Annotated in this window: 114 protein-coding genes and 1 tRNA gene (2 of these 115 only partly in view); 52 read left to right on the top strand and 63 right to left on the bottom strand. The window is 70.0% G+C overall.

The window, feature by feature from the left end; genetic code table 11:
* The 3 genes from AC4NN1_RS13610 to AC4NN1_RS13600 all read right to left on the bottom strand — a co-directional run.
* Positions 1–3205 carry the 5' portion of an efflux RND transporter permease subunit gene (locus AC4NN1_RS13610; protein WP_491955608.1) on the bottom strand. Its footprint begins 86 nt before the window's first position, so 3205 of the gene's 3291 nt are visible here — the first part of the coding sequence; its start codon is at positions 3203–3205; the stop codon falls past the left edge of the window.
* Positions 3206–3293: 88 nt separating this feature from the next.
* The gene (locus AC4NN1_RS13605) at positions 3294–4256 is read right to left on the bottom strand and encodes a DNA topoisomerase IB (protein ID WP_491955607.1); all 963 of its coding nucleotides are present in this window, start codon (positions 4254–4256) and stop codon (positions 3294–3296) included.
* A gap of 1 nt (position 4257) precedes the next feature.
* Positions 4258–4527 carry a DUF7218 family protein gene (locus AC4NN1_RS13600; protein WP_020097684.1) on the bottom strand — a complete coding sequence of 90 codons (270 nt, stop codon included), beginning with the start codon at positions 4525–4527 and terminating at the stop codon, positions 4258–4260.
* A 185-nt stretch (positions 4528–4712) separates the two neighbouring features.
* Here AC4NN1_RS13600 and AC4NN1_RS13595 point away from each other — a divergent pair, with 185 nt between their 5' ends.
* Positions 4713–4871 (top strand): hypothetical protein, encoded by a 159-nt coding sequence (locus AC4NN1_RS13595; RefSeq protein ID WP_491955606.1) that lies wholly within the window; start codon positions 4713–4715, stop codon positions 4869–4871.
* 107 nt (positions 4872–4978) lie between these two features.
* Here the strand turns inward: AC4NN1_RS13595 and AC4NN1_RS13590 are convergent, their stop codons facing one another.
* Complete coding sequence (locus tag AC4NN1_RS13590; protein WP_491955605.1) at positions 4979–5734, bottom strand: MerR family transcriptional regulator; 756 nt, start codon at positions 5732–5734, stop codon at positions 4979–4981.
* 137 nt (positions 5735–5871) lie between these two features.
* Between AC4NN1_RS13590 and AC4NN1_RS13585 the strand changes: the two genes are divergently transcribed.
* The gene (locus AC4NN1_RS13585; RefSeq protein WP_020097682.1) at positions 5872–6723 is read left to right on the top strand and encodes a DUF4097 family beta strand repeat-containing protein; all 852 of its coding nucleotides are present in this window, start codon (positions 5872–5874) and stop codon (positions 6721–6723) included.
* 1 nt (position 6724) lies between these two features.
* The gene (locus AC4NN1_RS13580) at positions 6725–7327 is read left to right on the top strand and encodes a PadR family transcriptional regulator (protein ID WP_363455993.1); all 603 of its coding nucleotides are present in this window, start codon (positions 6725–6727) and stop codon (positions 7325–7327) included.
* Here AC4NN1_RS13580 and AC4NN1_RS13575 read toward each other — a convergent pair whose 3' ends face one another.
* A complete protein-coding gene (locus AC4NN1_RS13575; protein WP_491955604.1) occupies positions 7328–7888 on the bottom strand; it encodes a universal stress protein in 561 nt (186 codons plus the stop codon).
* A gap of 146 nt (positions 7889–8034) precedes the next feature.
* On the opposite strand from AC4NN1_RS13575, the gene AC4NN1_RS13570 reads away from it, so the two are divergent.
* Positions 8035–8244: a DUF3073 family protein gene (locus AC4NN1_RS13570; protein ID WP_018187922.1), complete on the top strand. Its 210-nt coding sequence runs from the start codon at positions 8035–8037 to the stop codon at positions 8242–8244.
* 15 nt (positions 8245–8259) lie between these two features.
* Here AC4NN1_RS13570 and AC4NN1_RS13565 read toward each other — a convergent pair whose 3' ends face one another.
* From AC4NN1_RS13565 to purM, 3 genes are read right to left on the bottom strand one after another with little or no spacing between them, the layout of a single operon-like run.
* On the bottom strand, positions 8260–9495 hold the full coding sequence (locus tag AC4NN1_RS13565; protein ID WP_491955603.1) for an MFS transporter: 1236 nt from the start codon (positions 9493–9495) through the stop codon (positions 8260–8262).
* A gap of 18 nt (positions 9496–9513) precedes the next feature.
* On the bottom strand, positions 9514–10977 hold the full coding sequence (purF, locus tag AC4NN1_RS13560) for an amidophosphoribosyltransferase (protein ID WP_020097678.1): 1464 nt from the start codon (positions 10975–10977) through the stop codon (positions 9514–9516).
* Positions 10978–10986: 9 nt separating this feature from the next.
* Positions 10987–12105: a phosphoribosylformylglycinamidine cyclo-ligase gene (purM, locus tag AC4NN1_RS13555; protein ID WP_491955602.1), complete on the bottom strand. Its 1119-nt coding sequence runs from the start codon at positions 12103–12105 to the stop codon at positions 10987–10989.
* 79 nt (positions 12106–12184) lie between these two features.
* On the opposite strand from purM, the gene AC4NN1_RS13550 reads away from it, so the two are divergent.
* Positions 12185–12793 (top strand): zinc-binding alcohol dehydrogenase, encoded by a 609-nt coding sequence (locus AC4NN1_RS13550; protein ID WP_363455981.1) that lies wholly within the window; start codon positions 12185–12187, stop codon positions 12791–12793.
* On the opposite strand, the gene AC4NN1_RS13545 is transcribed toward AC4NN1_RS13550, so the two are convergent.
* Genes AC4NN1_RS13545 through AC4NN1_RS13535 form a run of 3 tightly spaced genes read right to left on the bottom strand, consistent with a single transcriptional unit; the run spans position 12794 to position 14390 of the window.
* Entirely contained in the window at positions 12794–13111 is a 318-nt protein-coding gene (locus tag AC4NN1_RS13545) for a potassium transporter Trk (protein WP_491955601.1), read from the bottom strand.
* A gap of 22 nt (positions 13112–13133) precedes the next feature.
* Positions 13134–13886, bottom strand: a complete 753-nt coding sequence (locus tag AC4NN1_RS13540) for an HtaA domain-containing protein (protein ID WP_491955600.1) — start codon at positions 13884–13886, stop codon at positions 13134–13136.
* 33 nt (positions 13887–13919) lie between these two features.
* Positions 13920–14390 carry a MarR family winged helix-turn-helix transcriptional regulator gene (locus tag AC4NN1_RS13535; RefSeq protein WP_491955599.1) on the bottom strand — a complete coding sequence of 157 codons (471 nt, stop codon included), beginning with the start codon at positions 14388–14390 and terminating at the stop codon, positions 13920–13922.
* A 55-nt stretch (positions 14391–14445) separates the two neighbouring features.
* On the opposite strand from AC4NN1_RS13535, the gene AC4NN1_RS13530 reads away from it, so the two are divergent.
* The gene (locus tag AC4NN1_RS13530; RefSeq protein ID WP_491955598.1) at positions 14446–15324 is read left to right on the top strand and encodes an NmrA family NAD(P)-binding protein; all 879 of its coding nucleotides are present in this window, start codon (positions 14446–14448) and stop codon (positions 15322–15324) included.
* 5 nt (positions 15325–15329) lie between these two features.
* On the opposite strand, the gene AC4NN1_RS13525 is transcribed toward AC4NN1_RS13530, so the two are convergent.
* Complete coding sequence (locus AC4NN1_RS13525) at positions 15330–16214, bottom strand: hypothetical protein (RefSeq protein ID WP_491955597.1); 885 nt, start codon at positions 16212–16214, stop codon at positions 15330–15332.
* 55 nt (positions 16215–16269) lie between these two features.
* Complete coding sequence (locus AC4NN1_RS13520; protein WP_018187915.1) at positions 16270–16623, bottom strand: sterol carrier family protein; 354 nt, start codon at positions 16621–16623, stop codon at positions 16270–16272.
* A gap of 44 nt (positions 16624–16667) precedes the next feature.
* Between AC4NN1_RS13520 and purD the strand changes: the two genes are divergently transcribed.
* Positions 16668–17939 carry a phosphoribosylamine--glycine ligase gene (purD, locus tag AC4NN1_RS13515; RefSeq protein WP_491955596.1) on the top strand — a complete coding sequence of 424 codons (1272 nt, stop codon included), beginning with the start codon at positions 16668–16670 and terminating at the stop codon, positions 17937–17939.
* A 7-nt stretch (positions 17940–17946) separates the two neighbouring features.
* On the opposite strand, the gene AC4NN1_RS13510 is transcribed toward purD, so the two are convergent.
* From AC4NN1_RS13510 to AC4NN1_RS13500, 3 genes are all read right to left on the bottom strand, one after another.
* The gene (locus AC4NN1_RS13510) at positions 17947–19437 is read right to left on the bottom strand and encodes an MFS transporter (RefSeq protein ID WP_020097673.1); all 1491 of its coding nucleotides are present in this window, start codon (positions 19435–19437) and stop codon (positions 17947–17949) included.
* Positions 19434–20057, bottom strand: coding sequence for a PadR family transcriptional regulator (locus AC4NN1_RS13505; RefSeq protein WP_491955595.1), 624 nt, complete (start codon positions 20055–20057; stop codon positions 19434–19436). The genes AC4NN1_RS13510 and AC4NN1_RS13505 overlap by 4 nt, the downstream gene beginning before the upstream one ends.
* A 64-nt stretch (positions 20058–20121) precedes the next feature.
* Positions 20122–20670, bottom strand: a complete 549-nt coding sequence (locus tag AC4NN1_RS13500) for a hypothetical protein (RefSeq protein WP_491955594.1) — start codon at positions 20668–20670, stop codon at positions 20122–20124.
* Between AC4NN1_RS13500 and AC4NN1_RS13495 the strand changes: the two genes are divergently transcribed.
* The 3 genes from AC4NN1_RS13495 to AC4NN1_RS13485 all read left to right on the top strand — a co-directional run bounded on the left by AC4NN1_RS13495 (position 20669) and on the right by AC4NN1_RS13485 (position 23952).
* On the top strand, positions 20669–21604 hold the full coding sequence (locus AC4NN1_RS13495) for a phosphoribosylaminoimidazolesuccinocarboxamide synthase (RefSeq protein ID WP_491955593.1): 936 nt from the start codon (positions 20669–20671) through the stop codon (positions 21602–21604). The two genes, AC4NN1_RS13500 and AC4NN1_RS13495, sit on opposite strands and share 2 nt — an antisense overlap.
* Before the next feature lie 78 nt (positions 21605–21682).
* Complete coding sequence (locus tag AC4NN1_RS13490) at positions 21683–23041, top strand: uracil-xanthine permease family protein (RefSeq protein ID WP_491955592.1); 1359 nt, start codon at positions 21683–21685, stop codon at positions 23039–23041.
* Positions 23042–23079: 38 nt separating this feature from the next.
* Positions 23080–23952, top strand: coding sequence for a VOC family protein (locus AC4NN1_RS13485; RefSeq protein ID WP_491955591.1), 873 nt, complete (start codon positions 23080–23082; stop codon positions 23950–23952).
* Positions 23953–23989: 37 nt separating this feature from the next.
* Here AC4NN1_RS13485 and AC4NN1_RS13480 read toward each other — a convergent pair whose 3' ends face one another.
* The 5 genes from AC4NN1_RS13480 to AC4NN1_RS13460 all read right to left on the bottom strand — a co-directional run bounded on the left by AC4NN1_RS13480 (position 23990) and on the right by AC4NN1_RS13460 (position 29805).
* Positions 23990–25024 carry a LacI family DNA-binding transcriptional regulator gene (locus AC4NN1_RS13480; RefSeq protein ID WP_018187907.1) on the bottom strand — a complete coding sequence of 345 codons (1035 nt, stop codon included), beginning with the start codon at positions 25022–25024 and terminating at the stop codon, positions 23990–23992.
* Positions 25021–26466, bottom strand: a complete 1446-nt coding sequence (locus AC4NN1_RS13475) for a GH1 family beta-glucosidase (RefSeq protein ID WP_491955590.1) — start codon at positions 26464–26466, stop codon at positions 25021–25023. The genes AC4NN1_RS13480 and AC4NN1_RS13475 overlap by 4 nt, the downstream gene beginning before the upstream one ends.
* Before the next feature lie 43 nt (positions 26467–26509).
* Complete coding sequence (locus AC4NN1_RS13470) at positions 26510–27427, bottom strand: carbohydrate ABC transporter permease (RefSeq protein WP_018187905.1); 918 nt, start codon at positions 27425–27427, stop codon at positions 26510–26512.
* The gene (locus AC4NN1_RS13465) at positions 27424–28452 is read right to left on the bottom strand and encodes a carbohydrate ABC transporter permease (RefSeq protein ID WP_018187904.1); all 1029 of its coding nucleotides are present in this window, start codon (positions 28450–28452) and stop codon (positions 27424–27426) included. The genes AC4NN1_RS13470 and AC4NN1_RS13465 overlap by 4 nt, the downstream gene beginning before the upstream one ends.
* Before the next feature lie 78 nt (positions 28453–28530).
* A complete protein-coding gene (locus AC4NN1_RS13460; RefSeq protein ID WP_491955589.1) occupies positions 28531–29805 on the bottom strand; it encodes an ABC transporter substrate-binding protein in 1275 nt (424 codons plus the stop codon).
* A 230-nt stretch (positions 29806–30035) separates the two neighbouring features.
* Here AC4NN1_RS13460 and purS point away from each other — a divergent pair, with 230 nt between their 5' ends.
* Entirely contained in the window at positions 30036–30281 is a 246-nt protein-coding gene (purS, locus tag AC4NN1_RS13455; RefSeq protein WP_020097666.1) for a phosphoribosylformylglycinamidine synthase subunit PurS, read from the top strand.
* Entirely contained in the window at positions 30278–30985 is a 708-nt protein-coding gene (purQ, locus tag AC4NN1_RS13450) for a phosphoribosylformylglycinamidine synthase subunit PurQ (protein ID WP_116227857.1), read from the top strand. The genes purS and purQ overlap by 4 nt, the downstream gene beginning before the upstream one ends.
* Before the next feature lie 6 nt (positions 30986–30991).
* Here purQ and AC4NN1_RS13445 read toward each other — a convergent pair whose 3' ends face one another.
* Positions 30992–33538, bottom strand: a complete 2547-nt coding sequence (locus AC4NN1_RS13445) for an excinuclease ABC subunit UvrA (protein WP_491955588.1) — start codon at positions 33536–33538, stop codon at positions 30992–30994.
* Positions 33539–33606: 68 nt separating this feature from the next.
* Between AC4NN1_RS13445 and AC4NN1_RS13440 the strand changes: the two genes are divergently transcribed.
* Positions 33607–34524, top strand: a complete 918-nt coding sequence (locus AC4NN1_RS13440; RefSeq protein ID WP_491955587.1) for a 2-hydroxyacid dehydrogenase — start codon at positions 33607–33609, stop codon at positions 34522–34524.
* On the opposite strand, the gene AC4NN1_RS13435 is transcribed toward AC4NN1_RS13440, so the two are convergent.
* Positions 34525–35043: an adenine phosphoribosyltransferase gene (locus AC4NN1_RS13435; protein WP_018187898.1), complete on the bottom strand. Its 519-nt coding sequence runs from the start codon at positions 35041–35043 to the stop codon at positions 34525–34527.
* Positions 35044–35107: 64 nt separating this feature from the next.
* On the opposite strand from AC4NN1_RS13435, the gene AC4NN1_RS13430 reads away from it, so the two are divergent.
* Genes AC4NN1_RS13430 through AC4NN1_RS13415 form a run of 4 tightly spaced genes read left to right on the top strand, consistent with a single transcriptional unit; the run spans position 35108 to position 39845 of the window.
* Positions 35108–36781, top strand: a complete 1674-nt coding sequence (locus AC4NN1_RS13430; protein WP_491955586.1) for a glycoside hydrolase family 13 protein — start codon at positions 35108–35110, stop codon at positions 36779–36781.
* A gap of 1 nt (position 36782) precedes the next feature.
* On the top strand, positions 36783–37808 hold the full coding sequence (locus tag AC4NN1_RS13425) for a LacI family DNA-binding transcriptional regulator (protein WP_491955585.1): 1026 nt from the start codon (positions 36783–36785) through the stop codon (positions 37806–37808).
* Positions 37809–37818: 10 nt separating this feature from the next.
* Entirely contained in the window at positions 37819–39033 is a 1215-nt protein-coding gene (locus tag AC4NN1_RS13420; protein WP_491955584.1) for an amidohydrolase, read from the top strand.
* Entirely contained in the window at positions 39030–39845 is an 816-nt protein-coding gene (locus tag AC4NN1_RS13415) for a hypothetical protein (RefSeq protein WP_018187894.1), read from the top strand. Before AC4NN1_RS13420 ends, AC4NN1_RS13415 begins: the two co-directional genes overlap by 4 nt.
* On the opposite strand, the gene AC4NN1_RS13410 is transcribed toward AC4NN1_RS13415, so the two are convergent.
* Complete coding sequence (locus AC4NN1_RS13410; protein WP_491955583.1) at positions 39839–40903, bottom strand: VanZ family protein; 1065 nt, start codon at positions 40901–40903, stop codon at positions 39839–39841. The two genes, AC4NN1_RS13415 and AC4NN1_RS13410, sit on opposite strands and share 7 nt — an antisense overlap.
* Positions 40904–40965: 62 nt before the next feature.
* On the opposite strand from AC4NN1_RS13410, the gene AC4NN1_RS13405 reads away from it, so the two are divergent.
* The 4 genes from AC4NN1_RS13405 to sufU are packed head-to-tail and all read left to right on the top strand — an operon-like array spanning position 40966 to position 45603.
* Entirely contained in the window at positions 40966–43017 is a 2052-nt protein-coding gene (locus AC4NN1_RS13405) for an APC family permease (protein ID WP_491955582.1), read from the top strand.
* 35 nt (positions 43018–43052) lie between these two features.
* Complete coding sequence (locus tag AC4NN1_RS13400) at positions 43053–43799, top strand: hypothetical protein (RefSeq protein WP_491955581.1); 747 nt, start codon at positions 43053–43055, stop codon at positions 43797–43799.
* Positions 43800–43849: 50 nt separating this feature from the next.
* Complete coding sequence (locus AC4NN1_RS13395) at positions 43850–45145, top strand: SufS family cysteine desulfurase (RefSeq protein ID WP_363455920.1); 1296 nt, start codon at positions 43850–43852, stop codon at positions 45143–45145.
* Positions 45142–45603, top strand: coding sequence for a Fe-S cluster assembly sulfur transfer protein SufU (gene sufU, locus AC4NN1_RS13390; RefSeq protein WP_018187890.1), 462 nt, complete (start codon positions 45142–45144; stop codon positions 45601–45603). The genes AC4NN1_RS13395 and sufU overlap by 4 nt, the downstream gene beginning before the upstream one ends.
* Before the next feature lie 33 nt (positions 45604–45636).
* Here sufU and AC4NN1_RS13385 read toward each other — a convergent pair whose 3' ends face one another.
* From AC4NN1_RS13385 to AC4NN1_RS13370, 4 genes are all read right to left on the bottom strand, one after another.
* A complete protein-coding gene (locus AC4NN1_RS13385; RefSeq protein ID WP_491955580.1) occupies positions 45637–46605 on the bottom strand; it encodes an SRPBCC family protein in 969 nt (322 codons plus the stop codon).
* Positions 46606–46627: 22 nt separating this feature from the next.
* On the bottom strand, positions 46628–46969 hold the full coding sequence (locus tag AC4NN1_RS13380) for an ArsR/SmtB family transcription factor (RefSeq protein WP_491955579.1): 342 nt from the start codon (positions 46967–46969) through the stop codon (positions 46628–46630).
* A 61-nt stretch (positions 46970–47030) separates the two neighbouring features.
* Positions 47031–47324, bottom strand: coding sequence for a metal-sensitive transcriptional regulator (locus tag AC4NN1_RS13375; RefSeq protein ID WP_116227847.1), 294 nt, complete (start codon positions 47322–47324; stop codon positions 47031–47033).
* A 575-nt stretch (positions 47325–47899) separates the two neighbouring features.
* Positions 47900–48256 carry a hypothetical protein gene (locus tag AC4NN1_RS13370; protein ID WP_491955578.1) on the bottom strand — a complete coding sequence of 119 codons (357 nt, stop codon included), beginning with the start codon at positions 48254–48256 and terminating at the stop codon, positions 47900–47902.
* 160 nt (positions 48257–48416) lie between these two features.
* Here AC4NN1_RS13370 and AC4NN1_RS13365 point away from each other — a divergent pair, with 160 nt between their 5' ends.
* Positions 48417–49733 (top strand): HNH endonuclease signature motif containing protein, encoded by a 1317-nt coding sequence (locus tag AC4NN1_RS13365; RefSeq protein ID WP_491955577.1) that lies wholly within the window; start codon positions 48417–48419, stop codon positions 49731–49733.
* Between the two features lie 16 nt (positions 49734–49749).
* Here AC4NN1_RS13365 and AC4NN1_RS13360 read toward each other — a convergent pair whose 3' ends face one another.
* Positions 49750–50088: a TraR/DksA family transcriptional regulator gene (locus AC4NN1_RS13360; RefSeq protein ID WP_018187884.1), complete on the bottom strand. Its 339-nt coding sequence runs from the start codon at positions 50086–50088 to the stop codon at positions 49750–49752.
* A 98-nt stretch (positions 50089–50186) separates the two neighbouring features.
* Between AC4NN1_RS13360 and AC4NN1_RS13355 the strand changes: the two genes are divergently transcribed.
* On the top strand, positions 50187–50381 hold the full coding sequence (locus tag AC4NN1_RS13355; RefSeq protein ID WP_018187883.1) for a hypothetical protein: 195 nt from the start codon (positions 50187–50189) through the stop codon (positions 50379–50381).
* Here AC4NN1_RS13355 and AC4NN1_RS13350 read toward each other — a convergent pair.
* The gene (locus tag AC4NN1_RS13350; protein ID WP_491955576.1) at positions 50369–50911 is read right to left on the bottom strand and encodes a septum formation family protein; all 543 of its coding nucleotides are present in this window, start codon (positions 50909–50911) and stop codon (positions 50369–50371) included. The genes AC4NN1_RS13355 and AC4NN1_RS13350 overlap by 13 nt on opposite strands.
* A gap of 137 nt (positions 50912–51048) precedes the next feature.
* Here AC4NN1_RS13350 and purL point away from each other — a divergent pair, with 137 nt between their 5' ends.
* From purL to AC4NN1_RS13335, 3 genes are read left to right on the top strand one after another with little or no spacing between them, the layout of a single operon-like run.
* Positions 51049–53382 (top strand): phosphoribosylformylglycinamidine synthase subunit PurL, encoded by a 2334-nt coding sequence (gene purL / locus AC4NN1_RS13345; RefSeq protein ID WP_491955575.1) that lies wholly within the window; start codon positions 51049–51051, stop codon positions 53380–53382.
* Complete coding sequence (locus AC4NN1_RS13340) at positions 53379–53513, top strand: hypothetical protein (protein ID WP_018187880.1); 135 nt, start codon at positions 53379–53381, stop codon at positions 53511–53513. Before purL ends, AC4NN1_RS13340 begins: the two co-directional genes overlap by 4 nt.
* Positions 53514–53521: 8 nt before the next feature.
* A complete protein-coding gene (locus AC4NN1_RS13335; RefSeq protein WP_363455884.1) occupies positions 53522–54253 on the top strand; it encodes a YqjF family protein in 732 nt (243 codons plus the stop codon).
* 6 nt (positions 54254–54259) lie between these two features.
* Here the strand turns inward: AC4NN1_RS13335 and AC4NN1_RS13330 are convergent, their stop codons facing one another.
* Positions 54260–54658: a DUF4259 domain-containing protein gene (locus AC4NN1_RS13330; protein WP_336125479.1), complete on the bottom strand. Its 399-nt coding sequence runs from the start codon at positions 54656–54658 to the stop codon at positions 54260–54262.
* An 83-nt stretch (positions 54659–54741) separates the two neighbouring features.
* Between AC4NN1_RS13330 and AC4NN1_RS13325 the strand changes: the two genes are divergently transcribed.
* Together AC4NN1_RS13325 and AC4NN1_RS13320 are read left to right on the top strand one after the other, a co-directional pair.
* A complete protein-coding gene (locus tag AC4NN1_RS13325) occupies positions 54742–55608 on the top strand; it encodes a hypothetical protein (RefSeq protein WP_018187877.1) in 867 nt (288 codons plus the stop codon).
* A gap of 10 nt (positions 55609–55618) precedes the next feature.
* The gene (locus tag AC4NN1_RS13320; protein ID WP_018187876.1) at positions 55619–56371 is read left to right on the top strand and encodes a hypothetical protein; all 753 of its coding nucleotides are present in this window, start codon (positions 55619–55621) and stop codon (positions 56369–56371) included.
* A 13-nt stretch (positions 56372–56384) separates the two neighbouring features.
* Here the strand turns inward: AC4NN1_RS13320 and AC4NN1_RS13315 are convergent, their stop codons facing one another.
* Genes AC4NN1_RS13315 through AC4NN1_RS13305 form a run of 3 tightly spaced genes read right to left on the bottom strand, consistent with a single transcriptional unit; the run spans position 56385 to position 59581 of the window.
* A complete protein-coding gene (locus AC4NN1_RS13315; protein ID WP_020097649.1) occupies positions 56385–57305 on the bottom strand; it encodes a glycine betaine ABC transporter substrate-binding protein in 921 nt (306 codons plus the stop codon).
* 51 nt (positions 57306–57356) lie between these two features.
* Entirely contained in the window at positions 57357–58283 is a 927-nt protein-coding gene (locus AC4NN1_RS13310) for an ABC transporter permease (protein WP_311868657.1), read from the bottom strand.
* Positions 58283–59581, bottom strand: a complete 1299-nt coding sequence (locus AC4NN1_RS13305) for a quaternary amine ABC transporter ATP-binding protein (RefSeq protein WP_363455876.1) — start codon at positions 59579–59581, stop codon at positions 58283–58285. Before AC4NN1_RS13305 ends, AC4NN1_RS13310 begins: the two co-directional genes overlap by 1 nt.
* Before the next feature lie 380 nt (positions 59582–59961).
* On the opposite strand from AC4NN1_RS13305, the gene AC4NN1_RS13300 reads away from it, so the two are divergent.
* From AC4NN1_RS13300 to AC4NN1_RS13280, 5 genes are all read left to right on the top strand, one after another.
* Positions 59962–61128: a MalY/PatB family protein gene (locus AC4NN1_RS13300; protein WP_018187872.1), complete on the top strand. Its 1167-nt coding sequence runs from the start codon at positions 59962–59964 to the stop codon at positions 61126–61128.
* A gap of 142 nt (positions 61129–61270) precedes the next feature.
* A complete protein-coding gene (locus tag AC4NN1_RS13295; RefSeq protein WP_018187871.1) occupies positions 61271–61648 on the top strand; it encodes a GntR family transcriptional regulator in 378 nt (125 codons plus the stop codon).
* Complete coding sequence (locus tag AC4NN1_RS13290; RefSeq protein ID WP_491955574.1) at positions 61645–62541, top strand: ABC transporter ATP-binding protein; 897 nt, start codon at positions 61645–61647, stop codon at positions 62539–62541. Before AC4NN1_RS13295 ends, AC4NN1_RS13290 begins: the two co-directional genes overlap by 4 nt.
* Positions 62538–63236: a hypothetical protein gene (locus AC4NN1_RS13285; protein ID WP_491955573.1), complete on the top strand. Its 699-nt coding sequence runs from the start codon at positions 62538–62540 to the stop codon at positions 63234–63236. The genes AC4NN1_RS13290 and AC4NN1_RS13285 overlap by 4 nt, the downstream gene beginning before the upstream one ends.
* Before the next feature lie 96 nt (positions 63237–63332).
* Positions 63333–65234 (top strand): alpha-amylase family protein, encoded by a 1902-nt coding sequence (locus AC4NN1_RS13280; protein WP_491955572.1) that lies wholly within the window; start codon positions 63333–63335, stop codon positions 65232–65234.
* Positions 65235–65328: 94 nt separating this feature from the next.
* Here the strand turns inward: AC4NN1_RS13280 and AC4NN1_RS13275 are convergent, their stop codons facing one another.
* The 11 genes from AC4NN1_RS13275 to AC4NN1_RS13225 are packed head-to-tail and all read right to left on the bottom strand — an operon-like array spanning position 65329 to position 75152.
* Positions 65329–65619: a chorismate mutase gene (locus tag AC4NN1_RS13275; protein ID WP_018187867.1), complete on the bottom strand. Its 291-nt coding sequence runs from the start codon at positions 65617–65619 to the stop codon at positions 65329–65331.
* Positions 65620–65660: 41 nt separating this feature from the next.
* Entirely contained in the window at positions 65661–67202 is a 1542-nt protein-coding gene (locus AC4NN1_RS13270; protein ID WP_491955571.1) for an alpha-L-fucosidase, read from the bottom strand.
* Between the two features lie 53 nt (positions 67203–67255).
* The gene (locus AC4NN1_RS13265; protein WP_491955570.1) at positions 67256–68020 is read right to left on the bottom strand and encodes a ComEA family DNA-binding protein; all 765 of its coding nucleotides are present in this window, start codon (positions 68018–68020) and stop codon (positions 67256–67258) included.
* A complete protein-coding gene (locus AC4NN1_RS13260) occupies positions 68017–68523 on the bottom strand; it encodes a hypothetical protein (protein ID WP_491955569.1) in 507 nt (168 codons plus the stop codon). Before AC4NN1_RS13260 ends, AC4NN1_RS13265 begins: the two co-directional genes overlap by 4 nt.
* The gene (locus AC4NN1_RS13255) at positions 68520–69257 is read right to left on the bottom strand and encodes a 4Fe-4S single cluster domain-containing protein (protein WP_491955568.1); all 738 of its coding nucleotides are present in this window, start codon (positions 69255–69257) and stop codon (positions 68520–68522) included. The genes AC4NN1_RS13260 and AC4NN1_RS13255 overlap by 4 nt, the downstream gene beginning before the upstream one ends.
* Positions 69254–69460 carry a DUF2997 domain-containing protein gene (locus tag AC4NN1_RS13250; RefSeq protein ID WP_116227830.1) on the bottom strand — a complete coding sequence of 69 codons (207 nt, stop codon included), beginning with the start codon at positions 69458–69460 and terminating at the stop codon, positions 69254–69256. Before AC4NN1_RS13250 ends, AC4NN1_RS13255 begins: the two co-directional genes overlap by 4 nt.
* 32 nt (positions 69461–69492) lie before the next feature.
* Positions 69493–71112: an AAA family ATPase gene (locus AC4NN1_RS13245; RefSeq protein WP_491955567.1), complete on the bottom strand. Its 1620-nt coding sequence runs from the start codon at positions 71110–71112 to the stop codon at positions 69493–69495.
* 23 nt (positions 71113–71135) lie between these two features.
* The gene (locus AC4NN1_RS13240) at positions 71136–71897 is read right to left on the bottom strand and encodes a hypothetical protein (protein WP_491955566.1); all 762 of its coding nucleotides are present in this window, start codon (positions 71895–71897) and stop codon (positions 71136–71138) included.
* The gene (locus AC4NN1_RS13235; RefSeq protein WP_491955565.1) at positions 71894–72703 is read right to left on the bottom strand and encodes a hypothetical protein; all 810 of its coding nucleotides are present in this window, start codon (positions 72701–72703) and stop codon (positions 71894–71896) included. Before AC4NN1_RS13235 ends, AC4NN1_RS13240 begins: the two co-directional genes overlap by 4 nt.
* Before the next feature lie 37 nt (positions 72704–72740).
* Positions 72741–73862, bottom strand: coding sequence for a lactonase family protein (locus AC4NN1_RS13230; RefSeq protein ID WP_491955564.1), 1122 nt, complete (start codon positions 73860–73862; stop codon positions 72741–72743).
* A gap of 3 nt (positions 73863–73865) precedes the next feature.
* Entirely contained in the window at positions 73866–75152 is a 1287-nt protein-coding gene (locus AC4NN1_RS13225) for an adenylosuccinate synthase (RefSeq protein WP_491955563.1), read from the bottom strand.
* 106 nt (positions 75153–75258) lie between these two features.
* Between AC4NN1_RS13225 and AC4NN1_RS13220 the strand changes: the two genes are divergently transcribed.
* Genes AC4NN1_RS13220 through AC4NN1_RS13210 form a run of 3 tightly spaced genes read left to right on the top strand, consistent with a single transcriptional unit; the run spans position 75259 to position 77272 of the window.
* Positions 75259–75597 carry a PadR family transcriptional regulator gene (locus tag AC4NN1_RS13220; protein WP_018187856.1) on the top strand — a complete coding sequence of 113 codons (339 nt, stop codon included), beginning with the start codon at positions 75259–75261 and terminating at the stop codon, positions 75595–75597.
* Positions 75594–76535 carry a hypothetical protein gene (locus AC4NN1_RS13215; RefSeq protein WP_491955562.1) on the top strand — a complete coding sequence of 314 codons (942 nt, stop codon included), beginning with the start codon at positions 75594–75596 and terminating at the stop codon, positions 76533–76535. The genes AC4NN1_RS13220 and AC4NN1_RS13215 overlap by 4 nt, the downstream gene beginning before the upstream one ends.
* 29 nt (positions 76536–76564) lie before the next feature.
* Complete coding sequence (locus AC4NN1_RS13210) at positions 76565–77272, top strand: Pr6Pr family membrane protein (RefSeq protein WP_491955561.1); 708 nt, start codon at positions 76565–76567, stop codon at positions 77270–77272.
* 8 nt (positions 77273–77280) lie between these two features.
* Here AC4NN1_RS13210 and AC4NN1_RS13205 read toward each other — a convergent pair whose 3' ends face one another.
* From AC4NN1_RS13205 to AC4NN1_RS13180, 6 genes are all read right to left on the bottom strand, one after another.
* The gene (locus AC4NN1_RS13205) at positions 77281–78288 is read right to left on the bottom strand and encodes a LacI family DNA-binding transcriptional regulator (protein ID WP_491955560.1); all 1008 of its coding nucleotides are present in this window, start codon (positions 78286–78288) and stop codon (positions 77281–77283) included.
* Positions 78285–79808: a sugar ABC transporter ATP-binding protein gene (locus AC4NN1_RS13200; protein ID WP_491955618.1), complete on the bottom strand. Its 1524-nt coding sequence runs from the start codon at positions 79806–79808 to the stop codon at positions 78285–78287. Before AC4NN1_RS13200 ends, AC4NN1_RS13205 begins: the two co-directional genes overlap by 4 nt.
* 49 nt (positions 79809–79857) lie before the next feature.
* On the bottom strand, positions 79858–80886 hold the full coding sequence (locus AC4NN1_RS13195; RefSeq protein ID WP_020097628.1) for an ABC transporter permease subunit: 1029 nt from the start codon (positions 80884–80886) through the stop codon (positions 79858–79860).
* Complete coding sequence (locus AC4NN1_RS13190; RefSeq protein WP_491955559.1) at positions 80883–81932, bottom strand: ABC transporter permease; 1050 nt, start codon at positions 81930–81932, stop codon at positions 80883–80885. The genes AC4NN1_RS13195 and AC4NN1_RS13190 overlap by 4 nt, the downstream gene beginning before the upstream one ends.
* Complete coding sequence (locus AC4NN1_RS13185) at positions 81929–83521, bottom strand: sugar ABC transporter ATP-binding protein (protein WP_363455826.1); 1593 nt, start codon at positions 83519–83521, stop codon at positions 81929–81931. Before AC4NN1_RS13185 ends, AC4NN1_RS13190 begins: the two co-directional genes overlap by 4 nt.
* Before the next feature lie 93 nt (positions 83522–83614).
* Positions 83615–84598 (bottom strand): ABC transporter substrate-binding protein, encoded by a 984-nt coding sequence (locus AC4NN1_RS13180; RefSeq protein ID WP_018187848.1) that lies wholly within the window; start codon positions 84596–84598, stop codon positions 83615–83617.
* A gap of 342 nt (positions 84599–84940) precedes the next feature.
* Between AC4NN1_RS13180 and argG the strand changes: the two genes are divergently transcribed.
* Genes argG through AC4NN1_RS13160 form a run of 4 tightly spaced genes read left to right on the top strand, consistent with a single transcriptional unit; the run spans position 84941 to position 89622 of the window.
* Positions 84941–86371 carry an argininosuccinate synthase gene (argG, locus tag AC4NN1_RS13175; RefSeq protein WP_018187847.1) on the top strand — a complete coding sequence of 477 codons (1431 nt, stop codon included), beginning with the start codon at positions 84941–84943 and terminating at the stop codon, positions 86369–86371.
* A 52-nt stretch (positions 86372–86423) separates the two neighbouring features.
* On the top strand, positions 86424–87035 hold the full coding sequence (locus AC4NN1_RS13170; protein WP_018187846.1) for a TetR/AcrR family transcriptional regulator: 612 nt from the start codon (positions 86424–86426) through the stop codon (positions 87033–87035).
* The gene (locus tag AC4NN1_RS13165) at positions 87032–87730 is read left to right on the top strand and encodes a hypothetical protein (RefSeq protein ID WP_491955558.1); all 699 of its coding nucleotides are present in this window, start codon (positions 87032–87034) and stop codon (positions 87728–87730) included. The genes AC4NN1_RS13170 and AC4NN1_RS13165 overlap by 4 nt, the downstream gene beginning before the upstream one ends.
* On the top strand, positions 87727–89622 hold the full coding sequence (locus AC4NN1_RS13160; protein WP_491955557.1) for a YhgE/Pip family protein: 1896 nt from the start codon (positions 87727–87729) through the stop codon (positions 89620–89622). The genes AC4NN1_RS13165 and AC4NN1_RS13160 overlap by 4 nt, the downstream gene beginning before the upstream one ends.
* Positions 89623–89625: 3 nt before the next feature.
* On the opposite strand, the gene mnhG is transcribed toward AC4NN1_RS13160, so the two are convergent.
* From mnhG to AC4NN1_RS13125, 7 genes are all read right to left on the bottom strand, one after another.
* A complete protein-coding gene (gene mnhG / locus AC4NN1_RS13155; protein WP_018187843.1) occupies positions 89626–89982 on the bottom strand; it encodes a monovalent cation/H(+) antiporter subunit G in 357 nt (118 codons plus the stop codon).
* Entirely contained in the window at positions 89979–90254 is a 276-nt protein-coding gene (locus AC4NN1_RS13150) for an MrpF/PhaF family protein (protein WP_018187842.1), read from the bottom strand. The genes mnhG and AC4NN1_RS13150 overlap by 4 nt, the downstream gene beginning before the upstream one ends.
* The gene (locus AC4NN1_RS13145) at positions 90251–90841 is read right to left on the bottom strand and encodes a Na+/H+ antiporter subunit E (protein ID WP_020097624.1); all 591 of its coding nucleotides are present in this window, start codon (positions 90839–90841) and stop codon (positions 90251–90253) included. Before AC4NN1_RS13145 ends, AC4NN1_RS13150 begins: the two co-directional genes overlap by 4 nt.
* Positions 90831–92402, bottom strand: coding sequence for a Na+/H+ antiporter subunit D (locus AC4NN1_RS13140; RefSeq protein WP_491955556.1), 1572 nt, complete (start codon positions 92400–92402; stop codon positions 90831–90833). The genes AC4NN1_RS13145 and AC4NN1_RS13140 overlap by 11 nt, the downstream gene beginning before the upstream one ends.
* Positions 92399–92920 carry a Na(+)/H(+) antiporter subunit C gene (locus AC4NN1_RS13135; RefSeq protein ID WP_116227815.1) on the bottom strand — a complete coding sequence of 174 codons (522 nt, stop codon included), beginning with the start codon at positions 92918–92920 and terminating at the stop codon, positions 92399–92401. The genes AC4NN1_RS13140 and AC4NN1_RS13135 overlap by 4 nt, the downstream gene beginning before the upstream one ends.
* Positions 92917–95832 carry a Na+/H+ antiporter subunit A gene (locus tag AC4NN1_RS13130; RefSeq protein WP_491955555.1) on the bottom strand — a complete coding sequence of 972 codons (2916 nt, stop codon included), beginning with the start codon at positions 95830–95832 and terminating at the stop codon, positions 92917–92919. The genes AC4NN1_RS13135 and AC4NN1_RS13130 overlap by 4 nt, the downstream gene beginning before the upstream one ends.
* 81 nt (positions 95833–95913) lie before the next feature.
* On the bottom strand, positions 95914–96954 hold the full coding sequence (locus AC4NN1_RS13125) for a LacI family DNA-binding transcriptional regulator (protein WP_491955554.1): 1041 nt from the start codon (positions 96952–96954) through the stop codon (positions 95914–95916).
* A 67-nt stretch (positions 96955–97021) separates the two neighbouring features.
* Here AC4NN1_RS13125 and AC4NN1_RS13120 point away from each other — a divergent pair, with 67 nt between their 5' ends.
* Complete coding sequence (locus AC4NN1_RS13120; RefSeq protein WP_491955553.1) at positions 97022–98236, top strand: MFS transporter; 1215 nt, start codon at positions 97022–97024, stop codon at positions 98234–98236.
* A gap of 6 nt (positions 98237–98242) precedes the next feature.
* Here AC4NN1_RS13120 and nucS read toward each other — a convergent pair whose 3' ends face one another.
* Positions 98243–98929, bottom strand: coding sequence for an endonuclease NucS (nucS, locus tag AC4NN1_RS13115; RefSeq protein WP_491955552.1), 687 nt, complete (start codon positions 98927–98929; stop codon positions 98243–98245).
* Between the two features lie 44 nt (positions 98930–98973).
* On the opposite strand from nucS, the gene AC4NN1_RS13110 reads away from it, so the two are divergent.
* Complete coding sequence (locus AC4NN1_RS13110) at positions 98974–99651, top strand: HAD hydrolase-like protein (protein ID WP_018187834.1); 678 nt, start codon at positions 98974–98976, stop codon at positions 99649–99651.
* A gap of 4 nt (positions 99652–99655) precedes the next feature.
* Here the strand turns inward: AC4NN1_RS13110 and AC4NN1_RS13105 are convergent, their stop codons facing one another.
* Entirely contained in the window at positions 99656–99862 is a 207-nt protein-coding gene (locus AC4NN1_RS13105) for a cold-shock protein (RefSeq protein WP_018187833.1), read from the bottom strand.
* A gap of 185 nt (positions 99863–100047) precedes the next feature.
* Between AC4NN1_RS13105 and AC4NN1_RS13100 the strand changes: the two genes are divergently transcribed.
* The 3 genes from AC4NN1_RS13100 to AC4NN1_RS13090 are packed head-to-tail and all read left to right on the top strand — an operon-like array spanning position 100048 to position 102530.
* Positions 100048–101703: an FAD-dependent oxidoreductase gene (locus tag AC4NN1_RS13100; protein WP_491955551.1), complete on the top strand. Its 1656-nt coding sequence runs from the start codon at positions 100048–100050 to the stop codon at positions 101701–101703.
* Between the two features lie 9 nt (positions 101704–101712).
* Positions 101713–102108 (top strand): VOC family protein, encoded by a 396-nt coding sequence (locus AC4NN1_RS13095; protein WP_336125421.1) that lies wholly within the window; start codon positions 101713–101715, stop codon positions 102106–102108.
* A 38-nt stretch (positions 102109–102146) separates the two neighbouring features.
* Entirely contained in the window at positions 102147–102530 is a 384-nt protein-coding gene (locus tag AC4NN1_RS13090; protein WP_491955617.1) for a VOC family protein, read from the top strand.
* Between the two features lie 2 nt (positions 102531–102532).
* Here AC4NN1_RS13090 and AC4NN1_RS13085 read toward each other — a convergent pair whose 3' ends face one another.
* Both AC4NN1_RS13085 and AC4NN1_RS13080 read right to left on the bottom strand, forming a co-directional pair.
* A complete protein-coding gene (locus AC4NN1_RS13085; protein WP_491955550.1) occupies positions 102533–103564 on the bottom strand; it encodes an FUSC family protein in 1032 nt (343 codons plus the stop codon).
* Between the two features lie 77 nt (positions 103565–103641).
* Positions 103642–105117 (bottom strand): DHA2 family efflux MFS transporter permease subunit, encoded by a 1476-nt coding sequence (locus tag AC4NN1_RS13080; protein WP_491955549.1) that lies wholly within the window; start codon positions 105115–105117, stop codon positions 103642–103644.
* 110 nt (positions 105118–105227) lie between these two features.
* Here AC4NN1_RS13080 and AC4NN1_RS13075 point away from each other — a divergent pair, with 110 nt between their 5' ends.
* Positions 105228–105893 (top strand): TetR family transcriptional regulator, encoded by a 666-nt coding sequence (locus AC4NN1_RS13075; protein WP_491955548.1) that lies wholly within the window; start codon positions 105228–105230, stop codon positions 105891–105893.
* 68 nt (positions 105894–105961) lie between these two features.
* Here the strand turns inward: AC4NN1_RS13075 and AC4NN1_RS13070 are convergent.
* Positions 105962–106045 (bottom strand) — tRNA-Leu (locus AC4NN1_RS13070).
* Between the two features lie 143 nt (positions 106046–106188).
* Here AC4NN1_RS13070 and AC4NN1_RS13065 point away from each other — a divergent pair.
* The 6 genes in view from AC4NN1_RS13065 to AC4NN1_RS13040 are tightly spaced (at most 12 nt apart) and all read left to right on the top strand, a layout consistent with a single transcriptional unit that may run on beyond the window.
* On the top strand, positions 106189–106920 hold the full coding sequence (locus AC4NN1_RS13065; RefSeq protein WP_491955547.1) for an FHA domain-containing protein: 732 nt from the start codon (positions 106189–106191) through the stop codon (positions 106918–106920).
* Positions 106917–107453: an FHA domain-containing protein FhaB/FipA gene (locus AC4NN1_RS13060; RefSeq protein ID WP_311858455.1), complete on the top strand. Its 537-nt coding sequence runs from the start codon at positions 106917–106919 to the stop codon at positions 107451–107453. The genes AC4NN1_RS13065 and AC4NN1_RS13060 overlap by 4 nt, the downstream gene beginning before the upstream one ends.
* Positions 107454–107465: 12 nt before the next feature.
* Entirely contained in the window at positions 107466–108695 is a 1230-nt protein-coding gene (locus tag AC4NN1_RS13055) for a PP2C family protein-serine/threonine phosphatase (protein WP_018187824.1), read from the top strand.
* A complete protein-coding gene (locus AC4NN1_RS13050; RefSeq protein WP_020097615.1) occupies positions 108692–110068 on the top strand; it encodes an FtsW/RodA/SpoVE family cell cycle protein in 1377 nt (458 codons plus the stop codon). Before AC4NN1_RS13055 ends, AC4NN1_RS13050 begins: the two co-directional genes overlap by 4 nt.
* Complete coding sequence (locus AC4NN1_RS13045) at positions 110065–111519, top strand: peptidoglycan D,D-transpeptidase FtsI family protein (RefSeq protein WP_020097614.1); 1455 nt, start codon at positions 110065–110067, stop codon at positions 111517–111519. Before AC4NN1_RS13050 ends, AC4NN1_RS13045 begins: the two co-directional genes overlap by 4 nt.
* Positions 111516–112064: the 5' portion of a protein kinase domain-containing protein gene (locus AC4NN1_RS13040; protein ID WP_491955546.1), read on the top strand. It continues 1290 nt past the right edge of the window; the window shows 549 of its 1839 coding nt (coding positions 1–549); its start codon is at positions 111516–111518; its stop codon lies off the right edge, out of view. The genes AC4NN1_RS13045 and AC4NN1_RS13040 overlap by 4 nt, the downstream gene beginning before the upstream one ends.

Below are 112064 nucleotides of genomic sequence, written 5' to 3'. Positions count from 1 at the left end.
CGATGACGAGCGCCGTGTCGACGGCCGCCGCACCGGTGACGGCAGTGGATGCCGCGTCCCGTCGCGCGCGACGCGTGAGCGGTGCCGGGGTGCCCGCCGACGCGTCGGCGACCGCCGGGACCGCGTCGCCGCGCTTCGCGGCGCGACGCTCCTTGGCGCCTTCGACGAGGTTGTAGAGCGCCGGCAGCACCAGCAGGGTCAGCACCGTGGACGACACGAGGCCGCCGATCACGACGATCGCGAGCGGCTGCGAGATGAAGCCGCCGTGCCCGGTGATGCCGAGCGCCATCGGCGTGAGCGCGAAGATCGTCGCGAGGGCCGTCATGAGGATGGGCCGCAGACGGCGAGCGCCACCGGCGAGCACCGCCTCCGGCGTCGACAGTCCCTTCTCGCGGTACTGGTTGACGAGGTCGATGAGGACGATCGCGTTCGTCACGACGATGCCGACGAGCATCAGCACTCCGATGAGCGAGGCGACCCCCAGCGGCACGCCCGAGGCGATCTGCAGCAGGATCGCGCCGGTCGCCGCGAACGGGACCGAGACGAGCAGCAGGATCGGCTGACGCAGCGACTTGAAGGTCGCGACCATCACGATGTAGACGATCAGGATGGCGGCGAGGATCGCGAGTCCCAGCTGCGCGAAGGCATCCTGCTGCTGCGTGACGACACCGCCGACCTCCGCGTCCGCTCCCTGCGGGAGCTTCGCGTCGGCGAGCGCCGCGGTCACGGTGGCGTTGGCGGCGTTGAGGTCGTCGCTCGACGGGGTGACGGTGACGGTCGCCGTCCGCTGACCGCGCTCGCTCGTGATCGAGGACGGGCCTTCGGACTGCGTCACGGTCGCGACCTCGTCGAGCCGGATCGGACCCGACGCGCCGGCGATCTCGAGCGCCCGCAGTTGCGCGATGGTCTTCGGGATCTCGGACGCCTGCAGGTAGACGGTGAGCGTCGAGTCGTCGATCTCGACGGTGCCGATCTGACGGGGCTGCATCGTGTTCGAGACGAGACCGCCGACGGCGACCTCGGAGAGCCCGAGTTCCGCGGCCTTGTCGCGGTCGACGGCGACCGAGACGAAGGGAAGGGATGCCGAGAGGTTCGAGTCGACCTGGTCGACGCCGTCGGCGTCCTTCAGCTGGGCGACCACCTTGTCGGTCGCGTCGCGGAGGACCCCGGCGTCGGGCGCCGTGATGTCGACCTCGATGTCGCTGGAGCCGAAGCCGCCTTGGGCTGCGGCGACGGTGACGTCACCGGCATCCTTCAGGTCGGCGACGGCCTTCTGCACGTCGGTCCGGATCTGCTCCTGATCGGCGTCGGGGTCGGTCGTGATCGAGTAGGTGATGCCCGTGCCGCCGCCCGAGAAGGCGTCGCGGAGCGCGGAACCCGAGGAGCCGATGGAGGTCTGGACGGTGTCGACGCCGTCGACGTCGAGGAGCACCGCTTCGACGCGCTTCGCGGCGGCGTCCTGACTGCTGAGGCTCGCCGTCGCGCCGATGTTCTGGGTCACCGTGAACGTGTTCTGGCCCGAATCGCCCAGGAAGTTGACCTTCATGAGCGGCACGGCGAGGATCGTGCCGCCGAGCACGAGCACGGCGAGCAGCAGGGTGACCAGGGAGTGGCGGAGCGTCCAGCGCAGCACCGGCAGGTACGACTTCTGCAGGCGGCTCGGCGGGGCGGTGGGGTCCTCGGGGTCGATGGCCCGACCCGAGGCGTCCAGGACCGGCTTTCCCGGCCGCAGGAACCAGTACGCGAGCACCGGGACGATCGTGAGCGCGACGAACAGCGAGGCGAGCATCGCGATGGTGACGGTCAGGGCGAACGGACGGAAGAGCTCGCCCGTGAGGTCGCCGACGAACGCGATGGGGAGGAAGACGGCGACGGTCGTGAGGGTGGATGCCGTGATCGCCGCCGCGACCTCGCGCACCGCCAGGCGGATCGAGGCCAGCTTGTCGGCGTCGCCGACGTAGTGCCGCTTGATGTTCTCGATGACGACGATGGAGTCGTCGACGACGCGGCCGATCGCGATCGTGAGCGCGCCGAGCGTCAGGATGTTGAGCGAGTAGCCGAAGGCCTGGATGCCGATGAACGTGATGAGCACGCTCGTCGGGATCGAGATGGCGGTGACGAGGGTCGACCGCACCGACAGCAGGAAGATCAGGATGACGACGACCGCGAACGCGAGGCCGAGCAGGCCCTCCTGAGCGAGGGCCTCGATCGACTGCTCGATGTAGGGGGCCTGGTCGAACACGACCGTCACGGTCGCGCCGTTGCCGAGGTCGTCCTTGATCTTCGTGAGCGAATCGCGGACGAGGTGCGAGACGTCGACGGTGTTGGCGGCCGGCAGCTTCGTGATCGACACGGTGAGGGCGGGCTTGCCGTCGACGCGCGAGATCGAGGTGACCGGGTCGGTGTCGAGCACGACCGTGGCGACGTCGCCGACCGTGAGTGCGCCGGCGGCGATCTGGTCGGCGTTGGTCGGGACGAGCGGGAGTGCGGCGATGCCGTCGACGGAGTCGAGCTTCGTGCCCGTCTGCACCGTGAGGGTCTGGTCGCCCTCCGAAACCGTGCCGCCGGGGAAGAGCGTGCCGTTCTGGTCGAGCGCGTCGGTGATCGCCGTCTGGGTGTACCCGGCGGCCGCGAGCTTCTCCTGGTCGGGCGTGATCGTGACGCGGGACGTCCGGCCACCGACGATCTGGGCGGCCGCGACCCCGTCGAGGTCCTCGACGTCGGGGATGACCGCGTTCTCCAGGCGGTCCTGGACGGCGGCCTCGTCGTCGTACCCCGTCACGGCGAGCGAGATGACCGGGAGGTCGTCGGTCGAGAAGGCGAGGACGTTTGTGTCGAGGCCGTCAGGCAGCGAATCGATCCGGTTGATCGCCTGCAGGATCTTCTGCTCGGCCGTCGCGAGGTCGGTGCCGTACGCGAAGGATGCCTGGACGATCGACGCGTTCGTCGTGCTCGTCGACGATGTGGACTCGAGGTCGGGGACCGCCTGGATAGCCTGCTCGATGGGCGTCGACACGTCGTTGTTGACGACGTCGGGTGAGGCACCCGGGTAGGTCGTCAGGATCGACAGCTGCGGCAGCTGGATCGGCGGGATCAGCTCCTGCTTGAGGCTCGTGAGAGCGAGGCCTCCGAAGATCGCGGCGACGATCGTGATGAGGGCGATGAGCGCACGGTTCTTGAGGCTGAGGACGGCGAGGTGAGACAACGAAGGCCCATTTCCACAGTGCAGGGGGCGGTGCGGGGATGCGCGCAAGTATCCCACGCGCCGCAGGGCCCCAGGCTGGGAGGGCGTGTCAGGACAGGATGAGCGTCCGGATGGCGGATTCGGGCGACACCGAGGTGTCGAGGAGGATGCCGCGACGGTACCGGTCGAACACGCGCGGATCGATGTACGAGCTGCGGGCGACCGACGGGGTGTTGCCGAGCGCCTCGGCGGTCACCTTCACCGCGAGCACCTCGGCGCGCGCGAGTTCGCTCTTCTTGGTCGTGGGGCCGATCCGCGCGAGGGCGTCGGCCGCGGTGATCGTCCCGCGGAGCGTCCGGAAGTCCTTCGCCGTGAAGGTTCCGCCGGTCATGGATCGGACGTAGAGATTGACGTCGCGAGGGCTGAGAGCGACGCGCCGCCGCCCGCGCAGATAGGCGAGCAGCGGCGAGGCGGGCCGCCCGCCCACGAGCAGTTCGACGGCCGCTGCGAGGTCGACATCGTCGACCTCCATCTCCTGTCGCTGACCGCTCTTACCGGGGAAGCGGAGGGAGACCACAGTGCCCTCGACGACGGCGTCCCGGCGCAGGAGGGTCGTGAGTCCCCGGCTGCCGTGCTTCACGAGGTAGCGCTCGGCGCCCACGCGCGGCGCGGCGAGGTCGAGAAGCCGGAACGCGGCGGCGAGCACACGCTCCTGATCGATGTCCTGTCGGCGGAGCGATGTCGTCACCCGGCGGCGCGCTCGCGGCAGAGCCTCGGCGAGCTGCAGCGCACGCGCGTACTTGCCCTTGTCCCGACCCGCGGTCCACTGCGGGTGGTAGCGGTACTGCACCCGCCCCGCCTCGTCGACGCCGGTAGCCTGCACGTGGCCGTTCGCGTCGGCGCAGATCCAGACGTCCTGCCAGGCCGGCGGCAGCACGAGGGCGCGGACCCGTTCGGCCTCCTCCTTCGGGAGGGGATTGCCGTCGGCATCCAGGTATCGGAACCCGGCGCCCGAACGCAGTCGGCGGTAGCCGAGGTCGACACCGGGCCGCACCCGCTTCAGGCGAGGCACGTCAGTGCGATCGGAGCATGTCGATGAGGTCGGCCTTGCGCGCCCGGGAATACCCGCTGAGGCCGAGCTCCTTCGCTCGTCCACGAAGGTCGGCCACCGTCCAGTCCTCGTAGTCGCCGGCTGCGCCGCCGCGCTTCCCGACCGCCTTCCGGCCGTCGCGGGCCGCCGCGTTGGAGATGCGGGCGGCCTTCTCCTTCGAGGCACCGTCGGCGCGGAGCTCCTCGTAGAGCTCGGGGTCTTTCAGGCTGTTCGAGCCGCGTCCTGCCGGCATGGTGCATCCGCCTCACGTGTCGATCGCGGGTAAGGATCGCCCGCGTGCGGCCACGTTATGTCACCGCAGGGCCAACCTGTCAAGGGCCTGTGATCACCTGAAAGAACGCTGATAACAATGTCTAGACGCACACCCGCGTCACCCCCGCCCCGGCGGACAACGGAGACAAACAGAGGGAGCCTCCAATGAACCTCGCACTCATCATCATCATCGTGATCGCCATCGTTTTGGCCATCGTCGGGAGCCTGAACAGCGCTCTGAACTTCCTGCTGTGGGTCGCCATCATCGTCGGTGTCATCGCTCTGATCGCATTCTTGCTGCGAGTACTCCGCAAGAACGCCTGATCGTCTGACGCACTCCCCCAGGTGCGTCAGCGGCGCTCTCCCCCAGGAGCGCTTCGAGGCCCCCTCCCGACCACGGTAGAGGGGGCCTCGTCACGTCCGGCATCCGATCACGCGCCGACGTGATGGCGGAGCGCCTCCCTGACGAAGGTCGCACCGGCGGCTCCGCCGTAGTTCTTCGCGAAACGATCGTCCGCCACGTACATGTCGCCGAGCCCGAGGACGTAGCCGCGGACGTCTCCACCCTCGGACGCGGGTGTCCCCGGAATCGCGCGGAGCCACGCGACGTGCAGCGCCGCGAGCTCCTGCGCCTCATCGGAGTCGGGACGGATGCCGCGCTCCGCCGCGCGTGCCCATTCCTGGGCGAGCCGCGCCGTGTCTTCCTGCCACTGCTTCTTCTCGGCGGACGGCATCCCGCGCCACCAGGCGTCTGATCGTGCGTACGCGTCCGCGCCCCAGCGGTCGGTGACCTCCTGTCGGTGGGCGGTGTGATCGAAGCCGTCGAACATGGTCTCGGCCATGGGTTCCTCTCCTCTTCTTCTCGCGTCGAGGGTCGACGCGACGGCGGCGATCTGCCGCTCGATGCGATCCCGCTCGGATTCGAGCAGGTCGAGGTGGGCGCTCAGCGCCTGCTCCTCGGGGACGTCGTCGGTGAGCATCTCGGCGATGCGCGGCAGGCCGAGACCCCACTCGCGCAGCAGCAGGATGCGTTGCAGTCGACGCAGGGCGGCAGCGTCGTAGAACCGGTAGCCGCCCGGGCCGACCCGCGTCGCCGGCAGCAGACCGACGTGGTCGTAGTGACGGAGCGTTCGGCTCGTCGTCCCGGCGAGCCGGGCGAGCTGCTGGATCGACCATTCGCGCGTCATGGAGATCACGCTAAGAGTTGACGCCACGTCAAGGTCAAGTGCGCACCGTCGCTGACCATCTCGACACTCGAGATATATCGTGTTATCGTCCTTCCAACGCGATATATCTTGATTCGCGCTCATCCGCAGGAGACAACATGACTCTCGAGAAGTGGCTGGTCCAGCCCGGGGAGACCCGCATCATCGACCTCGACGGCATCCGTCGACTCAAAGTGGGACTCGTCGGCGGTCAGATCGACGTCGTCGCCCATGACGAACCGGGCGTCCGCATCGAGGTGCACTCGGTCACGCAGAAGGAACTGCGCATCGAGGCTCAGGACGGCGCGATCGAGATCGACCACGCGCAGCTGCGCTGGGACAACTTCCTCACGTCCTTCCGCAACTTCGGCAGCGGCGGCCCCCAGGCCGAGATCAGCATCGCGGTCCCCCGGGACATCGCCCTCACCCTCGGTGTCGTGAGCGCGAGCGCGCTCGTCGCCGGACTCGCCTCCGACGCGAAGCTGAACACCGTCTCGGGCGACATCATCGTCGACGGTCTCACCGGCGACGTGACGGCGAACTCCGTCTCGGGGGACGTGCAGATGCGCGGTCTCACCGGGACGCTCAACGCCAATGCCGTCTCGGGCGCCGTCACCGCGGTCGGCACGATCCGCACCGCCTTCGCCGATACGGTCAGCGGAGCCGTCCTCATCGACTCCAGCGGCCCCACCCAGAACGTGTCGTTCAACACCGTGAGCGGAGCCGCGACTCTGCGCCTCGACGAGGCCGTGGCCGCGAAGTACACCCTCCGCACCGTCAGCGGGAAGCTCCACGTCGACGGCATCGACCGCTCGCAGAGCGGGATCGGCTCGAACTACACCGGAACCGTCGGCGAGCTCAGCGGCTCGTTCGCCGAGGTGCGCGCCAACACGGTGTCGGGCGACGTCACCGTCATCCGTCGGGTCGCCGCCGCGATCTCCGACGACGCGCCCGTCGCCGAGGAGTACTGACATGCCCCCCGTCTTCTCGCACGGTGATCTGCGCCTCTACCTGCTGAGCCTGCTCGACGAGGCGCCCCGGCACGGCTACGACCTCATGCAGGCGCTGTCGGACCGCACCGGTGGCACCTACACACCGAGCGCCGGCACCGTCTACCCGCGCCTCTCGAAGCTCGAAGAGGAGGGGCTCGTCACGAAGACGGTGGACGGCCGCAAGACCGTCTACGAGATCACGGATGCCGGTCGCGCCGAAGTCTCGGCCCGTTCAGGCGATCTCGCCGGAATCGAAGCGGGTCTCGCCGACAGCGTGCGCCTCATCGCCGACGAGGTGCGTGCCGGTGTCCGCGAGGCCATGCGCAGCCTGCAGGCCGATCTGGCCGCGGCATCCCAGCCCTCGTCCTCCCCGACGCAGCCCGCGGCGCCGGACCCGCGCTCGGCCGCCCGTGAACAGGTGCGCCGCGCCGACGAGCTGCTGGCGGAGTTCCGTGCCGAGCTGCGCGCCGACCTCCGCAGTCATGTCGCGCGGGGCGGCGACCTCGCGGCATCCGTCATCGACGACCTCAAGGTCGCTCTCGACGACGCGGCCGAGGCCGTCCGCCGGGCGACGCGGGGCTGATCAGGCCCCGGGCCAGAGCTCCTCGGGCCAGGACTGCCGTTCGCGCCACGGGTCCTCGTCATCCTTCACCGGTTCGCCGGTGGGGACGACGAGGACCGGTCGGGGCTGACGGTGAGCCAGCCGTGCAGCGACCGAGCCGGTGAAGAACTCCCGGATCGAGTCGCCGATCCCGCGCTTGCGGGTGCCCACGACGATCAGTCGCGCCTCGGTGCGGTCGGCGAGATCCTTCATCGCCAACGCCGGGTCCCCGGCGAGCATCTCGAGCTGCCACGCGATGTCGACGCCCTCGAGCGCACGTGCGGCCTCGTCGCGGAGCTGGGACTCGAGCGCCTCGCCGGGGACCGCGTCCAAGTTGATGGGCGCGGTGTGGACGTACCCGTCGGGGTCCTCGTAGGAGACGAATCGGGTGACATCGACGTGGACGACGAGCAGTGACGCCCCGTGCAGCCGGGCGTAGTGGGCGGCCTCGCGCAGCACCCGCGACGGTTGCCGCGGCACGATCCCCACGATGACGGGCCGATGAGGGCGACGGGCGGTCGGCTGCGATGCGGCATCGGACATGGCAGATCACCTTCCTGCTCGCCGCCCGCGAGGGCGGTGGGAACGCTCCGTGGTACCCTGAATGCTACTCTTCCCGGCCTCTGCCGGACTGTGACTGCGTCGGGCTGCCGGACCAAGCCCGCACTCGTGAAATGAGGGGGTTACGCATGGGGCGTGGCCGTCAAAAGGCGAAGAACACCAAGATCGCCCGTGAGCTGAAGTACGACACCTACAGCTTGAACATCAACGCGCTCGAGCGGGAGCTCGGCGCGCCTGGTGACGAGCAGTACGAGGACAAGTGGGCCGATCAGTACGCCGATGAGGACGACGAGGACGACGAGTCCGAATCCTCCTCCCCGTCGCTCGAGAAGGCCTGACCTCCCGGGTCGTACTCACCACGATCCGTGGCGCTGTTCCCACTCCTGTTCGACCGTCTTCCGTCGCGCGATCACGACGCCGGCCGGGAGTGCGAGCAGCGAGATCACGATGAGGATGACGAGGGGCGCCGTCCATGACCCGCTCGCGTCGTGCAGCAGCCCGATGCTCAGCGGGATGAACATCGTCACGCCGTAGCCGAGGCTCTGCGCGAATGCGCTGAGCGCGACGGTCGCATCGTGCGTACGCGTGCGAAGACCCACCGAGGTCAGCACCAGCGGGAACAGCAGCGGCAGCGTGCCCAGCAGCGACACCCACAACCAGGGGGCGGATGCCGGGGCCACCAGCAGCCCGCCCGCGCCGAGCACCCCGCACGCCGACGCGATGACGAACAGCGGCAGCACGATGTCGCGGCGTGCGACGAGCGCCGGCACGACGAGCGAGGCCGGCAGACCGATCAGTGCGAACAGCGACAGCAGGACGCCGGCGACCTGCGGGGTGACCCCCGCCGTGTCGACGAGGATCTTGGGCAGCCACGCGAACGACGTGTACGCGACAGCGCTCGATGCGAAGAACGTGGTGGCGAGCGCCCACGCGGTGGGGAGACGCCACATCCTCCCGAAGACACGGGTGCTTACCGGCGCGAGGTCGACGTCGGCGTCCGCCGCGAGCCGCCGGGCCTGGAGTGCCAGCACGATCCACGGCGCGAGCCCGGCCAGGGCGAAGACGGCCCAGAGCCCGAGCGAGACGCGCCAGCCCGCGGCATCCGCGATGGGCACCGCGATCAGCGGGGGCAGGAAGGTCGAGAGAGCCATGGTCGTCGTGTAGACGGTCGTGAGCAGGCCGATGCGGTCGGCGAAGTACTTCTTCACGAGCGCGGGCACGAGGACGTTGCCGACACCGACGCCGGCGAAGATCAGGGCCGACCCGAGCAGCAGCCCGGACGCGTCGATCGCTGCGGCCCGGGCGACGAGCCCGAGTCCGACGACCCCGAGCGCGACGAGGGTCGTGCGCTCCAAGCCGAAACGGCGCTCGAACCCCGAGGCGAGCAGACCGAACACCGCGAAGCAGAGCGGCGGCACGGTGCCGATGAGACCGAGGACGGCGGCGGGAAGGTCGAAGTCCTCGCCGATCGCATCGAACAGGGGCGACAGCGACGCGACCGCCGACCGCAGCGAGAACGCGAGCAGGACGATGCCGACGAGGGCGAGGATCCGACCCCGTCGCACGGCGATGAGATCGGAGGACGTCACCGATTCAGCCTAGGCGGCTCAGGACTCCTGCGTGCCCTCGACCCAGGCGAGGTACTCGTCGCTCACGGTTCCGGTGACGTACCGACCGTCGAAGCAGCTCATGTCGAGGTCTTCGACGTCGGGCGCGCCCTCGAGGATCGCCGCCTTGAGGTCGTCGATCTCCTGGTAGACGAGGTAGTCGCAGCCGAGTTCCTCGGCGATCTCGGGGATCGTCCGGTTGTAGGCGACGAGTTCGTGACGCGACGGCATGTTGATGCCGTAGACGTGGGGGAAGCGGATGGGCGGCGCGGCGGAGGCGAACGTCACCGACTTGGCCCCGGCATCCCGAGCCATCTGGATGATCTCCTTCGAGGTCGTGCCGCGCACGATCGAGTCGTCGATGAGGAGGACGTTCTTGCCCTTGAACTCGGTCGACATCGCATTGAGCTTCTGGCGCACGCTCTTCTTGCGGATCGCCTGCCCCGGCATGATGAACGTCCGGCCGATGTAGCGGTTCTTGTAGAAGCCCTCGCGGTACTCGATGCCGAGCTTGCGCGCGACCTGCATCGCGGCGGGACGCGACGAGTCGGGGATCGGCATGACGACGTCGATCGACCCCTCGGGGGTGTACTTCGCGATCGTGTCGGCGAGGCGCTCGCCCATGCGCAGGCGCGCCTCGTAGACCGAGATGCCGTTCATGACCGAGTCGGGACGCGCGAGGTAGACGTACTCGAACGAGCACGGCACGAGCTGAGGGCTCGGCGCGACCTGCTGCGTGAACAGGTTTCCCTCGAGGTCGATGAACACGGCCTCGCCCGGCTCGACGTCGCGGACGACCTCGAAGCCGGCGTTCTCGAGGACGAGCGACTCGGAGGCGACCGTCCACTCGTACCGGCCGTTCTCGGCCTTGCGGGTGCCGAGGATCAGGGGGCGGATGCCGAAGGGATCACGGAAGGACAGCAGCCCGTAGCCGGCGATGAGGGCGATCGCGGCGTACGAGCCCTCGACGCGCTGGTGGACGCGCGTGACGGCCTCGAAGATCTGCTCGTGGTCGAGCTCGAGGCCCGAGATGACCTGCTGCAGCTCGTTCGCGAGGACGTTCACGAGCAGCTCGGTGTCGGAGCTCGTGTTGAGGTGACGACGGTCGGTGCGGAAGAGCTCCTCGGTGAGCTCGCGCGTGTTCGTCAGGTTGCCGTTGTGGACGAGGACGATGCCGTACGGGGCGTTGACGTAGAACGGCTGCGCCTCCTCCTCGTTCGAGGCGGTGCCCTTCGTCGCGTAGCGGACGTGGCCGAGGCCGATCGTGCCGAGCAGCGAGCGCATGTCGCGGGTGCGGAACGCCTCACGGACCATGCCGCGGTTCTTCGCGATGTGGAAGATGCCGCTGGCCTCGGCGGTCGCGATGCCGGTCGAATCCTGCCCGCGGTGCTGCAGCAGCAGCAGGGCGTCGTAGACCTCTTGGTTGGCGGGTCCCTGAGCGACGACGCCGACGATTCCGCACATAGGTGTAGCTCAGTCCGTTTCTGCGTAGGAGCCGACCAGGCGCACTGCGCCCCCGTCGACGCCCTTCGCGCCCTGCTCGTAGTCGCCGGCCGGCAGTGCCGCATCCGACACCGTCCCGACCTGCCAGGTGTGGATGCCCTCCGCAGAGAGGGTGGATGCCGCGGCGTCGGCGGTCTCGGCGGAGACGACTGCGAGGAAGCCGACGCCGAGGTTCCAGGTGCCCTCGGTCTGCTCGAGCGTCAGCCCGCCGATGTCGGCGAGGACGCGGAACACGGGTGACGGCGACCAGGTGGAGCGGTCGATGTCGACCCAGGTGCCGACCGGCAGCACGCGCGCAAGGTTGGCGGCGATGCCGCCGCCGGTCACGTGGCTGAGGGAGTGGATCGCCCCGGGGTGCGCGTCGATCGCGCGCAGCAGCGGCGACGTGTAGAGGCGCGTCGGCTCGAGGAGTTCCTCGCCCCACGTCCGGCCGAAGTCGGCGGCGTTGTCGCCGTAGCCGATGCCCGCGTTCGCGATGATGTGGCGGATGAGCGAGTAGCCGTTCGAGTGCGGGCCGCTCGAGGCGAGGGCCAGCACGACGTCACCCGAACGCACGCGGTCGGCGCCGAGGACGGCATCCGCTTCGACGACACCCGTCGCCGCGCCCGCGACGTCGTAGTCGTTGATGCCGAGGAGGCCGGGGTGCTCCGCCGTCTCGCCGCCGACGAGGGCTGTCCCGGTGGCGGAGCAGCCGTCGGCGATGCCGCGGACGATGTCGGCGATCCGCTCGGGGAAGACCTTGCCCGTGGCGATGTAGTCCGTCATGAAGAGGGGCTTCGCCCCGACCACGACGATGTCGTCGACGACCATGCCGACCAGGTCCTGGCCGATCGTGTCGTGCTTGTCGATCGCCTGCGCGATGGCGACCTTCGTGCCGACGCCGTCGGTCGAGGTCGCAAGCAGCGGCTTGGCGTAGCCGAGCAGAGCGGATGCGTCGAAGAGGCCGGCGAAGCCGCCCACACCCCCGAGGACCTCAGGGCCGTGGGTTCGACGGACGGCCGATTTCATCAACTCGACGGCGAGGTCTCCCGCCGCGGTGTCGACGCCGGCAGCGGAATAGGGATTGGTGGGGGTGGAGGCCACCCGCACAGCCTACCGGCCACCGGACGGGGTGATCCGCCATCGTCGCCACGGGACGCCGACCACAGGGGAGCCATAGGATGTCGCCATGAGCGGGGCTGAACGGCCCGAGTGGGTCGTACGGGAGGATGCGAGCGCGACGGTGATCGTCGCGCTGTTCGTGCGCCAGGCGCTCGGCATCCGTGCTCCCGAGGAGCTGCCGCACCTGCGGGGCGCTCCCGCCGCGCAGCCCGTCGACGACGATGACGCGGCGGTGCTGCAGCGGCAATGGCTCGCGTACTGGGCGATGTCGGTCGAGCCGCAGGCGCATCCCTCCCCCGTCCCGCTCGACCTGGTCGACGGGTTCGAGACGCTCGCCGTGCTGCCCGTCGAGGGGTTCGACGAGCTGCGGGCGGCCATGGCTCCGCTGGCGGGGGACGCCGTCGCCTACGCGAACTGGGCGAGCGAGCGCTACGCCGCGCAGGCCCGGTCGGGGTCGGCCAGCAGCTACCGCGCCTATGCGAGCGCGATCGCCGAGCACGAGCGCCGTGTCGGGCGGCGCGCGCACTCTTTCGAGCTCAACGTGCAGGTGCTCCCGCTGACGCAGCGGGGCGTGTGGTGGATCGGATCCCTCACGATCGCGGTCACCGACGGCCTGCGCGGCGACGTCGCGGCCTTCGACCCGGCGATCCAGCCGATCATCGCCGAACTCGCCTGATCAGTCGGACTCTTCGACGCGTTCCCGCTCGATGCGCACCGTCCGGTGTCGACGCGCCAGGACGCGGTCGAACGCCAGGGCGATGACGCCGCCGAGCGCGACCCCGGCGGGCACGCAGCCGAGCAGGAGGAAGCCGAACACCTGACTCTGCGAGTAGGTCGCGCCCGTGCTCTCGCTGATCTGACCGTCACCGAAGGCGAAGGTCAGGATGAGGGCGACGAGGATGCCGAGGGCGGCGCCGACGCCGAAGAAGGCGGCGAACTTGGGACTCCGACGCAGCTCGGCGGACTCGACGTGCGATTCGGAATGCTCGGCCATGCTCCCATTGTCCACCCGCGCCTCAGGGAAGCGGGTCGACGACCGGCTCGGGCTGCGCCGAGCGGGCGCTGTTGCGCTTCCGCCGCTGCACCGACCCGACGGCCAGCAGGGCGGCGAGAAGGGCCGCGATCCCCACGACGACGACCGGGACCAGGATGCCGGTGCCCCCGGCATCCTCCTTGTCATCCGCCGGCGACGCCGCGACGTCGGCGGGATCGGCGGTGGTGCAGGTGGCCACGACCGTCAGGTCGAGCGTGCCGCCCGCGCCCGACCAGAGGACCTCGCGCCCCTCCGGGGTGAGCTCGGTCGCGGCACCCACGCCGTCGAGGTTGACGGTGTCGTCCGACTCGGAGACCGCAGCAGCGCGGAAGTCGATCGTCGCCACCGGCGCCTGGGGCATCTGATCGGCACCGTCGGCCTGCACGTCGAAGAGCAGGGATCCCTTCTCGCCGTCGACGACGAGCGTCGGTGCCGAAAGGGTGGTCTTCACACCGGCCGCGCTCGTGAAGACCAGGGAACCATCGAATCCGACGCTGCCGGCCGGAGCGACCGGCTCGAGGACGCCCTTCCCGCCGTCGAAAGTGAGGGCGCCGTCGGCGGTGGCGACGGAACCCGTCGCCTGCACGTCGGCGGCACCGGCATCCCACACGACCTTCGCCTCCGTCACCGTGCAGGTGCGAGGGGCGGCGTGAGCGGGGCTCGCGCCGACGAGGGGCACGGTCGCGGCGAGGGCGATCGCGAGGATCGCGGTCGCCCCGAGGTGTCGTGCCTGCATGCGGTTCCTCTCCGCAGGAGATCGTACCGGCGGCTACGGGACTCCCAGGTCCTGGCGCGAGACCGAGGATGCGGGCGCGTCCAGCATCGGTCGCAGGGCGGTGGCGACCGCTCGGGTGCGCTCGCGGTCCTCGCCGAACCACTCCTCGCTCGCTACGACGACAGGCCAAGCCTCGGCCAGCAACGTCGACCCCTGCGTCGTGAGCCCCAGCCGGGAGTGCCGGCCGCGACCGGGTGCGGTCCGGCGCTCGATCAGGCCTCTGTTCGTCAGGCCGGCGAGCAGCGGCGTGACGCTCTGCGGCCGGATGCCGACCGCGCGGGCGAGGTCGGCCTGGCTGAGACCGTCCGCCGCCGCCAGCTGAGACAGGGCACCGAACTCGACAGGCGTGAGCTGCAGCGGCGCGAGGGCTTCGCCGAGTCGGCGCGCGATCTCGCGCGCGGCGCGGACGACGGTCCAGGCGGTGATCGCATCGATCTCATCGCGGGTGACGGGCTTGACGGACATGGGTTCAGGATAGGTATCGTTGTCGAGTATCAGATATCTGATTCTAGGAGGAATGGTGAGAAACATCGTCGCAGTGACCGGCGTGACCGGGGACGTCGGCGGCAAGACCTTGTCACTTCTGCACGAGGCGGGCGTCCCGGTGCGGGCGATCGTCCGCAAACAACGCCAGGCGAACGCCTTCGCGGCGCGCGGGATCGACGCCCGCGTCGCCGATCTCGGCGATCCGCACGCGCTGACCCGCGCGCTCGAGCGCGTCGATCAGCTCTTCCTCGTCACCGCGGTCTCGCCGGAGCAGGCGGAGCACGGCGCTGTCGGGGTGGCCGCCGCTCGAGCCGCGGATGTGCGCGCGATCGTGCACCTGTCCGCGTCCGACGCCGCCGAGGAGTCCCCGCTCCCCTGGGCTGCCGCCATCTGGAAGACCAACGAGCTCGTGCGTGCGAGCGGACTGGCGTGGACGATCCTCCACGCATCGGGATTCATGTCCAACCTGACGTCCTCTGCCCCGGCACTGCGGCGCGGCTTCCTGCCGCAGACGATGGGCGACGGCCGCATCCCGTGGATCGACACCGCGGACATCGCCAGGGTCGCGGCACGCGTCCTGCAGGACGGCGTCCACCAGGGAGCAGAGCACGTCCTCACCGGACCCGAGCTCCTTGACGGCCGCGCTCTTGCGCGTGCCCTCAGTCGCGGACTCGGGCGCGAGGTCCGCTACGTCCACCTGCCCAGCCGCGTGTTCGCCGGAATGCTCAGACTGACCGGCATGCCGACCTGGTTCGCCGAGGGGCTGCGCCAGCAGTTCGGACGCGTCGCACGCCGCGCGATGGACGGCATCGACCTGCGCACCGACGACGTCGAGCGTCTCACCGGACACCCGGCGCGATCGGTGACGGCGTGGGCGCGGGACAACCGCGCGACCCTGCTCGGGATGGGCTGAGCGACTCAGCGTCCCAGCGGTGCGAGGCTGGGGTGTTCCGCGACGGCGTCGGGACCGTACGTCATCAGGACAGTGATGACCGCCGCCGCCGGAACCCCCGGCCCGTGCAACATGAGCGGCTCAGCCGAGTCGAACTGGCATACGAGCGACCATTGTTCGACCTCGGGGTAGACCGCCGTCATCGCCCCGTAGTCGAAGCTCAGCCACTGTCCATTGGCATGGCAGATCAGCCTCTGGTTCGATGCGATCAGTCGCACACCCTGGTGTTCGCGCCACTGCGCGGCCGCGGCGGCCTCGGCTGCGGAGCGTCGTGCAGCGTTGCCCGCCGCGGTGACGGCGAGACCGGCCGCGACGAAGAGAGGATGACCGAAGAAGAAGCCCCCCGATTGCGCGTACGAGACGTTCTGACCGTAGAAGCGGGCGTAGGTGGCCGCTGTGTCGACGAAGAAGACCTCGTGCGGGCGGGGAATCACGTCCCACACCCGGATCTGCGGCGGCACCTGATGGGCGGCGAGCGTTGCGCGCAGCTGCGACGTGTCCGCCCACGCCCGAGCGAACTGCTCCTGCTGTGCGCGATCAGCGAGTTCAGCGCGGTTGTATCTTCCCGTTGCGTGCCGGCGATCACGCCTCCACCCGCTCACGGCTTTCACAACGCCGACGACGAAGAACACCAGGGCAATGAGTGGAAGCAGGAAAGCCAGTCCCAGAAGGCCTAGAGCCGCAAGGGAGGCGCCGACATCGGCCGGATCATCGGGGTCGACCTCCGAACTGATCGCCGCAGTCCACGAGATGAACACGACGTATGCGAGCACGCCGAGGATCAGAGGCACCACCCAGCTCAGATGCCTTCGCACGCGGCCGGAACGACGCTTCCCCTCGAACTCTCCCACGGCGCCAGTCTTGCATTCCGCGACGACGTGATCGTCGAGCTCTCCACAATAACCATCAGGGCCGGAGCGGCAGGAGCCCGTCGAGGTTGGCGCGCACGCCCGACGCGCGGACGGAGCCGGCCGTGACGGCGTCGGCCCAGGCGGTCTGGCCGGTGGCGAGCGCGATCCAGGTCGCGGCATCCGTCTCGATCACGTTCGGAGGGGTACCGCGCGTGTGGCGCGGTCCCTCGACCACCTGCACGGCGCCGAAGGGAGGGACGCGCACTTCGACCGAGTTGCCGGGCGCCTTCTCGACGAGCAGCTGCAGCAGATAGCGGACGGCGGTGGCGAGGTCGGTGCGCGCCGCCCCGCCGGCGGCGACGGCGGCGAGCGCGTCGCGCCCGTCTCCGGTGGTGATGGTGCGGGCCATGGATGTCACCGTAACGCGCGGGCGGCGCTCGGTAGTCTGGCGGGGTGAAGATCCTGGTCCTCGGCTCGGGCGCGCGCGAGCACGCCATCATCCTCGCTCTGGTCGCCGAAGGCGCCGGGCACGAGATCTTCGCGGCCCCCGGCAACGCCGGCATCGCCGCCGACGCGACTCTCGTCGGGAACCTCGACCAGAACGACCCCGCCGCCGTCACCGCCTTCGCCAACGAGGAGCACATCGACCTCGTCGTGATCGGCCCGGAAGCGCCCCTCGTGGCGGGCGTCGCCGATGCGCTGCGCGAGCGCGGCATCCCCGTCTTCGGACCCGGCAAGGCTGCCGCGCAGATGGAGGGGTCGAAGGCGTTCGCGAAGCGGATCATGGATGCCGCCGGTGTCCCGACCGGACGCGCGGCGCGCGCGCAGACCCGCGACGAGGTCGCCGCCGCGATCGACGAGTACGGCGCCCCCTACGTCGTGAAGGCCGACGGACTCGCTGCCGGCAAGGGCGTCATCGTCACGTCCGACCGCGAGGCGGCCCTCGCCCACGCCGACACGTACCTGCCGAGCGGCCCCGTGCTCGTCGAGGAGTTCCTCGCCGGTCCCGAGGTTTCGCTCTTCTTCCTGAGCGACGGCGACACGGTCCGCGCGCTCAGTCCCGCGCAGGACTTCAAGCGCGCGCTCGACGGCGATGAGGGCCCCAACACGGGCGGCATGGGTGCGTACTCGCCCCTCCCCTGGCTGGCCGACCGCTTCGGCAGCGAAGAGGCGTTCGTCGCGCAGGTCACCGCCGAGGTCGCCGAACCCGTCATCCGTCAGCTGGATGCCGAGGGCACCCCGTTCATCGGACTGCTCTACGCCGGGCTCATCCTGACCGACGCCGGCGTGAAGGTCATCGAGTTCAACGCGCGCTTCGGCGACCCCGAGACCCAGGTCGTCCTCCCCCGGCTGACGACCCCGCTGTCGCGGCTGCTGCTCGCCGCCGCGAGCGGCACGCTCGAGTCGGAGCCCGCTCCCGAGTTCTCAGCCGAGGCAGCCGTCACCGTCGTGCTGGCCAGCGAGGGATACCCCGAGCAGCCGATCACGGGTCGCCCCCTCACGGGAACGGATGCCGCGGCATCCGTCGACGGCGTTCACATCGCCCACGCGGCGACGAAGAGCGCCGACGGCGGACTCGTCGCGACCGGCGGCCGCGTCCTGAACGTCGTGGCCGTCGGCACGGACCTCGCCGATGCGCGCGGCCGGGCGTACGCCGCCCTCGAGCAGATCTCGCTCGAGGGGGCGCACTACCGCCGCGACATCGCGCTCAGCGCCTCGAACTAGGCGAACCTCAGCGCTTCGCGAGGTGCGCCGGGCGGCGCAGGAACAGCACCAGCACGACGCCCACCGCGATGACGGCGGCCGGCAGCAGCATGGCCTGACCCATGGCGGTCGAGAATCCCTCGGCGACGGCGGGCGGCATCCCGCCACCGCCTCCGAAGTCGCCGCCGGCGGCGTCTCCGGCACCGGGCAGGTTCGCCTCGAGGCGCGCCTGCATGACGGCGGCGATCGCGGCGGAGCCGATGACCGAACCGATCGTGCGCGTCGTGTTGTAGATGCCCGAACCGGCGCCCGCCTGCTTCGGCGGGAGGTTGCGGGTCGCGGTCGTCGCCAGCGGACCCCACATGCCGGCGTTCGCGACGCCGATGACGGCCGAGGGGATGAGCAGCAGCAGGACGGGCGCCTCGGTGTTCATGAGGAGCACGTACCCGATGAGCCCGATCACCATGAGCGACAGCCCGGGAACGAGCAGCACGCGCGGGTCGACGCGATCGAGGATGCGACCCGCGAAGGGTGCGAGCACACCCGACAGCACCGCCATCGGGATGAGCAGCAGCGCCGACTCGGTCGGGGTGAGACCGCGGGCGAGCTGCGTGAAGAACGCCATCGGCAGCGCCATGCTCGTGACGGTGAAACCGACGGCGGCGATCGCGAGGTTCGAGATCGCGAAGTTCCGGTCGCGGAACAGCTCGAGCGGCACGAGGGGTTCGCTCTTGGTGCGCGCCTGCGTCCACACGAAGACCGCGAGCACGGCGACACCGGCGACGATCATGACCCAGACCCATGCGGCCCACTCGTAGTGCTGACCCTCCTGCAGTCCGAAGACGATGAGGAACAGGGCGACCGCGCTCAGGACCACGCCGAGGACGTCGAAGCGGTGCGGATGCGTCTCGAGCTGCGGGACGAGCCGCACGGCGAGGACGAAGGCGATGATGCCGACCGGGATGTTGACGAAGAAGATCCATTCCCAGCCGAAGCCGTCGACGAGCAGCCCGCCCGCGAGCGGTCCGACGAGGGTGGCGACACCGGCGGTCGCACCCCAGAGGCCCATGGCCGCTCCGCGCCGCTCGGCGGGGAAGGTGCGGGTGATGACGGCCATCGTCTGCGGCGTCATGAGCGCGGCGCCGAGGCCCTGCGCGGCGCGCGCGAGGATCAGCATCTCGAGCGAACCCGACAGTCCGCACGCGAGCGAGGCGAGCGTGAAGATCGCGAGCCCGATGAGGTAGATGTTCTTCGGCCCGAACCGATCGCCGAGGCGTCCGGTGACCAGCAGCGGCACGGCGTACGTCAGGAGGTAGGCGGACGTGACCCACACGACGTTGTCGAGGTTGCTCGTCGACGGGTCGAGGGCCGCCTTGATGGCGGGGTTCGCGACCGAGACGATCGTGGTGTCGACGAGGATCATGAAGAACCCGAGGACGAGCGCCCAGAGGGCGGGCCACGGATTCGATGGGGCGGGGGGTGCGCCCGGCGTGCGGACGGTGGTCGTGCTCTCGCTCATGTGCGTGCGGATTCTCTCTGTGCCAGATAGCGGTCGGTGACGGGGATGTCGACGACACCCCAGACGGTGTCGGGACGACGGATGAACTCGACCGCTTCGTCGAGCCAGGCGATGTCGGCGGCGAGCAGGGCGGCCTGCCGGTGGACTTCGATGAGGAACTGGGGATGGGATCCGTGCGCGATCGCGGTCTCGCGGGCACTCCGGTGAGCATCCAGGGATGCCGCGAGTCCCTCCCGCCGCTCGTCGAGCAGCGCGATCACCTCGTCCCGGCCGAGGTTGTGCGCCTCGGTGAGGGCGATGCGGAACCGCTCGGGGTCGTCGATCGAGACCAGCTCGCGACGGATCCAGACGAGGAGCGCGGTGTCACCGGCATCCGTCAACGTGTACGTCGTGCGTTCGGGCCGGTTGCCGGCACGGTCGCTGCCGACCTCGGCGATGTGCCCCTGCCGCTCGAGGCGGGCGACCGTGTGGTAGATCGTGCCGTGGGTCAGGGCGATCATGCGATCGGCTCGGCGCTCGCGCAGGAGGCGCACCATCTCGTAGGTGTGCATGTCGTCCTCGTGCAGCAGCGCGAGGAGCATGATCGCGGTGGGGGTGAGCCGCGAGACGGCATCCGTCATGGGGCTCCCTCCGAGCGATTAGTCCATGTGGACTATACGCCTGTTCGGGACCACGCTGCAGTCGTCAGTCGGCCACGTGCAGGATGGCCCAGGCCCGATCCACGCCGTCGGTGATCGCCGTGATCTGGATGCCGACCATCCGATCGACGGTGATGCCCGTCAGACGCCCCGGGGCACCGCACCCCTGCGTGATGTTGACTGGCCCCCTGATCGTCACGGGCGGCTCGTCCTCGCCGGCCGCAGGACTCAGCGAGAGGGTGATGGTCGCGTCACGCGGGATGCAGTCGAACTCCAGGGTGTACTCCTGGTCGCGCACCGCGCTGGCCGACACGTTCAGGGAGGTCACGGGCTCGACGCCGACCGCGTCACCGGTGAAGACGAGTCGGCTCGCCTCGAGCGGATCCTCGACAGGGATGTCGTACGGCGGGTCCGCCGGCTCCTCGGACTCCGGCGATGCAGACGGGGACGGAGTCGAGGACGGCGACGGCGCGGACGACACCGGCATGGACGGACTCGGCGAGGGCGCCGCGTCGTCCACCCCCGTCGTGGAGATGCAGCCGCTCAGACCGAGCGACAGCGTGAGAGCGGTCAAGGCGAGGAGCGGGCGGCGCATGACGACAGGGTACGCACGGGCACGCGCCGCCCGCGATAATGGCCGGGTGACGGATGCCGCGACTGCCCTGCCCGGATGGACCCACGTGTACTCGGGCAAGGTCCGGGACCTCTACCGCCCCGCCGACGGCTCGGACGGACGGATGCTGGTGGTCGCCAGTGACCGCGTCAGCGCGTTCGACCAGGTGCTCGACCCCGGCATCCCGGGTAAGGGCGAGCTCCTCACGCGCTTGAGCCTGTGGTGGTTCGCGCAGCTCGCGGGCGGTGACGGCGGCCGGCCGATCCCGAATCACCTGATCGAGGGCGTCGAGTCGCCCGCCGAGGTCGCCGGCCGCGCCATGGTGGTCCGCGAACTCGACATGCAGCCGATCGAGTGCGTCGTCCGCGGTTACCTCACCGGGTCGGGGTGGGCCGAGTATCAGGCCGACGGCACCGTCTGCGGCATCCCGCTCCCGGCGGGCCTGCACAACGGGGATCGCCTGCCCGAGCCGATCTACACCCCCGCGTACAAGGCACCGCTCGGCGAGCACGACGAGAACATCTCGTTCGAGCGCAGCGTCGAGCTCGTCGGCGAGACCCGCGCGGCCGCGCTGCGCGACGCGTCGCTCGAGGTCTACCGCCGCGCCGCCGCCCTCGCCGAGGCGAAGGGACTGATCCTCGCCGACACGAAGTTCGAGTTCGGGTACGACGCCGACGGCGTCCTCACCCTCGCCGACGAGGTCCTCACGAGCGACTCGTCGCGGTACTGGGATGCCGAGACCTGGCGCACCGGCTCGACGCCGGCCGAACGCATGGCGAGCTTCGACAAGCAGATCGTCCGCGACTGGCTCGCGGCGAACTGGAACAAAGAGGGAACGCCTCCTGCCGTGCCGGCCGACGTCGTCGAGCAGACCGCGGCCAAGTATCGCGAACTCCTGGAACGCCTCACGTCCTGACAGCGTCGCTCCCGCACGTACAGCCTGCTCCCAGGTAGCCTGACCCCAGGCATCCCCCACCATCTGAGGAGCACGCGCATGCCCATCTGGACCCTTCACGGCGACGGACGCCGCGTCGCCCCCGGAGCCGTCGTCACCCCGAGCGAGCGTCTCGGCTGGGGCAGCACGATCGCGATCGGCGCACAGCACGTCGTAGCCATGTTCGGCGCGACGTTCCTGGTGCCGCTGCTGACCGGTTTCCCCGTCAGCACGACGCTGCTGTTCTCGGGACTCGGCACGCTCCTGTTCCTGCTCCTCACGCGCAACAAGCTGCCCAGCTACCTCGGCTCGTCGTTCGCGTTCATCGCGCCGATCACCGCCTTCGGCCCGGGCCAGGGCAAGCCGCTCGACAGCCCGGAGCAGATCGGCCAGGCGCTCGTCGGCGTGTTCGTCGCCGGCATCCTGCTCGCCGGCATCGGCTTCCTCGTGCAGGCGACCGGAACGCGGTGGCTCGAGAAGCTCATGCCCCCCGTCGTGTCGGGCGCGATCGTCGCCCTGATCGGTCTCAACCTCGCGCCGGCCGCGTGGAACAACTTCAAGACCGACGCCGTGCTCGCGACCATCACCCTGGTCGCGTGCATCCTGTTCGCGGTGCTGTTCCGCGGCATCCTCGGACGCGTCTCGATCTTCCTCGGCGTCGTCGTCGGCTACTTCGCCGCGCTGATCATGGGCCGCGTCGACTTCTCGGGCGTCACCACCCTGATCGACCAGGGGCAGTGGATCGGCCTTCCGACCTTCCACCTGCCCTCCTTCGGCGATCCGGTCGCGTGGGGCCTCCTGCCGATGTTCCTGCCCGTCGTGCTCGTCCTCGTGGCCGAGAACGTCGGCCACGTGCGCGGTGTGGCGACTATGACCGGCGACCCCACGGTCAACAAGCGGACCGGCCGCGCCCTTCTCGCCGACGGCCTTGCGACGACCCTCGCCGGTGCGTTCGGCGGCTCGGGCACGACCACCTACGGCGAGAACATCGGCGTCATGGCCGCGACCCGCATCTACTCGACGGCGGCGTACTGGGTGGCCGGCATCATCGCCGTGCTGCTGTCGTTCTCGCCCGTCGTCGGTGCTGTGCTCTTCACGATCCCGAGCGGCGTGATCGGTGGCGTCACGACGGCGCTCTACGGCCTCATCGGCGTCATCGGCATCAAGATCTGGGTCGACAACCAGGTCGACTTCTCGCGCCCCGTGAACCAGTACACGGTCGCCGTCGCCTTCGTGATCGCGATCGCGAACTTCACGATGGATCTCGGTCAGCTGCAGTTCGGCGGCATCGTGCTCGGTACCGTGGCAGCGCTCGTGATCTATCACGCCGGCAATGCCATCGCCCGGGCCCGCAAGACCGGAGCGGATGACGGCGGTCCCATCGTCCCGATCGGACAGCTCGGCGGCGACCCGGACTGACGGGAACAACGCCGGGCGAGGCCGCGTTGCATATTCACATGAATACGTCCGCGCTCGACCGGCTCGCCCCCGCCACCTCGATGGGCGCGGTCACCTTGCTCTTCGGCGACCTCGACGGGACGACGCGGTACTACCGCGACGTCGTCACGCTCGCGGTGCTCGACGCGGCGGGCGACACCGTCACGCTGGGCCGCGCCGGGCGCCCGATCGTCGTCCTCCGTCACGAGCCGTCGCTCCGCCACGCACCCGCCGGCGCCGCGGGCCTGTTCCACACCGCGATCCTCTTCGAATCGCAGACGGCGCTGGCCGCCGCGCTGTTCTCGCTGGCGCAGCACGCTCCGCAGTCGTTCACCGGTAGCGCCGACCACCTCGTGAGCCAGGCGTTCTACGCCACCGACCCCGAGGGCAACGGCATCGAGCTCTACTGGGACCGCGAACGCACCGCCTGGTCGTGGACCCACGGCCAGGTCGAGATGGACACCCTCTACCTCGACCCCAACGTGTTCCTCCGTGAACATCTGACGGATGCCGCGGCCCAGGGCGCGAGCGCCGATGATGCGGCATCCGTCGGTCACGTCCACCTCTCGGTCGGTGACGTGCGGACCGCGCGAGAGTTCTACGTCGACGCGCTCGGCTTCGACGTGACGGCCGAGCTCGGCGGCTCAGCGCTCTTCGTGAGCGCGGGCGGCTACCACCATCACATGGCGATGAACGTCTGGAACTCCCGCGGTGCCGGGCCGCGGATGCCCGCCCTCGGTCTCGGCCGGGTCGACCTGGCCCTTCCTGATCAGGACAGCCTCGGTGAGCTCGGCGAGCGCTTGAGTCACCACGGCGTGCAGATCGCCGACGACGGACGCACGGTGTCGTTCACCGACCCGTGGCGCAACGTCCTCCACGCCGCCGTCCGGTAAACCGACGCACCAGCCCGCGCGAGCGGCGCAGGAACCCTCAGGCGGACTCGCGCACCACGAGCTGCGTCTCGAGCAGCGTCTCGCGCGGCGGGAGACCGCCCGCCAACAAGGTCAGCAGGACGTCCGCCATGACCTCGCCCTGCTGGAGCGACGGCTGCCGGACCGTCGTCAGGGTCGGTGAGACCGACGTGGCGACCGGCGAATCGTCGTACCCGACGATCGCAACGTCCTCAGGGACGCGGAGTCCCGCACGAGCGAGCTCGACGAGGATCCCCCGCGCCATGAGGTCGCTCGCCGCGAAGAGGCCGTCGAACGCCGCACCGGAGTCGAGGATCCGCCGGACGGCCGCAGCCCCCGCCGCGGCGGTGAAGTCGCCGTCCTCGACCGCGACGGGCGCGAGGCCCGCGGCATCCAGCGCTTCGAGGAAGCCCGTCAGACGGTCGATGCCGCCGGGCATCGTCGTGGGGCCGGTGATCGTCGCGAGGCGGGTGCGGCCTTGGTCGAGCAGGTGCTGCGTCGCGAGCCGGCCGCCCTCGACATTGTCGACGTCGACGTAGTAGTCCCGCTCACGCTCACGCACGGGTCGGCCGCCGTAGACGACGGGCACGGCCGCGGCGATCCGGTCGATGAAGGCGTCGCTCGTGTGGTGCGAGACGATGATCGCGCCGTCGACGGCGCCGCTGCGGAGGTACTCCGTCGCCTTGTCGTTCGGATCATCGCTCGCGATGATCAGGTTGAGGACGTAGTCCGACTTCGAGACGCGCTTGTTGATGCCCGTCACGATGGCCGCGAAGAACGGGTCTCCGAAGAACCGGGTCGTGTCCTCGGGGACGACGAGGGCGATCGCCATCGTCGCGCGGCTCGCCAGCGACCGCGCCGCGCGGTTGGGCACGTAGTTGAGCTCGTCGATCGCACGGCGGACGGCCTCGAGCGCGGCGGGGCTGACGGCCGTCGACCCGTTGACGACGCGCGAGACGGTGGACCGGGAGACCCCCGCTGCCGCGGCGACTTCTTCGATCGTCACCGGAGAGTGAAGGGTATCGGGCACGGCCACCTCGGAGAGTGCTGTCATTCGATCGCTCGGGCAGCGATGACCCGACGATACTCCAGCGCACTGTCCTTGAACGTCCGCTCCTGCGTGGCGTAGTCGACCCGGATCAGCCCGAACCTCTTGTCGTACCCCCACGCCCACTCGAAGTTGTCCATGAGCGACCAGTAGAAGTAGCCGCGCACGTCGACGCCGGCATCGGCGGCGTCGAGGATCGCCGCGAGGTGGCCGCGCAGGAACTCCACGCGGTCCGCGTCGTGCACCCGGACCTCGCCGCCCTCGACGACCCTCTCGTCGTCGTAGGCAGCACCGTTCTCGGTCACGAACAGGGCGGTACCGGCATCCTTCGCGTACTCGTCCCACACCCGCTCGAGCAGCACCGTGAGCCCGGCGGGCTGCACCTCCCAGTGCATCGCCGTGCGAGGCAGTCCGCGCTCGTACCAGTGGATGCCGTCGCCCGCCGGCCACGGCGAACCCACCACGCGGTCGGTCGGCGCATCGCCCGGCAACGGCGGGTCGGCCGGGGCGGTGCCGCCGACGAACTCGCCGTGGTAGTAGTTGACGCCCAGCACGTCGAGTGGCCGCGAGATCGTCTCGAGGTCGCCGTGATGGACGGATGCCTCGAACCGCGCGACGGCCTCGGGATCGACGGCGCGGATGTCCTCGACGATGTCGGCCGGGTAGCTCCCGCGGAAGATCGGATCGAGGAACCAACGGTTGAACTGGCCGTCGATCCGGCGTGCGGCGTCGACGTCCTCGGCCTTCGCCGGATCGGCCGCCTCGGCGACCGTGAGGTTCAGCGTGATGCCGAGGTTCAGCGCGGGATCGCGGCGGCGCAGCTCGTCGACCACGAGACCGTGTCCGCGCAGCAGGTGGTGGGATGCCAGCATCCCGTCACCGATGCTGAACCGGCCGGGGGCGTGGATCCCTCCCGTGTAGCTGAGGAACGACGAGCACCACGGCTCGTTGAGGGTCGTCCAATCGGTGACCCGGTCCCCCAGGGCGTCGTGCACCGAGAGCGCGTACTCCGCGAACCGCTCGCTCGTCTCGCGCGCCGTCCACCCGCCCTGCTCCTCGAGAGCCTGCGGCAGATCCCAGTGGTAGAGAGTGAGCCAGGGACGGATGCCCGCGCCCATGAGCTCGTCGACGAGACGCTCGTAGAAGTCGATGCCCTTCGGGTTGACCGGGCCGCCGTCGGGACGCACGCGCGACCATGACGTCGAGAACCGATACGTGTCGAGGCCGAGCTCCTTCATGAGGGCGACGTCGCCCCGGTAGCGGTGGTAGTGATCGCAGGCGACGTCGCCGTTGTCGGCGCCGATGACCGCGCCCGGGACACGGCTGAACGCGTCCCAGATCGACGCGGTACGACCGTCTTCGAAGGCGGCTCCTTCGATCTGGTACGCGGCGGTCGCCGCTCCGAAGAGGAAGTCGGTCGGGAAGGGACGCGGGATTCGAGCGGGCACGGGGGCAGAGTACTCCTGCGAAAGCACGTTCACGGGATGACCCTCAGCCCTTGACCGCGCCGGCCATGATGCCGCTGACGAGCTGCTTGCCGGCGAAGACGAACAGCAGGATCAGCGGCACGGTGGCCAGCAGGACACCGGCGAGGACGATCGAGTAGTCGACGAAGTAGTTCGCCTGCAGGAGCGACAGCGCGACCGGGAGGGTCGGGCTCTGCCGGTCGAGCACGATGAACGGCCAGAAGAACTGGTTCCACGCACCGACGAAGGTGAAGAGGAAGAGCATGGCCGCAGCGGGCCGCGCCGCGGTGACACCGACCGTCCAGAAGGTGCGGATCTGACTCGCGCCGTCGACACGGGCCGCCTCGATGAGCTCATCGGGCACCGTCTGGCCGATGTACTGGGTCATCCAGAACACGCCGAAGGCGCTTGTGAGGGCCGGGATGATGATCGCGCCGATGGTGCCGGTCCAGCCGAGGTCGGCGAACAGGATGTACAACGGCACGACGCCCAGCTGCATCGGAACGGCCATGGTGGCCACGACGAAGGCGAGCAGGAACTTGCTGCCGCGGAAGCGCAGCTTCGCGAACGCCCAGCCTGCGAGCGTCGAGAAGACGACGACGGATGCCGCGATCAGCGTCGAGCTGAAGACCGAGTTCCACAGGGCCAGCCAGAAGTTGACGGCCGGGTCGTTCATGACCGAGAGGGCATTCGTCACGAAGTTCGCGCCGGGGATCCACGACATGTTCGGGTCGTTGATCGTGAACTGGTCGCCCGAGCCGATGAGGAACGACCAGTAGTAGGGGAAGATCGCCGACACGGCGACGACGCCGAGCCCGACGTAGACCCAGAAGCCGGCACGGACGCCGCGGATGCGGGTGGTGCGCTCCCCGCGCCGACGGCGGGCGGCGTTCGGGATGTTCTCTTCGACGATGGCCAGGGGCGGCTCGCTGACGGTGGTCATCGTGCGGTGTCCTTCCGTGCGCGGCGGGGCGTTCTCACGCCACGGCCGCCCTCGTCGCGGACGAGGCGGCGGGTGATGAGGAGGTTCGCGAGACCGATCACCACGATGATGATGAAGAGGATCCACGCAAGTGCGGCGGCGCGGCCGAAATTGAACTCGCCCCAGCCGATGTTGTAGAGGTACAGCGTGATCGTCAGCCACTGCTGGGCGGGTCCGCCCTCGCCGGTGTTGTCGAACATGCGCGGCTCGTCGAAGATCTGCAGACCGCCGATCGTCGAGGTGATGATCACGAAGATGAGGGTCGGGCGGAGCGAGGGCAGCGTGATGCTGACGAACTGGCGGAACGCGCCGGCGCCGTCGACCGTGGCCGCCTCGTAGTACTCGCGCGGCACCGCCTGCATGGCCGCCAGCAGGATGAGGGCGTTGTAGCCGGTCCAGCGGAAGTTGACCATGGTGGCGATCGCGACGTGGCTCCAGAACGGGTCCTTGTGCCAGGCGATCGGATCGAGCCCGATGGTGCTCAGCGCGTTGTTCACGAGGCCGTGGACGTCGCCGAACATGTTGCTGAAGATCAGGGCGACGGCGACGGGGGCCATGACGAACGGGAGGAGCACGCTCATCCGCCAGAACGTCTTGGCGCGGATGTTGCGGTCGAGCATCGCGGCGATGAACACCGCGAGCAGCAACTGGGGGACGGTCGAGAGCAGGAAGATGCTGAAGGTGTTGCGGAGGGCGACCCAGAACTTCGGGTCGTTCAGGATCCAGGCGTACTGATCGAACCCGACGAAGGTGCCGGAGTTGCGGATCAGGTCCCACTCCTGGAACGAGATCACGGCGGTGAACCCGATCGGGAACAGGCCCACGATCGCGAACAGGATGAAGAACGGCGAGATGTAGAGGTAGGGCGAGACCTTCACGTCCCACCGGCTCAGCCGCTGGCGGAACGAGAGCACACGGATCGGACGACCCCCGGCGGCCGGGCGGTCCTCCACGGGGGTCTGTGGTCGGATGTCGGTGGTGGTCACGTGGCGTCTCCGTCGTGGTCGAGCGGTGGGGGGATGCCGGCCGCCGCAAGCGCGGCCGGCATCCCGGTCAGGGACGGATCAGAAGGCCTCGACCTCGGCGACCCAGGTCTTCCACGCGGCATCCTCGGACTCCGACTTGTCGAAGACGCGGTTCACGGCGTTCTGCAGCGCGTCGTGGTACTTGAAGTAGTTCGCGCTCTTGAACGGGAGGACCGTGACGGCCTCGGCGCGGTCGGCGCCGATCTCGCCGGTCTTCGCACCGTTGTAGTAATCGTTCACGTACCCCTGCAGGTCCGCGTTCTCGTACGCGTCGACCTGGCTCGGGAAGGCTCCGACGTTCACGAACGCCTCGACCTGCTGCTCCGGTGCGGACAGCCACGCGGCGAGCTTCTGCGCTTCCTTGACGTGCTTTCCGTTGGCCGGGATGGTCAGGTACGAACCACCCCAGTTGCCGCCGCCGTTCGGGAACGTGTTGGCGATCTTCCAGTTCTTCTGGTCGGGTGCGTAGCCCGAGATGATGCCCTGCATCCAGCCGGGGCACAGCACGGTCGCGAAGTCGTCGCCCTGGAAGGACGCGATCCAGTCGTCGCCCCACTGAGCGGAGTACGCGGAGTTGGGGACGGCGCGCTCGATGACGCTCTTGTAGGCGTCGGCGATCTCGGGGTTCGAGGTGGCGATGACGGAGCCGTCGGGCTTGTCGTAGGTGTACTCGATCTGGTTGACGATGCCCTGCAGGACCGAGTTCGCCGAGTCGATCATCGACTTGCCCGATGCTTCGCGGTACTTGTCGGCGACGTCGAAGTAGTTGTTCCAGTCGCCGTCGAACAGCGCCTCGACCTCGGCCGGCTCGGACGGGAGGCCGGCTGCCTCGAAGAGGTCGGAGCGGTAGCAGATCGCCTGCGGACCGATGTCGGTTCCGTAGCCGATGAGGTTGCCCTCGGGGTCCGTCGCCGCCTTCTCCTTCCAGTCGAGCCAACGACCCTTGAGGTCGTCGGGGACGGGAGCGAGCAGGTCGGAGTACTGCATGGCCTCGCTGAGCCAGTCGACCTCGACGGCCTCGATGTCGGCGAGCCCGCCCTTGCCGAGCTTCTGGAAGAAGTTCTTACGGGCGTCGCCGGACTCGGCCGCCTTGTTGTGGACGATCGTGACGCCCGGGTTGGCGTCCTCGTACTTCTGGAGGAACTCGTCGGTGTAGCCGAAGTTGTTGAAGGTCGCGATGGTCAGCGTGACCTTCTCGCCTTCGGCTCCGGTGCCGCCCTGGTCGCCGCCGCCGGCGCAGCCGGCGAGGACGAGAGCGGAAGTGGTGGCGACGCCGGCGATCAGACCGACGCGGCGCAGGGCGCGTGCGTTCACAGAACACTCCTTTGTGGTGTGGCGAGAGCGAGGTGCAGGGTCATCCCCATGGGAGCGCTCTCATCGAGTGGGTCCGACGCTATGGGATCGCTCCCACGGCTGTCAAGGGAGCGCTCCCACCATCGCCATCACGGTTTGGTCACAGCACACGACGCACGCGGACGGTGCGCTGCGTCCGCGGGCTCTAGACTGGTCGCGCACCCCTGCCCGCGACATCCCGGAGCTTTCTGATGCCCACCATCGTCGTCGACGTCATGCCCAAGGCCGAGCTTCTGGACCCGCAGGGGAAGGCCGTCTCCGGGGCGCTGCAGCGACTCGGCCACGCCGGATTCGGCGACGTCCGCATCGGCAAGCGGTTCGAGCTCACCGTCGAGACGGCCGACGAGCAGACCCTCGCCGCGGTCCGCACGATCGCCGAGGAGATCCTCTCGAACTCCGTGATCGAGGACGTCGTGGGCATCGAGGTCGTCGAGTGACCGTCCGCGTCGGGGTCATCACCTTCCCCGGCTCGCTGGACGACGGCGACGCGCGTCGCGCCGTCCGCCTCGCCGGCGCCGAGCCCGTCGCCCTCTGGCACGGCTCGCACGACCTCGAGGGCGTCGACGCCCTCGTCCTGCCCGGCGGCTTCAGCTACGGCGACTACCTGCGCGCCGGGGCGATCGCAGCGCTCGCGCCGATCATGTCCGAGGTGAAGGATGCCGCGGCCAAGGGCATGCCGATCCTCGGCATCTGCAACGGCTTCCAGATGCTCGTCGAGGCCCACCTCCTGCCGGGCGGCCTGATCCGCAACGCGCACCAGCAGTTCATCCGCCGCGACCAGCGCCTGGTGGTCGAGAACGCAGACACCGCCTGGACGAACGAATTCCGCCGCGGCCAGGAGATCGTCATCCCGCTCAAGAACGCCGACGGCGGCTACATCGCCTCCGACGAGACGCTCGCCCGCATCCAGGGCGAGAACCTCGTCGCGTTCCGGTATGCGGGCGTCAACCCGAACGGGTCGATGGACGACATCGCGGGACTCACGAACGAACGCGGCAACGTCGTCGGACTCATGCCGCACCCGGAGCACGCGATCGAGCCGGGCTTCGGCCCCGACACCGCCGCGGCGATGCGCTCCGGCGTGGACGGATTGCGCTTCTTCACCGCGGCCGTCTCGGCCGTGGTGCACTCCGCGGCCTGACCCGGCTCAGCCGCCGAGCCTGCGGGCGAGGTGCGGGCCCGTGCGGCTGTCGGGCGCTGCCGCGACGGCTTCGGGCGTCCCCTGCGCGACGATGCGACCTCCGGCATCCCCGCCAGACGGACCGAGGTCGATGACCCAGTCGGCCGCCGCGACGACGTCCATCTCGTGCTCGACCACGACGACGGTGTCGCCCGAATCGACGAGGGCGTGCAGCTGCGCGAGCAGCAGCCGGACGTCGGAGGGGTGCAGACCGGTCGTCGGCTCGTCGAGCAGGTACAGCGTGTGGCCGCGCCGCGCGCGCTGCAGCTCCGTCGCGAGCTTGATCCGCTGCGCCTCGCCGCCCGAGAGCTCGGTCGCCGGCTGGCCGAGGCGCAGGTAGCCGAGGCCGACGTCCTGCAGGGTCCGGAGACTCCGGGATGCCGCGGGCACCGCCGCGAGGAACGGTGCCGCCTCGTCGACCGTCATCCCGAGCACGTCGGCGATGTTCTTGCCGTCGTACGTCACCTCGAGGGTCTCGGGGTTGTAGCGCGCGCCGTGGCACGTCGGGCACCGGCCGTAGCTGCCGGGCAAAAAGAGGAGCTCGACCGAGACGTACCCCTCGCCGAGGCACGTCTCGCAGCGGCCGCCCGCGACGTTGAACGAGAACCGGCCGGGCGCGTAACCGCGTTCGCGTGCGAGGTCGGTCGCGGCGAACACGGTGCGGACGGCGTCGAACAGGCCCGTGTACGTCGCGAGGTTCGACCGCGGGGTCCGACCGATCGGCTTCTGGTCGACCCGCACGAGGCGGTCGACGCCGTCAAGCCCGGTGGCCGAGCCGACGCGCAGGGTGTCGGTCGACGACGACGGGAGCGTCGCCTCGGCGATGCGTTCGGACGGGTCATCGGCGTCGAGCGCTGCGTCGTCGGCATCCGTCTCGTCGACGTCGCCGCGCACGTGCCGCTCGACCACCTGGCGGAGCACCCGGCTCACCAGCGTCGACTTGCCCGAGCCCGAGACACCGGTCACCGCGGTGAACACGCCGAGGGGGACCTCCACGTCGAGGCCGTCGAGGTTGTGCAGCGAGACGCCCTGGAGCGAGAGGATGCCGGTGGCCTCCCGGCGCTCGCGGCGCACGGCTGCGCTCTCGTCGGGGAACAGGAACGGGCGCGTCGCCGAGTCGGCGACGGCGGCCAGGCCCGCGACCTCGCCGGAGTAGAGGACGGCGCCGCCCGCCTCACCCGCGCCGGGACCGACGTCGACGATCCAGTCGGCGCGACGGACGACGTCCATGTTGTGCTCGACGACGAAGACCGAGTTGCCCGAGGCGCGGAGCTGCTCGAGCACGTCGAGGAGCGGAGCCGCGTCGTCGGGGTGGAGCCCCGCCGAAGGCTCATCGAGGACGTAGACGACGCCGAACAGTCCCGACCTGAGCTGGGTCGCCAGGCGCAGCCGCTGCATCTCGCCGGGCGAGAGGGTCGTCGTCACCCGGCCGAGTCCGAGGTAGCCGAGACCCAGGTCGAGGAGCACCTCGATGCGGGCGACGAGGTCGGTCGTGATGGCCACGGCGACGTCGGTGCGCTCACCGGATGCGGTGGTCGGGAGGGCGGGTGCGGCATCCCGGATCCGCGTCGTCGGACGCAGGACCTCGGCGAGTTCGCGGATCGGCAGGGCGTTCAGCTCGGCGATCGAGTGCCCCGCGAACGTGACGGCGAGCGCCTCGCGGCGCAAACCCGTGCCGCCGCAGAGCGGGCAGACGCCGGTGCGGACGAATCCGAGCACGCGGCTGCGCATCGACGCGCTCTGCGAGTCGGCGAGGGTGTGGAAGACGAACTTCTTCGCGCTCCAGAACGTGCCGTTGTAGGGCTTCGCGACGCGGTCGCGCTGCGGCGTGATCTGCACGACGGGCTGCTCGTCGGTGAACAGGAGCCAGTCGCGGTCGGCCTGGTCGAGCTCGCGCCACGGGCGATCGACGTCGTAGCCGAGGGCGATCGTGATGTCGCGGAGGTTCTTGGCCTGCCACGCCCCCGGCCAGGCGGCGATCGCGCCGTCGCGGATGCTCAGCGACGGGTCGGGCACGAGGGTGTCCTCGGTCACGGTATGCGCGACGCCGACACCGTGGCACTCGGGGCAGGCGCCGGCGGCCGTGTTCGGCGAGAACGCGTCGGAGTCGAGGCGCGTCGTGAAACCGGCAGGGAAGGTGCCCGCGCGGGAGAACAGCATGCGCAGCGAGTTCGACAGGGTCGTGACGGTCCCCACGCTGGAGCGCGAACTCGGCGCGCCCCGCCGCTGCTGGAGGGCGACGGCCGGCGGGAGCCCCGTGATCGACTCCACGTGCGGGTCGTGACCCTGCTGGATCAGCCGCCGCGCGTACGGCGCGACCGACTCGAGGTACCGGCGCTGCGCCTCGGTGAAGATGGTGCCGAACGCGAGCGAGGACTTGCCCGAGCCCGAGACGCCCGTGAAGGCGACGATCGCGTCGCGGGGGACGTCGACGTCGACGTGTCGCAGGTTGTTCTCGTTCGCCCCGCGCACGCGGACGAAGGCATCGGCGTCGCCGCGGGGGTTTTCAGGCATCGAACCAGCCTAGGTGTCCTGACCGCGACGCGGGCCGAGGCCCCGGGCCGGGCGATAGCCTCGAACGCATGGCTTCGATCAGCGTCAGCGTCCCCACCGCCCGCCTCGCCGAGGACCTCTCCGACATCGAGGGGGCCGATGTGTTCGTCTGGAAGATGGATGCCCCCTCCCCCCGCCCGCGCATCGACGTCGTCGTCCCGCCGTACATGTCGAAGGGCAGCCCGCTCCCCCTGTTGGAGGGCGTCGAGGTCGGACTCGTGCAGGGGCAGGCGATCGGGTACGAGGGCATCGAGGACCGGCTGCCCGCCGGCTCGGTCTTCGCGAACGCGGCGACCGTGCACGAGGCGGCCACCGCCGAGCTCGCCGTCGCTCTCACGCTGACGGCGCAGCGCGGCATCGACCGGTTCGTCCGCGCCCAGGCGACGGGCGACTGGGCCCCCTTCCAGGCCACCGGACTCGCCGACCGGCGCGTCATGCTGCTCGGATACGGTGGCGTCGGCAAGGCGATCGCGGCGCGCCTCGCCCCCTTCGAGGTCGAACTGGTGCCGGTCGCCTCGAGCGCGCGCGACGAGGACCGTATCCGTGTGCACAGCGTCGACGAGCTACCGGAGCTGCTTCCGGACGTCGACATCGTCGTGGCCTCGCTCCCCGGCGGCGACCGGACGCGGCACGTCATCGACGACGCGTTCCTGGCCGCCCTGCCCGACGGCGCCCTCGTCGTGAACGTGGGACGCGGGTCGCTGATCGACACGGACGCCCTCGTCGCCCACGTCCGCGGCCGCGGCATCCGTGCGGCCCTCGACGTCACCGACCCCGAGCCGCTGCCCGCGGATCACCCGCTCTGGACGCTCGACGGCGTCGTCATCGCGCCGCACGTCGGGGGCGCGACCGACGCGATGCACCCGCGGATCGTACGGTTGCTGCGTCGGCAGATCGGGCACCTGCTCGCGGGCGAGGAGCCCGAGAACGTCGTGATCCGGACCTGATCAGACGGTGAACACGCTGTGCACGGGACCGCAGACGGAGCGGCCCTCGAGCGCAGTGAGCTCCATCAGCACGGACGTACCGGCAAGGCTGTAGCCGAGCTGCTCGAGCAGCTGCTGTCCGGCGCGGAGCGTGCCGCCGGTGGCGAGGACGTCGTCGACGAGCAGGACGCGGGCGCCCGAGGAGAGGTCGTCCGTCATCTCGATCGTCGCGCTGCCGTACTCGAGGTCGTAGCTCACCGAGCCGGCGGGGCGCGGCAGCTTGCCCGCCTTGCGGATCGGGGCGAGACCCGTGCCCGAGGCGATCGCGATCGCGCCCGCCAGCAGGAAGCCGCGCGCCTCGACGCCGGCGACCACGTCGAACGAGCCGACGAACGGCTCGGCCATGGCCATCGCGATGGTGCGCAGCGCGGCCGGGTCGGCCAGCAGCGGCGAGATGTCGCGGAAGAGGATGCCGGGTTCGGGGAAGTCGGGGATCGTCGCGATGAGCGATTCGGCTCGGGCGAGTGCGTCGGGATTCACTGGGTCGAGAGTACTCGCCCTGCCTGATGCACCGTGCGCAAGCGCTTGCGCTAGGCTGGCGCGCATGACTTCGACCCCCTCCCCGACCGCCACGTCGACGCTGGCACCGATCGGCGAGAGCCGCCCCGGCGCCGAGTGGTGGCGCACCGCCGTGATCTACCAGATCTACCCCCGCTCCTTCGCGGACGCCTCGGGCGACGGCATCGGCGACCTGCCCGGCATCACGTCGCACCTCGACGACCTCGCTTCGCTCGGCGTCGACGCCGTGTGGCTGAGCCCCTTCTTCACCTCGCCGCAGAAGGATGCCGGCTACGACGTCGCCGACTACCGCGACGTCGACCCGCTCTTCGGCACCCTCGGCGACTTCGACGACATGCTCGAGGCGGCGCACGCCCGCGGCATCCGGGTCATCATCGACCTCGTCCCGAACCACTCCTCCGACAAGCACGTCTGGTTCCAGCAGGCCCTCGCCGCCGCCCCCGGCAGCCCGGAGCGCGCCCGCTACATGTTCCGCGACGGCAAGGGCGAGAACGGCGAACTGCCGCCCAACAACTGGGAGTCCGTCTTCGGCGGTCCGGCCTGGACCCGCATCCCGGACGGCCAGTGGTACCTGCACCTGTTCGACAGCTCGCAGCCCGACTTCGACTGGAACAATCCCGAGGTGCGTGCCGCGTTCGAGAAGACGCTCCGCTTCTGGCTCGACCGCGGCGTCGACGGCTTCCGCGTCGACGTGGCGCACGGCCTCATCAAGGCCGACGGCCTGCCCGACTACACCCCCCCGGCCGAGGCCGACTCGATGGGCGGCGCCGAGCCGGTGCCGTACTGGGGTCAGGAGGGCGTCCACCAGGTGTGGCGCGAGTGGCACCGCGTGCTCGACGAGTACGAGGGCGACCGTGCGCTCTGCGCCGAGGCGTGGCTCCCGACCGTCGACGAGACCGCCAAGTGGGTCCGCTCCGACGAGATGCACCAGGCCTTCAACTTCCCCTATGCGATGAGCGAATGGGATGCCGCGCAGCTGCGCGAGATCATCAGCGAGTCCCTGCGCGCCTTCCCCGCCGTCGGGGCCCCGGCGACCTGGGTGCTCTCGAACCACGACGTCATCCGCCACGCGACCCGACTCGCGATGCCCGGCCACCCGCAGGGCCACGGCGTCGGGCCGAACACGCCCGGCAAGCCCGACCCGGCCGCAGGCCTGCGCCGCGCCCGCGCGGCTACGGCGCTCATGCTCGCCCTTCCCGGCTCGTCGTACCTGTATCAGGGCGAGGAGCTGGGCCTTCCCGAGGCGATGGAGCTGCCCGACGACGTCCGCGAGGACCCGACCTGGTTCCGCACGAACGGCGAGCGCTACGGGCGTGACGGATGCCGCGTCCCGCTGCCCTGGACCGCCGATCAGGGCGCGTTCGGCTTCAGCCCGACCGGCGAGAGCTGGCTGCCCCAGCCGGCCGAGTGGACCGCTCTGGCCCGCGACGTGCAGGAGGACCAGCCGGACTCGACGCTGTGGCTGTACCGCACGCTCCTCGCGACCCGTCGCGCCCACGAGCTGGGTGCGGGATCACTCGAGTGGCTGGACGGCTACGGTGACGACGTCATCGCGTTCCGCAACGGCGACGTCACCGTCGTCGCCAACGTCGGCACGACCCCGGTCGCGCTCCCCAAGGGCACGCTGCTGGTCGAGAGCGACGCGTTCGCGGGTCGCGAGCTGCCGGCCGACACCACGGTGTGGATCGCCGCGGACTGACGTGACCGGCATCGACGACGTCGCCCGCGCCGCAGGCGTGTCGGCGGCGACCGTCTCCCGTGCGCTGAGCGGGCGCGGGCGCATCTCGGATGCGACCCGCGCCCGTGTCCGCGCCGCCGCGGCCGACCTCGGCTACGTGGTGTCGGCCGCGGCATCCGCTCTCGCGACGGGCCGCGCCTCGAACGTCGGTGTCGTCGTGCCGCTGCTCGACCGGTGGTTCTTCGCCAACGTCCTCGACGGCATCGCGAGTCGCCTGGCGCCCGAGGGCTACGACATGACGCTGTACAGCATGAGCGACGACCGCGCGCAGCGCGACGGCGTGCTCGACACGTCGCTGCGCCGCGGCCGGGTCGACGGGCTCATCGTCCTGTCCGTCACCCTCGCCGATGACGAGGTCGACCGGATGCTGGCGCTCGAGCTGCCCGTGGTCGGTCTCAGCGCGACGACCTCGCGGTTCCCCGCCCTGCGCGTCGACGAGCTCGCCGTCGCCCGCGCCGCGACCGAGCACCTGCTGGGCCTCGGCCACCGGCGCATCGCCCACATCGGTGCGGGGTACGCGGGCGATCCGGGCCTCGACATCCCGTCGCTGCGCCGTCACGGGTTCGCATCGGCGATGGCGGATGCCGGCATCCCCGACGCCCCCTTCGCCGCCGCGGACTTCACGATCGAGGGCGGCCACCGCGCGGCGCTCACCCTGCTGGAGCGCGACGATCCGCCGACGGCGATCTTCGCGGCATCCGACGAGATCGCCTTCGGCGCCCTCTTCGCCGCGCGCGACCGGGGCCTCGACGTGCCGGGGGACCTGTCGGTCGTCGGCGTCGACGGGCATGAGATGGGCGACTTCTTCGGTCTGACGACGGTCGCGCAGTTCCCGCACGAGCAGGGTGAGCGCGCAGCGGATGCCGTCCTCGCGGCCATCGACGGCCGCGACGAGATCGGCGATCTGGCCTTCCGGCTGGTCGAGCGCACCTCGACGAGCGCTCCCCGTGGAGGACTCGCTGAGGTAGCAGGCCGTCCCTCGCCGTAGGCTCGAAGGTATGCCCCTCGATCTCGAAGCGATCTACACCGATCTGCACCGGCACCCGGAACTCTCGTTCCAGGAGACCCGCACGGCCGGCGTCATCACGCGCGAGCTCGCAGCGCTCGGCCTCGACTACGAGGAGGGCGTCGGCCGCACCGGCGTCGTCACCGTGATCCGCAGCGGCGACGGCCCCGTCGTCTGGCTGCGCGCCGACATGGACGGCCTCCCCGTCCCCGAGCAGACCGGGCTCCCCTACGCGAGCACGGCCCGAGGCGTCGACCCCGCCGGGCAGGACGTCCCGGTCATGCACGCGTGCGGCCACGACATGCACGTGACGGCGATGCTGGGCGCGCTCGAGAAGCTGCAGGCGACCCGCGGCGAGTGGTCCGGCACGGTCGTCGCCGTCTTCCAGCCCGCCGAGGAGTACGGCGCCGGCGCGCAGGCGATGATCGCCGACGGCGTGCTCGACCGGTACCCGAAGCCCGACATCGTGCTCGGACAGCACCTCACCCCGTTGCCCGCCGGCTCGATCGGTGTGCGCCCGGGCACGCAGATGGCGGCATCCGACGGCATCACCGTCACCCTCCACGGCCGCGGCGGACACGGCTCGCGCCCGCATTCGACGATCGACCCGATCGTCATGGCGGCGGCGACCGTCATGCGCCTGCAGACCGTCGTCTCGCGCGAGGTCGACCCCCGCGAGATGGCCGTCGTCACCGTCGGCTCGATCCACGCCGGCCTGAAGAACAACATCATCCCGGCCGAAGCGACCCTCGAGCTGAGCCTGCGCTACCCGGACGACGCGGCGCGGGCCGACATCCTCGCCCGCGTCGAGCGCGTCGTCCGCGCCGAGGCCGCGGCATCCGGTGCCGAGCAGGAGCCGACGATCACGACCCTCCACACCCTGCCGCCGACCATCAACGACGCGGACGCGACGGCCCGGCTGACGGCGGCGATGGACCGCGCGTTCGGCGAGGGGACGGTCGTCGACCCCGGCATGTTCACCGGCAGCGAGGACGTCTCGTGGTTCGCCCGCGAGGCCGGCGCCCCGCTCGTCTACTGGTTCTGGGGCGGTGTCGACCCGCAGCAGTACGCGGATGCCGCCGCTGCCGGCACGATCTCGCGCGACATCCCGACGAACCACTCCCCGTTCTTCGCCCCCGTTCTCCACCCGACCATCGAGCGCGGCGTCGACGCCCTGGCCGTCGCCGCGCGGGAGTTCCTCACATGAGCAACGACGACTGGCTGCCCTTCGCCCCCCTCGACCCGCAGGAGCACCGCGAGCCCGAGCGCCGCGAGAACCCCAACCGGGTTCCGATGATCCTCGGCGCCGTCGCCGGCGTCCTGCTCGTCGCCGTCATCGTCGTCGTCAGCGTGTATCTCGTGCGCGCGACCGAGCCGACCACGGCGGCGCCCGCTCCGGCGCAGAGCTCGCAGTCCGCACCGCAGCCGGCACCCTCGACACCGCAGGACCCGCAGCCGTCGGAGACGCCCGCGCCGGAGCCTCCGGCCGCGGCATCCACCATCGCCCTGAACGGCTCGGGTTTCACGGTGAAGACCGCGGACGGTACGTTCACCCACACGTGGGCGGACGACTCCGGCCCGGCGATCGCCGCGTTGACCAAGGCCTTCGGCACGGCGCCCAAGGAGGACTTCGTCAACGGCGACGCAGAGAACTGGGCCTACGACATCTACGTGTGGCCCGGCTTCCGCTTGTACGACGTGTTCCTCGGCGACGGCGGCCGCTCGCGCAGCGAGGTCCCCGCACCGACCTGGGTGACCGTGACCTCGGGGCTGCCGCAGTCCGTCCAGGTGACGAACGAGTTCGGCGTCGCTGTGGGCGACACCCTCGACCAGGCGCGGAGCAAGGGTCCGTTCGACGAGTTCGCGCTCACCAACGGCCACGTGCGCCTCACCTTCGGCGAGGGCCGCGGCACGTTCTACAGCAACGGCAAGCGCGAGTTCAGCGCCTTCGTCGAGTCGGACGACGCGACGCAGAAGGTCGCTTCGATCACGTACACGTTCCGCGCCCGGGGTCAGTGAGCGACCGGCTCGCTCGCCCGCGCGTCGACGAGCTGACGGCCGCTGACAACGCCCGGTAGGCCACGCCCTGCGGGCGTCGCGAACAGCAGCACGAGCCACGTCACGACGAACGCGACGACGAGGATGCCGCCGACGGCCCCGAGCTCGCCGAGCAGGAGGTAGCCGCCGATCCCGCCCGTGAATCGGAGCAGGCGGCCTACCGGCTCGGGGAACCGCCCGCCGTCGTAGCGCAGCTCGACGCACAGATCGCCGACCGTGCGTCCCGTCGCGAGGGTCACGCCGAGCCAGACCACGATCGGCACCCATCCCGACGCGACGTCGGCGATGACCCCGTCCGACACGAGGTCCTCACGTCGGAGCGCGAACTGCAGGAACAACTGCACGACTGTGCCCGCGGCCCCGGCCAGGATGGCCGTACCCACCAGGTCGCAGACGGCGCCGAGGAGGCGACGTCCGCGCGTGACGGGGCGGGGAGCCCCGGCATCCGCTGCCTTCTCGACGCCGCGGAGCCGCGCCGGGACGATGAGCCCGAGCACCGACCCGATGAGGGCTCCGAGCGTGTTGGTCAGCAGGTCGCCGACGTCGAAGAGGCGGTAGCCGCACGGGAAGATCCCCCAGACGCCGGTCAGCTGGGTCGTCTCGATGAACAGCGACAGCACGAGCCCCGCCAGCACCCCGAGGACGATGCCGCGGCGCCCCACGACCCGGATGAGGAAGCCGAGGGGGACGAAGAGGAGGACGTTGAAGACGACCTGCAGCAGTCGGACGTCGGTGAGGGGCGACCCGTCGGCGAACGCCCCCACGACGTCGTCGACGGTCGGCGCGAGCGACAGGACGGCACCCGCGCACCGGTAATCGTCCGAGGCGGGGATCGGGAGGAGGGTGTAACTCCAGATCGCCAGGAAGTAGACGAGGGATGCCGCCCAGAACCCCAAACGGCCGACGCTGAGGCGGCCCCGGCGACGGTAGCTGAGGGCGACGACGGGCACGAAGAGGACCAGCCCCGCCACCGCGCCGAAGAGGATCGCGACGACCGCGGGGAAGACCTGTCCACTCATGGCGCGAGTCTAGGGAACACGGCGCGACCCGCCCGCGTTGCGGCGGGTTCGCGGGAGGCGTAATGTCGCCCGCCGTGACCACTGACAGCCGCGATCCGAACGCGGCCTCCTCCCCCGCCGTCAAACGGATGCTGATCGGTGAGCCGCTCGACTCCGAGAAGCTCGACGCGCAGCTGCTGCCGAAGAAGCGCGCGCTGCCGATCTTCGCCTCGGACGCCCTCTCGTCGGTGGCCTACGCCCCGCAGGAACTGCTGATGATTCTGCTCATCGGCGGCACGGCGTTCATGGCCTTCGCCCCTCCGGTGGCTGCCGCCGTCGTCGTGCTCCTCATCGTCGTCGTGCTCAGCTACCGGCAGCTCATCAAGGCCTACCCGTCGGGCGGTGGCGACTACGAGGTCGCCCGCACCAACCTCGGCGAGAAGGCGGGTGTGGTCGTCGGGTCGGCGCTCCTCGTCGACTACGTCCTGACCGTCGCCGTCTCGGTGTCGTCGGGTGTCGACAACATCATCTCCGCGCTCCCCGTCCTCGACCCGTGGCGCGTCGAGCTCGCGGTGGGCTTCGTCATCCTGCTGGTCATCGTGAACCTGCGCGGCGTCCGCGAAGCCTCGCAGGCGTTCGCGATCCCGACGTACGTCTTCATCGGCTCGGTCGCCGTCATGATCGGCACCGGGCTGTTCCGCTGGCTGATGGGTGACGCGCCGGTCGCGTCGAGCGCGGCGTACACGGTCGAGCCCGAGAGCCTGTCGCAGGTCGCCTTCGTCCTGCTGCTGCTGCGCGCCTTCTCGAGCGGATGCTCCGCCCTCACCGGTGTCGAGGCCGTGAGCAACGGCGTGCCCGCCTTCCGCGCCCCGAAGGTCAAGAACGCGCAGACGACCCTGGTGCTCATGGGCGGGATCGCGATCGTGCTCTTCGCCGGGCTCACGACGCTCGCCCTGGTCTCGAACGTCCACTACGCCGAGAACCCGTGCTCGCTCGTCGGGTTCGACTGCGCGTCGGGCCCCCAGCCGAGCCTCATGGCGCAGGTCGCCGCGGCGACGTTCGGCGGCGATTCGATCTTCTTCTTCATCATCCAGGCGGCGACGGCGTGCGTCCTGCTGCTCGCCGCCAACACGGCGTTCAACGGGTTCCCCCTGCTCGGCTCGGTCCTCGCCCGCGACAGCTACGCGCCGAAGGCGCTGAACTCGCGCGGCGACCGTCTGGTCTTCTCGAACGGGATGCTGATCCTCGGCGGCGCGGCCATCGCGATCCTCGTGGTCTTCCAGGCCAACCTGACGACCCTCATCCAGCTCTACATCATCGGTGTGTTCGTGTCGTTCTCCCTGGGCCAGATCGGCATGGTCCGCCACTGGCGGCGTGAACTGAAGCTGCTGAAGGGGAACACCCCCGAGCGGCGCGCGGCGTACTCGGGCCTCGTCATCAACACCGTCGGCGCGGCGTTCACCGTCGCGGTCCTCGCGATCGTGACGGTGACGAAGTTCACCCACGGTGCCTGGCTCGTCTTCCTCGCCATGCCCGTCCTCGCGTTCCTCATGATCGGCGTCAACCGGTACTACCGCGACGTCGAGCACGAGATCGAGATGGACGACACGGTCAAGTACGGCTCGTCGGGCGACCTCGCGATCATCCTGGTCGGCACACTGCAGAAGCCCGTCGCGAAGGCGATCGACTACGCCCTCGCCGCCAAGCACGAGAAGACGCTCGCCGTCCACGTCGCGGTCACCTCCGACGACATCGCCGAGCTGAAGGCCGATTGGGAGTATCACCGGATGCCGGTGCCCCTCGTCGTCGTCGACTCGCCCTACCGTCACTACGCGTCTCCGCTGATCGGGTTCATCGAGAAGTACCGCGAGAAGCACGGGCCGTCGGTCGTCACCGTCTACCTGCCGCAGTACATCGTGGGCCACTGGTGGGAGACGCCGTTGCACAACCGTCGTGCGCGGCGCATCGCTCAGCAGCTGATGATGGTCCACGGCGTGACCGTGACCCTCGTGCCGTGGCTGCTCGACTCGTCCGAGATCGTCTACGGCCGGCGCTCGCGCCCGCTCCCCGGCGACGACCGCGGCGGCCGGATCGACCAGCGTCATTACGGTTTGGTGGAGCATTCCGACAACTGATGGAGTTATGACGGTCACCCTGCCACGATGACGGCATGGCCGAGTCCCGCCGCCCCCGCAACCTCATCCCGCTGCTGACCTTGGCGGGCGCGCTCGCGATCGCCGCCGTCGTCGCGATCGTCCTCCTGATGAATCGGATGCCGGCACCCGCTGCCGCCCCCGCGCCCGGGTCACCGACGCCCGAGGCGTCCACTCCGTCCGTCGCGCCCAGCCCGAGGCCGACCGAGGCGGAGGAACCGACGGCGAGCGACGTCGCGCTGGGTGAGGACGGCTTCACGATCGTCGCCGACGACGGGGCGGAGCTCTTCGCCTACGGCTGGCGCGACGATGCCGCCGGAGCGGTATCCGCGCTCACCGACGCGTTCGGTTCGGAGCCGTCGGAGTCGGTCTACGAAGGTGACGGCACGCACTTCCCCGACTACACGTCGTACACGTGGGACGGCTTCACCTACTTCGACATGATCCCGACCGAGGGCGGGAAGTCCCGGAACGAGTACTCCATCCCGTCGTACGTGACGATGACGGGCCAGGCCGTGGACGGCGTCACCGTGACGCCCGAGTTCGACCTGGCGATCGGCCTGACCGCCGACGAGGTCCGCGCCCTCGGACCGGACAAGGAGCTCGCGATGCCGGACGGCGAGCCGCGCTTCTTCTTCGCCATCGACCGCGCCGACGGGGCGGGGGAGAACGGAGAGCTCGACGGGTACTCACCCTGGGTAGACACCGACCCCGCGGACGAGACGGTCGTGTCCATCTCCTACCGTCCGTACTACGACTTCTGACCGACCGGGCCGGCCGACCCGGTGACCCGCCACCGGCGTAGCCTAGGGGGGTGACTTCTCCCGCCCTGTCCGAGCCCGCCACGCTCGACGCCACCCGGTTGCGCGAGGACTTCCCGATCCTCCAGCAGGAGGTCAACGGGCATCCGTTCGTGTACCTCGACTCCGCTGCGACGAGCCAGAAGCCGCGTCAGGTGCTGCAGGCCGAATACGACTTCCTCACCCGCAGCAATGCCGCCGTCCACCGCGGTGCGCACACGCTCGCCGCCGAGGCGACGGACCTGTTCGAGGATGCCCGGGCCGCCGTCGCGCGCTTCGTCGGCGCCCGCGAGGAGCAGCTCGCCTGGACGAGCGGTGCGACGCAGGGGCTCAACCTCGTGGCCTACTCGATCGGCAACGCGACGCTCGGGCGAGGGGCACCGGCATCCGCTCGGTTCGCGCTGCAGCCCGGCGACGAGATCGTCGCGACCGAGGCCGAGCACCACGCGAACCTCATCCCGTGGCAGGAGCTCGCCGCGCGCACCGGCGCCGTGCTGCGGCACATCCCCGTGCAGGACGACGGCCGGCTCGACCTGGATGCCGCGGCGCAGATCATCGGCGAGCGCACGCGGATCGTCGCGTTCTCGCACGTGTCGAACGTGCTCGGGATCGTGAACCCGGTCGCCGAGATCGTCGCCCTCGCGCAGGAGGTCGGCGCGCTGACGGTGCTCGACGCCTGCCAGTCGGCGCCGCACATGCGGCTCGACCTGCCCGCCATGGGCGTCGATCTCGCCGTGTTCAGCGGGCACAAGATGCTCGGCCCGTACGGCGTCGGCGGCCTGTACGGCCGCAGCGACGTGCTCGAGGCTCTGCCGCCGTTCCTCACCGGCGGGTCGATGATCACGACCGTGACGCTCGACGAGGCCGGCTACCTGCCGCCGCCGCAGCGGTTCGAGGCGGGCACGCAGCCGATCGGTCCCGCGATCGGCCTCGCGGCCGCCGTGTCGTACCTGGAGGATGCCGGCATCACCGCCGTCCACGCGCACGAGGCCCGGCTCGCGGCCCGGATGCGCGAAGGGCTCGTCGACATCCCCGGCATCCGTCTGCTCGGAGACGCCGAGGGCGCCGAGCGCGTGGGCCTCTGGAGCTTCGTCGTCGACGGCGTGCACGCGCACGACGCCGGCCAGTTCCTCGATGCGCAGGGCATCGCCGTCCGCGTCGGACACCACTGCGCCGCTCCCCTGCACCGACGGTTCGGCGTGACGGCATCCGTCCGCGCCTCGGCCGCCCTGTACAACACCGACGCCGATGTCGATGCCCTGATCGATGCCGTCAGCGGCATCCGGTCCTACTTCGGAGTGAACGAATGAACGGTCTCGACTCGCTGTACCAGGAGCTCATCCTGGACCACTCGAAGCACCCCCACGGGCAGGGCCTGACTCCGGAAGAGGGCCGCACGGCGAGCTCGCACCAGCACAACCCGATGTGCGGCGACGACATCACCCTGCGGGTGCGCGTCGACGAGGCCGGTGAGCGCATCGTCGACCTGTCGTGGGAGGGCTCGGGCTGCTCGATCTCGCAGGCGTCCGCGTCGATGCTCGCCGCGCTGATCGAGGAGGACGGCGGCGACGCCGGCCTGCCGCGCGAGGACGCCGTGAAGCTCATCGACGGGTTCCGCGAAGCGCTGCGCTCGCGCGGCACGATTCCGCTCGACGAGGAGACCTTCGCCGACGCCGCAGCGTTGTCGGGGGTGTCGAAGTTCTCGGCCCGCGTCAAGTGCGCGATGCTCGCGTGGGTCGCACTCGAGGACGCCCTCGCCCGGGCCTGAGCCGGCGGACGAGGGCGTCGTCTCGGAGGGGCGTCACGCCGCCTGCAGCACCTCGCGCTCGAGTCGAGCGTAGGACGCTTCCATGCCGTCGGCCATGCCGGTGGCGAGGATCATGTCGCGGGTCTCCTTGTCGGGGTACTCGATGAGGAGCGTCAGCAGCGTCGCGCCGTCCTCCTCGTAGAACTGCAGGTCGTTCGTCGTCGACGGACCCTCCATGCCGATCATCTTCTCGGTGCTGACCGAGCGGCGCGGCTCGTCGAGGAGCAGGGTCTCGCCCTCGAAGCCGAAGCGGGTCTCGGGCTGACCGTCCTGCTCCCACACCGTCCGATAGTGCTGGCCGACGACGCACTCGACCATCGACCACCCGTCGGGCCCCAGCATCCACTTCTTCATCAGGTCGGGATCGTTGTGAGCGCGCCACACGAGCTCGCGCGGACCGTCGACGAGGCGGGTGATGCGGACGTGGACGTCGTCGAGCAGCTCGACGTTCGTCCCCTTGCCCTGGAACCAGTCGCGCAGGTCGTGGAGCACGATGTCGAGCTGGCTCATCGCCAGGCGCGACCCCTCGACGGCGCCCATCGCGACGACCTGCTCGAGCGCCTCGACCGAGGTGAAGTACGTGATGTTCGAGAGCCGCGAACCGGTCGCGGTCTCGTCGAACGAGAAGCGCATCCGCATGGACGGGAACTCGGCGAGCGGCTCGCCGTTCTCGTCGGCGAACGCGTCGAGGACCTCGAAGCCGCGGCCCTCGTCGATCGCGAGGAACTCCCACGTGCCGCGGGAGGTCTCGCCCGTCGGGCTCGTCATCGCGTAGTGCGCGTGACCGCCGACCGTGAAGTCGAAGGCGGTGAAGGTGGCCGGCCACCCGGGAGGGCCCCAGAACCGCTCGAGCTGTCGCGGCTGCGTGAACGCACGCCACAGCCGGTCGACGGGGGCGTCGACGTCGGCCGTGAGCGTCATGGTGAGGTTCTCGGTGTCGGTGGTGATGTCGGTGACGGGCATGTCTCACTCCTTCGTGGATCGGTCAGTTCTCGGGCTCGGCCAGCAGTGCGTCGAGTCGGTCGACGCGGGAGCGCCAGAGGTCTTCGTAGCGGCCGAGCAGCGCACGGGCGCGGGCGATCATGTCGGGGTCCGCTCGGACGAGACGCTCGCGGCCCTCGGCGCGCTTGACGACCAGTTCCGCCGCCTCCAGGACGGCGACGTGCTTCTGGACGGCTGCGAACGACATGTCGTAGTCCGCGGCGAGCGCGGAGACGGACTGCTCGCGCTCGAGCGTGCGACGCAGGATGTCGCGCCGCGTCGCCGTCGCCAGGGCATGGAAGACGCGATCGATCTGATCATCGCTGAGCTCCGTTTGTGCAACCATTTGGTTGTACGTTAGAACAGCGGATGCCTCGCGTCAAGAGGTCCCGGTGTCGGCGGGCCGATCAGGCCAGGGAGAGGAAGAGCTTCTCCAACTCGTCGGGGTCCAGGTCGGCGGACCCCTCGGGGTCGGTCAGGCACTCCCGCAACGCCGTCGAGATGACGAGGAACCCGGCCCGATCGAGCGCCTTGGACACGGCGGCGAGCTGCTGGACGACGTCGCGGCACGAGGCATCCCCCTCGACCGCGGTGATCACTGCGGCGAGCTGGCCCTGCGCGCGCTTGAGGCGATTGACCACCTTGCGCTTCGCCTCAGCATCGTGCGTGACCGGATCGCCGACCTGTGCAGCCTCATCCATGTCGGCATCCTCTCGTTCTCGTCGAAGTGCCACTCACTATACCCCCCTGGGTATTATTCCGGAGGCTTCGGGCCGATGGTGCACGAAGAGGTGGCCGTGTTCGTCGACCTCAGCCGCGGCATCCACGTCTCGCAGGGCCGCCGGACGCACGCGAATGTCGCGCCGGCGCGGACGGTCGAATGTGAGCAGCAGGCGCGGGTATCTCGCTCGCATCGGTTTTCCGCACCAGGCTGTCTTCGCGCGGAGCGAGGGTCAGTTGTGAAAGGGACTGCAAGCCGAGGCATCCGTTCTCGCGCTGGTGCGCCGCGGAGCCGGCGTCCTCGAACCGGACCTCTGTGGGCACCTCAACCCGGAGCACCGGCGCACGCTCCGCCGCCTGTCGTGGATGAGGGCGGCACTCCTGCGGATGCCCGGGGTTCGGGCTCGTGGACGTGCCGCGCGGCGCCGCGTGCTGAGCCGACCGATCAGATCAGCGCGGACGTCCACGAGTGCGACGCGTGCGACGGGCGCGAGCTGCGGACTCGGGCCGTCTCGCCGCCGACCCCGCGACGTGCGCGGCGTGCAACCCGTGAGGGTCAGGCGTCGCCCGTGATGCCCCATCGGTCGGTCGGAAACTGCCCGGTGTGGAGGTCCTCGATGGCGTCCAGCACTTCGCTGCGATCGAGCACGTACTCGCGGGGGTAGTCGATCGCCTGGTCTCCGACGGTCAGATCGATCGTGTCGTCATCGTCCTCGTCGTCGTCCTCCGTCGCCGTGGCGGCCGGCGAGATCGCGTTGACGATGCGCGTTCCCGACGGGTTCTGCGCAGTGAGGACGTACCTGTCGGGCCCACCGCCGATCATGACCTCCCACTCGCCGATGCGGTGCGTGATGAGGGTGTTCGCGATGCCGTCGAGGTCGTCGAGCCCACAGGGGTCAGTCTCGTCCGTCACCCCGCCATTATGAGACGTCAGCCGGTACATCGCCATCATGTTCTTCGGGGCCCGGGGCGTCTCGCAGATGAGGCGTTTCTCATCTGCCGGCCTGTTCGCGACGTGTGATTCCGGCGGTTTTCGGGGTCTCGATGTCGGAGGTTGGTGCAAGAGTGCAGGTATGACGGATGCGGCGGAAACCCCCGGTGGCGAGTCGTATCTCGCCGCCATCTCGGGGATCGTTGCGGACGTCGAGGACGTGGCCCTTGAGCTCGCTCGCGTGCAGATCCGGGAGTTGCGTGTGCTCGCTGCCGCGGGCCGACTGGCGGAGGAGCAGGGCGCGCCCCCGAACGCGAAAGTGACCCTCCACGACATGGTGCGCCGGTCCATTTCGGCCGAGGTCGCCGGGGCGATGCGGACCACCGACCGGACCGTGCAACGCCGGATCGGCGAAGCCCGGGTGACGATCGAAGGGTTCCCGGCGGCGGTGGCCGCGTGGGAGGCGGGCCGGATCGTGCAGGGGCATGTGAGGGCGATCGTCGACGCTGGGGTGAACCTGCCGGCTGAGTTGTGGGCGGAGTTCGAGACCATAGCGATCGAACGGTGCGAAGGTGAGACGCCGAACCGGGTGCGAGGTGAGCTGGAAATCCTCGCGCACCGGATGCACCCGCGATCGTTCGCGGAAAGGCATGAAGAGGCCGCGGCGGGGCGGTGCGTGCGGGTGATCCCGGGGCGGGATGGGATGTCGGATCTGATCGCGACTCTCCCGACCGTGATTGCGGAGGGGATCCACGCTCGGCTCACGCAGCAGGCGCGGGCGATCGTCGACACGAGAGACGAACGCGCCGCGAACTCGGAGGTCGTCGCGACCGACGCGCGCTCGACCGATCAGGTCCGCGCGGACGTGTTCGCGGACCTGCTCCTCGCGGGAACCCCGGCGTTGGATGACACGCGCGACACGACCGCCGGGCCGCTGGGCGCGATCCGCGCCCGCGTGCAAGTGCTCGTCCCTGCGGCGACACTCACCGGAGCGGACGACGGTCCGTGCGATCTTGCCGGCCGCTCGCCCATCGACCCGGCCACCGCCCGCCTTCTCGCCGGTGCGACGCACACATGGGAGCGCCTGTTCCACGACCCCACCACCGGAGTCACCGTGTCGACGGATTCGTACCGTGTCCCGTCCGGGATGCGACGGTTCCTGCAAGCCCGGGACCAGCATTGCCGGTTCCCCGGATGCCGGGTCGCCGCGATCCGGTGCGAAGTCGACCACACGCACGACTACGCGCTGGGCGGGCGGACGGAACTCTCCAACCTCGCGCATCTGTGCCAGAGACATCATTCGATGAAGCAATTCACCGCATGGAGAGTCCGACAACTGTCGGGTGGAGTCCTCGAATGGACCTCACCCCTCGGCAGGACCTACCGCGAAGACGCACCCACCCCGGCCGTCGCCTTCACACCTGCCACCACACACCCCGGAGACCCGGCACCCTTTTGAACCGCCCCGCCGCGCCTCAGCCGAGCGACGCGCACGCGACGCACATCGTCGCCTGCGGCCGAACCTCCAGCCGGGCCTCGGGGATCGGGCGACCGCACCGTTCGCACACCCCGTAGGTGCCGGCATCCACTCGCGAGAGCGCCGTCGCGACCTGCGCCAACTCGTCCCGCGTCGACGCCCTCAGCGCATCGACCCGCTGCCACTCCCCCGACAGCGTCGAGCCCTCGGGGTCGTGCTCGTCGTCGGCCGTCGCATCCGATCGATCGACCCGCAGCGCCGCATCGTCGGCATCGAGACGCGCCAACTGCGCCTGCAGCTCCCGCTCGCGCGCACGCAACCGCTCGATCGGATCCATCCGGTCAGCGTAGGCCTACCCACCGACCCGGCGACCGTCAAGACCGTCGCGGCACCAGCATCCGCCCTCCAGAGTGGGGGCAACGGAAGGGAGCCCTCATGGCTGACAACGACGGCACCGAGCACAACGACCCCGAAGAGATGCCCGATACCGAGGAACTCGAGGAGCCCAGCGTCGCGAAGGAGCCCGGCGAGGAGCCGAAGGCGCCGCAGCCTCAGGGCGAGGAGCCCAGCCACCACGCCGTCGGCATCGGCGTCATCGACTCCGACCCGGACGACTCTCAGGACGACTGACGGCCGTCGTCGGCGGCGCTGCCCGTCACGCTCACGCCCTCGTCACCGATGAAGCACTGCACCATGCGGTCCTTATCGATGCCGTCCCACCCGCTCTCGGTCGGCGTGTAGAAGGAGTACTCGAGTAGGGAGTCCTCCCAGGGTTGTCCGACGAAGTCTTCGAACGCCGGCAGGCAGCCCTCATCGGCCGCTGTCGCTGTCCCGTCCTCACCGGGATAGTCACCGGCGGGAAGCACGAACACGTGGTAGACCTCGTAGGTGTGCGGGTCGCCGCACGGGATCGCCTCTACGACGTACACCGAATCCTCTGTGGCCCGAGGATGCACGGCGTCCGATTCGTCGAAGCAATCCCCCGCGACGAGATCGAACACGTCGAGTTCACCGCCGACCGTGATCACGCCGGAGGCGTCACGGTAGACCGCGCCCGACAGCTGGTAGAGCGCGGCTTCCGAGCAGCCGGACATCAAGGGGACGGCGACGACCATCCCCACCGCTGCGAGCGCACCCGAGCGCCACCGACGTGTCGACATGAATCCCCCAGGAGTATGCGTCGAACTGACGGCGTCAGCGTATCGGAGCGCGGCCCTCGCAGACACGACGGGATGCCGGTGCCCCGCCGATAGGATGAGGGCGTCCCCCGGCATCCCGAGTCTTGGAGCCCAGCCGCGTGAGCACCCCAGTCACCCCCTCCGTCGCAGACACCGTCGAAAACGCCATCGCCACGCCGGAGCGGGAGCAGCCCTACGGCGCCCTCGGCCTGAAGCCCGATGAGTACGACAAGATCCGCGAGATCCTCGGCCGGCGCCCCACCTCGGGCGAGCTGGCGATGTACTCCGTCATGTGGAGCGAGCACTGCTCCTACAAGTCCTCGAAGATCTACCTCCGCCGCTTCGGCGACAAAGTCTCGGACGAGATGAAGGAACGGCTCATGGTCGGCATGGGCCAGAACGCCGGCGTCGTCGACGTGGGCGAGGGCTGGGCCGTCACCTTCAAGGTCGAGTCCCACAACCACCCGAGCTACATCGAGCCGTTCCAGGGCGCCGCGACCGGCGTCGGCGGCATCGTCCGCGACATCATCTCGATGGGCGCACGCCCCGTCGCGGTCATGGACCAGCTGCGCTTCGGCGACATCGACGACCCCGACACCGCCCGCGTCGTGCACGGCGTCGTCAGCGGCATCAGCTTCTACGCGAACTGCCTCGGCCTGCCGAACATCGGCGGCGAGACCGTCTTCGACAAGGTCTACCAAGGCAACCCGCTCGTCAACGCGCTCGCGGTCGGCGTCCTCCGCCACGAGGACATCAAGCTCGCCAACGCCACCGGCGCCGGCAACAAGGTCGTCCTGTTCGGCGCCCGCACCGGCGGCGACGGCATCGGCGGGGCATCCATCCTGGCGTCCGACACCTTCGCCGACGGCGGCCCCACCAAGCGTCCCGCCGTGCAGGTCGGCGACCCGTTCGCCGAGAAGGTGCTCATCGAGTGCTGCCTCGAGCTCTACCAGGGCGAGCTCGTCGAGGCCATCCAGGACCTCGGTGCCGCCGGAATCTCGTGCGCGACGAGCGAGCTGGCCGCCAACGGCGGCTCGGGCATGAAGGTCGACCTCGAGAAGGTGCTGCTGCGCGACCCGTCGCTCACGCCCGAGGAGATCCTCATGAGCGAGAGCCAGGAGCGCATGATGGCGATCGTCGCTCCCGAGAAGCTCGACGCGTTCCTCGCCGTCGTCCAGAAGTGGGATGTCGAGACGAGCGTCCTCGGCGAGGTCACCGGAGACGGCCGCCTGCAGATCTTCTGGCACGGCGAGCAGATCGTCGACGTCGACCCCTCGACCGTCGCGGTCGACGGCCCCGTCTATGAGCGTCCCGTCGCCTACCCGACCTGGATCGACGCGCTCCGCGAGGACTCCGCCGCGTCCCTCGAGCGCAGCGATGACCCCGAGGTGCTGCGCGAGCAGTTCCTGAAGCTCCTCGGCAGCCCGAACCTCGCCGACACGTCCTGGGTCACCAACCAGTACGACTACTACGTCATGGGCAACACGGCCCTCAGCTTCCCCGACGACGCCGGCATGATCCGCGTCGACGAGGAGTCGGGTCTCGGCTTCGCGATCGCAACCGACTGCAACGGCCGTTACTGCCAGCTCGACCCGTACGCGGGTGCGCAGCTCGCCCTGGCCGAGGCGTACCGCAACGTCGCCGTCACGGGTGCCGAGCCCACCGCCGTCACCGACTGCCTCAACTTCGGCAGCCCCGAGAACCCCGAGGTCATGTGGCAGTTCGGGCAGACCGTCGACGGTCTCGCCGACGCCTGCTTCGAACTCGGCGTACCCGTCACGGGCGGCAACGTCAGCTTCTACAACCAGACCGGCGACCAGCCCATCTTCCCGACCCCCGTCGTGGGCGTGCTCGGCATCATGGACGACGTCTCGCGCCGCATCCCCAGCGGCTGGCAGGATGCCGGCGAGAACATCTACCTGCTCGGTACGACCTCCACCGAGCTCGACGGCTCGGCCTGGGCCGACACGATCCACGACCACCTCGGCGGTCGCCCGCCGAAGGTCGACCTCGCCGGCGAGAAGACCCTCGCGGGCCTGCTGCAGGCCGCGCGCGACGAGATGCTCGTCTCGAGCGCGCACGACCTGTCGGCCGGCGGCCTCGGTCAGGCTCTCGCCGAGGCGACGACCCGGTTCGGCGTCGGCGCCCGCGTGTGGCTCCGCGAGATCATGGAGCGCGACGGTGTGGATGCCGCGACCGCCCTGTTCAGCGAGTCGACCGGCCGCGTCATCGTGTCGGTGCCGCGCGAGGAGGACGTGAAGTTCCGGGGCCTCTGCGAGGGACGCGGCTACCCCGTGCTCCGCATCGGCGTGACCGACGACGCCGCCGAGGGCGAGCAGGCGGCCCTCGAGATCCAGGGTGTCTTCACCGTCCCCGTCGCCGAGCTCCGTCAGGTCTCGAAGTCGACGCTTCCCGCCGCCTTCGGAGCCATCGTCGACGAGGTCACCGCGTGAGCGACGACCCCGAATACGCCGACTTCGTCGGACGCAAGCGCGCCCGCACGAAGGTGGTCGCGTGGACCGTGATCGTCGCGATGGTGCTCGTGGGCGGCGGCGCGACCGTCCTCACCCTGCTGTTCGGCTGACCCGGACCATGGATGCCACCGCGCCTGCCCTGCCGGGTCGCGCGGTGCTGCAGCAGCGCTGGAGCGGCGCCTGCTTCCTGCACTGGCGGGTCGATCCGGCACGGGTCGAACCCCACCTGCCGCCCGGAACCGAACCCGACCTCTTCGACGGGTCGGCGTGGGTCGGGCTGATTCCGTTCGTCCTCAGTGAGTTCCGCTTCCTGCCGCTGCGCCCGGTCCCCTTCGTCGGCCGGTTCGTCGAGATCAACGTCCGCACCTACGCGAAGGATGCCGACGGCCGCCGCGGCGTCGTCTTCCAGACCCTCGAGGCCGAGCACCTCCTGCCGGTCCTCGGCGCGCGTGCCGTCTTCGGCCTGCCGTACCGCTGGGCGAAGGCCGCGATGCGAACGGACGGCGACGCGCTCGAGTACGCCTCGCGGCGGCATCCGGGGTTCGGCGACCGGACGCGCACCCGCATCCGCGTCGTCCCGGGGACCGAGGTCGTCGACGACGATCTGAGCCGCTTCCTCACGGCACGCTGGGGCTTCCACGAGCGGCACCTCGGCCGCACGATCTGGGCCGCGAACGAGCACGAGCCGTGGCCGCTGGTGCGCGCCGAGGTCGAGCGCCTCGACGACGGCCTCCTGGCGGATGCCGGCTTCCCCGACCTCGCCGACCGCGCGCCGGACTCGGTGCTCGCGATGCCCGCACGGCATCCCGGCGTCGTCACGCGCTTCTCGGGCGCCCAGCGGGTGCGCTGACGCGCGTCAGGCGGGGAGCGCGTCCCGCAGCCGCGCGAGGGTCGCCCGCCAGTCGTCGATCTCGTCGGACTCATCCCAGAGTTCGGCGAGCTCGGAGTCGCCGCCGACCTTGTCGAGCGCGGCGCGCGCCAGTGCCACGACGGATGCCGGCGGCGCGCCGACCCGCGCGAGGAAGCCCTCGACCGACTCGGCGTCCTCCTCCTCCGAGAGCGGAAGACCGGAACCGTGTGCGACCACCGCGGCCGCCGCGACGGCGATGGCGTCGCGGTCCGCGTCGTCTTCATCACCCGCCGCGTAGCCCTGCAGGACGTCGGTGACGAAAGCCCACGAGTCCGCCTCGTCGAGTTCCCACGCCCAGTCCGCTGCGGTGTCGTTGCCGAACGGTTCCTCGCTCCATGTGCCCATGCGGCAGAGCGTAGCGAGCCCGAGCGACATCCCGACGTCCGATCCCTGGGAACGCGACCATCCGTCGCGGCTAGCATGGCGGCATGCAGCTCTGGATCGTGGGGGTCGGAGCCGCGCTGGCGGAGTTCTGGTGGGTCGCACCCGCCGCCGCAGGTGCCGGCGCGGTCGGGTTCGTCGGCGTCCGCCGCGGCCGGACGACCCGCGCCCGGCGCCTCGGGCTCACGGCCGCCCAGCATGAGCTGCAGCAGGCCCGATCCGACGCGGTCAGCGCGCGCGCCGCAGCGCGCGTCGCGCAGGCGGAACTCACCCGCGCCGAGGCCGAACGCGCCGTCGGCCGCGCCCACCCCGACGACGTCCGCACCGCGCGGCGCGCACTCGAGACGGCGCAGCGCGCCAAAGCCGCGGCGATCGCGACCATCCGCGTCGCTCGCGCCCGCGTCGGCGCCGAGCGCGCCGCCGTCCCCGCCCGCGGCACCGACCCGAAGCACCTCCCCCTCGCGCGTCTCATGGCCGCGCACGACGCGATCGCCGCACGCTGGATGGAGTACGAGACGGATGCCGCCCGCCGCCTCGCCTTCCCCGCGCTCAGCGACGTGCGCGTCCCCGCCACGGCCGAGTTCCTGCGCCTCGAGGGCATCGCCCGCGAGCACCGCCCGGCATCCGCCACCGCCACCCTGACGCCCGAGCAGTTCTCGACCTACCGGGCTGCCGTCGACGACACCGGGCGCGCGTTCGCCGCCGCGGAGCAGGAGGCCTGGCGCCTCGCCGGACACCGACCCGACGACGCCCCCGCGGACCACTCGACCGCTGCACGCTGGACGATCGTCGCGACCGAGGCGATCGCCCGCTCGGTGGACGGGATCTCGCGCGCCGCGGAGGGCGCGGCATCCGCTCTGGACGCCTACCGCTCACGGCGGGACGGTCGCGACCGCGACCAGCACCGCCCGTAAGGTGTAGCGAGTGACCGATTTCTGGCAATTCGCGGGCCACTACTGGTGGCTCGTGTTCCCGCTGTTCGGGCTCGCCTCCGCGGCGAGCGGATCGTTCGCCGCGTCGTCGAAGCGCCGACACAAGCAGCGCCTCGAGATCATGAAGGCGAAGGCCGAACTCACGGCGGCGCGCGCGGCGGCCAAGCGCGGCATCGGGTCGGCCTCCGCCGCCGAGATCGACGCCCCCTCGCAGTCCGTCGCGGACCAGGCCGACGACCTGCGCGCCGTCCACGACGAGGTCACGCACCGCTGGCTCGACTACGAGCTCGACGTCGCCAAGCTCATCGCGTTCCCGTCGATGAGCAACGGGCGCGACCCCCTCACCGCCGGGTTCCTCCGCGCCAAGAAGATCGCCGACCGCGCCCGCCCCGCCGACGGCTCGAAGCCCACGGCCGAGCAGGTCGCCGAGTACCGCCGGGCCGTCACCGACTTCGAGGTCGCCTTCGACCTCGCCGAGCGCGAAGCGCGTCGCACCCGTGACTCGGGACTGACGGATGCCGAGCGCAAACGGCTCGCGACGGCATCCCGCATGCTCGCCGTCGCCACCGATGACGCCGCGACGCCGGCGGAACGCCACCTCGCCTATCAGCGCGTTCGCGAGGAGATCGACGGGCTCATCGCCCTGTCGGATGAGGCGGTCGAGGTGCTCGAGAAGAAGGTCGCCCAGCCGCTGACCGAGCGCCCGAACGACAACGGGGACCCGGCCGAAGCCGGATCCCCGTGACCTCACCGACCGATCAGTCGGTGACGATCGTGTCGTAGGCGTCGGGGTTCTTCGTCAGCCACTCGTCGATGGCATCGGCGTACTTGCCCTCGCCGTACTTATTGACGACGGTGTCCTCGAGGCTCGCGTACTCCTCATCGTCCAGCTTGATGCCGGCGATGAGCTTCGCCGCCTCGGGGTTCTCCTCCTTGAAGCCGTCGGTCGCGAGGAAGTGCAGGGCCTCAGCCTCGCCCATCGCGCCCTTCGGGTCCTCGAGGTCCTTCAGGTTGTACTTGTCGTTGGCCCAGAACGGACGCCACGACGTCACGACGATGTCGCGCTGCGCGGCCTCGGCGCTGTCGAGCTCGGTGAGCATCGCCGCCGTCGACGACGTGACGAGCTGGTAGGTGTCCTCCAGCCCGTACTCGGGCAGCATCGACTCCTGCGTCTGCTTCGTCAGACCAGCGCCGGGCTCGATGCCGTAGATCTTGCCGCCGAAGCGGCTCGCGTTCGCCTTCAGCTCATCGATCGAGTCGATGTCGACGTAGTCGGGCACCGCGATCGTCAGCTTCGCGCCCTCGTAGTACGCACCGAGGTCCTCGATCTGGTCCTTGTACTGGTCCATGTAGGACTTGTGGGTCAGCTCGGGCCAGGCCGACGGGTAGATGTCGACGTCACCCTGCGCGAGACCGGCGTAGAGCGGTCCCGCCTCGGTGAGCTCCTGCATCTTGACCGTGTAGCCGACCTTCTCGAGCTGGTCCTGGAGCAGGTACGCGGTGCTGAGGCCGTCGGTCCACGAGGGCAGGTAGCCGAGCGTGATGGTGCCGAGGTCGCCCTCGCCACCCCCGTTGGATCCGCCGCCGTTCTCGACGTCGTTGCCGGTCGCGCAGCCGGCCAGGGCGAGGGATGCCGCAGCGCCGATCGCGAGGATGCCGGTCAGGTGTCGCTTGTTCATGTGTGCCTTCCGTATGTGATTGCTGGTTCCGTATCGAGCAGGTCAGGTGGGTCAGACGCCCACGGGCTCCGGTGCGGGAGTCGGGGTCGAGACGCGAGCGTCCTTCGGTGCGCGACGACGCGCGATCGCACCGAGCAGCGAGCCGCGCTGCGTCTTCAGAGCGCCGAGGGCTCCCGTCAGGCGGTCGAGGTAGACGGCGAGGATGACGACGCTGAGGCCGGCCTCGACGCCCTTGGCGATGTCGACGGTCGACATGGCCTGGACGATCTCCTTGCCGAGGCCGTCGGCGCCGGCGATACCGGCGATGACCGCCATCGACAGGGCCAGCATGATCAGCTGGTTGACGCCGGCCATGATGCTCGGCATCGCGAGCGGCAGCTGCACGCCGCGGAGGATCTGGCCCGGGGTCGCGCCGAACGCGTGGCCGGCCTCGACCGTCTCGCTGTCGACGCCGCGGATGCCGAGCTCGGTCAGACGCACGCCCGGGGGCAGCGCGAAGATGACGGTCGCGACGACACCGGGCACGACGCCGATGCTGAAGAACACGATGGCGGGGATCAGGTAGACGAACGCCGGCATGCTCTGCATGAGGTCGAGCACGGGGCGGAGGATCGCGCTGAACGTGTCGTTGCGGGCCGCGGCGATGCCGAGGGGCACGGCGATGACGACGGCGATGATCGCCGCGACCAGGACGAGCGCGAGCGTCTGCATCGAGGTCACCCACTGGCCGACCCCGAGGATGAGGACGAAGCCGACGACCGTGCCGATCGCGAAGCGCCACGAACGGAGCACCCAGGCGAGCGCCGCGAAGATCACGATCACGGCGACGATGGGCAACGACAGGAGACCGTTCGCGAGCGCGTCGACGAACCAGCCGACGACGGCCGAGACACCGGACAGCAGCCAGCCGAGCGTGTCGCGGATCCACGCCACGCCTGCTTCGGCCCACTCACCGATCGGGATGCGGAAACCACCCATCAGCGCACCTCCTCCTTCTCGGTGGCCGGTCCGTCGACCGCGCCGCCGGCGAGTGCCTCATCGATCACGGAGCCGGGCACCGGGTCGAGGATCACGGGGATCTCCGTCGTCTCGGTCGTCGAGGGGCCGAGCGCGGTGAGCAGCGTGATGCGCGGGATGACGCCGACGAGGCGACCCTCGGCATCCGTCACCGCTAGCGGCAGCGGCGACTCGGCAGCGGGCACGAAGAGGTCCATGAGGACGTCGTCCTGGCCGACGGCCTGCGGCACCGGCCGGAGCGCGGAGGCCAGCGAGCTCTCGCCGCGGCGGACCAGCTTGAGCGCGTCGCGGTCGCTCACCATGCCGATGAGCTTGCGGCTGCGGTCCGTCACGTAGACGGCGGCCATGCGGGCGTCGCGCATGGTGCGCAGAGCCCGGCGGGGGCCGGCGGCATCCGTCACCGAGACGGAACCGGGACGCTCCATGACGTTCGCGGCGGTGAGGACGCGAGCGCGGTCGACGTCCTGCACGAACTGCTCGACGTAGTCGTTGGCGGGGTCGGTGAGGATGTCCTCCGGCGTGCCGATCTGCACGATGCGGCCGTCGCGCATGACCGCGATCCGGTCGCCGAGGAACATCGCCTCGTTGAGGTCGTGCGTGATGAAGATGATCGTCTTCTGCAGCTTGTGCTGCAGCTCGAGCAGCTGCTCCTGCATCTCGCGACGGATGAGCGGGTCGAGCGCGCTGAACGCCTCGTCCATGAGCAGGATGTCGGTGTCGGCGGCGAGCGCACGGGCGATGCCGACGCGCTGCTGCATGCCTCCCGACAGGGCCGACGGCAGCTTGTCTCCCCAGCCCTCGAGGCCGACGAGCCCGAGGATCTCCTCGGCCTTCGCGAGCCGCTCGGCCTTGCCGACGCCCTGCAGCTCGAGCGGGTAGGCGACGTTCGCCGCCACCGTGCGGTGCGGCAGCAGCGCGAAGTGCTGGAACACCATGGCGATGCGCTCACGACGGATGCCGCGGAGCTTCGCGGCCGGGATGCCGGTGATCGGCTCGCCGTGCACGAGCACCTCTCCGCCGGTCGCGTCGTGCAGCCCGTTGAGCATGCGGATGATGGTGGACTTCCCCGAGCCCGACAGGCCCATGATCACGAAGATCTCGCCCCGCTCGACGCGGAAGCTCGCGTCGATGACGGCCGCGGTCCCGGCATCGCGGACCTGGTCTCGGGGTTCCCCGGCCTTCAGGCGCTTGACCGCCTGGCCGGGATTGCGTCCGAAGACTTTGAACAGATTCTTCGCTTCGACAGCGGCAGTTGTCACGTGCTTCCCTCGGCGGGCGCGCACGCGTCCGCATCGGTAGCGCCCGGGTGGCGATCACCGGCATCCGCACGAGCGAAACCTCACTCGAGTGCAGAGCTTCGGCGACGAACATCGGGTCCATCGCCCAGACCGCCGACCATACGTCCGCTCGTCACCACGCCCTGAGGCGCCGGCTCGAACGGCCGCGGACTGGTCGTCGAGGGCACGAGGCCCACGTTCGACGGTAACGAAGTCGGTTGACGTGGATCAAATCGAGCCACCCCCTTGACCTCCTCCCGAAGCGCGGATATCACGCGCGCGCACCCGCCGCGAGAGCAACCCGTCCACGCCCGCGGGGGTGCAGAGTGGAGGGAGTCCACCCGGAATGAGGAGCACCACGCATGAGCGATTTCGCCCGACGCATCGACGCCACGACGATCGACCACCTGAGGTCGACGGGCGCCACGAAGTGGTCGGCCGACGACGGGTCACTGGGTGCCTTCGTCGCCGAGATGGACTTCGGGATCGATCCCGCGATCACGGCGGCTCTCCACCGCGCGGTCGACGCCGGGTCGTTCGGGTACATGCCCAGGGGGATCAGCTCCGATCTGTCCGAGGCGACCGCCGAGTTCGTGGCGCGGCGGTACGGCTGGCAGGTCGCGGCATCCGACGTCCAGCCGGTTCCCGACGTGATCATGGGACTCGAGCTGGCCATGGAGCACTGCTCCGCGCCGGGCTCGAAGATCATCGTACCCACGCCGTCGTACATGCCGTTCCTCTTCGTGCCCCCGATGCGCGGACGCGACGTCATCGAGGTGCCGCTCGCCGTCCGCGACGGGCGGTACGAGTTCGATCTCGATGCCCTGCAGCGCGCCTTCGACGACGGCGGGAACCTCCTGCTGCTCTGCAACCCCTACAACCCCGTCGGCCGCGTGTTCTCGCGGGACGAGCTGATCGCGATCTCGGAGGTTGTGGAACGCAACGGCGGGCGCGTCTTCTCCGACGAGATCTGGGCGCCCCTCGTCTACAGCGGATCGACCCACGTGCCCTACGCCACGGTCTCGCCCGCCGCCGCCCAGCACACGATCACCGCGATGAGCGCGTCCAAAGCGTGGAACCTGCCCGGGCTCAAGTGCGCCCAGCTCGTCCTCACGAGCGACACGGACCGCGCGACCTGGGAACGGCTCGGCCCCTTCGCCGGCCACGGCACGAGCAACCTGGGCGCGATCGCGAACGCAACGGCTTACCGCGAAGGCGACCCCTGGCTCGCCGACCTCGTGCCCTACCTCCAGCACAACCGCGACACCCTGCTCGACCTTGTCGCCGAGGAGATCCCCGACGCATGGATGCCGAAGCCCGAGGGGACGTACGTCGGGTGGATCGACCTCCGCGCGGTCGGGCTCGGCGATCACCCCGCCGAGTTCCTCACCCGCGAAGCCGGCGTGACGCTGACCGAGGGGTCGATGTGCGGCGTCGCCGGCACGGGTTTCACCCGGCTGATCTTCGCGACGCCGCGACCGATCCTGGAACAGATCGTGCGCCGGGTCGGCGCCGCCGTCCGGGGCTGATCCGAAGCTGACCTCACTGACGACGAATCCCGCGGCATCCCTCAGGGGTCGCGGGATTCGTCGTATCCGGGTGTTGACACCGTTGGGGTTCGGTGGTTACCTACTCATGTAACTAACCAACGAACGAGAACGCGGAGTCGGAATGGTCGACGAAGGACGCCCGCTCTTCCTGCAGATCGCAGAGAGCGTCGAGGACTCGATCATCGACGGCAGCCTGTCCGAGCAGGAGCAGGCTCCGTCGACGAATGAGCTGGCGGCCTTCCACCGCATCAATCCGGCCACCGCGGCGAAGGGAATCGCGATGCTCACCGACAAAGGCGTCCTCGTGAAGCGCCGCGGCATCGGCATGTTCGTCGCCGACGGCGCTCGCGAGCTGCTCCTCACCGAACGGCGATCGGCCTTCGCCGACCGCTATCTCGATCCTCTGATCGCCGAGGCACACAAGCTCGGCCTCGGACCCGACGACCTCGCGCGCCTGCTGACCGAGCGCGCCACGACCACGAAAGGAACGTCACGATGACCGCCGTCATCGAGGTGAAGAACCTCACCAAGCGTTACCGCGACACCACCGCCGTGGACGACATCTCGTTCACGATCGAGCGCGACGCCATCTACGGCCTCCTCGGCCGCAACGGCGCCGGCAAGACGACCGTGATGTCGATCCTCACGGCGCAGAACTTCGCCACCGCGGGCGATGTCCGCGTCTTCGGCGAGGCCCCCTACGAGAACGCCGCCGTCCTCAGTCGGATGTGCTTCGTGCGCGAGAGCCAGAAGTACCCCGACGACGCGACGCCGACGCACGCCTTCCGCATCGCCCGGCTGTTCTACCCGAATTGGGACCAGGGGGTCGCCGACCGGCTGATCCGCGAGTTCCGCCTGCCGATGAAGACGCGCATCAAGAAGCTCTCGCGCGGCCAGCTCTCGGCCGTCGGCGTCATCATCGGCATCGCCGCCCGCGCCGAGGTCACCTTCTTCGACGAGCCGTACCTGGGGTTGGATGCCGTCGCCCGCCAGATCTTCTACGACCGCCTCCTCGAGGACTACGCCGAGCACCCGCGCACGATCATCCTCTCGAGCCACTTGATCGACGAGGTCGCCAACCTCCTCGAGAAGGTCCTCGTCATCGACGCCGGCCGCATCATCATGGACGAGGACACCGAGTCCATCCGGGGACGCGCGTCGACGATCGTCGGCGAGACCTCCGTGGTCGAGGAGTTCGTCGCGGGTCGCGAGGTCATCCACCGCGAGAGCCTCGGACGCACCACGAGCGCCACCCTCCTCGGCGCGCTGAGCCCCGAGGACCGCACCGAGCTCTCGCTGGCGGGCCTCGACGTCCTGCCGGTCTCGCTGCAGCAGCTCATCGTGCGGCAGACGCAGAACGCCGTCCACACCGACGAAGGAGCACTCCGATGAACCGCACCCTCAACGTCGTGCGCATGCAGCTCGTCAACCGCGCCACCTTCATCTGGGTGCCGCTGATCGTGCTGGGCGGCACGCTCGCCATCAGTCTCCTCATCTTCGGCATGCTCTCGACGAGCGCTATCGACACCACGACGATGTTCGGCGGCGGAGCGCAGGCTCCGCTCTGGTACTTCCTGGCCGTCGGCGTCCAGGCGCTGACCCTGAGCTTCCCGTTCTCGCAGGCCATGAGCGTGACGCGGCGCGAGTTCTACCTCGGCACGCTCCTGACCGCCGCGCTGACCTCCGTCGGTCTCGCGGTGATCTTCGTCATCGGCGGGTTCATCGAGCAGGCCACGCGCGGGTGGGGCATGAACGCCTACATGTTCCGCCTCACCTGGATCTGGTCGCAGGGGCCGCTCGTGGCAGGGCTGTTCTTCGCCGTCGTCGCGATGCTGTTCTTCGTCGTCGGCTTCTTCTTCGCGACCGTCTACAAGCGCTGGGGCAACCTCATCCTCATCGTCCTGCTGATCGGACTCGGGCTGGTCCTCGTCGGCGGCCTCTGGATCGTCGGACGGATGGATGCCTGGGGTCCGGTGTTCACCTGGTTCGGCTCGCTGACCCCGATCGCCCTGACGGGTGCACTCGTCCTCGTCACCGCCGCTCTGTCGGCCGTCTCGTACGGAACGCTCCGACGAGCCATCGCCTGAGGACGACACCCTCCGACGGCCGCGGCCGGGGATCGCCTGGCGCGGTCCCCGGCCGCGATACGATTCGATCCACTCGACAGGGCGGTGGGGAGCACGATGGCACGTCTGACACCGGGCACGCAGAATGACAGGGATGCCGCCGTCGCCGCCGCATCCGCTGCGTCAGGCCGACCCGACCCGGAGTTCGACGCTCGCCTCGACGACGTGTTCCCCGTCCTGCACGGCCTGTTCCTGCAGCTCTACGGCGAGCGCGAGGACGGCCAGGAGGCCCTTGCCGACGTCATCGCCGCCGCCGCCGCGAGCTGGCGCGACCGCCCCGCCGATCTCAAGGCCCTCGACCGGCGACGCCTCGCCGACCCGTACTGGTTCCTGTCGGAGAAGATGCTTGGCGGCGTCTGCTACGTCGACCGCTACGCGGGGTCCCTCCGCGGCATCCGGGATCGCATCCCGTACTTCCAGGAGCTGGGTCTCACCTACCTGCACCTGATGCCGCTGTTCGATTCCCCCGAGGGCAACAACGACGGCGGCTACGCGGTGTCGAGCTACCGCGCGGTCGACGACCGCCTCGGCACGATGGAGGACCTCGCCGCCCTGTCGGCGGAGCTGCGCGAGGCGGGGATCTCGCTCGTCGTGGACTTCATCTTCAATCACACGAGCAACGAGCACGAGTGGGCGCAGAAGGCGATCGCCGGCGTCCCCGGGTACGAGGACTTCTACCTGATCTTCCCCGACCGCACGATGCCCGATCTCTACGAGCAGACGGTCCGCGAGATCTTCCCCGACGACCACCCCGGCGCGTTCGTGCAGCTGCCCGACGGCCGCTGGATCTGGGCGACGTTCTACCACTTCCAGTGGGACCTCAACTATGCGAACCCGGCGGTCTTCCGCGCCATGGCGGGCGAGATGCTGTTCCTCGCGAACCAGGGCGTCGAGGTGCTCCGCATGGACGCCGTCGCGTTCATCTGGAAGCGGCTCGGCACCACCTGTGAATCGCTTCCCGAGGCGCACCTGCTGCTGCAGGCGTTCAACCAGGTCCTCGCCCTCGGTGCCCCGTCGGTGCTCTTCAAATCCGAGGCCATCGTGCACCCGGACGAGGTCATCACCTACATCTCGCCCGGCGAGTGCCAGCTCTCCTACAACCCGCTGCAGATGGCGCTCGGCTGGGAGGCGCTGGCGACCCGCGACGGACGCCTCCTGCAGAAGGCGTTCGACGAGCGCCACGCCCTGCCCGCCGGTACCGCATGGGTGAACTACGTCCGCAGCCACGACGACATCGGCTGGACGTTCGCCGACGAGGATGCCGCGACCCTCGGCATCGACGGTCACTCGCACCGCCGGTTCCTCAACGATTTCTACGTGGGGCGCTTCGAGGGCACGTTCTCGCGCGGCGTGCCGTTCCAGGAGAACCCGAAGACCGGCGACGCCCGCGTCGCGGGGACCACGGCGTCCCTCGCCGGCGTCGAGGCTGGCGACGCGGGCGGCGAGGACCGCGTCATCCTGGCGCATGCGCTCGCGCTGTCGACCGGCGGCATCCCTCTGCTCTATCTCGGTGACGAGCTCGGGCAGCTCAACGATCACTCGTACCTCGACGACCCCGCGCACGCCGGCGACAGCCGCTGGGTGCATCGTCCGGCAGCGGATGCCGCGGCGTTCGCCGCGCGGCACGACACCGCCACGGTCGCGGGGCGCATCCACGCCCGGCTCACCTCGCTCATCGCGGCACGTCGGCGGACGCCCGAGTTCGCGGGCAATCCACTGACGCCGTTCCACACGCCGCATCCGTCGGTGGTCGGGTTCCAACGCGTCGGCGCCGGCGTCGTGCTCGTGTTCGCGAACGTCGGCGACGACGCGGTGACGGTCGGCCGAGAGACGCTCTCGGGGTTCGAGGCGACAGCGATCGACGTCGTCACGGATGCCGCCGTGGATCTGACCGACGGCCTCGAGCTCGCGCCGCACGGCGTCCGCTGGCTGCGAGTTCAGCGTCAGCGGATGCAATAGAGGCCGCGCGGCGCGCCGCGGCATCCCTCGCCTGATCGGCGTGTCGCCGCCGAACTGTTGCATCCGCTGACGGGTCGCGTCGAGGACCCGTCCGTCAGCGCTCTTCGGCGGCCTCGGTGTGGTGTCGGATGACCTCGGCGACGACGAAGTTGAACCACTTCTCGGCGAACTCGGGGTCGAGGTCCGCCTCTTCGGCGAGGCGTCGCAGGCGCGCGGTCTGCTGCTCCTCGCGGGAGGGGTCGGATGCCGGCATCCCGTGCTCCGCCTTGAGGACGCCGACCTGCTTCGTGCAGCGGAATCGCTCGGCGAGCATGAACACGAGGGCGGCGTCGATGTTGTCGATGCTGGATCGTAGGGTCTGCAGCTGGACGTTCGGGTCGGTCATGATTCCTCCGGCGACGAGAGTACCGCGGTCGGTGATGAGACTCAGCCGTGCAGGAAGTCCTTGCGCGCCGGCTCGTGCACGGGCTCGAGCCAGAGCTTCACGACGACCCCGACGGCGGACGGCGGGGTCTCGGGCAGCGTGACGCGGAGGGCGTCGGCATCCTGAGTCCATTCGGCCGAGCCCGCGCCGAGCACCGTGAGCTCCGCGACGCGGCGTCCGAGCAGACCGCTCGAGCGTCCCCACGAGCGGATCGACGCGACGCCGTCCTCCGGCCAGCGCAGCACCGTCGCGTAGACGTAGTCGCCGGTGACGTCCGTGCGGGTCGTGAAGCGGACGTCCTCGGACGTGTACGGCGCGAACGCGTCGTCGATCATCGACCCCGCGACGACCTCGGTAGGTCCCTCGCCGGGGATGAGCCAGGGCCGGGTCCCGAAGATCGCCTCGCCGTTGACGGTGAGCCAGTCGCCGATCCCCTCGAGCATCTCACGCTCGGCCGGGGCGATCGTGCCGTCGGCCTTCGGCCCGATGTTCAGCAGCAGGTTGCCGTTCTTCGCGACGACGTCGACGAGTTCGCCGATCAGGTCGTCGACGCTCTTGTAGTCGTGGTCCTCGATCCAGCCCCACGACGTCTTGCCGACCGAGCTGTCGTTCTGCCACACGTCGGGACGGATGCCGGGCATCGCCCCGCGTTCGATGTCGTAGACCGCGCTCCCCTCGGCGAACGCCGTCCACTTGTAGTTGATGACGACGCCGCGGCCCCACTCGGCCGCACGGTTGTAGTAGTACGCCGCGAGCACGCGGATGTAGGGCTCGAAGGCGGGCTGCTCGAGCCACCAGTCGAACCACAGCACCTGCGGCCGGTATTTGTCGATGATCTCGACGGTGCGCAGCAGCCAGTCCTCGAGGAAGAGCTCGTTCGGCGCGGTCTCCTCGCGCTGGGCGGGGCCGTACAGGTCGAAGAAGCGCGCATCGCGGACATCGGAGTCGAACCGCATCCCGCCGTTCATGAAGAACCAGTGCTCGGCACGGTGCGAGGAGGCCCCGCGCACCATCCACGCGTCGTCGACGGCCGTCATGAGGTCGCCGAACACGTCGCGTCGGGGCCCCATCTGGGCCGCGCTCCACCGCGACCGATCGGTGTCGTACATCGCGAACCCGTCGTGGTGCTCGGCGACGGGCACGACGAACTGGGCGCCCGCGCGGCGGAACACCTCGGCCCACTCGGCCGGGTCGAAGCGGTCCATCGTGAACGAGGGGATGAAGTCCTTGTACCCGAACTGATCGTGCGACCCGTAGGTGACGCGGTGGTGCTCGAACGCGCGATCGGCTTCGAGGTACATCGTGCGGGAGTACCACTCGCCCTGGGCGGGGACCGAGGGGATGCCCCAGTGGATGAAGATCCCGAACTTCGCGTCGCGGTACCAGAGCGGCGGTTCGTACGCCCGCAGCGACTCCCACGTCGCGTCGTACGGGCCGGCGTCGATGACGTCCTGCACCGCGGCGATCGCCGCCGAGTTGTCGCTGACGTCGACTCGAGGGGGAAGGGATGCCGGGTCGAGGGGCTCGAGAGGGGAGTCGGCCATGCCCCCGATCCTGGACCCCGCGCGACCGAACTGCAACGTTGGAAAAGCGCCGGTCAGAGATCCACCCGTCGGCCGAACCGGCGTTCGCCGCGGGGCCGGGGCGAGCAGGTCGCCACCGATCGCAGTCGGACGATCTCGTGCGGCTGCAGGCCGGCGGCCTCTCCAAAGTCCTCGAGCGAGGTGAACCCGCCGTTCTTGCCGCGCGTCCGCACGGCGCGGCGTGCCTTGGTACGGGTGAGGCCCGGCAGCTCGGCCAGTTCGTCCGCCGTCGCGTTCTGCACGTCGACGGGTTCGACCGGCTCCGCCGTTTGCAGCAGGTCGGCGGACGACGCGCCGACCGAGGCGGCCAGGCGCGTCGCCTCCGTCGAGCGCGTCGGAGCCGCGGAGCGGGTCGAGGCCGCAGAGCGGGCCGAGCCGGAGGATGCCGCGGTCGTGGCGCGCTTCGTGGACCGCTGGGTGGATCGCCGTCCGCGCGAACCGTGGGTCGACGTCCGCGCCGCTCCCCGCGACGTGCGGGCCTCCCACCGCGACCGCAGCCACCCGGGGTTCAGGATGAGTGCGAAGACGATGCCCCCGAGGTGGGCGACCGCGTTGACCATGCTCGTCAGCCCGCCCCAGAGCTCGGTGATCACGGAGATGTACAACAGCCCGCTCACGGCGGTCGCCACGAACGCGGCACGTCGACGAGAGACCAGCCCCACGATGAGGAAGCCGATCCACGCCGACCCCGGCCCGAAGAAGACGAGGAGGAGCCACGAACTGACGCCGAGCAGCCAGCCCCAGCTCGGCACCCCGCCGTCGCGGGCGGGCGTGCTCACGCGTAATCCCGCACGTTCAGCACCATCGTGACGGTGTCATCCTCGTCGCGCGTCTCGGAGACGAGCTCGAACCCCGCCTGATCGGCGCGGGAGCGGATGCGCTCGGCGACCGCACGCTGCACGTGACGGGCGTAGGCGGCATCCACTCTCATCATGAGGGCGGTCGCCTCGGCCTCGGTCACCTCGTGGCCGTCGAGCCGCGACAGGTGGGCGCCCCAGACCCCGTCGTCGGTCCGCGACATGACGATCTCGACGCCGTCGATCGTCGCCGTCAGCACCCCGTCGACGAGCGCGGCATCCGCCCCGCCCAGGTCGGCGAGCGCGGCCGCGAGCAGGTCGGGGTCCTTCATGCGGGTCTGCACGGCGATCGGGACGGCCTCCGACTCGCCGCGGGGCTCGGACGTCGCCCGCGAGTTCAGGGCGATCGCGCCGAGGGCGCCCGTACCGCCGACGGCCGCGGCGGCGGCGAGGGCGGCGGGGAGGAGGATCAGCGAGATGCTCATCGGGAGGTTCCTTTTCTGATGGATGCCACGCGGTCACCGCGCACGCCCAGATCGTCCAGCAGGTCGGCGAGCGCGGCATCCGTCGCCCACCCGTTGACGGCGACGGCGCCGTCGGCGGAGATGCGCACTTCGAGGGCGTCCCGGCCGCCGTCGCGCGCGATGCGGTCGACCTCCGCGGCGTACCGGGGCGTGAGGGCGCGGATCGACTGGTTCTGCGACCCGATCCACGGCCGACGCGTGTCGGGGAGGTCGGCGAGGTACGGTCCGTCGCACAGCAGGTCGGTCGCGGCGAGCAGGCGCGCGACGCCGTCGCGCTCCGCGGCCCAGGCCTGCAGACGGTCCAGCGTGTACCCCGAGAACGCCATGACGCCGAGTCCCGCATCGCGGAACGCCTCGGCGACCGTGGCGAGCGCGTCGGCCTGATCGAACGGCTCGCCGCCGAGGAGTGTCACACCCTCGGCGCCGGCGGCCCGTGCGTCCTCGACCCACCGCGACGCGAGATCGGCGGGGTCATCGAGCAGCGCCCCCCGTTCGGCCCACATGTGCGGGTTGAAGCATCCGGGGCAGCGGACCGAACACCCCTGCACCCACACCGCCGCCCGCAGCCCCGGGCCCTCGGCCGCGGTGGCCGGCACGAAACGCGACCACCGCAGCGCTGCACCGCCCCGCGGGGGCGGCGTCGTCCCGAGGAGGCTGCCCTCCCCGCCGACGCCGAGCGACTGGGTGACGATCACCGGTCCCGATCCTCCTGCACGAGGGAATCGGATGCCGCCGACGCGACGCGCGTGTAGTCCTCGGTGAACTGCGACGACGTCGCCTCCGCATCCAGCAGCGCCTCGAGCTGCTCGATGTAATCGAGGCACTCGGCCCCCGTCATCCCGAAGGTCTCGGCCGCGACCGACCCGTCGGAGCGCAACTGCACCACGAGCTTCTTCATGTCCGACTCCCGTTCCTGCGTGTCTCGACCGGTCAGTAGTCCACGGTACGACCGCCGCGACGCGACGACAGGGCCCCGTGGGTCTCCGTGCCGTTCGCGGTGACGTCGTGGGCGTCGAGGTCTTCGGTCCCGGTCGCACCGACGGCGCGCTGGGCGGCCCAGGCGCGGATGCGCTGGACCTCCTCGGCCTGCGTGACCGCGAGAGGGATCATCGTCTCGACGACACGGGTGACGACATCGGTGGTGATCGTCTTCCGGCCGCTGAAGCCCTCGTACAGGGCGGCGACCACGGCCTGCTCGATCTCGGCACCCGAGTGGTTCTCGCTCGCGGCGACGAGGGCGGCGACGGCCGCCTCATCCTTCGCGATCGCGTCGAGCCCGTTGGCCGGGGTGGCGTGCGCGGCGAGCTGCAGCGACCAGATGACCTCGCGCTCGACGGTCGTGGGCAGGTCGACGAAGAAGATCTCATCGAAGCGCCCCTTGCGCATGAACTCGGGCGGTAGGGCGTCGATGTTGTTCGCGGTCGCGACGACGAAGACGGGGTGCTTCTTCTCCTGCATCCAGGTCAGGAACGTGCCGAACACGCGCGCCGTCGTGCCCGAATCTCCCTGCCCCGTGGTGTTCGAGAAGCCCTTCTCGATCTCGTCGACCCACAGGATGCAGGGGGCCACCGCCTCGGCGGTCGCGATGGCCGTCCGCAGGTTCTGCTCGCTCGAGCCGACGAGGCCCGAGAAGATCCGGCCGATGTCGAGCCGCAGCAGCGGCAGCCCCCACGAGGCCGCCGTCGCCTTCGCGGTCATCGACTTGCCGCAGCCGGGGACGCCCGTGATCAGCACGCCCTTCGGCGAGGGCAGCCCGTACTCGTGTGCGCTCGGCAGCCACGACCCGTTGCGACGCTCGAGCCAGCGCTTCAGGTTGTTGAGGCCGCCGACATCGTCGAGGTCGAGGTCGCCCGTGACGAACTCGAGCACGCCGGACTTGCGCACCACCTGGCGCTTCTCGTGCAGTACGACGCGGATGTCGTCGCCCGTCAGCTTGCCGTCGTTCACCATCGCCTGCGCGAAGGCGTTCTCGGCTTCGGCCATCGTGAGGCCGAGCGCGGCCTGGACGAGCGATTCCCGCGCTGCGTCGTCGGCGTCGACACGGATGTCACCCGCGTTGTTCTCGATCATCGTGTCGAGGAGATCGCGGATCTCCGCGGCGGTCGGCAACGGGAAGTCGAACAGGTGGGTCAGCTCGTCGAGCTCGGGCGGGATCACCCGCACCGGCGCCGTGACGACGAGCGTCCGCGACACGTCGCCGTGGCGGAACTCGAGTGCGGTCTCGCGCACCGTCCGCACGATCGCAGGGTCGCCCTGCCGGTGCTCGCCGCCGAAGTAGGCGTGCAGGTCGCAGAAGATGAAGACGCTCGGGTCGGTCACCCCCGCCGCGTGCTGCAGCGCCCGCGCGGGGTTCGTCGTGTTCGAGACGCTCTTGCCGTCGGGGTCGATGAGCCCGAGCGCCGACGTCCACGTCCAGACGCGGCGACGGTTGCGCTGGGCGTGCGCGGCATCCGTGATCGCGGCCACCGCCCGGACCTCCTCGGCCGTCTCGAGGTACAGCAGGGGCAGGCGGGCCTTGAAGGCCGCATCCAGCGTGGCGTCGAAGGTCACGTCGGTTCCTTTTCGTGTGGTGGTCATGGTGAGTCGGATGCCGGTTCGTCGAAGCGGATCGTCCACTTCCCCGATCCCTCGTCGGAGTCGACGCGGAGGACGACCCGGTCGCTCGGCGGCCAGGACGATCTCGTGTCGACGGCGTCGAAACCCTGCACGACGTCGAGGGCGGCCTCGCCGGGGTAGACGGCCTCGACGCCGAAGAAACCGTCGCCCGCGTAGACGAACCGCGCGCTGAGGGCCTCGCCGTCGTAGACGAGGAGGGCAGATCCCTCGCCCGACACCGTCGCGCCGTCGACGGGCGTGGGAGTCTCGCGGGTGACCGTCGCGCTCCAGTCCGTCAGTCGAGGGGCGAACCAGAGACGGCTCGCGTGGTCGCCGGCCACGAACGTGAGCGACCGCGACCCGCTCACGAGGCCGATGTAGGCCGGACGATCGTCGGCGGTACTCGCGTCGGCGTCGATCTGCTGATGGATGCTGAGGTAGGCCTGCTGACCCTCGGTGAGCGGGCCGATGACCCAGACGTCGTCCCCCGCGGGGATGTCCAGATAGCGGGTGCCCGCGGCCCCGATCAGCGTGTCACCGTCACGACCGACCTCCTGCGCGGCGGGGTCCGCCCACGGGCGGTACTCGTACTCGTTCGGATCGTCGAGAAGCAACTCCCCCGTGGCGGGGTTGATGCCCACGAACGGCACGACGATGAACGCCAGGACGACCGCGACGACCGACCCCGCGAGGAACGTGATCGTCGAGAAGCGCCGGATCCGGGCATCCGCGGTCGTCATGGCGTCCCCTCCGGGGTCGGGGTCGGCGCGGATCCGGCGTCGGTCGGGAACTCGATCCGCCAGGCCGTGTCGTGCCAGGACTCGATGTAGAAGAGGACGAGCGGCGCGTCGCGCCAGGCGATCGACCGGTCGAACGGCGAATCCTCGGTGAGCGGTCGTTCGCTGCCGTGGGCGGTCACGGCCTGGATCGAGAGGTTGTCACCGCCGCGTGCGCTCACGCGCGCCGTCGTCGCGCCGCCGTCGTGGGTGAACATGAGGGTCTGAGAGCTCGAGAGGACGTCGTCGGCCCGCAGTCCCCGGTCGAAGCGCAACGACGCCTCCCACGGCTCGTCGCCGGAGCCGTCGATCCACAGTTCGACGTCGGGCTGCTCGACGAGGATGACGATCTGACCGTCCCACAGCGTCGAGAAGCGGGGCGGCTCACCACCCTCGCCCTCCGTGACGATGCGGCCATCGGCACCCGTGACCCAGACGGCGCTGACGCGGGTGTCTTCCGCGGGGGTGAGGACGATCGGGGTGTCGACGTCGAGACCCGTCAGCCGGATGACGGCGCCGTCCGGGCCGCGGTACGTGTCGGCGTCGCTCTCGTCCGCGACGACGGGATCAGGGTTCGTCCAGGGCGAGAGGGCGTAGTCGCCGCCACCCCCGCCGGCCCCGATCCGATCGAGCTCGAAGTCGCCGGCATCCGCGTACGCGAGACCGATGATGGCGGCGACCACGAGGCCGAGGGTCGAGACGAGCACGGTGAAGCCGTCGAGGTTCGGGCCCACGGACCTGCCCGCCCTCGTCCGTCCGCCCGCGCTCATGAACCCCTCCGAGCCGACACGTTACCGGGCCGCCGGATCACGCCGGAAAGGCTAGGAGGGCCGTCGGTGCCGGTGCTATTGTCCGGTGCCGCACGCGGCCCGGGACACCCGTCCGCTCGTCGATCGCGAGCGAGACGATCTCGTCGGCACGCTGACCCGCGACCAGCACGGTGTCACGGGCGACGACGTGGTGGCGTGGCCAGACGGTGCCGCACTCGGCGAGCGCGACGGGCTGCAGCATCTCGCCGCCGCCGCGCACCCGGACGGTCGCGATGGTGTCGCTCCCGCGCAGCCCCGCATAGAGGAACACGCCGTCCCGCGACATCGCGAGCTCGGCCCCGGCATCCCCCGGGTAGGCGCCGAGCTGCGCGCCGCCGACGAGCCGCCAGGCTCCGGATGCGTCGGGGGCCAGGGCGAACACCTCGCCGGAGTGCTCGGTCACGACGTAGAGGTGCCCGCTCAGATGCGGGCGCAGGTGCCGAGGCCCCGTCCCCGCCGGCAGGTCGAGGCGCTGTATCTCGCGGCCGCCGCGCCAGAAGCGCACGAGGTCGAGGCCGGTGTCGGTCGTCGCGACCAGTCCGCCGGGGAGGGATGCCGCCTGGTGCGCGTGCGAGGGTCGCGCCGACGAGTCGGGTGCAGCGTCGGGCTCGGGCTCGGTCTCGTCGGCGTAGGGCACGACGTTCGCGTACTCCGCGCCGACGGCTGCACGCAGGGCCCGAGCCGCCGCGGCGAGATCGGATGCCGGGTCGCCCGCGGCGGCATCCGTCCACCGTCGCGCGGCGCCGGGTCGCCCGTCGGCCGCCAGCGCGACCCGCACGACACCGCCGTCGCCGTAGCAGGAGACGATCAGCGCGTCCTCGAGCGCGAGGACGTGGCAGGGACTCTCGCCGACGGCCACCTCGGCACCGAGCGGAGCGTAGGCGGTGTCACCCGTGCGCCGGTAGGCGCGCACGGTGCCCCGGCCCTCGAGCGCCGCGTACACGACGTCGAGGGACGGATGCCGCGCGATCCACGACGGCGATTCCGCCGCGACGACGTCAGGGCCCACCCCGAGCGGACCGCTCGCGAGCGGGGAGTCGGGGCCACCGGCATCCAGCAGTCCGATGCCCGTCGCCGACCCGCCCATGTCGGCGGAGTACCCGCCGAGCAGGAACCGCACGGGTCAGTCGAGCAGGTCGTGGCGCACGATGACCGCGTCGCGCGCGGCGCCGACGCCGATCACCGAGATGCGCGTGCCGCTCATCTTCTCGAGCGCGAGCACGTAGTCCTGCGCGGTCTGCGGCAGGTCCTCGAAGGTGCGGGCCGTCGAGATGTCCTCGTCCCAGCCGGGGAAGTTCTCGAGGATCGGCGTCGCGTGGTGGAAGTCGGTCTGGTTGACCGGCACCTCGTCGAACCGCTCGCCGTCGACGTCGTAGGCGACGCAGACGGGGATCTGCTTCAGCCCGGTGAGGATGTCGAGCTTGGTGAGCACGAGGTCGGTGATGCCGTTGATCCGCGTCGCGTACCGCGTGATCGGGGCGTCGTACCAGCCGACGCGGCGCGGACGGCCGGTCGTCGTGCCGAACTCGAAGCCGCGTGAGCGCAGGAAGTCGCCGTTCTCGTCGAAGAGCTCGGTCGGGAAGGGACCGGAGCCGACACGGGTCGTGTACGCCTTCACGATGCCGACGATGCGGTCGAGGCGGTTCGGACCGACACCCGAGCCGGTCGAGGCGCCGCCTGCCGTGGCGGACGACGACGTGACGAACGGGTACGTGCCGTGATCGATGTCGAGCATCGTGGCCTGGCCGCCCTCGAAGACGACGACGTCACCGGCATCCAGCGCCTTGCTGAGCATCAGCCCGGTGTCGGCGACCATCGGGCGCAGGCGCTCGGCGTACGAGAGCAGATCCTCGACGACCTCGTCGACCGTGATGGCGCGACGGTTGAAGACCTTCACCAGCAGGTGGTTCTTCTGATCGAGCGCGCCTTCGACCTTCTGGCGCAGGATGTTCTCGTCGAAGAGGTCCTGCACGCGGATGCCGGTGCGGTTGATCTTGTCGGCGTAGGTCGGGCCGATGCCGCGACCGGTCGTGCCGATCATCTTCTTGCCGAGGAATCGCTCGGTCACCTTGTCGAGGGTGCGGTGGTACTGCGTGATGATGTGCGCACTCGCGCTGACCTTGAGCCGCGAGACGTCGAGGCCGCGGGCCTGCAGGGCGCCGAGCTCGGCGAAGAGCACCTCGAGGTCGATGACGACGCCGTTGCCGATGACGGCGTTGACGCCGGGCGACAGGATGCCGCTGGGCAGCAGGTGCAGGGCGTACTTCTCGTCGCCGATCACCACGGTGTGGCCGGCGTTGTTGCCGCCGTTGAACTTGACGACCCAGTCGGTGCGCTCACCCAGGAGGTCGGTGGCTTTGCCCTTGCCCTCGTCTCCCCATTGAACTCCGACGATCACGATGCCTGGCATGGGCTCTCCCCCGTTTATCGGACGGTTACACCCCATCCTATCGGGCCGGGTGTCGGGAGCCGACGGAGGGTGGCGGATACTCTGTCTGTCAGAGTATGGTCGCCCCATGACGCAGGAGATGCGGGAACCGACGTTCCTCATGCTGACGGCTCTGGCCGACGGCCCCAAGCACGGCTACGCGCTGATCGAAGAGGTCGACCGCGTCTCCCGCGGCCACGTCCGCCTGAAGGTCGCGACCCTCTACGCGGCCCTCGACCGCCTCGAGAAGGAGGGCACGATCCGCATCGCCCGAGAGGAGCGGGTGCAGGGGCGCGTCCGCCGGTACGTGGAACTCACCCCCGACGGGGTCGATCTGCTCGCCGAGGAGGTCGCCCGACGCGAGGTGACCGTGGCCGAAGCCCGACGCCGCCTCGCGCTGCGCCCGGCGTTCGGAGGCGCCCTGTGACCACGATCGATGACACCCCCTGGCGCCGCGCGCTCCGCGCGTACCCCTCCTCGTGGCGCGAACGGCACGGCGAGGCCATGCTCGGCACGCTGCTCGACGAAGCCGAGGCGCAGGGACGAGACGAACCCTCCCGCGGCGAGCGCATCGCGCTGATGCGGAGCGGCCTCGCCGTTCGCATCCTGGGGTGGATACCGCACCCCGCCCGCGAAGCCCTCGCCACGGCATCCGCGGCCACCGGGTTCGCCCTCGCCGTGATGTTCGCCGTGTTCAGCGGGTTCGGCGAACGCGTGGATTGGCGCCTCCCCGCCGAGGGACAGAACCTCGACCTGCAGGCGAGCCCGGGACTCGTGCCCGCCGGGCTGTGGGTGATCGCGTTCGTCCTGATCCTGTGCGGCGCCGCGCGGGCGGCGCGCATCGCCCTCGCGGCCACGGCCGTGGCCGGCGTCGGGGCGTTCGTCTACGCCCAGCTCGACCCGCTCGCCGGTCCCCGCGCGATCACGACGGTGACGATGACGGTCTTCGCCCTCCTCGCCATACTCACCCCCGTCCGGGCGCGCCTCGCGGCAGCTGCGACCGCGGCGATGACGACCGGCATCCTCGTCTTCTTCCACCTCTTCTTCGAGGTGCCGCCCGGCAGCCCGTCGGACGCGATCTGGCTGCGGGTCCTGACGGAGGAGTTCACCGGCTTCGTGGCAGGTGCCGTCTGGGTGCTCGCGCTCCTGGCGGCGATCGTGCGTGCTCGCGCCGTCGCCCGCTGCATCGGCGCCGCCGCGACGGTGTGGACGATCGTGTGGCTGATCCGGCTGACGATGTGGGACGTCGTCACCGGGATGCTGGGCCTCGCCGCTGTCCTCGCCGTCGTCGCCATCGGGGCCGGGATCTTCCGCGCGGGAGCCCGATGGGGACGCGGAACGCACCCGCGGGAAGGCGCCGCCTGAGGCGGCGCGGCGCGCGCTAGGGTTCGGTCATGCGTACCCGAACGTGGCCGACGGTGTGGTCGGCGCTGAGGCTCGTCGCGGCGGCCACCATCACGGTCGCCGTCGTGGCCCAATTCATCACGACCGTCCGCACCGCGATCTCGCAGGACCGCGACGTCGCGACGACGATCGCCAACTTCTTCAGCTTCTTCACGATCCTGTCGAACATCGTCGGGGCCCTCGCCCTGTTGGCCGCTGTCGTCTGGTTCTGGATGCGGCCGCACCACGAGCAGCGCGAGCCGGCGGGGGTCGCGCTCGGACTCGCCGCCGCGACGAGCTACCTGTTCATCACGGGCGTCGTCTACAACCTGCTGCTGCGCGGCTATCCGACGTCGGATGATCACGTCGCCTGGGCGAACGAGATCGTGCACGTCGTCGCACCGCTGTTCCTGCTGCTCGACCTGTTCCTCGCCCCCACCCGTCGGGCCCTTCCGTGGCGCGCGGTGATCGCGATCCTCGCCGTCCCGATCGCCTGGATCGGGTACACGCTCGTGCGCGGACCCCTTGTGGTCGACCCGACCGACGGGGTGGCGTTCTGGTACCCCTATCCCTTCCTCGACCCGAACGGGATCAACGGGTGGGGCGGGGTCGGCGCGTACGTCGTCGGGATCGCGACCGCGTTCGTCGTCGTCGGTTCGCTCGTCGTCGGGGTCGGGCGCCTGCGCACCCGCGCGGCTCGCGTCCCCGCCCCGGTCTGAGCCGACGCTCAGCGGCGGGACGACTCCCGCACGATCAGGTGCGTGGGGAGCGGAGTGTCCTCGGTGAGGCCGTCGGGCTCTTCGACGGCGAGGAGCACCTTCTGCATCATCAGCTCGCCGAGGGCGCGGAAGTCCTGCCGCACCGTCGTCAGCGGCGGCGAGAGGTAGGCCGCCTCGGGCACGTCGTCGAAGCCCACGACGGCGACGTCCTCCGGCACCTGCAGCCCTCGCGCGCGAAGGGCGGAGAGCAGGCCGATCGCCATGTGATCGTTGCCCGCGAAGACCGCATCCCCTCGGGCGACGTCGAGGGTCCGGCCGATCTCGGCACCGCTGGCCGCCGTCCAGTCGCCGTGCGGCGGCTCCGCGACCGCGAGCTGACGCGCCGCGAGCTCGTCGCGCCAGCCTCGGATGCGTTCGATCGCGTCGGGATTGCGGGGCGGGCCCGCGATGTGAAGGATGCGGCGGTGCCCCAGCTCCGCGAGGTGCCGGACGGCCGCCCGCGCCCCCCGGTACTGGTCGATGGACACGAGCTGCGGGTGACGCCGCTGGGTCGCCGCCGCGGCGACCATCGGCACACCGAGGTCGAGCCCGCGCACGACCTCGAGGACGCCCAGGTCCGTCACGACCAGGACGATCGCGTCGACGCGCTGGCGGAGCAGTCCCTCGACGACCGAGCGGATGCTGGCGGCATCCGTGTCGGGCGCGGTCACCGAGTCGACGGAGTACCGCTCCACGCGGGCGGCGACGTTGAAGTGCATGGCTATGGACGTCGGCCCGAAATCCGCGGTGCCGGGGGTGATGAGGCCGATCGTTCGCGTGCGCTTGGTGACGAGCGCGCGGGCGGCCGGCGACGGGCTGTAGCGCAGCTGCGCCATCGCCTGCTCGACCCGGGCCCGCGTCGCGGGGCGCACGTTCGGCAGGTCGTTGAGGACCCGCGACACCGTCTGGTGCGAGACCCCCGCCAGGCGCGCGACGTCGAAGATGTTCGCGGACTTCGCGCCGCGCTCGTCGCTCACGACTCGTCCTCGGGGCGGGCGACGAGCGCGAGCAGCGAGTCCACGGTCAACGAGTCGGCCGGGATCGTGTCGACGAGGCGGCCCGCGCGCATGACGGCGATGCGGTTCGAGACGCGCAGCACCTCTTCGAGCTCGGCCGAGATGAACAGCACCGACAGTCCGTTGTCGGCGAGGTCGGCGACGAGCCGCTGGATCTCGACCTTCGCTCCGACGTCGATGCCGCGGGTCGGCTCGTCGAGCACCAGGACGCGCGGTGACAGGGCGAGCAGCCGAGCGAGCAGCACCTTCTGCTGGTTGCCGCCCGACAGCGTGCCGGCCGGCCGGTCGGGGTCGGCGGGGCGGATGTCGAGAGCCTCGATCCAGCTCATCGCGAGCTCCCGGCGGCGCGCGTTGCCGAGCCGGTGCAGGATGCCGCGATCGGCCTGCAGCGCGAGGGTGATGTTGTCCTGCACGCTGAGCTCGCCGATGATCCCCTCGGTCCGGCGGTTCTCGGACGAGTAGACGATGCCCTGACCGATCGCCCGGCGCGGGGTCGGCAGGTGGGCGGGAGCACCACGGACCTCGAGGACACCGGCATCCGGTCGGTCCACGCCCGTGAGGGCACGCGCCAGTTCGCTGCGGCCCGACCCGAGCAGCCCCGCGAGCCCGACGACCTCGCCCTCGCCGATCGACACGGTCGCGTCGGTGAGCCCGGTACCCGAGGCGAGTCCCCGTCCGGCGAGCGCGACGGGGACGGATGCCGCGGCATCCTCCCTCTGGTGGACGTCCATCTCGTCGGCACCGCGACCCAGCATCTTCTCGACGAGGTCGATGCGCAGGAGCTCGGCGGGGACGTACTCGCCGATGAGGCGCCCGCCGCGGAGGACCGTGATGCGGTCGCAGATCTCGTAGACCTGGTCGAGGAAGTGCGAGACGAACAGCACCGCGACCCCGCGCACGGTCAGCTCGCGGATGACGCGGAAGAGCTCGGCGACCTCATCGAGGTCGAGGCTCGAGGTCGGTTCGTCGAGCACGACGACACGCGCGTCGACCGAGATCGCGCGGGCGATCGCGACGAGCTGCTGCACGGCGAGCGAATGACCTGACAGGCGCGTCCGCGGGTCGATGTCGAGTCCGAGGCCCTCGAGGATCGCCCCCGCTCGGCGATGGGTCTCACGCCAGTCGATCGCTCCGAAGCGTCGACTCTCGCGCCCCAGCAGCACGTTCTCGCCGACCGACAGGTTCGGGAGCAGATCGATCTCCTGGTAGACCGCGCTGATCCCGGCCGCGAGGGCATCGGCGGGCGAGGCGAAGTGGACCGGCTCTCCGCTGACGCGGATCGTCCCGGCGTCCGGGCGGAGCGCCCCCGTGATCGCTTTGATGAGCGTCGACTTGCCCGCCCCGTTCTCGCCCATGAGCGAGTGGACCTCGCCCGGCAGCAGCCGGAAGTCGACGGCGTCGAGCACCGTCTCGGCGCCGAAGCGAACGGTCGCGCCGGTCACTTCCACGACCGGCGCGACCGCTGCTTCGCGCGCATCCATACGGACCATCATGCCCGCGGTGAGCCTCCCCCGAGGTTCACGCCTGACATCACCGTGACGTTCGCGCCGTCCGCGCGACCAGCAGGCGCTGCACGACCACGAAGACGAGCAGCAGCGCGCCGATCGTGATGCGCGTCCAGGACTGGTCGACGCCGAGGAACGAGATCGCCGTCTTGATGGTGCCGTAGACGAACACGCCGATCATCGAGCCGAGCACGAACCCGCTGCCGCCCGTGAGCAGCGTGCCGCCGATCACCACCGCGGCGATGGTGTCGAGCTCGGTCCCGATGCCGTTCAGCGGGTAGGACGCCCCGGTGTACGCCGTGAAGACGACACCCGCGAGCCCCGCACACACCCCGCTGATGACGTACGCCAGCAGCTTCGTCCGCACGACCGGCAGGCCCATGAGGCGTGCCGACTGCTCGTTGCCGCCGATCGCGTAGATCGTGCGCCCGAACCGCGTGAACTGCAGGATCAGGATGCCGACGACCACCACGACGAGCGCGAGGATGCCCGTCGGGGTGAGGTAGAAGCTGCCGGGGCCGCCCTGCATGCGGGTCGACTGGAGCCACAGGATCGCGGGCTCCTCGACGCGGATCGACGAGAGGCTCACCATGAACGCGAGCCCCCGCGCCGCGAACATCGCCGCGAGCGAGGCGATGAACGGCTGCACCCCGAAGTACTGCACGAGCACCCCGACGAACAGTCCCATCAGCGCACCGAGGACGAGCATGACCGGGATGACGATCGCGACCGGTGTGCCCTGGCTCAGCATGCTCGCCCCCAGCATCCCGGTGAACGCCATGACCGCGCCGACCGACAGGTCGATGCCGCCGGTGAGGATGACGAAGGTCATGCCGACCGCGAGGATCAGCAGGTACGCGTTGTCGAGCAGGAGCGCCGACAGCACACGCGGCGTGACGAAGTTGCCGAAGTAGGCCTGCGCCCCGATGAGCATCGCGACGAGGATGACGACGGCGGCGAACACGGGCACCCACGAGGCGTGCCGGCTGCGGAAGCGCTGGATCGTGTCGGCGAACCCGCCGGTGCGACCGAGGTCTGCGGTGACGGCGCTCACGAGGCCACCTCCACGGTGCGACGGCCGCCGCCTCGGACGGCATCGACCCCCTTCGCGACCAGCGACCGCGTTCGCGGGGACTGGACGAGCACGACGATGACGACGACGATCGCGAGGAACAGCGGGCTGACCGCCGGCGGGACGCCGAGGAAGGTGATCGTCGACTTCAGCGTCTGGATCGTGAAGACGCCGACGACGGTGCCCGCGATCGTGAACTTGCCGCCCATGAGGCTCGTCCCGCCGAGGACGACGGCGAGGATCGCGTCGAGCTCGATGTAGAGGCCGGCCGCGTTGGCGTCGGCCGCCATGATGTTCGACGAATAGAGGATGCCGGCGAATCCGGCGAGCAGGCCGCTCGCCGCGTACGCGCCCCAGATGATGCCGCGCGAACGCACGCCCGCGAGGCGGCTGGCCTCGGGGTTGATGCCGACGGCCTCGGTGAGGACGCCGAGCGCGGTGCGACGCTGCAGCACCGCGACGATGACGATCGCGACGACCGAGACGTAGAAGGCGAACGGCAGGCCCACCAGGTAGCCCTGCGCCATGAAGCGGTACGGCGCGCTCGTGATGGTCGTGATGAAGCCGCCCGTGATGAGGAGGGCGACACCGCGACCGGCGAGCATGAGCACGAGGGTCGCGATGATCGGCTGGACGCCGACGACCGCGACGAGGAAGCCGTTCCACGCCCCCAGCAACAGCGCCACGAAGACGGCGAGCGCGATCGCGATGAGCACGGTCGACAGGTCCCCCGGCGACGAGGAGTTCGAGATGACGGTCAGGGCCACCGCCCCCGAGACCGCCATGATGGCGCCCACCGAGAGGTCGATGCCGCGCGTCGCGATCACGAGCGTCATGCCGAGCGCGACGAGCATGAGCGGTGCGCTGTTGCGCAGGATGTCGAGCAGCGGGCCGTACAGCTGACCGTTCTGCACCGTGATCGAGATGAAGGACGGCCGCGCGATCGTGTTGACGATGACGAGCACGAGCAGTGCCACGATCGGCCAGACGAGGCGGTGCGCCAGGAAGCGCTTGAGGGTCGGGTTCATGCCGCTGTCTCCGGGTTGAGGCGAGACGACGTCGTCTCGCCGGACTCTTGCGCGATGAGGGCGACCAGATCGTCGACCGTCACGTCGGTGGCGTCCAGTTCGCCGATCTTAGAACGGTCGCGCAGCACCACGATGCGCTGGGCGATGCGGACCACCTCCTCGAGCTCCGAGGAGATGAAGACGACCGAGAGGCCTTCGGCCGCCAGCTCGGTGACCTTGCGCTGGATGTCGGCCTTGGCGCCGACGTCGATGCCGCGCGTCGGCTCGTCGAGGATGATCAGCTGCGGCGCGGTGGCGAGCCACCGGGCGAGCAGCACCTTCTGCTGGTTGCCGCCCGAGAGGTTGCGCACGAGCGCGTTCGGGTCGGCGGGGCGGACGCCGAGCGCCGAGATGTACTCGGCGACGATGGCGTCCCGCTCGGTGCGGCCGATGGGACGCATGGCGCCCCGCTTGGCCTGGATGCCGAGCACGATGTTCTCGGCCACGGTGAGGTCGGCGATGATCCCCTCGGCGCGACGGTCCTCGCTCGAGAAGGCGATGCGCTTGTCGATCGCGTTCCGCGGGTTCGTGATGCGCGCGGCATCCCCCCGCACTTCGTGCGTACCGGCGTCGGCGCGGTCGGCGCCGTAGACGAGGCGGACGAGTTCGCTGCGGCCGGAGCCCAGCAGACCCGCGATGCCGACGACCTCGCCCTCATACACCTCCATGTCGACGGGTTCGATGACGTTCTTGCGGCCGAGGCCCGCCACCCGCAGGACCGGTGTCGCGGTGCGGTCGATCTCGCGCTCGGACGCGCGCGAGAGAGCCTCGAGTTCGTCGAGCTGGCGGCCGATCATCTTCGCGATGAGTTCGCCGCGCGGCAGCTCGGCCGGCAGGTACTCCCCCACCAGCTGCCCGTTGCGGAGGACCGTGAGGCGGTCGGAGATCTCGTAGACCTGGTCGAGGAAGTGCGTGACGAAGAGGATGGCGACGCCGCGGTCACGGAGACCCCGGACGACGGTGAAGAGCTGCTCGACCTCGCTGCGGTCGAGGCTCGAGGTCGGCTCGTCGAGGACGAGCACGCGGGCGTCGGCGACCGTCGCGCGGCTGATGGCGACGAGCTGCTGCACCGCGATGGAGTGCGACGACAGGGCCGAGCGCGGGTCGATGTCGAGCCCGAGGGCCGCGAGGTAGCGCGTCGCCTCGCGGTGGGTCGCGCGCCAGTCGATGAAGCCGGCCCGCCGCACCTCGCGGCCCAGCATGACGTTCTCACCGACCGACAGGTTCGTGCAGAGGTTGACCTCCTGGTAGACCGTGGAGATCCCGGATGCCTCTGCGTCGGCGGTCGAGCGGAAGACGCGCTGCTCGCCGGCGACCTCGATCGTCCCGCCGTTGATGGCGTAGACGCCCGTGAGCGCTTTGATGAGCGTCGATTTGCCGGCGCCGTTCTCGCCCATGAGGGTGTGGACCTCGCCGGCGCGGAGCGTCAGATCGACCCGGTCCAGCGCGAGGACCCCGGGGAACCGGATGGTGACGTCCCGCATCCGCACGACCTCGTCGTGCTGCGGGGCGGTGGCCGGCGAGGCCGGCGTGGCTGCGACATCGACCATGAGGCGCGCCTTTCCGTGATGACCGCCGGGGACCGGAATCCGGTCCCCGGCGGTGGTTCGGTGATCGTTGAGGATCGTGAGGGTGGCGATCGATCAGTAGGGGCGGGAGTCGAGGACCTCGGCGGCCTGCTCCTGCGTGAACGACTGGTCTTCGACGATCGTGCGCTTCTCGACCGACTTGCCGTCGACGACGGACTTGACGAGGTCGGCGGCCTTCTCTCCCAGGAGGGGGTTGCACTCGACGATGAAGTTGAACTCGCCGTTCGCCAGGGCGGTCATGCCGTCCTTCACCGCGTCGATGGTGACGATCTGGATGTCCTTGCCGGGGGTCAGACCCGCCGCCTTGATGGCGTCGAGAGCACCCAGGCCCATGTCGTCGTTGTGCGCGAAGAGGACGTTGATGTCCTTGCCGTACTTCTGGAGGTAGCCCTCCATGACCTTCTTGCCGCCGTCACGGGTGAAGTCACCCGTCTGCGAGTCGAGCACCTTCACGTCCGTGCCCTTGATGGCCTCGTCGAAGCCGGTGGCACGGTCGAGCGCGGCGGACGAACCCGTCGTGCCCTCGAGGACGACCAGGTTCGCGCCCTTGCCGTCGAAGTTCTCCTTGACCCACTCGCCCGCGGTGCGACCCTCCTGCTCGAAGTCAAGACCGACCCACGAGGCGTAGAGGTCGTCACTCGCCGAGACCGTGCGGTCTTCGAGGATCACCGGGATGCCGGCATCCTTCGCTTCCTTCAGGACGTCGTCCCAGCCGTCGACCGTGATGGGCGCGATGACGATGGCGTCGACGCCCTGGTTGATGAAGTTGCGGACGGCGGAGATCTGCGCCTCCTGCTTGTTGTCCGCCGCGTTGAACGTCAGCTTGAACCCGTTCTCCTCCGAGAACGCCTTCTTCATCGACTCGGTGTTGGCTGCGCGCCATCCGGACTCGGAACCGGTCTGTGCGAACCCGACCGTGATCAGGTCGCCGCCACCCCCGTTGCCCCCTGCGCCGGGTGCGCCGTTGCCCGCGCATCCGGTGACGACGAGTGCCAGTGCCCCCAGCATGGCCGCTGCTGCGAAAGCAGTCTTCTTCATCCCAAAACCTCCTTGTTCGGGTCCGGCTGACCGCCGGTGTTCCGGGCCGCCGTGGCCTCCGGTTGCTCGAATGTTAGCCTTCACATTTCTCGCGGCGCTAGATTGTGAGCGATAACATTTGCGTAACGCGGGTGCCACCACCGAAGGACATCCACGTCCCCCTCCGTCGCCCGCCTCCATGGATGTGAGCACTCACATCCGCCGTCGAGCGAACGGCGGAGATCCCGGCCGCCGCGCCGGGCCCCGACATCCGCCCCACGGCGCGTCGGGCGGATCTCCGCCACACGGTCCCCCGCGTAACCGCGCCGATCGCAGCACGGCCCCCTCGATAGGATGGGGACCATGTCGAAGGTCCTTCAGTCCCTGCCCGTCGGCGAGCGCGTCGGCATCGCCTTCTCGGGGGGTCTCGACACCTCGGTCGCCGTCGCCTGGATGCGCGACAAGGGCGCCGTCCCCTTCACCTACACCGGCGACCTCGGTCAGTACGACGAGGACGACATCGCGTCGATCCCCGGCCGCGCCCTGCAGTACGGCGCCGAGGGCTCCCGCCTCATCGACTGCAAGCCGATGATGGTCGAGGAGGGCCTCGTCGCCCTCTCGTGCGGCGCCTTCCACATCCGCTCGGGCGGACGCACCTACTTCAACACCACCCCCATCGGCCGTGCCGTCACCGGCACGATGCTCGTCCGGGCCATGAAGGAGGACGGCGTCGACATCTGGGGCGACGGCTCCACCTACAAGGGCAACGACATCGAGCGGTTCTACCGCTACGGGCTGCTCGCCAACCCCGCCCTGCGCATCTACAAGCCGTGGCTGGATGCCGACTTCGTCACCGAGCTGGGCGGCCGCACCGAGATGAGCGAGTGGCTCGTCGCACACGGCTTCCCGTACCGCGACTCGGTCGAGAAGGCGTACTCCACCGATGCGAACATCTGGGGCGCGACCCACGAGGCCAAGACCCTCGAGCACCTCGACGTGTCGCTCGAGATCGTCGAACCCATCATGGGCGTGCGCTTCTGGGACCCGGCCGTCGAGATCGAGACCGAGGACGTCTCGGTCACCTTCGAAGCCGGTCGCCCCGTCGCGATCAACGGTGTCGAGTACTCGGATGCCGTGGCCCTGGTCATGGCCGCGAACGAGATCGGCGGTCGCCACGGCCTCGGCATGAGCGACCAGATCGAGAACCGCATCATCGAGGCGAAGTCCCGCGGCATCTACGAGGCGCCGGGCATGGCGCTGCTGTTCATCGCGTACGAGCGCCTGGTCAACGGCATCCTCAACGAGGACACCCTCGCGACCTACCACGAGCAGGGTCGGCGCCTGGGGCGCCTCATGTACGAGGGCCGCTGGCTCGAGCCGCAGTCGTTCATGCTGCGCGAGTCGATCCAGCGCTGGGTCGGCTCCGCCATCAGCGGCACCGTGACCCTGCGCCTGCGCCGCGGCGAGGACTACACGATCCTGAACACCGAGAGCCGCAACCTCTCGTACTCCCCCGAGAAGCTCTCGATGGAGCGCGTCGGCGACGCCGCCTTCGGTCCTACCGACCGCATCGGCCAGCTCACGATGCGCAACCTCGACATCGCCGACTCCCGGGCCCGCCTCGAGCACTTCGTGTCGCTCGGCATGATCGGCGGCGCGACCGCCGAGCTCGTCGGCGAGCTCGAGCAGGGCGGCGCTGCGGCCATCACGGGGAACACCGGTGAGGTCGACGAGCTGGCGGGTGCCATCGACGAGTCGGGCGACTCGGCATCCTTCGACTTCGGCGCCGACTGAGAGGTCGCTGAATCAAGTTGCACACGACTGTGCAACTTCGTACGATCGTGGGGTGACCACGACCGCATCGCCGCGTCGTCCGCGAAAGGATGCCGCGTCGAACCGCGCCGACATCCTCGCGGCGGCGGCGGCCACCATCGCCCGCGACCCCCACGCCCCGATCGACGCCATCGCGCGCGCCGCAGGGCTCAGCCGACGCGCGCTCTACGGGCACTTCGACGACCGTGACGCGCTGCTGCGCGCCATGATCCTCGGCGGCGCGGAGCGGTTCAACGCCCTCGCCGACGGCGTCGACGACAGCGGTCCCGCCCCTCTCGCCCTCGCCCGCCTCGCCCTGGCGCTCTGGGACGGCGCAGCCGACGTGCAGTTCGCCGCGACCGTCGCCCTTGACGACTCGCACATCGAGGAGACCGCCGCGGTGCTGACCCCCGTCCGCCGCCGGGTGCTCGCGATCGTCACGCGGGGGCGCGACGAAGGCACGATCCGCACCGACATGCCCGCGGCAACGGTCGCCCGGCTCGTCGAAGAGGCGGCGCGCACCGTCATCACCCGGCTCGACACCGGTCGCCCCGAAGCCGCCTCGGTCGCGGTGCGGACGATCCTCGGGGTCGCCGGTCTCGGCTGGCGCGAAGCCGACGAGGTGCTGGAAGGAGCCCGCGCATGAAGATCGTGCTCGACGACGTCTCGAAGGGACGCAACGGCGGCGTCCTGCCGGCGACCCGGCTCGCCTTCGCCTCCGGTCGCGTCACCCTCACCACCGCCGAGACCGAGCAGCGCCCATCCGTGCTCGGTCTCATCGCGAGCGGCCGCATGCGCCCCGCCACCGGTACCGTCACGATCGACGGCCGCCGCAGCCCTCGCAGGATGCGGAAGGTCGTGGCACTCGTCGACGCCCCCGACGTCAACGACCCGGCTCCCGACATCGCCGTCGTCGGCGTGGTGGAGGAAGAGCTGATGTTCGCCGGGCGCCGTGCCGATCCGCTCTCGGCGCGCCGGTGGCTCGACGACCACGGCTGGCGGACGCTCGCCCGCACCCCGATCGGACAGCTAGAGGCGGACGACCGCATCCGGATGCTGCTCGAACTCGCCGCCCTGCGCCGCGGGATCGAGGCGCTCGTCCTCGTCTCGCCCGACCGTCACGGCGGCGACCCGCGGCACTGGCAGCGCATCGCCGAGGACTTCGCCGCGCGCGGCTTCGCGGTCCTGGTCATCGCCGGCACCGCCGCGGCGACCGCGCTCGACGCAGAACCGCCGGCCCCCCGCGGCCGCGTCGGCAGGCCGCGCATCCGGCCCACGTCGGCGCTGCGCCGCCGGCGACGCCCCCTCACTGGCACGTCTACCGAAGGCATCCTCTCGTGAAGATCCCCGCTCTGTTCGCGGCCGAGCTGCGCCGCCTCACCTCGACGCGCATGCGGGTCATCGCACTGATCGCGCTCATCCTCGTGCCCGTCCTCTACGGCGGCCTGTACCTGTGGGCGAACCAGGACCCGTACGGAAACCTGTCGGAGGTGCCGGTCGCCCTCGTCGTGCAGGACGACGGCGCCTCGCTCAACGGCGCCGACCGCAACCTCGGCGACGAGGTCGCCGACTCGTTGATCGAGGACGGCAGCTTCGACTGGCATGAGGTGGATGCCGCCGGTGCCCACCGGGGCCTCGACGACGGTACGTTCGACTTCGCCGTCACACTGCCCGCCGACTTCACCTCCGGCGTCGCCTCCATCTCGTCGAAGGACCCGCGTCAGGCCGAGATCGACCTGACGACGAACGACGCCAACAACTACCTCGCCTCGACCATCGGGTCGCAGGCGGTCCAGCGGATCCGGACCACCGTCACGGAGAAGGTGGTCCGCGAGGCCGGCCTGACCATGCTCGACGCCCTGAACACCGTTCGCGTCAAGCTCATCGACGCCGCCGACGGCGCGGGAAAGCTCACCGACGGGCTCGGAAGCGCCGGCGACGGCGCCGACACCCTCGCCGACGGCGCCGGGACCCTCGCCGCGGGGACGTCGAAGCTCCGCACGGGCGCCGCGTCGCTCGCGTCGGGCGTCGACACGCTCTCGAGCGGCCTCTCCTCGCTCACGTCGGGCGCCGAGCAGGTCTCCGGAGGCACGGCGAAGCTGCGCAGTGTCGCCGACCGCGTGGGATCGGCCGCCGACCGCGTCTCGTCCGCCGTGCCGACCGTGCGCACGGACCTCACGGCCGCCCTGAAGAAGCGCGGGCTCGACGACGCGCAGATCGCGGACGTCCTCGAGGTCGTCGATCCGATCGGCACGCGGGTGGGTGAACTCGACTCCCGCGTCCAGCAGGCCGTCGCCCAGATCGACGCGCTCGACAACGGCGCCGCCCAGGTCGCCCGCGGCAGCGCGAAGCTCGCCGCCGGTGCCGCCACCGCGGCGACCGGAGCGCACACGCTCGCCGACGGCGTCGCGAGCGCCGACAGCGGTGCCCACAAGCTCGACGACGGGGCGCACACCCTGGCGACCGGCATCCACAAACTCGACGACGGCGCCGCCACGCTGCGCGACGCCCTCCGCGCGGGTGCCGAGAAGCTCCCCGACGACAGCGCCGACACCCGCAGGGCGCAGGCCGCGACGCTCTCCGACCCGGTCGGGATCGCCGAGGACTCCCTCACCCAGGCGCAGAATTACGGCGCCGGTCTCGCGCCCTTCTTCGCCGCCCTCGCCGGCTGGATCGGCATCTACGCGCTCTTCCTCATCGTGAAGCCGATCTCGAAGCGGGCGGTCACGGCGCTCCGCTCCCCCATCCGCGTCACCCTCGCCGGCTGGCTGACGCCGGCCGCCCTCGGCGCGGTGCAGATGGTGTCGCTGTTCGGCGTGCTCTCGATCGCCCTGGGGTTCTCGTTCACGCATCCGCTGCCGACCCTCGGCATCCTGCTGCTCGCCTCGGCGACGTTCGCGGCGATCATCCTCGCGCTCAACGTCTGGCTGGGGTCGGTCGGCCAGTTCGTCGGACTCGTCCTCATGGTGCTGCAGCTCGTCACGGCCGGCGGCACGTTCCCGTGGCAGACGCTGCCGGCACCGCTCGCGGCGCTCCACCACGTGCTGCCGATGGGGTTCGTCGTCGACGCGATGCGGCAGGTGATGTACGGCGGTGTCGCCGGCAGGGCATGGACGGATGCCGCGGTCCTCGCGACGTGGCTGGTCGGCGCGCTGCTGGTCGCCATGGCCGGCGTGACCCGGATGACGTTCCGGCGCACCATGCGCGACCTGCAGCCGAGCCTCATCGGCTGAGGGTCAGCCGCCCGCTCCCGGCGGGGTCTCCTTCGCGTCGGCGAGTTCGTCGACGTGCAGGTTCCGGCGGTCGATCGTGCCGTTGCGGTACGCCTGCCGGCCGACCATGTGCGCCGACAGCGGTGCGGTCGCGAACTGGATGAGCAGCACCGGGACGAGGAAGGCGACGACCGGCCAGGACTGCAGCTCGAGTCCGACGGCGATCGCGATGAGCAACAGGCCGAGCACCTGCGGCTTGGTCGCAGCGTGCAGACGGGTCGGGACGTCGCGGAACCGCAGCAGACCGATCGCGGCAGTGAGGCAGAGGAGGGCCCCGGCGAGGATCAGCAGCAGCGACACGACGTGGAGGATCTCGGTCATCGGTCGACCTCCGAGTCGCGACGAGCGACGAAGCGGGCGATCGAGACCGACCCGAAGACGCCGACCGCGGCGACGATGAGGAGCACCGGCAGCGTGCGGGTGTGGTGGTTGATCGCCATCTCGGCCCCGAGGGCGCAGATGAGCAGCGTCAGCAGGACGTCCGAGGCGACGGCGCGGTCGAGGATCGACGGGCCGACGATGATGCGCCAGACCGTGAGCAGCGCGGCCACGCCGAAGACGGCGCTGATCACGACGATGAGGACGGCGGTCACGAGCGCTCTCCCTTCACGGAGGTCCGGACGTCCGCCTGGGATGCGCGGATGGCGCCGAGCTGGGCCCGCGACCCGACGGCCCGAACGAGCCGGGCCTCCCACCGCTGCACCAAGCGACGCTGCGCCTCGACCTCGGCATCCGTCGACGCTCCGAGGACGTGCAGGTACAGGATCCGGCGGTCGCGGTCGGTCTCGAGGACGAGCGAGCCCGGGATGAGGGATGCTGTGACCCCGACGTGCGCCATGATCAGGTCGTCGTCGGTCACGAGCGGGACGGCGACGACCGAGACGCCGGGCTGACTGCGCGGCGAGACGACCTGCCACGCGACGACGAGGGAGCCCTTCACGACCGCGCCCAGGAACTGGAGCAGGAAGACGAGCAGCCACCACGGGTTGAGGCGTCCCGACAGTTCGACGGGGGGCAGACGGAAGACGCTCGTGACGAAGACGGCCACGACGACGCCGGTGAGGAAGGCGAGCACCGTGAACTGCCCCCACAGCAGCATCCAGAGGGCGATGAGCCACAGGAAGAACGGCAGCTGCCGCCAGATGCCGGTCAGCGCACTCCGTCGGATGTCAGTTCCCACCGTTCACCTCGTCCTGCAGCTGGGTGAGGCTCACGGGGTCCAACAGTGACGCTCCCATGCTCGCGCACAGGTGGTAGAGCGGCCCGGCGAAGACGGTGAGGGCGATCGTGACCGCGACCATGCCCGTCGTGGAGGCCGTCATGATCTTCGGGATGACGCGACGCTCGGTCTGCACACCGGCGGCGGGAGCGTCGTCGAGGTACGAGATGCGGTCGATGACGCCGGACTCCTCGTTCGCGTCCTCCTCCTCGCGCCAGAACGACAGGTTCCACGCGCGCATGAGGGCGTACAGGGTGAGGAGCGACGTCACGATCCCCGCGACGATCAGGGCGTACATGATCGGCGTGCCCACCGCGGCGGCCGCGTCGAACAGCGCGTACTTTCCGATGAAGCCCGAGAAGGGCGGCAGGCCGCCGAGGTTGATCGCCGGGATGAAGTAGAGCACCGCCAGCAGGGGCGCTGCCCGCATGAGGCCCTTGACCTTGAGGATCGAGGTCGATCCCGCGCGACGCTCGACGAGCCCCACTGCGAGGAAGAGCGTCGTCTGCACGACGATGTGGTGGACCATGTAGTAGATCGTCGCGCCGAGCGATTCGGGCGTCGCGATCGCGAGCCCGAAGACCATGTACCCGATGTGGCTCACGAGCGTGAACGACAGGATGCGCTTGAGTTCGGCCTGGGCGACGGCGCCGAGGATGCCGACGATCATGGTGGCGAGCGCGACGATCAGCAGGAGCTGATTCACGTCGTTGTCGCGGAAGATCTGCGTCTCGGTGCGGATCATCGCGTAGACGCCGACCTTGGTCAGCAATCCCGCGAACACCGCGGTCACGGGAGCCGGCGCGGTCGGGTACGAGTCGGGCAGCCAGAACGACAGCGGGAAGACGGCGGCCTTGATGCTGAAGGCCAGCAGCAGCATGAGGTGCAGGACGAGCTGCACCTCATCGGGGAGCTCCCCCATCCGGTCGGCCAGCTGCGCCATGTTGACCGTGCCGAGGGCGCCGTAGATCGCCGCGATCGCGGCGAGGAACAGGATCGACGAGACCAGCGAGACGACGATGTAGACGACGCCGGTGCGGATGCGGGACTCCGTCGACCCCAGCGTGATCAGCACGTACGAGGCGACGAGCAGGATCTCGAAGCCGACGTAGAGGTTGAAGAGATCACCGGCGATGAACGCGTTGAAGATGCCCGCGGCGAGGATCAGGTACGACGGGTGGAAGATCGAGACCGGCGTCTCCTCGTCGCCGTCGGCGGCACCCTGTCCGACGGAGAAGAGCAGGACCGCGAGGAGCACGATGCTCGAGACGAGAACGAGCAGGGCGGCCAGTCGGTCGACGTAGAGGACGATGCCGAACGGGATCGGCCACCCGCCGACCGAGACGGCCAGCGGCATCCCGCTCACGTCGACGTAGTAGAGCAGCACGGCGGCGATGGCGGCGGCCACGGTGAGGGTCACGATCGAGACGCCCACCTGCACGCGCCGGCGCCGACCGAAGATCAGCGCGATGCCCGCGCCGAGCAGCGGCAGGGTGACGAGGAGGGGGACGAGTGCGCTCACCGGTGGCCTCCCGGCTTGTCGAGGCCCGCGTCGTCGCGAAGTTCGGCGATGTCCTGCGCATGGAGGATCAGGATGGGGGAGGTCTCCGTCCCGATGAAGTCGGTCGTGGCGTCGTCATCCTCTTCGGTGATCTCGTCGTCCATCGTCTCCTCGTCGCGGGCACCGCGCTCGCGCACCTCGCGGTCGGCCTCGTCATCGGCGACCGTGTCGGCCTGCCCGAGCTGCCAGGACCGGTAGATCAGGGCGAGCAGGAACGACGAGATCGCGAAGGTGATGACGATGGCCGTCAGTGAGAGGGCCTGCGGAAGCGGATCGCTGAAGGTCTCGCCCTCGGTGGCGCTGCCGAAGAAGGGGGCGACGCCCGGCGCGCCCATGACGATCAGGAGGAAGAGATTGGCCGCGTTGCCCAGCAGCAGGAAGCCGATGAGGACGCGCGTGAGGCTGCGCTCGAGCATCGCATAGACCCCGGCGGCGAACAGCGCACCCATGATGATGACGAGGACGAGCGAGACGGTCATGCGCTCACCCGATCCCGCTGCGCCTGCGTCTGGCGGTCGACCTCGGCGCCCAGCGAGCGCAGCACGTCGAGCACGAGACCGATGACGACCAGGTACACGCCGACGTCGAAGATCGTCGACGTGACGAACTCGACGTGACCGATGACCGGGATGTTCGCCTCCCAGAACGTGCTCGTGAGGGGTGCGGCGCCGAAGAAGAGCGGCACGATCGCGCACGACAGCGCGAGGACCATGCCCGCTCCCAGCAGCCGACCGGCATCCGTCGGCGCGGCCGCACCCAGCTCCCACCGCCCTCCCGCGACGTAGCGCATGACGAGGGCCATGCCGGCGACCAGGCCGCCGGCGAATCCGCCGCCGGGCAGGTTGTGACCGGCGAAGAGCAGATAGACCGACACGACGATGATCGAGTGGAAGAGGACGCGGACGATCACCTCGAGCAGCAGCGACCGGTTCTCGGGCTTCACCTTGAGCCCGCCCACGAGCCACGCCTGCCGGGTCGAACCCGGTGCGGTCGAGCGGGGGCGAGGACCGTCGGCCGTCTCGACGAGCGGGCGACGGCTGCGACCCGTGCTCGACGGGAGCGACGGCAGGACGCGGCTGTCGGAGCGGTTGGTGACGAACACGAGGGATGCCACGCCCGTCGCCGCGAGGATGAGCACCGACAGCTCGCCCATCGTGTCCCACCCGCGCAGGTCCACGAGGGTCACGTTGACGACGTTCTTGCCGTGCCCGATCTCGTAGGCGAGGTCGGGGAACGGGCCCGAGACCGGGTCGGCAACGCGTGCACCCGTCGCGATGAGGGCGACCGCCGCCATCGTGACGCCGACGCCGATGCCGATGACGGCGCGGACGACCGGGAGCACCGAGGCGTTGTGGTCTCCCAGGCGAGCCGGGATGCGGCGGAGGACGAGCGCGAACGCGATGAGCGTCACCGTCTCGACGAGGATCTGCGTGAGCGCGAGGTCCGGTGCGCCGCTCGTCGCGAACAGCAGCACCATGCCGAGACCGGTCACCGAGACGAGCACGACGCCCGTGTACCGCTTGCGCGCTCGGATCGCCACGATGCCCGCCAGAATCATGACGGGAGCGGCGAGCAGCTGCGCGGGGCTCTGCCAGGCGTCGACCGCGATGCGCCATTCGGTCGTCGCCGCGAGCGCGGTGGCCTCGGCAGCGATGAAGACGACGAAGATCGTGCCGACGTAGAAGGGCAGCGATCCGCGCTGGGTCAGCGACGTCGTCCAGACCGAGAGCTTCGCGATACCGCGCAGCGCCAGGTTGTAGATGTCGTTCGCGGTGAACGGCAGCATGCGCGCCGAGAGCGGACGTCGCTGCGTCGCCCAGAAGAAGACTGCACCCAGCGCGATCGACCCCAGCGACAGGAAGAGCGCCGGTTCCCACCCGTGCCAGAGGGCGAGGTGGTACGCCGTGCCGGCGTCGTCGAGCGGGATGCCGTCGGCATAACCGGCGAGGGCCGAATCGAGCACGGGCGCCGCAAGGCCGGCGACCATCGTCAGACCGCTGAGGACGACCGGTGCCACGAGGAAGCCGATGGGCGGGTCGGGCCACTCGGTGCGCTCGCGCGACGAGCCCGAGGCATCCTTCTTCGTCCAGAAGGCGCCCCACACGAAACGGATGCCGTACGCCGCCGTGAGCGCCGACCCGCCGAGGATGCCGATCAGCGGGATGAGGGCCGCGGGAGACGCGCCACCCTCGAGGAAGGACGTGAGAGCCGCCTCCTTCGCGACGAAGCCGACCGTCGGGGCGACGCCGGCCATCGACGCGATCGCGATGATCGAGAACGTGGCGAGGGTCGGGGCCTGCCGCCCCACCCCCGACAACTCCGTGATGTCTCGGGTGCTGAGCTGCCGGTCGATCACGCCGACGATGAGGAACAGCGCGGACTTGAAGAGGGCGTGGCCCACGAGCAGAGCGAGGCCGGCGAGCGCGCTGTTGCGTTCGCCGTAGCCGAGGACGACCGTCAGCATGCCGAGCTGGCTGACGGTGCCGAAGGCGAGGATGCGCTTGAGGTCGGATTCGCGGAGAGCCTGGAAGCCACCGAGCACCATCGTGAAGACCCCGAGGCCGATGACGATCGGGCGCCAGGGGTCGGTGTCGGCGAACGCGGGCGCGAACCGGGCGATGAGATAGATGCCGGCCTTCACCATGGCCGCCGCGTGCAGGTAGGCGCTGACCGGTGTCGGCGCGGCCATGGCGCCGGGCAGCCAGAAGTGGAACGGGAAGATGGCCGATTTGCTGAGGGCGCCCACCAGGAGCATGACGATCGCTGCATCCAGCGCGACCGCTTCGCCGCCCTGGAAGACGGGTCCGGTCTCGATCATCGTGGTGATGCTGGTCGTGCCGTAGAGGACGACGAGCATGACGACGCCGATCAGCATGACGAGTCCGCCGAGGGTCGTCACGAGCAGCGCTTGCAGGGCGGCGCGCCGGCTCGCGCCGCGGCGGTGATAGAAGCCGATGAGCAGGTACGAGAGGACGCTCGTGACCTCCCACAGCATGATGAGCACGACGATGTCGTCGGTGAGCACGAGTCCGTACATCGCGCCGGCGAAGGCCAGGAGGACCGCGGAGAACGTCGCGAGGCCCTCGCGCTTGCCGGCGAAGTACCAGCGGCAGTAGATCATCACGAGCGCACCGACGCCGGTGACGATGAGCGCCATGACCCACGAGAGGACGTCCATCCGCATCGAGAGCTGGACGTCGAGATCGGGGATCCAGACGTATGTCTCGAACGGGATATCACCCGAGAGGACCTGCGGCGCCCGCATCGCCGTGTGGAGGAACGCCGCGATCGGCACGAGAGCGGCGACGAGGAAGGTGCGCGATCCCAACCGGCCGACGAGCGTCGGCAGAACCAGGGGGACGAGCGCGAACGCCGCGAGGAGGATCAGCAACCTGGCCTCCTCTGCGCAATCGGGGGTCGAGGATTCCAGTCTACCGGCTGAGGCAAAGGCGGCGCCCGGTTGCCTCTCAGGTCAGACCGTTATCGGGCCGGTTGTGTTCCCGCGGCGGAATGTGCACGTCAGGGTGACGGATGCCGGATCCCGCCCGTCGAGCATCGCCACGACCGCCTCGCCCGCAGCGCGACCCTTCGCGAGGGAATCCTGCTCGAGGGTCGTGAGGGCGTACGGCGCGAGACCGTCGACCGTGATGCCGTCGAAACCGGTGACGCTGAGGTCCTCGGGCACACGCAGGCCGGCCTCTTCGGCTGCGCGGATGACTCCGGCTGCGAGCAGGTCGCTCTGCGCGATGATGGCGGTCGGTCGGTCACCGGCGAGCAGGACCCGGCCCGCGGCGAGGCCCTCGTCGATCGAGCTCTCGCTGACCGCGTACGCCGGCGCGTCGGGAAAGACCTCTCGCGCGCCGCGCAGGCGGTCGCGGGTGACCTCGACGGTGATCAGGGCGGAATCGTCGATGAAGCCGCGAGCCCGCGTGGCGTCCGTGGACAGCGTCACGAGCGCGACGTCGTCGTGGCCCAAGGAGCGCACGTGCTCGGCCGCGGCGCGCTGCGCATCCACGTTGTCGAGCAGGACGCGGGGGACGTCGGATCCGGCATCCCCCTCGATCACGACGACCGGGATGCCCCGTCGACGGAGGACGTCGACCGAGGACTGCAGTATCTCGTTGCAGCCGAGCAGGATCGCCGCGTCGAGCGGGGCGGTCGTGAGCGTGGGGCCGGACTCGGCGGGCCCCTCGTCGGTGAGCAGCAGGATGCCGGCGCCGATCGGACCGAGCGCGTCGGTGAGGCCGTCCATCATGGCGGTCGTCACGGGATCGCGGAACGCGACGCCGAGACGTTCGCGGAACAGCACCGCGACGACGCCGGCCCGGCCGGTGCGCAGGGAGGCGGCGCGAGGATCGGGGCCCGTGTAACCGAGCGCGTCGGCGGCCTGCATCACCTTCGCGCGCGTCGTGTCCGAGACGGCGACTTTGCCGCTGAAGACGACGGATGCCGTCGAGGCCGACACTCCGGCTTCGCGCGCGACATCCGAGATCGTCGCTCGGCGGCTGCTCATGTTTTCGATCGTAGCCGCCGGAATCCGTTTGTCGAATCGATTCGGAGATCCCGCTAGAGTGACCGTCATGACCCTCGAGCTCACCTCCGCACGCCTGTGGACCTGGCGTCTCGCCGTGTTCGCGATCTTCACCGCGAGCGGTCTGAGCATCGCCACGTGGGCGTCACGGGTTCCGTCCATCAAGGCGGCGCTCGACATCGACAACGCCACGATCGGGCTCCTGCTGCTCGGCATGGGAGCCGCGTCGATCATCGGCCTCTCGGTGTCCTCGATGATCGCGGCACGCATGGGTACCCGCCGCGGCATGCTCGCGGTCATGCTCGTCCTGTCTGTTGGGCTCTTCCTCATCGGCGTCGGCACCGACGTCATCCCCTCGCTCCCCCTCGTCCTCATCGGACTCGCCCTGTTCGGTTTCGGCAACGGCACCCTCGACGTCCTCATGAACGTCGACGGTGCCGCGATCGAGGTCGAGGTGAAGAAGACGATCCTGCCGCTGTTCCATGCGTTCTTCAGCCTCGGCACCGTGATCGGTGCCGGCATCGGCGCCTTGGCCGCGAGTGCGCGGCTCGCGGTGTTCCCCCACACCGCCGTGATCGCGATCTCGATCGTGGTCCTCGCATTCGTCGCCTTCCGCTACGTGCCGCACCGGGAGTTCGGTTCGCCCGAGGACGCACCCACGGGGTGGCGCAACCGACTCGCGACCGCACTGTCGGCGTGGCGCGAGCCGCGCACCTACGTCCTCGGTGTCGTCATGCTCGGCATGGCGTTCGCCGAAGGCGGCGCGAACGACTGGCTGGCCCTCGGCGTGAGCGAGGATCACGAGGGCGGTTTCGCGCTCGGCGCGGCAGCCCTGACCGTGTTCTCGATCGCCATGACGGTCGTGCGCGTCTTCGGCGGCCCGCTCGTCGACCGCTTCGGCCGGGTCGCGACGCTCCGCGTCCTCGCCGTGACGGCGGTGGCCGGCATCCTGCTGTTCATCCTGGCGCCGAACCTGCCGCTCGTGTTCGTCGGCGCGGCCCTGTGGGGCATCGGCGCCTCGCTCGGCTTCCCGCTCGGGATGTCGGCGGCGGCCGACGATCCGGCCCGCGCGGCGGCACGAGTGAGCGCGGCGGCGACGATCGGCTACGTCGCGTTCCTGTGCGGCCCGCCGGTCCTCGGCCTGATCAGCACGCACATCGGTCTGCTGAACACGCTGTTCATCATCGCGGCGCTGGTGGCCGCGTCAGGGTTCGCCTCCGGTGCGGCGAAGCCGCTGCCGGGCACGCGCGGCACCAGCCACTGACGGGGATCAGAAGAGGCGGGGCGCCCCTGACTCGATGCCCTTCATCTCGTCGTAGTCCAGGGTGACGCAGCGGATGCCGCGATCGGTCGCCAGGACCTTCGCCTGCGGCTTGATCTCCTGCGCAGCGAACACCCCTGTGACAGGGGCGAGGTGCGGGTCGCGCCCGAGAAGTTCGAGGTAGCGCGTCAGCTGCTCGACTCCGTCGATGTCGCCGCGGCGCTTGACCTCGACCGCGATCGTGCCGCCTTCGGGGTTGCGCAGCAGGAGGTCGACCGGACCGATCGCCGTGGGGAACTCGCGTCGCACCAGCGTGAGGTTCTCGCCGATCAGGCCGACCTGCTCGGCGAGCAGCCGCTGCAGGTCGGCCTCGACGCCGTCCTTCACCAGACCGGGATCGACGCCGAGTTCGTGCGACGAGTCATGGAGCACCTCGTAGATGCGGATGGTGAGCTCGTCGCCGGTCTTGGCGTGGGTGACGCGCCACTTCTCGACGACGTCGATGTCGTCCTCGCCGGGCTCGATCACCGTCAGGGTGCACGGCGGGCTCATCCAGTTCAGCGGTTGGTGCTGGATGTCGCGGTGGAACGCGACCGTACCGTCCGCCTTCACCATGATGAGACGGGTGGCGGGGGGCAGATGCGTGTTCAGGCGACCGGTGTAGTCGACGGAGCAGCGGGCGATGACGAGACGCACGGCGACGAGCCTACCCGCGGCATCCGTCCCCGTAGGCTGGACGCATGACGACGAGCTCCCCCTGGTCCTGCATCCTCTGGGACGTGGACGGCACGATCGTCGACGCGTCCGTCGGCATCCTGAGCCGCCTCGATCGCTGCCTCACCCACTTCGGGTACGCGGCGCCGACGCGCGCGGAACTCGTCCACTGGATCGGGCCGCCGATGTACGACTCGTTCCAGAAGAACGTCGGGATGACACCGGAACAGGCCACCGAGGCGGTCGCCTACTACCGGGCTCTCGGCAAGGCCGACGGCTACACCGCGAACGTGGAGCTCTACCCGGGAGTCGGGGAGCTGATCGCGGATGTCGCGGCAGCCGGCATCGCGCAGGCGACCGCGAGCTCGAAGCCCGAGGTTCAGGTGGTCGCGCTCATGGAGCACTTCGGTCTGTCAGAGCACATGCAGGCCATGGCCGGTGCGACTCCGGACGAGATGACACTCGCCACGAAGGCGGACATCGTCGCCGAGGCACTGCGCCGCCTGAAGGCGGCGGGGGCGGACACGAGCCGCCCGGTCCTCATCGGAGACCGCCATCACGACGTCGACGGGGCCGCCGCGAACGGCGTCCCCGTCATTTTCGTACGGTGGGGCTTCAGTTGGCCCCACGAGAGTGAAGGGGCGCAGGCGGCGGTCGACACGATGGCCGAACTCCGCCGCCTGCTCCTCACTGCTGAGGTGTGAAACCTCAGACGGGGCGAATGTTCTCCGCCTGCAGGCCCTTGGGGCCCTGGGCGATGTCGAACTCGACTCGCTGGTTCTCTTCCAGCGAGCGGTAGCCCGAAGATTCGATGGCTGAGTAGTGGGCGAAGACGTCGGCGCCGCCTTCATCGGGGGCGATGAACCCGAAGCCCTTTTCCGAGTTGAACCACTTGACGGTACCGCTGACGCTCATGAACTGCCTTACTGATTGATGCCGGCGACACGTCCGCCGGTCCTTCCCCAACCTAGCCCCCGCAACCTGTACAGTCACCCCCTCCGTAGGAAGGTGACACAAACGTTGCCCGCCGGACACCGATCGGTGACCAATATGACAAGCCCGCGACATGTCGTAATACCCCCCGGGGTATAGTCAGAGGTATGCGCACCATCATCATCGGTGGCGTCGCCGCCGGCATGTCCGCGGCGACCCGACTCCGCCGGCTCGACGAACACCGCGAGATCGTGGTCTTCGAGCGCGGCTCCTACGTCTCTTTCGCGAACTGCGGACTCCCCTATTACGTGGGCGGAGTGATCGAGGATCGCTCCTCGCTGCTGCTGCAGACACCGGCATCCCTCGCCGCGCGCTCCGCGCTGCAGGTCCACGTCCGCCACGAGGTCGTCGCGATCGATGCGGCCGCGCGGACCGTCACCGTTCGCGACCTCGACGCCGGCGACGAGCGGGTCGAACCGTTCGACGACCTCGTCCTCGCTATGGGTGCGACGACAGCCGATCGCCTTCCCGGTGACGGGATGCCGGTGGTCACCCTGCGCAGCGTCGAGGACGTCGACGCGATCACCGACGCCCTCGCCGATGTCGCGTCGCCTCGAGCGGTCGTCGCGGGGGCCGGGTTCATCGGCATCGAGGCGGTCGAGAACCTCGTCGCCCGCGGCGCGCACGTGACGCTCGTCCAGCGCGGACGCCAGGTGCTGAGCCCTCTCGACCCCGAGATGGTGTCGCCCGTCCATCGCGCACTCGCCGACGCCGGCGTCGACCTCCGCACCGGTGTCACGGTGTCGAGCGTCGACTCGGAGGCCGTCACGCTCTCCGACGGCACCCGGGTGCCCGCCGATCTGGTCGTCGACGCTCGCGGCGTCCGTCCCGACGTGCGGATCGCCGAGGCCGCCGGGATCGCGCTCGGGGCGACGGGCGGCATCGCCGTCGACGAGCGGCACCGCACGAACATCCCGGGGGTGTGGGCCGTCGGCGACGCGGTCGAGAAGACCGATCACCTCGACGGGCAGGCGACCCTCGTCACGATGGCGGGTCTCGCGAACCGCCACGGGCGCGCCGCAGCCGACGACATCGCCGGCACGGCCACTCCGGCCGCGACTCCCGCCCTCGGCACGACCATCGTCGGGGTGCTCGGTCTCACCGTCGGGCTCGTCGGCTGGAGCGAACGCCGACTCGTCGCGGCATCCCGGCCGCATCGGGTCGTTCACACGCATCCCTTCTCTCACGCGACCTACTACCCCGGCGCGGAGCAGATGGCGATGAAGCTCCTCATCGACCCCGAGACCGACCTCCTCCTCGGCGCTCAGATCGTCGGGCGGGCCGGCGTCGACAAGCGGCTCGACGTCCTGGCCGTCGCGATGACGACCGGGCTCACGGCATCCGCTCTGACCCAACTCGAACTCGCCTACGCACCGCAGTACGGGTCGGCGAAGGACGCGATCAACATGGCCGGGTACGTCGCCGAGAACCTGGCGACGGGCGCCGATCGCACGATCCAGTGGCACGAGGTGGATGCCGCCCGCGCGGCCGGCGCCGTCGTGGTCGACGTCCGCACGGCCGGCGAGCACGATGCCGGCTCGATCCCCGGCTCGATCCTGCTCCCGCTCGACGAGCTCCGCGAGCGGCACGGCGAGCTCCCCGCTGCGCCGCTCATCGTCCACTGCAAGGTGGGCCAGCGAGGACACACGGCCAGCCGCCTCCTGCAGCAGCTCGGTCACGACGTCCGCAACCTCGACGGCGGATGGCTCACGTGGACCGATGGCGTCGAGGCAGGGCTTCCGCGGAGAGGATCCGCCCAATAGCGTGACCGGATGACCGGACTCACTCCGTATCTCCACTTCCCCGGCGTCGCGCGCGATGCGCTCACCTTCTATCAGGAGGTCTTCGGCGGTGACCTGGTGCTGCACACCTTCGGAGATTTCGGACGGGAGGACGGGCCGAGCGACTTCATCGCGCACGGAATGCTGAGCGGGCGCGTCGAGCTGTTCGCCGCCGACGGTGTGCCGGGCGATCCGCCGCTGGAACTGCGCGGCGTCATGTTCTCTCTCCTGGGCACCACCGAGCCGGCGGAGCTCGAGACCTGGTTCGCGACGCTCGCCGACGGCGGCAGCGTCATCGATCCGCTGCAGCTGCGCGCGTGGGGCGACCATGACGGCACCGTGACCGACCGCTTCGGGGTCGCCTGGCTCATCGGTTATCAGGGCTGACCTGCTATCAGGGCGGACCAGGCCCCGGGCGCGTGAGTATGCTCGGCCGCGTGAGCGTACTAGGGATCGGCGGGCTCTTCTTCCGCAGTCGTCATCCGCAGGCACGGGCGGAGTGGTATCGCCGACACCTCGGCATCGATGCCGGCGCCGAAGGCCAGGGAGCCGTCTGGCAGCAGGATGCCGGGATGACGGTCTTCGCGCCGTTCTCGGCCGACAGCGACTACTTCGGGGCGGACCAGTCGTTCATGCTGAATCTTCGGGTGAGCGAGCTCGACGCCCTCGTCGCGCGTCTGGAGGGCGCCGGGGTCCCGGTCCAAACCCGCCCGGAGTGGGAGACGGAGTACGGCCGGTTCGTCCGGATCGTCGACCCGGAAGGACTCGAGATCGAACTGTGGGAGGCGCCGGAGGACGGTTCCGGCTAACTTCAGCGGGCCGCCCGACGGCTCCGGACGAACGCCGAGACGACGGCGACGGCTGTTCCCGCAACGATGCCGATGAGCGTCTCCCCCAGTCGGTCGCTCAGCAGCACGCCGACGGTGGTCGGTGCCGCGAGCTGGACCATCAACAGCGCGAGCGGCGTGATGAAGATCATCGCGATCGCGTAGTTGCGACCCACGAACAGTTCGGCAGTCGCCTGCAGACCGACGGCGATCAGGATGACCCCGAGGGGAGGCACGCCCAGGGCGAGGATGGCTGCTGCCACCAGAACTCCGAGCGCGGTCCCGATGAGCCGCTGCAGTCCGCGGATGATGCGCGCCTTCACGTGCGGACCGCTCACCGCCGCGACCGCGCCGACCATCGCCCAGTACCAGTGGGAATCCAGGAGCAGAAGCCCCGCGATCCCGCCGAGGAGCGTCGCCACCGCCACCGTGACGGCCATCTCCGTGGCCACAGCGCCGACGGCGATGCGGTTCTTCGTTCGCGCCAGGCGCGGAAGCCCTCGGGCCGAGACTGCCTCGTACACGAGCGTGATGAGGATCGAGAAGACCACGGCCGCGAGACCCACAGCGAGGACGTCGATCAGCCGTGTGGCATCGGCGGGAACGGATGCCGTCGCCCCCGCGGCGAACACGATGAACAGCGCTCCCGGCGGATGCCACTGGGCCGAGTACGCGAGCAGGGTGACGACCGAGGCGACCGCCGACACGACGACGATCGCCCACGGCGCCGCCAGCTGGGCGACCGACGTGGCCGTGCCGATGAGCATGGCGGTGACCAGGACCGCGCCCGCGGCCGCCTGCATCCTGACGCGATCGCCGATCGGATCGGTGCGCCCGTAGAGCGAGGCGAAGGCTCCGAAACTCGCGTAGATGCTGAGATCGAGCCGGCCCATCGCGCAGAGGACGAGCAGGGGGACGCCGACGCTGATCGCGGCACGGATCGCCACCGTGTGATCGCGGTCGTAGGGTGCGACACGGATGACCCCGGTCCAGATCCGGCCACGCGATGCACTCACCTCAAGAGCCTACGCGCGACGGACGACCGTCTAAGGGCCCGAGCGTGAGAGGGAACCGGGCGATCCCCGGAACCTCCTCAGCGCACGGCGTCCTGTGCCTGCGACTCACTGACGGGCTTCCGCACGAAGGCAGCCAGCACGACGGCCACGGATGCGACCACCGCGCCGACGAAGAAAGCGGTGTGCACGCCCGATGCGACGGCACCGACCGGATCGGCACCGGATGCCGCCGCGGCAGCGCCACCGACCGACATGAGGGTGATGAACAGGGCGGTACCGGCCGCTCCGGCGACCTGCTGCAGGGTGCTGACCGTTGCGCTGCCGTGCGAGTACAAGCGCTGCGGAAGGGATCCCAAAGCCGACGTGAGCAGCGGCGTGAAGACGAAGCCGAGACCCAGGTTCAGAGCCATGTGCACCGCGATGATCCAGGAGACCGACGTGCCTTCGCCGAAGGTCGTCATGCCCCACAGCGCCGCCGCCGCGACGACCATTCCGGGAAGGACCAGCGGCCGCGGTCCGAAGCGGTCGAAGAGCGACCCGACGACGGGAGCGATGATGCCCATCAGTACGCCGCCGGGCAGCAGCATGAGTCCGACGGTCAGGGTGTCGAGCGAGAGGACCTGCTGCAGGTAGATGGGCAGCAGGATCAGCGAGCCGAAGAGCGCCGACATGACCACGATGACGAGGACGACGGCGAGGCTGAACGAGCGCGACCGGAAGGTCCGCAGGTCGAGGAGAGCGGCATCCGTCCTCTGCAACACCAGCTGACGGACGACGAACGCGATGAGCGATGCCGCGCCGACGATCATCGGGATCCACACGGGAACCGGGGCGTGACCCGAAGCCGACTCGCCGATGGAGCTGAGTCCGAAGATGAGACCGCCGAAGCCCAGCGCCGAGAGGACGACGGACAGGATGTCGAAACGCGCGTCCCTCGTCTCGGTGACGTTGCGCACCCACAGTGCGCCGAGGGCGATGGCGACGAGCGCGATCGGAAGGACCAGCCAGAACATCCACCGCCAGTCCAAGGCCGACAGGATGAGCCCCGAGACCGTGGGGCCGATCGCCGGTGCGACGGCGATCACGATGCTGATGACGCCCATCATCCGCCCGCGGTGCGTCGGAGGCACCACGTTGAGGACCGTGGTGAAGAGCAGCGGCATCATGATCGCGGTGCCCGACGCCTGGACGATGCGGCCGACCAGCAGCATCCCGAACCCCGGCGCCAGGGCCGCGATGAGCGTGCCGATCGCGAAAAGCGTCATCGCGGTGAAGAACACCTGGCGCACGGTGAAGCGTGCGAGGAGCGTCCCGGTCAGCGGGATGACGACCGCCATCGTGAGAAGGAAGCCTGTCGTCAGCCACTGCGCGGTGGCCGCCGTGATGTCGAGGTCGACCATCAGGCTCGGCAACGCGACGCCCATGATCGTCTCGTTGAGGATGACGACGAAGGCCGCGACGACGAGGAGCGCGATGACGGGTCCGGTCTTCGCGGGGGCTGCGGAGATCGTCGGCGAGGGCGCCGTGTCGGGTCGGGAGTCGCTGAGGGTCATGGGGCGCTTTCGAGGTCGGTGGGGACGGGTCGTCCTGGTCCATCATATGTGACACTCACTGCCATTTTGGCGGTCAGTGCATATTTGACGATCAGTGCAACAATGATCGGATGAACGGGTATTCCCGCGGCGACGCGACGGGTGAGGAGCCCGCCCCCGGAGGTCTCCGCGAGCGGCGTCGCCGCGAGACGCAGCGCGAATTGTCGGATGCGGCGATCGACCTGTTCGAGAAGCACGGCGTCGGCGGGACGACCGTCGACGACATCGCGCGCCGCGCCGGCACCTCACCCCGGACGTTCTTCCGCTACTTCGCGACCAAAGAGGCGGCCGTCCTCCCCACGCCCGAGGAATCGGAGTCGATGCTGACCGCGGTGAGCGAGGCGATCGGCAGCGGCACACCGCTGCTGCGGGCACTCGAGAGCAGCTGGCTCGCGCAGATCGCCCAGTTCGACTCCCGACCGGACGAGCACGAGCGCGCGCTGCGCATCCGCCGCCTCATAGGCCACGAGCCGACCCTGCTCGCGCTCGCCCTCCGTACCGAGGCCGAACAGGTGGACGCTCTGACCGGAGTCGCCGTGGATGCCGCCGGCTCGGATCCCGACATCCTCACCGCCCGTGCAGCCATCGGGATCGTCTTCTTCATCGTCCGGCTGGCCTTCGACGAGTGGGCCCGTCGTGCCGAGCTCGGCACCTCAGGCAGCGTCCGTGACATCTATCTCGAGATCCGCCGCAGCACTGCGGCGATGAGCGACCAGTTGGGCGACTCGCCCGCCTGACCCGGCGCCGCGAACGACGAAGCCGGTCGGGGTTCTCACCACCGACCGGCTTCGTGTCGCACTGTCTGTGCGCGAGGGGGGAGTTGAACCCCCACGCCCTTTCGGGCACTGGCACCTGAAGCCAGCGCGTCTGCCTATTCCGCCACTCGCGCGAACCCGTGTCGCCACGGGATCAACTTTCCGAGGATATCATGGCGCGAGCCCGCCGGAGAAACAGCCGCAGCCTTGTTCCCCAGACCCTGCCAGGGTCGACAACTAGCATGTGAGCACCGGTCCAGACTGCCTGAGGAGCCCCGTGGGACTACTTGACAGCTTCGAGAAGGGAATCGAACGCGCCGTGAACGGCGCGTTCGCGAAGACCTTCCGCAGCGGTGTGCAGCCTGTCGAGATCGCGTCTGCACTGCGATCCGAGCTCGATGCGAAGGCCGCCGTCGTCTCGCGCGACCGCATCCTCGTTCCCAACACGCTGGTCGTCCGGCTCGCGCCGGCGGACCACGAACGCATGGGGACGCTGGGCCGTGCCCTGCACGACGAGCTGCTGCAGCTCGTCGAAGCCCACGCGAAGAGCCAGCAGTACAGTTTCGCCGGGCCCGTGTCGCTGCGGATCAACCCCGACGAGTCGCTCAGCACCGGTACGGTCCGCGTCGATTCCGCCTCCGCGAGCGTCGACGACGTCTCGTGGCACGGCGTCGTCGAGATCGACGGCACCGCGCACACCCTCACAGCCAGCCGCACGGTCATCGGCCGGGGGACGGATGCCGACATCACGATCTCCGACGCCGGCACGAGCCGCCGGCACGTCGAGATCCTCTGGGACGGCCGTCGCGCCATGGTCCGCGATCTCGGCTCCACCAACGGAACGCAGCTCAACGGAGTGAAGGTCTCGGAGGCGGCCCTCGAGCCGGATTCCGTCGTCACCATCGGGCGCACGCGCATCACCTTCCGCGTCATCGCGCAGGCCTCCCGCATCCCGCCGCGGCCGCAGGATCCCGCGACCCGCATGTTCGACATCGGAGGCCAGGCATGAGTGAACTGACACTCCTTCTGCTGCAGATCGGGTTCCTGATCCTGCTGTGGTTCTTCGTCTTCGCGGTGGTCTACTCGCTGCGCGCCGACCTGTTCGGCGTCAAGGTCCGCAAGATGCCCGAGCCCGTCGCCGCCGCGCCCGGCCCCGTGGCGACCGCGCCGGCCAACGCCGAGACGTCGATCGTCTCGCCGATCACCAGCCGGCCCGCCGCCCCCAGCGGGCCGCAGAAGGCCACCCGCACCACGGTCTCCCGCATCGTCATCACGAGCGGTCCGAAGGCGGGTCTCGAACTCCCCCTCGGCGACGAGCCCTTGACGATCGGCCGCTCGAGCGAATCTGGTCTCGTCATCCGCGATGACTACACCTCGAGCCACCACGCGCGCCTCGTCCTCTGGGGCGAGCAGTGGATGGTGCAGGACCTCGATTCCACCAACGGCACCTGGCACGACGGCGAGCGCGTCGCCTCTCCCGTCCCCGTGATCGTCGGAGCGCCCATCAAGGTCGGCGCCACGACGTTCGAGCTGCGGAAGTAACGGCCCGCACCGATGGTCTTCGAGGGTTCGAGCGCCGCGATCTCCCATACCGGGAAGGTCCGGTCCAACAATCAGGACTCGGGCTTCTCCGGCTCGAACCTGTTCGTCGTCGCCGACGGCATGGGAGGCCACGCCGGTGGCGACATCGCCTCGAGCATCGCCGTCCACCACCTCGAAGGCCTCGACCACGGCTTCCCGACTCCGGCCGAGGCCGAGCGCGAACTCCGCGAGTCGATCGTGGATGCGGCGCACGTCCTCGTCGACACGGTCGCCGAGCGTCCCGAGCTGGCCGGTATGGGAACGACGGTCAGCGCCGTCCTCATGGTCGACGAGTACGCCGTCATCGCCCACATCGGCGACTCGCGCGTCTACCTCTTCCGCGACGGCGTGCTCACCCAGATCACGACGGACCACACCTTCGTGCAGCGTCTCGTCGACTCGGGACGCATCACGCCCGAAGAAGCGCGGTACCACCCGCGGCGCTCCGTCCTCATGCGCGTCCTCGGCGACATGGGCACCGACCCCGAGGTCGACGCCTTCATCATGCAGACACAGCCCGGCGACCGCTGGCTGATCTGCTCCGACGGTCTCTGCGGTGTCGTCGACGATGCGCAGACCGCCAAGGTCCTCCGTCAGGACCTCGCCCCCGGCCGCACCGCCGACATGCTCTTGAAGCTGGCATTGGATGCCGGTGCCCCCGACAACGTCACGATCGTCCTCGTGGACGTGGGCGGGCGGCATCCGATGTACAGCGGGACCGCGACGATCGTCGGTTCCGCCGCGACGCCGAAGGGCATCGAGATCCCCGTCGCGCGACCGGCGCGCACCGGCTGGTTCCAGACCGGGCGCCAGGCGGCCAACGAGCCGAGCCACTTCGAGCCGGCGGCGGAGTACCTCGAGGAACTCATCGAGGAGGACCGCCGTCGCGCCCGGCGCCGTCGCGTCTGGTGGTTCGTCGGCTTCCTCGCGATCATCGCGGTCATCGCCGCCGGTGTGTTCGCCGGCTACGCCTGGACGCAGACGCGGTACTTCATCGGCGCCGACGACGACAGCGTCGTGATCTACCGCGGCATCCAGCAGGACATCGGCCCGATCTCACTGTCGACACCGTACGAGGACACGAACATCCTCCTCGCCGACCTAGACGCCCTCGAGCGGCAGTCGGTCGAGCAGACCATCTCCGCACGATCCCTCGCCGACGCGCAGGCGATCGTCGACAACCTCCGCCAGGGGACCCCATGACAGCCTCGGTAGAGACCGACACCACGGTCATCAAGGCACTGCGCAAACTGCGGATGCCGGCCACCCAGCGCAACCGCGAGCTGGGGCTGCTCCTGTTCGCCATCGTCGTGACGACCGTCGCGGTCATCCTCGTCCAGCTGGGCACCCGCGACCAGATCGACCCGACGTTCCTCTCGTACTGCGGCGGCCTGGCCGGACTCGCCTTCGCCATGCACATCGTCACGCGGATCTGCGCGCGCGACGCCGACCCGTTCGTCCTGCCGATCGCGACGCTGCTGACCGGTCTCGGGATCGCGATGATCTACCGCCTCGACATCGCAGAGGACCGTGCGGGCTGGGGATCGCTCGGTTTCCGTCAGCTCGTGTGGGCGGCAATCGCCATCGCCGGCGCGATCCTCATCGTCATCTTCCTCCGCAACTACCGCGTCCTCTTCCGCTACACCTACGTGTTCGGCCTCAGCGGCATCCTGTTGCTCCTGCTTCCCTTCGTGCCGGGGCTCGGCATCAAGGCCGGCGCGGACGTCTGGGTGTCGATCGGCGGCGTCTTCTCGTTCCAGCCCGGTGAACTCGCGAAGATCTGCCTCGCCGTCTTCTTCGCGGGGTACCTCGTGCGCACCCGCGAGGCGCTCAGCTCCGTCGGCACGAAGTTCCTCGGCATCACGTGGCCGAAGGCCCGCCAGCTCGGCCCCCTGTTGATCATCTGGGGGGTCTCGCTCGGGATCATCGTTCTGCAGCGCGACCTGGGCACCGGCATCCTGATCTTCGGAATGTTCATCGCGATGCTCTACGTCGCGACGGGAAAGGCCAGCTGGGCGATCCTCGGGGTCCTCCTCGCGGCGGGCGGCGCGATCGTCGCCTCGCGGATCCTGCCCTACGTCGGGTCCCGCTTCTCGAACTGGCTCGACGCGTTCAACCCCGACTACATCAACGGCAGCAGCTACCAGCTCGTCTCGGGCATCTTCGGTCTCGCGCACGGCGGACTGATCGGCACCGGATGGGGCCTCGGCCGCCCCGACCTGACACCGCTCGCGCACAACGACTACATCCTGCCGAGCCTCGGTGAAGAGCTCGGCCTCGTCGGTGTGTTCGCGATCCTCGCGCTCTACATGGTGTTCGTGAGCCGCGGCATCCGCATCGGCATCGCCGGTCAGGACGACTTCGGCAAGCTCCTCGCGACCGGGCTCTCGTTCACGCTCGCCCTGCAGGTGTTCATCATGGTCGGCGGTGTCACCCGCGTCATCCCGCTTACGGGTCTGACCATGCCGTTCCTCGCGGCGGGCGGTTCGTCGCTCATCGCGAACTTCCTCATCATCGCGATCCTCCTCCGGATCTCGGATGCGGTTCGCTCCAGGCCCCGGGTGGTGATCGGATGACCAAGCAACTCCGCCGACTGAGCGTCGTCGTGCTCTTCATGTTCCTCAGCCTGTTCGCGGCGACGAGTGTCATCCAGGTGGCCCTGGCCGGTCAGCTCAACGAGAACCGGGAGAACCGCCGCACCCTGTACGACTCGTACGAGGTGCAGCGCGGCACGGTCTACGCGGGCAGCACGGCGATCGCCTCGTCGAAGCCGAGCGACGACGTCTACAGCTGGATCCGGACGTACCCGGATGCCGAGATGTGGGCGCCCGTGACGGGGTTCATCAACCCCGTCCTCCGCTCGTCGACGGGCATGGAGTACGCCATGAACGCGGCCCTCGCCGGAACGGGAAGCCAGCAGTTCCTGACCCGGCTCGACCAGATCGTCAGCGGTCAGCCGGCGCGCGGATCGAACGTCCTCCTCTCGCTCGACCCGAAGGTCCAGAAGGTCGCCTACGACGCGCTCGACGGTCTCGAGGGCGCGGTCGTCGCGATGGAGCCCGACACCGGTCGCATCCTCGCGATGGCCACGAGCCCCAGCTACGACACGAACCTGCTCGCCTCGCACAACAGCTCGTCCGTGAACGCGGCGGATCAGAAGCTGCAGGCCGACCCGCTGCGTCCCCTCACCAACCGGGTGACGCGCGAGACCGAGCCCCCCGGGTCGACGTTCAAGCTCGTGGTCGCCTCGGCGGCGCTCGCGTCGGGCAAGTACACGCCGGACTCGACGTTCGACAACCCCGCCACCTTCACGCTCCCCGGAACGACGAACGTCCTGCACAACTTCGATCGCGGCACGTGCGGTCCGGGCGAGAAGACGACGCTCGAGACAGCTCTGCGGCTCAGCTGCAACATCCCCATGGCCGAGCTCGCGCTCGAACTCGGCACCGACGCGATCCGCGAGCAGGCGCAGAAGTTCGGGTTCAACTCAGCCTTCGAGATCCCGCTCGACGTAACCGCGTCCAGCTACCGCGAGGGCTTCGATGAGCCGCAGACCGCGCTGAGCGGCATCGGCCAGACGGATGTCCGCGCGACGCCGCTGCAGATGGCCATGGTCGCCGCGGGGATCGCGAACGACGGCGTCGTCATGAACCCGCGCATGGTCGACCGCGTCGTCGCGTCGGATCTGACGGTTCAGGACGAGCCCGCCGACACCGAGTTCGGCCGGGCCGTGTCGCCCGAGGTGGCCCAGACGATGACGCAGCTGATGATCGGCAATGTCAAAAACGGCGCCGCGTCGGGTGCGAGAATAGACGGAGTCGACGTCGCCGGGAAGACCGGAACGGCGGAGCACGATCCGGGGGACCCGTACACGCTGTGGTTCACCGGTTTCGCCCCCGCGGAGGACCCCAAGGTGGTCGTCACGGTGATGGTGGAGAACGGTGGTGGGCTCGGCCAGAACGGAACGAGCAACGGGATCGCGGCCCCGATCGCGAAGAAAGTGATTGAGGCGGTGCTGAGCGAATGAGACCGACGCAGGGTGTGAGCTTCGGCGGACGGTACGAACTGGCTTCGCGGATCGCGATCGGCGGCATGGGCGAGGTCTGGGAGGCCACCGACCACGTCATCGGGCGTACCGTCGCCATCAAGATCCTCAAAGACGAGTACATGGGCGACCCCGGGTTCCTCGAGCGTTTCCGCGCCGAGGCCCGCCACGCCGCGCTCGTCAACCACGAGGGCATCGCCAGCGTGTTCGACTACGGCGAGGAGAACGGCTCCGCGTTCCTCGTGATGGAACTCGTCCCCGGCGAAGCCCTGTCGACGATCCTCGAGCGCGAGGGCGCGCTGTCGACCGACAAGACGCTCGACATCGTCGCGCAGACCGCCTCGGCGCTGCAGGCCGCCCACGCCGCAGGCCTCGTCCACCGCGACATCAAGCCCGGCAACCTGCTCATCACGCCCGACGGTCGCGTGAAGATCACCGACTTCGGCATCGCGCGCATCGCCGATCAGGTGCCCCTCACGGCGACCGGTCAGGTCATGGGCACGGTCCAGTACCTCTCGCCCGAGCAG

It is taken from the genome of Microbacterium sp. MDV22-iso44 (assembly GCF_058629135.1).
The sequence above is the reverse complement of the archived record's forward strand: the minus strand, read 5'-3'. Positions and strand labels throughout refer to the sequence as shown.

What these genes read in the sequence shown, in the direction of transcription:
- AC4NN1_RS13600 (WP_020097684.1), bottom strand. Translation starts at nt 4,527, where the DNA reads ATGCCGGCAGGACGCGGCTCGAACAGCCTGAAAGACCCCGAGCTCTAC.
- AC4NN1_RS13595 (WP_491955606.1), top strand. Translation starts at nt 4,713, where the DNA reads ATGAACCTCGCACTCATCATCATCATCGTGATCGCCATCGTTTTGGCC.
- AC4NN1_RS13590 (WP_491955605.1), bottom strand. Translation starts at nt 5,734, where the DNA reads ATGACGCGCGAATGGTCGATCCAGCAGCTCGCCCGGCTCGCCGGGACG.
- AC4NN1_RS13585 (WP_020097682.1), top strand. Translation starts at nt 5,872, where the DNA reads ATGACTCTCGAGAAGTGGCTGGTCCAGCCCGGGGAGACCCGCATCATC.
- AC4NN1_RS13580 (WP_363455993.1), top strand. Translation starts at nt 6,725, where the DNA reads ATGCCCCCCGTCTTCTCGCACGGTGATCTGCGCCTCTACCTGCTGAGC.
- AC4NN1_RS13575 (WP_491955604.1), bottom strand. Translation starts at nt 7,888, where the DNA reads ATGTCCGATGCCGCATCGCAGCCGACCGCCCGTCGCCCTCATCGGCCC.
- AC4NN1_RS13570 (WP_018187922.1), top strand. Translation starts at nt 8,035, where the DNA reads ATGGGGCGTGGCCGTCAAAAGGCGAAGAACACCAAGATCGCCCGTGAG.
- purF (WP_020097678.1), bottom strand. Translation starts at nt 10,977, where the DNA reads ATGTGCGGAATCGTCGGCGTCGTCGCTCAGGGACCCGCCAACCAAGAG.
- AC4NN1_RS13550 (WP_363455981.1), top strand. Translation starts at nt 12,185, where the DNA reads ATGAGCGGGGCTGAACGGCCCGAGTGGGTCGTACGGGAGGATGCGAGC.
- AC4NN1_RS13545 (WP_491955601.1), bottom strand. Translation starts at nt 13,111, where the DNA reads ATGGCCGAGCATTCCGAATCGCACGTCGAGTCCGCCGAGCTGCGTCGG.
- AC4NN1_RS13540 (WP_491955600.1), bottom strand. Translation starts at nt 13,886, where the DNA reads ATGCAGGCACGACACCTCGGGGCGACCGCGATCCTCGCGATCGCCCTC.
- AC4NN1_RS13535 (WP_491955599.1), bottom strand. Translation starts at nt 14,390, where the DNA reads ATGTCCGTCAAGCCCGTCACCCGCGATGAGATCGATGCGATCACCGCC.
- AC4NN1_RS13520 (WP_018187915.1), bottom strand. Translation starts at nt 16,623, where the DNA reads ATGGCCCGCACCATCACCACCGGAGACGGGCGCGACGCGCTCGCCGCC.
- AC4NN1_RS13510 (WP_020097673.1), bottom strand. Translation starts at nt 19,437, where the DNA reads ATGAGCGAGAGCACGACCACCGTCCGCACGCCGGGCGCACCCCCCGCC.
- AC4NN1_RS13505 (WP_491955595.1), bottom strand. Translation starts at nt 20,057, where the DNA reads ATGACGGATGCCGTCTCGCGGCTCACCCCCACCGCGATCATGCTCCTC.
- AC4NN1_RS13495 (WP_491955593.1), top strand. Translation starts at nt 20,669, where the DNA reads ATGACGACAGGGTACGCACGGGCACGCGCCGCCCGCGATAATGGCCGG.
- AC4NN1_RS13500 (WP_491955594.1), bottom strand. Translation starts at nt 20,670, where the DNA reads ATGCGCCGCCCGCTCCTCGCCTTGACCGCTCTCACGCTGTCGCTCGGT.
- AC4NN1_RS13490 (WP_491955592.1), top strand. Translation starts at nt 21,683, where the DNA reads ATGCCCATCTGGACCCTTCACGGCGACGGACGCCGCGTCGCCCCCGGA.
- AC4NN1_RS13485 (WP_491955591.1), top strand. Translation starts at nt 23,080, where the DNA reads ATGAATACGTCCGCGCTCGACCGGCTCGCCCCCGCCACCTCGATGGGC.
- AC4NN1_RS13480 (WP_018187907.1), bottom strand. Translation starts at nt 25,024, where the DNA reads ATGACAGCACTCTCCGAGGTGGCCGTGCCCGATACCCTTCACTCTCCG.
- AC4NN1_RS13470 (WP_018187905.1), bottom strand. Translation starts at nt 27,427, where the DNA reads ATGACCACCGTCAGCGAGCCGCCCCTGGCCATCGTCGAAGAGAACATC.
- purS (WP_020097666.1), top strand. Translation starts at nt 30,036, where the DNA reads ATGCCCACCATCGTCGTCGACGTCATGCCCAAGGCCGAGCTTCTGGAC.
- AC4NN1_RS13445 (WP_491955588.1), bottom strand. Translation starts at nt 33,538, where the DNA reads ATGCCTGAAAACCCCCGCGGCGACGCCGATGCCTTCGTCCGCGTGCGC.
- AC4NN1_RS13440 (WP_491955587.1), top strand. Translation starts at nt 33,607, where the DNA reads ATGGCTTCGATCAGCGTCAGCGTCCCCACCGCCCGCCTCGCCGAGGAC.
- AC4NN1_RS13430 (WP_491955586.1), top strand. Translation starts at nt 35,108, where the DNA reads ATGACTTCGACCCCCTCCCCGACCGCCACGTCGACGCTGGCACCGATC.
- AC4NN1_RS13420 (WP_491955584.1), top strand. Translation starts at nt 37,819, where the DNA reads ATGCCCCTCGATCTCGAAGCGATCTACACCGATCTGCACCGGCACCCG.
- AC4NN1_RS13415 (WP_018187894.1), top strand. Translation starts at nt 39,030, where the DNA reads ATGAGCAACGACGACTGGCTGCCCTTCGCCCCCCTCGACCCGCAGGAG.
- AC4NN1_RS13410 (WP_491955583.1), bottom strand. Translation starts at nt 40,903, where the DNA reads ATGAGTGGACAGGTCTTCCCCGCGGTCGTCGCGATCCTCTTCGGCGCG.
- AC4NN1_RS13405 (WP_491955582.1), top strand. Translation starts at nt 40,966, where the DNA reads ATGTCGCCCGCCGTGACCACTGACAGCCGCGATCCGAACGCGGCCTCC.
- AC4NN1_RS13400 (WP_491955581.1), top strand. Translation starts at nt 43,053, where the DNA reads ATGGCCGAGTCCCGCCGCCCCCGCAACCTCATCCCGCTGCTGACCTTG.
- sufU (WP_018187890.1), top strand. Translation starts at nt 45,142, where the DNA reads ATGAACGGTCTCGACTCGCTGTACCAGGAGCTCATCCTGGACCACTCG.
- AC4NN1_RS13385 (WP_491955580.1), bottom strand. Translation starts at nt 46,605, where the DNA reads ATGCCCGTCACCGACATCACCACCGACACCGAGAACCTCACCATGACG.
- AC4NN1_RS13380 (WP_491955579.1), bottom strand. Translation starts at nt 46,969, where the DNA reads ATGGTTGCACAAACGGAGCTCAGCGATGATCAGATCGATCGCGTCTTC.
- AC4NN1_RS13375 (WP_116227847.1), bottom strand. Translation starts at nt 47,324, where the DNA reads ATGGATGAGGCTGCACAGGTCGGCGATCCGGTCACGCACGATGCTGAG.
- AC4NN1_RS13365 (WP_491955577.1), top strand. Translation starts at nt 48,417, where the DNA reads ATGACGGATGCGGCGGAAACCCCCGGTGGCGAGTCGTATCTCGCCGCC.
- AC4NN1_RS13360 (WP_018187884.1), bottom strand. Translation starts at nt 50,088, where the DNA reads ATGGATCCGATCGAGCGGTTGCGTGCGCGCGAGCGGGAGCTGCAGGCG.
- AC4NN1_RS13355 (WP_018187883.1), top strand. Translation starts at nt 50,187, where the DNA reads ATGGCTGACAACGACGGCACCGAGCACAACGACCCCGAAGAGATGCCC.
- AC4NN1_RS13350 (WP_491955576.1), bottom strand. Translation starts at nt 50,911, where the DNA reads ATGTCGACACGTCGGTGGCGCTCGGGTGCGCTCGCAGCGGTGGGGATG.
- AC4NN1_RS13335 (WP_363455884.1), top strand. Translation starts at nt 53,522, where the DNA reads ATGGATGCCACCGCGCCTGCCCTGCCGGGTCGCGCGGTGCTGCAGCAG.
- AC4NN1_RS13330 (WP_336125479.1), bottom strand. Translation starts at nt 54,658, where the DNA reads ATGGGCACATGGAGCGAGGAACCGTTCGGCAACGACACCGCAGCGGAC.
- AC4NN1_RS13325 (WP_018187877.1), top strand. Translation starts at nt 54,742, where the DNA reads ATGCAGCTCTGGATCGTGGGGGTCGGAGCCGCGCTGGCGGAGTTCTGG.
- AC4NN1_RS13315 (WP_020097649.1), bottom strand. Translation starts at nt 57,305, where the DNA reads ATGAACAAGCGACACCTGACCGGCATCCTCGCGATCGGCGCTGCGGCA.
- AC4NN1_RS13310 (WP_311868657.1), bottom strand. Translation starts at nt 58,283, where the DNA reads ATGGGTGGTTTCCGCATCCCGATCGGTGAGTGGGCCGAAGCAGGCGTG.
- AC4NN1_RS13300 (WP_018187872.1), top strand. Translation starts at nt 59,962, where the DNA reads ATGAGCGATTTCGCCCGACGCATCGACGCCACGACGATCGACCACCTG.
- AC4NN1_RS13295 (WP_018187871.1), top strand. Translation starts at nt 61,271, where the DNA reads ATGGTCGACGAAGGACGCCCGCTCTTCCTGCAGATCGCAGAGAGCGTC.
- AC4NN1_RS13290 (WP_491955574.1), top strand. Translation starts at nt 61,645, where the DNA reads ATGACCGCCGTCATCGAGGTGAAGAACCTCACCAAGCGTTACCGCGAC.
- AC4NN1_RS13285 (WP_491955573.1), top strand. Translation starts at nt 62,538, where the DNA reads ATGAACCGCACCCTCAACGTCGTGCGCATGCAGCTCGTCAACCGCGCC.
- AC4NN1_RS13280 (WP_491955572.1), top strand. Translation starts at nt 63,333, where the DNA reads ATGGCACGTCTGACACCGGGCACGCAGAATGACAGGGATGCCGCCGTC.
- AC4NN1_RS13275 (WP_018187867.1), bottom strand. Translation starts at nt 65,619, where the DNA reads ATGACCGACCCGAACGTCCAGCTGCAGACCCTACGATCCAGCATCGAC.
- AC4NN1_RS13270 (WP_491955571.1), bottom strand. Translation starts at nt 67,202, where the DNA reads ATGGCCGACTCCCCTCTCGAGCCCCTCGACCCGGCATCCCTTCCCCCT.
- AC4NN1_RS13260 (WP_491955569.1), bottom strand. Translation starts at nt 68,523, where the DNA reads ATGAGCATCTCGCTGATCCTCCTCCCCGCCGCCCTCGCCGCCGCCGCG.
- AC4NN1_RS13250 (WP_116227830.1), bottom strand. Translation starts at nt 69,460, where the DNA reads ATGAAGAAGCTCGTGGTGCAGTTGCGCTCCGACGGGTCGGTCGCGGCC.
- AC4NN1_RS13240 (WP_491955566.1), bottom strand. Translation starts at nt 71,897, where the DNA reads ATGACGACCGCGGATGCCCGGATCCGGCGCTTCTCGACGATCACGTTC.
- AC4NN1_RS13235 (WP_491955565.1), bottom strand. Translation starts at nt 72,703, where the DNA reads ATGAGCGCGGGCGGACGGACGAGGGCGGGCAGGTCCGTGGGCCCGAAC.
- AC4NN1_RS13225 (WP_491955563.1), bottom strand. Translation starts at nt 75,152, where the DNA reads ATGCCAGGCATCGTGATCGTCGGAGTTCAATGGGGAGACGAGGGCAAG.
- AC4NN1_RS13220 (WP_018187856.1), top strand. Translation starts at nt 75,259, where the DNA reads ATGACGCAGGAGATGCGGGAACCGACGTTCCTCATGCTGACGGCTCTG.
- AC4NN1_RS13210 (WP_491955561.1), top strand. Translation starts at nt 76,565, where the DNA reads ATGCGTACCCGAACGTGGCCGACGGTGTGGTCGGCGCTGAGGCTCGTC.
- AC4NN1_RS13200 (WP_491955618.1), bottom strand. Translation starts at nt 79,808, where the DNA reads ATGGATGCGCGCGAAGCAGCGGTCGCGCCGGTCGTGGAAGTGACCGGC.
- AC4NN1_RS13190 (WP_491955559.1), bottom strand. Translation starts at nt 81,932, where the DNA reads ATGAACCCGACCCTCAAGCGCTTCCTGGCGCACCGCCTCGTCTGGCCG.
- AC4NN1_RS13185 (WP_363455826.1), bottom strand. Translation starts at nt 83,521, where the DNA reads ATGGTCGATGTCGCAGCCACGCCGGCCTCGCCGGCCACCGCCCCGCAG.
- AC4NN1_RS13180 (WP_018187848.1), bottom strand. Translation starts at nt 84,598, where the DNA reads ATGAAGAAGACTGCTTTCGCAGCAGCGGCCATGCTGGGGGCACTGGCA.
- argG (WP_018187847.1), top strand. Translation starts at nt 84,941, where the DNA reads ATGTCGAAGGTCCTTCAGTCCCTGCCCGTCGGCGAGCGCGTCGGCATC.
- AC4NN1_RS13165 (WP_491955558.1), top strand. Translation starts at nt 87,032, where the DNA reads ATGAAGATCGTGCTCGACGACGTCTCGAAGGGACGCAACGGCGGCGTC.
- mnhG (WP_018187843.1), bottom strand. Translation starts at nt 89,982, where the DNA reads ATGACCGAGATCCTCCACGTCGTGTCGCTGCTGCTGATCCTCGCCGGG.
- AC4NN1_RS13135 (WP_116227815.1), bottom strand. Translation starts at nt 92,920, where the DNA reads ATGACCGTCTCGCTCGTCCTCGTCATCATCATGGGTGCGCTGTTCGCC.
- AC4NN1_RS13125 (WP_491955554.1), bottom strand. Translation starts at nt 96,954, where the DNA reads ATGAGCAGCCGCCGAGCGACGATCTCGGATGTCGCGCGCGAAGCCGGA.
- AC4NN1_RS13120 (WP_491955553.1), top strand. Translation starts at nt 97,022, where the DNA reads ATGACCCTCGAGCTCACCTCCGCACGCCTGTGGACCTGGCGTCTCGCC.
- AC4NN1_RS13110 (WP_018187834.1), top strand. Translation starts at nt 98,974, where the DNA reads ATGACGACGAGCTCCCCCTGGTCCTGCATCCTCTGGGACGTGGACGGC.
- AC4NN1_RS13105 (WP_018187833.1), bottom strand. Translation starts at nt 99,862, where the DNA reads ATGAGCGTCAGCGGTACCGTCAAGTGGTTCAACTCGGAAAAGGGCTTC.
- AC4NN1_RS13100 (WP_491955551.1), top strand. Translation starts at nt 100,048, where the DNA reads ATGCGCACCATCATCATCGGTGGCGTCGCCGCCGGCATGTCCGCGGCG.
- AC4NN1_RS13095 (WP_336125421.1), top strand. Translation starts at nt 101,713, where the DNA reads ATGACCGGACTCACTCCGTATCTCCACTTCCCCGGCGTCGCGCGCGAT.
- AC4NN1_RS13090 (WP_491955617.1), top strand. Translation starts at nt 102,147, where the DNA reads ATGCTCGGCCGCGTGAGCGTACTAGGGATCGGCGGGCTCTTCTTCCGC.
- AC4NN1_RS13080 (WP_491955549.1), bottom strand. Translation starts at nt 105,117, where the DNA reads ATGACCCTCAGCGACTCCCGACCCGACACGGCGCCCTCGCCGACGATC.
- AC4NN1_RS13075 (WP_491955548.1), top strand. Translation starts at nt 105,228, where the DNA reads ATGAACGGGTATTCCCGCGGCGACGCGACGGGTGAGGAGCCCGCCCCC.
- AC4NN1_RS13060 (WP_311858455.1), top strand. Translation starts at nt 106,917, where the DNA reads ATGAGTGAACTGACACTCCTTCTGCTGCAGATCGGGTTCCTGATCCTG.
- AC4NN1_RS13055 (WP_018187824.1), top strand. Translation starts at nt 107,466, where the DNA reads ATGGTCTTCGAGGGTTCGAGCGCCGCGATCTCCCATACCGGGAAGGTC.
- AC4NN1_RS13050 (WP_020097615.1), top strand. Translation starts at nt 108,692, where the DNA reads ATGACAGCCTCGGTAGAGACCGACACCACGGTCATCAAGGCACTGCGC.
- AC4NN1_RS13045 (WP_020097614.1), top strand. Translation starts at nt 110,065, where the DNA reads ATGACCAAGCAACTCCGCCGACTGAGCGTCGTCGTGCTCTTCATGTTC.